We start from the raw sequence: 115343 nt of genomic DNA, 5'->3' as shown, positions 1-115343 counted from the left end.
GTCAATGTAAGAGAGGCCCAGTTGCCTTCTGCCATTCATGTTTTGGGCTTTTCGCCAGCAGGTCAAGAATATCTCAAAACAAGGAAAAAAACAGTAGACTTGCGGACTCGCATTGGTGCGAAGCCCTGGGATCCGCTGACTCAAAGAGCAGATGCGGTTTATCAGTTGGGCAATGGACGCTTAGCTGAACAGACATGGGGACGAATACCTGTACAAAAGGAATAGCAGCACGTTCTTGCCGCTATCTTCGCCTATAGAGATTTAGGAGGATAATGTCTACCAAATTTCTAAAAAAGAGAGACTGCCCTTTCTAAACTCAGTCGGTGTGTAGGGATTTGTTGTAGGCAAGCGTGACAAATTCTATTTTACCTCCCTATCTAAAAGTGCTATAATAATAGAGCTAAAGCTTGATTAAGCTTTGCTATTTGAACGATAACTAAAAACTTTAAGCAAAGAGGAGAATCCAATGGGACGTAAGTGGGCAAATATTGTTGCGAAAAAGACAGCCAAAGATGGTGCTACTTCCAAAGTCTATGCAAAATTTGGCGTTGAAATTTATGTTGCTGCTAAGCAAGGGGATCCTGACCCAGAACTGAATACAGCCCTTAAATTTGTCATTGATCGTGCAAAACAAGCGCAAGTTCCTAAACATGTTATTGATAAGGCCATTGATAAAGCAAAGGGAAATACAGATGAAACCTTTGTGGAAGGTCGCTATGAAGGCTTTGGTCCAAATGGTTCAATGATTATTGTGGATACGTTGACTTCTAATGTTAATCGCACAGCTGCAAATGTTCGTACAGCCTATGGTAAAAACGGCGGGAACATGGGTGCTTCTGGCTCGGTTTCTTACCTGTTCGATAAAAAAGGAGTTATTGTTTTTGCTGGTGATGATGCCGACGCAATATTTGAACAATTACTTGAGGCAGATGTTGATGTTGATGATGTAGAAGCAGAAGAAGGGACAATTACGGTCTACACTGCCCCAACTGACCTTCATAAAGCAATCCAAGCATTGCGTGACAATGGCGTGGAGGAATTCCAAGTTACTGAACTTGAAATGATTCCTCAATCAGAGGTAAGCCTTGAAGGCCAAGACCTTGAAACGTTTGAAAAATTAATTGAAGCCTTGGAGTCAGACGATGATGTCCAAAAAGTTTACCATAATGTAGCTGACTTCTAAAGCTACGACACAAAACAAAGCTGAAGTTGTGCTGCTTGCTCACTTCAGTTTTTCTCATTTTAACTTGAGCTTGCACTTTTTCAGTTACGTTTGGTTCAGTCCTGATCTTGTCTAGAGAAGCGAATTTACTACTAGTATAAGGAGTGATAGTTATTTCTTAAGCCCTTGATAGGTAAATGGTATTAGGCAAAATCTCAGGACTTCGCTAAAATAGAAGTTAAGTAAAAAGATAGGGAGGGATAACTATTGGGACGTTTAATTATTGGCATAAGTGCTAATATGAGAAAACTTGCCGAAAATGGCAATTTACCTTATGACACGGTAGCCAGGCACCTGTCACAGGCAGTAGAAACTGTAGGTGGCTTGGCCATGATTTTGCCAATCAGCAAACCAGAAACGGCCAAAGATTATATCGCAACAATTGACAAGCTCATCCTATCGGGGGGACAAAATGTTGATCCTTCCTACTATGGAGAGGAAAAAACCATTCAAAGTGATGATTATGCGCCTAATCGCGATGCCTTTGAGTTAGCTTTAATCCAAGAAGCCCTCCGGCAAGATAAGCCTATTTTAGCCATTTGCCGCGGCATGCAATTAGTCAATGTTGCCTTAGGAGGTAGTCTTTATCAATCAATTGAAGGCCACTGGGATGAAACGAATCTAAGCGATGTCCATGAAGTTGTTTTTGAGAAAGACAGTTTGCTGGGACAGCTTCTTGCAAATTCAAAGCGGATTAATTCCTTACACCGGCAGGGAATTAAACAATTAGCACCTACCTTAGTTCGCTCGGCTATTGACCCTCATGATGGCACTATTGAAGCTTTTGAGGGGCAAAGTCATCAAAAGCTACTTGGAATTCAGTGGCATCCCGAACTGATGTTTGAACAAAAAGAGCACCGAGTGCTTTTTGACTATTTTGTGAATCAATTTTAAGACACTTGAAAGTGGCAAATTGTTGTGTTGTTACGATGTAAGTGGTTACATCGCGTACTAAGCTCATAAAGGAGAGAGAAATGAAAATGAGAAAAATGATGACCGTCACCGGCCTTGCCCTAGCTTCTGTAGGTCTTTTGACTGCATGCGGAGCAAAATCACAGGACAGTAAAAGCGGCCCTAAAGAGGTAACCTTTGCAACTGTAGGAACAACGGCACCCTTTTCATATGTTAAAGATGGTAAGCTCACTGGCTATGATATTGAAGTCGCAAAAGCTGTTTTTAAAGGTTCTGATAAATATAAGGTAACCTTTAAAAAGACGGAGTGGTCATCTGTCTTTACAGGAATTGATTCAGGGAAATACCAAATGGGTGGTAATAACATTTCCTACTCAACAGAACGGGCTCAAAAATATCTCTTTTCATATCCGGTAGGAACAACACCGACAGTCTTAACTGTCCCTAAAAATAGTGATATTCAAACTTATGATGATATTGCGGGCCATAAAACACAAGTCGTGCAAGGAACGACAACAGCTAAACAGTTGGATAACTACAATAAAAAACATAGTGATCATCCAGTCGTTTTAAAATACACGAGTGAAAACATTACGCAAATGTTGACAAATCTTAATGATGGTAAGGCTGATTTTAAGATTTTTGATGCTCCTACCGTCAATGCTGTTATTAAGAATCAAGGGCTAGATAATCTAAAAACGATCCCCTTACAATCAAAAGAACAACCTAAAATTTACTTTATTTTTGGTCAGGACCAAAAAGACTTGCAACAATTTGTGAATAAACGGTTGAAAGCATTGCAAAAAGACGGCACGTTAACAAAACTCGCCAAAGAGAATCTTGGTGGTAACTATGTTCCAAGCAAAAAGGAACTGGTTCTACCAACAGACAATTAATGCCTTCAGATTGAAGAAAGAGTTCATTTTGGACCATTTTCTTCAATCTTTTTTTGTTGTGCTGCAGTTAAAAAACTCTTAGAAACATTGATATATTAACGTTTTTAAGAGTTTAACAATTTAACAGCTCACTTAGCCTTAAGCCAAATGATGACACTCTATTAGGGGTTTGTCTACGTTTTAATGACCATGACTGTCTTAATTCAGTTCAAACCAGTCTGAAATTTTCCTCTTGGACTGGGTTTTTACATTTTATCTATAGTTATTAACTATAGATAAAGCTCATTTTTAACAATTTGAATTTTAGGCTAGCTTTCGCTAGAATAGATATATTCACTGACTTTAAAAAGGAGCAAGACCTATGAAAGTAAAACATATTTTTGGCATCCTGGTCCTTAGTTTGACCGCATCTGTTCTGGTTGCCTGTGGTTCGCATAAGACTGACAACAATACCCTGACAATAGGAGTGATGACTAAAACGTCATCGGACCAAGCACGCTGGGATCAGGTTGCTAAAACTTTAGCCAAGGATAACATTACTCTAAAGTTTAAAGAGTTTACAGATTATTCCCAGCCCAACAAAGCTGTTGCCAATGGAGAAGTTGATGTCAATGCTTTTCAGCATTATAATTTTTTGACTAACTGGAACAAAGAAAACAAGAAAGATTTGGTGGCGATTGCAGATACCTATATCAGTCCGGTCCACTTGTTCTCTGGGACCAATGCCAAAGGTAAAGCTAAGTACAAGACTATTGCTGAGCTACCTAAGGGTGCGCAAATTGCCATCCCTAACGATGCCACTAATGAAAGCCGTGCCCTTTACCTCTTACAAGCTGCCGGGCTCATTAAGCTCAACGTCTCAGGTCAATCCTTGGCAACCATTTCTAATATTAAAGAAAACCGTAAGCATCTTGACATTAAAGAATTGGATGCCAGTCAGACGGCGCGTGCCCTGACGTCAGCTGATGCTGCTATTGTTAATAATTCCTATGCTGTTCCAGCCAAGATCGACTATGATTCTTCTCTTTATAAAGAATCTGTTGACAAAAATACGAAACAATGGATAAATATTATTGCTGGGCAAAAAGATTGGCAAAAGTCTGCAAAAGCTACCGCAATTAAGAAATTGATAAAGGCTTACCATAGTGACGATGTTAAAAAAGTCATTGATCAAACATCAAATAATATTGATATTGCTGTCTGGTAAGTTGCTAAAAGGTGTAGCTGGAAAGTTCCTGCTGTCACCTTTTTCATTGCTGAGCTCTTAGCTGCTTTTTAACCGATAGAGTTGGCTGGTGATGTAGCATGACGTGCTAGCTGGTGCTCTTTTAAGGCAAAGGGAATCTTGCGGCTTTGTCAATGCTAGGTAGGTTTTTTATGAGAAAGAGAGAAATGTATGGATAATCAGGCTATGATTAGCTTAGAAAATATTGGAATAACCTTTTATCAGGGGAAACAGGAGATAAACGCTGTTCAAGATGTTAATCTAACCATTCATCAGGGTGAGATTTATGGTATTGTGGGCTACTCTGGAGCGGGGAAATCCACGCTGGTCAGGGTTATCAATGCCTTACAGATTCCTAATCAAGGGCGTGTCGTGGTTGATGGGGAGACGATTTGCAATCAGGGTAGGCTTACTTTATCTGATCGGGCTTTGCGAGATAAGCGTCGCCAAATTGGAATGATTTTTCAACATTTTAATTTAATGGCACAAAAAACAGCCCGCGAAAATATTGCTTTTGCTCTCAAGCACAGTGGCCTTTCCAAGGCAAAAAAAGCGGCAAGAGTAACGGAATTGCTGGAGTTGGTAGGCTTGGCCGATCGAGCGGATAATTATCCAGCGCAGCTATCTGGCGGCCAAAAGCAGCGCGTAGCCATTGCCCGAGCCCTAGCCAATGACCCTAAGATTTTGATTTCAGATGAATCAACTTCGGCCTTGGATCCGCAAACCACAAAGCAGATTTTGCACCTACTGAAATCTTTGAATCAGCGATTGGGTTTAACAATTGTTTTGATCACGCATGAAATGCAAATTGTCAAAGATATTTGCACCAAGGTGGCTGTTATGCAAGCTGGTCAAGTCATTGAAGAAGGTCGGGTTCTTGACATTTTTTCTAAGCCAAAAGAGCCCTTAACCAAAGATTTTATTCATACAGCTACAGGGACAGATGAAGCTTTAGAGAAGATTTATCAGCAAGAAGTCGTGCAAAACATGTCAAAAAATGCTCTCTTGCTCCAACTAAACTATACTGGTAGTATCACTGATGAGCCGATTTTGAACCAAATTTACCGTCAGCATCGGGTTTCTTCCAATGTCCTTTTTGGAAATATTCAAATTTTAGATGGAACGCCCGTTGGGGAGTTGATCACTCTGCTTGAGGGGCAACCTCAAGATTTAATAGCTGCGCAGCAAGCTCTAAGGGACGCCGGTGTCAGCATTGAACTATTGAAAGAAGGTGTCTAGATGTTTACACGTTTACAGGAATTCTTGCCAAATGTTGTGCAGTTAGGCTGGTCAGGAGATGCCGGCTGGGGTATGGCCATTTGGAATACAGTTTTTATGACTTTTGTTCCCTTTATTTTTGGTGGGGCTTTAGGCTTAATTTTAGGCTTGTTGCTGGTCTTACTCGGACCAGGTGGTGTCAAGGAAAATCTTGTTGTATGCTGGATTTTAGACAAGGTGACCTCAATTTTTAGAGCAATTCCCTTTATTATCTTAGTGGCTGTTTTAGCCAGTTTTACCTATCTGATTATGGGAACGATTTTGGGGACTAGAGCTGCCCTTGTCCCATTGACTGTAGCAACTTTTCCTTTTTTTGCCCGTCAAGTACAAGTGGTTTTTTCAGAATTAGATAAGGGCGTGATAGAAGCAGCCCAGGCCTCAGGGGCAACTTTTTGGGATATTGTGCTGGTCTACTTGACAGAAGGCCTGCCAGACCTTGTGCGCGTCTCAACCGTTACTTTGATTTCTTTAGTGGGTGAAACAGCAATGGCTGGCGCGATTGGTGCCGGCGGTTTGGGCAATGTTGCCATTTCTTATGGCTACAACCGGTTTAACAATGATGTGACCTGGGTGGCTACGCTCTTAATCCTTTGCTTCATTTTTATGATTCAATGGGCGGGTGATCGCATTAGCAAAGCCCTAAGCCATCGCTAATTAGTCTAAAGGCGATGAATGATAAAATTGCTCAAATCACAAGGACAGGCTTGTCTTGACAAACTTGTCCTTGTGATTTTTTACTATAGTAATTAAAGCTGCTAGAAAAAAGTGATTCTCAGGCATTTGGTGGGAAACTAGAAATCTCAAAAAAGAGGGCCTTGTGATCCACACAAGGCCCTCATCTCTTTTTACATTTATGACTGTAGCTTTAGGCTTTGCTTGTGTCTGATATAGCCAATCACAAAACCTAGGGCCGCAAAGATTAGCCAACCTAAGGCAAATTTGCCCAAAGGAACGATGCTTGTAAAGAAAGTTACGATTCCCTTTGGTAGGGCGAAGAGCCCTGTCATGGTAGATAGGTTTGCTAGGGCATCATAGGTGGCAGGAATAGCTGTTAGGCCAATGGTCCAGCGATAGACCAGAGGATCATTTTGGAAAACTTGGTTACTCAAAACTAAGAAAATAAGTGCAATCGTCAAAGGGTAGAGCAAGTAGAGTACAGGGGCAGACCACTTGATGATCACATTTAAGCCGCCAAAGTAAAAGAAGGCAGAAACCAGAGTGAAAATGGTGGCCCAGCTGATGTGGGAGACTTTTGGTAACAGTTTGTGGAAAAATTCTGCACTAGAAGATATTAGACCAGTAGCTGTTGTTAGGCAAGCGAGAAAAATAACAATAGCCAAGCAAATTTGCCCAATACTTCCTAAATAAAATTTAGAAGCGTGGCTTAATAAGTCGCCACCATTAATTGGGCTACCGTTTGTTAAAAAGTGTCCGTTGGCAAAGGGAAAAAGTGATTGGGACGTTGCACCAATACGGCCGACAAAAATATAGACTAGGGCCAGTAAAAAAATAGCAATGAGACCAGAGACAATTGTTAGGTGAGACACTTCTTTGGATGTTTTAGCCCCAAATTGCTTACTGGCTTCGATGACTAAGATTGAAAAGACAAGAGAAGCCAAGGCATCCATTGTACCATAGCCTTGAATGAGACCAGCCATAAAAGGGAAGTCTTTAAAAGAATCAGCAATGGTTGCTTCCACATTATAGGCCTGACCAAGTCCACCAGCAGGGTGCATAAATGACGCAATCACTAAAATAGTGATAACCACAAGTAGCGTTGGTGTTAGGACTTTGCCAATATGATCAGCTAACTTACTCGGCTTGATCGCTAATAAATAGGACAGACCAAAGAAAAGGACAGCATAGAGTGCCTTTATCCAAAACCGTTCCCCTAAAATGGGGGTGATGCCAACTGAGTAAGAGGTAGCCCCAGTTCTAGGAATAGCAAAAAAAGGACCAATGGATAGGTAAAGCAGGGCTGAGTAAGCAAGGGCATAGGTTTTTGAAATTGGTCGAGCCATATTTTCAACATCACTAGCTCCTGATTTTGAGACGGCAATAACACCAAGCAGGGGCAAAGAGACACCTGTTAAGCAAAAGCCTAAGATAGCTAAGGCTAAATGTTTTCCGGCATATAAACCAAGATATGCTGGGTAAATCAGGTTAGCTGCTCCAAAAAAAAGGGCAAATAACATAAAGCCAATGATGAGATAGATTTTTTTGCGTGACATAGATTATCCTTCCAGGTAATTATAATAACATCCTTAGATGCCATTTAAAGCATACGTATGCTATTATAACGAAGAAATGAAAGGGAGTCAATGTATTTAGAAAATTTAGAAAGTTTTGACCTCGTTGACTATAGTTGGCTTTTATATTATCATAAAAAACATATTATTTTTTTACAGAAAAGGAGCAAAGCCACCATGAAACGTGTTGTGAGAACTTGGAAACGAACAAGTTTGATTAAGAAAATTGCCATTGGTGTTAGCATCGGTATCCTACTTGGATTAGTATTTCCTAGCTTTCACCTGATAGGTCTGTTGGGGCAGCTTTTTGTTGGAGGGCTTAAGGCGATTGCTCCACTCTTGGTTTTTGCACTGGTAGCGCAAGCGATTTCCCATCAAAAAGCCAACCAAAAAACCCACATGTCCTTGATTGTCATCTTATATGTGTTAGCAACCTTTGCTGCCGCCTTTGTTGCGGTTTTGGTTAACTACCTTTTTCCATTAACGCTAAAGCTGGAAAAGGCTGCTTCGGCTGAACTTAAGCCTCCCCAAGGGATTGTAGAAGTTTTTCAAAATCTTTTCTTAAAATTAGTCGATAATCCCATTAGCGCTTTGGCCAGTGCAAACTATCTGGGGATCCTCTTTTGGGCCCTGCTATTTGGCTTTGCCCTAAGGACCAGCACTAAAGAAATCAAAGGTCTTGTTAAGGCCAGTGCTGAGGTCACCTCCCAGCTAGTGGTTTGGCTAATTCATTTGGCTCCTTTTGGGATTATGGGGCTTGTTTTTTCAACGATCGCTGATAATGGTATTGGCATTCTTAAAAGCTATGCCTACTTGATTCTAGTATTGGTCGGGACGATAAGCTTTTTGGCCTTGGTTATTAATCCCTTGATTTCCTTTATTGTGATGCGTAAAAATCCTTATCCACTAGTTTTGACTTGCCTGCGTGAGTCAGGGATCACAGCCTTTTTTACGCGCAGCTCAGCAGCCAATATTCCCGTTAATCTGAGATTATGTGAAAAATTAGGGCTTGATAAGGATACCTATGCTGTGTCGATTCCTCTCGGGGCAACGATTAATATGGGAGGGGCAGCTGTAACCATTAATATTTTAACACTGGCTGCGGCTAATACTTTTGGCATTGAAGTGGACTTTCTAAGTGCTATTTTGTTGAGTTTTGTGGCGGCTATATCAGCTTGCGGAGCTTCAGGCGTTTCTGGTGGTTCGCTCTTACTCGTTCCGCTTGCTTGTAGTTTGTTTGGCATTCCAAATGATTTGGCCATGCAGGTTGTGGGTGTAGGTTTTATTGTTGGGGTGATTCAGGATTCTTGTGAGACAGCTTTAAATTCATCGACAGATGTTTTATTTACAGCCGTAGCAGAAAATGCCTTTTGGTTAGAAAAACAGACTCGCTGATGTTTTGTAGAGGGGCGTACTTAGTAAGCCTAAGAACTAACCGTCTAGCCTTTCTTTTGGGCTTAGCTGTTTATCTAGATCTCTTATCAACGACAGTTGCTAAGAAGCAAAAAAGTAACACTTTGAATGGCGTTAGCAGTGTGAGGATTTCTCTTTGACACTTGGCGGCACCATTTAAAGTGTTGCTCTTTTTTTATTTTAATTGCCGTAAATAATCAAAACGCTCAAATGTATGATCATTGGCGATTCCAACTAGGATAACATTTTCAGGTAATGGATCCAGAGGATTAATATTAATGTGTAAGTTATTTTCATCTTTGGAGCGTAGGCCGATGATATTTAATTCGTATCTTTGGCGGACATCTAGTTCGGTTAAATTTTTGCCAACCCAAGTTTTTGGAATAACAAAATTAATCATTGAAATGCCATGTTCTAGATAGATAATGCTCTCAATGTGATGCTTGAGTAAGCTTGACGCCAAATGTTTGCCGGAGTCGCGTTCTGGGGTAATGACTTTGGTTGCGCCAATACCATATAAAACTTCTTCATAGATTTTATTTTTAGCCTTGGCCATGATGACTGGTACACCTAGTTTTTTGCTATGCATGATGGCAAGCACAGATGATTCTAGGTTGTTACCTGAGGCCACTACGACCACGTCACATTGATCAAGCCCCACAGCCATCAAGAAGGCTTGATCAGTCATATCGCCAACGGCTGCATTTGTTACAATATCTGCGACTTCATTAACATGGCTTTCATTTTTATCAATGGCAATAACATCTTGGTCAAATTGACTCAGTTGACGAGCGACAGTACGTCCAAAAATTCCTAAACCAAGGACGCCAAAGGTTTTTCGTTTTGACATAATTACTCCTTTAGCCAACTAAAATATCTGTGCTGGCATAATGTACAGTTTTTTCTTTTCGTTGCATGAGGCTAATGAGGACCGTTATTGGGCCGACACGACCAACAAACATAAAAATCATAATAATGATTTTGCCAATAATCGAGAGAAAAGGTGTGACTTCCATTGAGACCCCGACTGTAGCAATAGCTGAAATGGATTCAAATAATAAAGGGATTGGTTCTAATCCAGGTTCAACAGTGAGCAGAATCAAATAACCTAAGATAAGAAAAGAAAAGTAAAAAATTAATACGGTCATGGTTTGTTTGATAGTCTTGCTCTTGATAATCCGGTGTTCAAAAGTGACTTCGGATTGACCAGATACCTCGGCTTTAAATAATAGAAAGGCAATAGCTGCTGTGGTGACCTTGACACCTCCAGCCGTTCCACCAGGCGCTCCGCCAATTAGCATTTGAATCATATACACGAGGTTGGTCGGTGAGAGGGCATCGGTATATGAGATGGTAGCAAATCCTGCTGTCCGCATGGTGACAGACTGAAAGAAAGAAACCATTAATTGCTGGGGCAAAGTGAAATGACCAATAGTTTTAACATTATTGTGCTCAAGAAACCAAGTCAGTAAGGTCCCAGCAGCTAGCAAAAAGAGTGTGGTTTGAATAACTAAGTGACTTTCATTGGATAGTTTTCGGTAGAAACGACCAGTAAAACGGGGCTTTTCAATAGTATAGCGCTGGACGTTAGAGAGTAAGTCAATCCAGACAGCAAAGCCTAAACCTCCCGCGATAATTAAAAAGGCCAAGGTGAAGTTGATGGTCGGATTTAAGACAAAGGCTGTTAGGCTATTTGTACTAAAATTATCAAATCCTGCATTACAAAAAGCAGAAATTGCTAAGAAAAGCGCATTAAAGAGACCGTGTTTCCAGCCAAAGCGAGGAACAAAATCTGTAGCGATAATTAAAAAAGCTAGAAATTCGAAAATAAATGTCATTCGATAAGCAAAATAGAGATAGCCCTTTAGATTTTTACTATCTCTGCGACTAAGTGCTGACTGGAGGAGGTTGTGTCCGGCTAAGTCCATCTTTCGCCTGAGAGCAAAAGTACTAATAGCAATCAGGGTAACGAGACCAAGCCCACCGATTTGCATCAAAAACATAGCAACCACCTGGCCAAAACCATTATATAAATCAGCTACAGGAATAACCGAAAGGCCAGTCACACAAACCATGGACACAGTTGTGAAAAGGTGATCAATATAAGAGGCTGCTGGGGCATGGGGATAGTGAGAGATTGGCAGGGCCAGTAAGATACTACCAACCAAAATAACGACAGCAAAGCTAATCGTTAGGCGCTGAGTAACTGATAAGGTTCGTAATACTGATGTTTTCATTGTTTCTCCAAAAATAATCTCATCCTAATAGTATCAAAAAAACTTAAAAAAGCTAAGTATTTTCTCAGCCTTTTAGCTATTATAGGGGCTTTTTGTTGGGTAAGCCAGCTTTTCTTGGGTATTGTTTGGGTGTTTCTTTTTTCTTTTCAACAACAGTGATAAAGCGTGCATCGCCATTTGGCAGCTGATAAGCATGGTTTTTGACAACTTGTGCAAACAAAGTCGTTAGTGCAGTTTTTGCATCGGTTAGTTCTTGATCAACTGCTTGGGATTTTAGGGCGATGAGTTGGCCTTTGATTCTTAAAAAGGGGATGGTCAATTCTGCAAGGACAGGCATTCGGGCGACAGCTCGCGCAGTTACTAGGTCAAACTGACCACGAAAGCTTCGATCTTGCCCAAAGTCTTCTGCTCGGCCATGGTAAAAATGAACGCCCTCTAACTCTAGGGTCTGTGCTAGATGGTGTAAGAACGTAATCCGCTTGTTCAGAGAGTCAATAATGGTGATCTCAAGCTCTGGGTAGACAATTTTCATGGGTAAACTGGGAAAACCTGCTCCGGCGCCAATGTCGAGTAACTTCAGCGGGCGATTAGTGATATGACCTTGAAGGATAGGAGCTAAGGAATCGTAGAAGTGCTTGAGGTAAACCTCATTTAGCTCTGTAATCGCTGTTAAGTTCATCTTTTCATTCCACTCGACTAAGAGAGAAAAGTAAGTTTGGAATTGATTTTTTTGGTGGTCACTTAGAACGATACCGGATTGTTGGAGTAATTGGTAAAAGATTTCTGGGGGCATATCTTTCCTCATCTCAATTTTTCTCTATTTTAACATAAAATAAGATTAATCCCAACTGGTGATTGATTTTGAATGAGAAAACTTGCTATTGCCTTTAAAATTGTTATAATGAAGTCACTATACTAAAGGAGAAGTCCAATGTTAGCAATCTTTATCATTATTTTTGTCGTTTTACTGGCGCTCTGGCTCATGACAAGTTACAATGGCTTAGTGCGTAGTCGGATGCATACTAAGGAAGCTTGGAGCCAAATTGATGTGCAATTAAAGCGGCGCAATGACTTAATTCCAAACTTAATTGAAACGGTTAAGGGTTATGCTGCTTATGAAGAAAAAACCTTTGAAAAAATTGCACAATTACGTTCGCAAGTGACGCATGCGACAACACCTGCTGCAACAATGGAGGCTTCAAATGCATTGACCAAGCAAATGGCTAATTTAATTGCTGTTGCTGAAAATTATCCTGAATTGAAGGCTAATACTAACTTTCTTAAACTTCAAGATGAGTTGACCAACACCGAAAATAAAATTGCCTATTCGCGTCAGCTATTTAATACCACAACGTCACAGTATAATACAAAGTTAGAAAGCTTTCCATCTAATATTGTCGCCAAATGGTTTGGTTTTAAACCAAGTGAGTTTCTCCAAACACCGGCAAAAGAAAAAGAAGTGCCGACAGTCACATTTGATTTTTAAGCACCTAAAGTTTGAGGAGGTCAGATGCTCTATCAACAAATTGCACAAAATAAACGTAAAACGGTTATTCTAATTCTTACTTTCTTTCTTCTCTTAGCGGGGATTGGCGCGGCTGCTGGTTATTACTTTTTAGATAATTATCAGTTTGGTCTAGTGATGGCCCTTTTACTGGGTGGTATTTATGCCTTTAGCATGATTTTTCAATCAACTGCGGTAGTGATGAGGATGAATAATGCGCGGGAAATTACAGCAGATCAAGCACCTGAATTCTATCATATTGTTGAAGACATGGCGCTAGTCGCTCAGATCCCGATGCCCAAGGTTTATATCATTGATGATCCGTCACTGAATGCCTTTGCTACAGGATCCAACCCACAAAATGCAGCTGTCGCGGCTACCAGTGGCCTCTTAGCCTTAATGAACCGTGAGGAACTAGAAGGTGTCATTGGCCATGAGGTTAGCCATATCCGTAACTATGATATTCGAATTTCGACAATTGCTGTTGCCCTAGCCAGTGCGATTTCCTTAATTTCTGGCCTTGCTGGACGAATGATGTGGTATGGCGGCTCAGGACGGCGCAGCGATGATCGTGATAATAGTTCTTTAGGCATTTTTGCAATGGTATTTTCTATTTTGTCATTGATTTTATCACCGCTAGTTGCCTCCCTCGTACAGATGGCCATTTCTCGGCAAAGAGAGTATCTGGCAGATGCGAGCTCAGTCGCCTTAACGCGTAATCCAGAAGGAATGATTAAAGCTTTACAAAAGTTAGAGCAGTCCCAGCCAATGGCCCATCCGGTTGATGATGCGAGTGCCGCTCTTTACATTAGCGAACCAAGGAAAAAAGAAAGCTTTGCTAACTTATTTAGTACCCACCCACTGATTGCTGATCGCATTGAGCGGTTGCGTCATATGTAAAGTATGGAAGAGTTTGACACCAATCAAACTCTTTTTTGGACCATTTTAATAAGAAATCTTTTTGTAACAAAAAATTATCAGAAATTTTCATATAAATCAGTTGACAAACGATAAAAATAATAGTAAAAATAAATTAGAGTTTTATTAGGAGAGGAAAATGTTACTGCTATCAGATATAAAAAAACATCCCCAGGGTATTTCTTTTCAAGAAGAGCTGGATATTAGCGCTGCTATTATGCAACGTCACAAGGATATTCGGGCGATAACAAAACCTTTAGTAGAGGGCTTTGTTCGCTATGAGAATGGCCTTTACTTGTTGCAATATCACATGAGCTATACGATTACACTGCCTTCAAGTCGGTCCATGGTTGATGTGCCCTTGCCCTTTAGTGAAGACGTTCAAGAGCTTTTTATTGAAGCAGCTGAATCACAGGCTCGAGCAGACATGGTTGAAGAAAACTTGGTCATGATTTTAGAATCAGATCAGATTCATCTAGTGGACAGCGTTATTGACAATATTCTTCTTAATATTCCTTTGCAAGTATTGTCTACCGCAGAAGAGGCTTCCGATGTATTGCCTTCGGGTCAAGATTGGACTGTAATGACTGAAAATCAGTACCAATCTCTAAAGGCGGCAAAAGAAGCGGCTAATAATCCGTTTGCAAGCCTAGAAGGGATGTTTGATGAATAAAACTGACTATTTAAGATATTTGTAATTTTTTGATTGAAAAAAATGGTAGGCTCTGGTATACTCATACTTGTATAATGGCTCTTAAAAGCTGTTTAGAGTTGCTTTTAGTGAGGTCTTTGAAGGAATGACCAAGTTGAAAAGAGAGCCGATTTCTAAAATGTTGCACCCTTTCTATATTCTTTTAAGCATTAGAGAAGAAAAATTATTATAAACAAGGATTGGAAGATATGACGAAAAAAATTCTCATTATTGAAGATGAAAAAAATCTCGCACGATTTGTTTCACTAGAATTGCAGCACGAAGGTTATGAAGTATGCGTCGAAGATAATGGTCGCGAAGGCTTAGAAACAGCTCTTGAAAAAGATTTTGATCTTATCCTTTTAGATTTAATGTTACCTGAGATGGATGGTTTTGAAATCACTCGGCGCTTGCAGGCAGAAAAGACAACCTACATTATGATGATGACAGCACGTGATTCCATTATGGATGTGGTTGCGGGGCTAGACCGTGGAGCGGATGACTACATTGTTAAGCCTTTTGCTATCGAAGAATTGTTAGCACGCATCCGCGCAATCTTTCGTCGTCAAGATATAGAGACAGATAAAAAATCACCAAATCAAGGTATCTACCGTGATTTGGTACTTAATCCACAAAACCGGTCGGTTAACCGTGGAGACGATGAAATTTCGTTAACAAAGCGCGAATACGATTTGTTGAGTATTTTGATGACCAATATGAACCGTGTGATGACGCGCGAAGAATTACTCTCTAATGTCTGGAAGTATGACGAAGCTGTCGAAACAAACGTTGTGGATGTTTACATTCGTTATTTACGTGGGAAAATTGACATGCCTGGACGGGAATCCTATATTCAAACCGTACGTGGTATGGGTTATGTGATACGTGAGAAATAGCTATGCTAATAAAAAATCAGAAACAGCATCTAAAGAAATCGCTACCAAAACGTTTATCTAATCTCTTTTTTGTACTATTCTTTTGTATTTTTTCTGGTTTTACTTTGATTGCCTATTATTCTACGAACTATTTTCTTTTGAAAAAAGAGCGGCAGTCATTGACACAAGTGGTAAATGTCATTAGAGTTCGTCTGTCGCAGGTGGACTCTAATTTTTCATATGACAATCTTAATCAAATTCTCTATACAGATGGGCTATTGCATATCAAACAAGATAAGCATAGTGGTAAAAGAATTGTCATTGATGAACGTGATATTTCTAATACTATTGATGTTAACCAGGAAATTTACCTTTACAATCCCCAAAAACAATTGATTTTCACAACGGATCCTACTGAGACTTCCTATGATATGTCTGGCCCGATTGGCAAAGTCTTTGATGACAGGGTTGAAAATCAGTACCGTGGTTATTCCCTGATAGAGAAGGTCTATTCGAAGAAATCACATAAGTTTTTAGGTTATGTCCAGGTCTATCAAGACTTAGAAGACTACTATGTCATCCGGGCCCGTCTCCTACTTTGGTTGCTTATGGTCGAATTTTTCGGAACAAGCTTAGCTTACATTATTATTTATGTTTCTACTATCAAATTTTTGGAGCCACTCCAAAATTTACATGATGTCATGCGAAACATCTCTGAAAATCCGAATAATTTGGACCTCCGCTCTGACATTAAGTCTGGCGATGAAATTGAAGAACTATCTGAAATTTTTGACACCATGCTGGATAAAGTGGAAAAGTACACCCAGTTACAATCGCGTTTTATCAGTGATGTAAGTCATGAGTTGCGCACCCCAGTTGCGATTATTAAGGGCCATATCGGTTTATTACAACGTTGGGGAAAAGATGACAGTGCCATTCTTGAAGAGAGCCTGACCGCAACTGCTCATGAAGCCGACCGAATGGCAATCATGATTAATGATATGCTCGATATGATTCGTGTCCAAGGTAGCTTTGAAGGACATCAAGATGATACGACGATTCTTGAGAATTCTATTGAAACCGTTATTGGTAACTTTAAAGTTTTAAGAAATGATTTTGACTTTGTTTGGCAGCCTAGTCAGCGACAAACCCGCGCTGTCATCTATAAAAACCATTTTGAACAAGCTTTAATGATTCTGATTGATAATGCAGTGAAATATTCGCGCCTTGAAAAGAAAGTAACCATTACGTTAACTACGACTGCTGATCAAAAAGCTCTGCTTGAAGTAAGAGATCGTGGCGAAGGCATCTCTGAAGAAGACATTGATCACATTTTTGAGCGCTTTTATCGCTCTGATAAGTCTCGCAATCGGACCAGTACTCAGGCGGGCTTAGGGATTGGGCTTTCCATTTTGCGACAAATTATCGAAGGCTACCATCTTGAACTAAAAGTTAAAAGTAAGATTAACGAAGGAACAACATTTAGTTTGTATATTCCTTTAAGTCAAGAAAAACTCTAGTCCTGTGAGCTCGTGTCCTTGAACTCAGCTTGGTTCATACCATTTAAAAAACTATTCCAACCAGTCCGAACCATCAGGCAGCTGTGGAATAGTTTTTATGTTAGGCGCTTTTTGAGCAGTTCTTGCGCTACCACCTTGCCCAATTTTCTTTTGTTATGTCTTAAAATGTGGTAAAATAGAGTACTAGATTAAACTGATAGAATTGGGGTGTTTTTGCATGCGTTGTCCAAAATGCAATTATCATAAATCAAGCGTCGTTGATAGTCGTCAGGCTGAAGACGGCAATGCCATACGGCGCCGCCGTGAGTGTGAAAAATGCCATAGCCGTTTTACGACCTTTGAACGTGTTGAAGAGCTCCCCTTGTTGGTTATCAAAAAGGATGGGACGCGCGAGCAATTTTCCCGTGATAAAATCCTAAATGGCGTGATTCAAAGCGCCCAAAAGCGCCCTGTCTCAAGTACTGATATTGAAAATGTCATCTCAAAAATTGAACAAAAAGTCCGTGCGGACTATGAAAACGAAGTCTCAAGCACAGCGATTGGTAATTTAGTAATGGAGGAGCTAGCTGAGCTAGATGAGATTACCTATGTGCGGTTTGCCAGTGTTTATAAAAGCTTCAAAGATTTGGATGAAATAGAAGCATTACTCCAGCAGATCACCAGTCGCGTTCGGGGAAAGAAGAGTAGTACAGAACATGAAACCCATTGATGATTTTCGATACGCCAAAAACAATCGGATTCTGCTTGATTCAGATAGTCTTATCCAGCTTTATTACCCTATCATTGGTGCTAGTGCTAGCGCTGTCTACCAGTACTTTGCAGCATTTTGTGATCAAGGCCAAAAAAGCCATAAATTTAGCCAGGTCTTGAACCATCTTCAGATGGGCATGACCCAACTAGAGGAGGCCCTCGTTGTTTTAACAGCTTTGCAATTATTAGAACTCTATCAAGACCCATCCTATTATGTGATTAAGGTCAATGCGACCAAGTCCCGTGAAGTATTTTTGCAAAATGCTGTTTTGCGGCGTCTCCTCGAAAAAGAGATCGGCCAAGCAGCGCTAGAAGAATTAGCCCCGACCGTCCCACCAAGAGCTAAATCACTCTCAAAGCGCTTCTCAGATGTATTTGGCACCGAAGCTGGCAATCTAGACCTAAGTGAAAAAAAGGGCATTTATTTCGATCTAGACAGTTTTCAACGCCTTATGGCGCGTGATGGCTTGCGCTTTAAAAATGAACAAGAAGATGTCGTTGCCCTCTATGCCTTGGCTGAAAAATACCAGTTGACCTGGTTTGATACCTATCAGTTAGCCAAAGCAACTGCGATTAACTATGAAATTGCGACTACAAGAATGGCAGTCAAAAAAAGTCAGACCGAGTCATCACCGGCTAGTGATTTTACCAAAGCAGAAAAAATTGTCTTACAGGAAGTCAAAAAAGACACTGCCCTTGCTTTCTTAGAAACAATTAAACAAACCAGGCGGGCAACAGTAACCAAGGATGAAAAGCAAGTACTCGTAGCACTGGCTAAAATGGACTTTTTGGACGAAGTCATCAATGTTATGGTTCTTTATACGTTTAATAAAACCAAATCAGCTAATCTGCAAAAAACCTACATCATGAAAATGGCTAATGATTTTTCCTATCAATCTGTAAAGACAGCCGAAGAGGCGATTTTATTGCTCCGCTCTTTTAAAGAACGCAAGCAGGCCCGCAAAACGTCGCCAAAAAGTGCACCCAAAACCAATGTGCCAGCGTGGAGCAATCCAAATTATCAAGACCAAACGAGTCCAGAAGAGCAAGCTGCCCTTGATGCTTTCAAGCAAAAAGCGCTCAAACGTTTAGAAAACTTAAAAAAAGGTGACGAGTAAATGGAAAAAATTGGGAAGACCATGGAACGCCAAAAGCATTTGAACAGTGCTAATAAAGACCAAATTATTCAAGCTATTTTATCTGACCCCGAAGTGGCTGCATTTATTAAAGAGCACCAATTAAGCCAGGCTGAAATGATGCTTAGCTTGTCAAAGTTTAATCAATTTTTAGGAGAGCGTCAGAAAGTGCGCAGCAATGATCCGTCTTATATTGCTAAGGGCTATGAACCAATCTTAGTGATGAATGAAGGCTATGCTGATGTTTCCTATAGGGAAACAAAAGCACTTAAGGAAGCCCAACAAAAAGCCCAGATTGCTAATCGCATTTCTTTAGTTAATTTACCAAAGTCTTATCGGCAGGTGCGTCTGGCTGATATTGATATTACAAATACCAGCCGTCGCGACGCTGTCATGCGAATTGTGGATTTTGTTGAGCAGTACCCAACTGCCGGGCAAAAGGGCCTCTATCTTTATGGGGATATGGGCATTGGTAAATCTTATTTCATGGCTGCCTTGGCCCGCGAATTATCTGAACAAAAAGGGGTTGCGACAACGCTGCTGCATTTTCCCAGTTTTACAATTGATGTCAAAAATGCCATTTCTTCTGGCAGAGTCAAAGAAGAAATTGATGCTGTGAAAATGGTGCCTTTGTTAATATTGGACGATATTGGAGCTGAGCAAGCGACCTCCTGGGTGCGAGATGAAGTATTGCAAGTTATCTTACAATATCGCATGCTGGAAGATTTACCGACCTTTTTCACTTCAAATTATAGCTTTGCAGATCTTGAGCGCAAATGGGCGACCATTAAGGGCAATGATGAGACTTGGCAGGCCAAGCGGGTGATGGAACGCGTGCGTTACCTGGCAGAGGAATTTCATTTAGAAGGCGTAAATCGGCGTTAGTTTTTAAGTAAAGATTATTAAAAGGAGAATCATGGTTTTACCTACAGTTGCTATTGTGGGCCGTCCTAATGTGGGCAAGTCCACCTTGTTTAACCGAATTGCAGGCGAGCGCATTTCTATCGTCGAAGATGTCGAAGGGGTGACCCGAGACCGTATTTACACAACAGGAGAATGGCTTAACCGGCGCTTCTCCTTGATTGATACCGGGGGCATTGATGATGTGGATGCGCCCTTTATGGAGCAAATCAAACACCAAGCCCAAATTGCGATGGACGAAGCAGATGTGATTGTTTTTGTCGTATCTGGTAAAGAGGGAATAACAGATGCCGATGAATATGTCACAAAGATGCTTTATCGAACCGATAAGCCAGTGATTCTAGTGGTTAACAAAGTTGATAATCCTGAAATGCGCAATGACATCTATGATTTTTATGCTCTGGGCTTAGGTGAACCCTATCCAACGTCTTCTGTTCATGGAATTGGTACTGGAGATGTTTTAGATGCTGTGATTGAAAAACTTCCTGTTGAGACAGCAGTAGAAAACGATTCCGTCATTCGTTTTAGTTTAATTGGCCGTCCCAATGTTGGTAAATCCAGTTTGATTAATGCTATTCTTGGTGAAGACCGGGTGATTGCAAGTCCTCTTGCTGGGACCACCCGTGATGCTATTGATACCCACTTCACTGATCAAGATGGACAAGAATACACCATGATTGATACAGCTGGCATGCGCAAATCCGGTAAAGTTTATGAAAATACTGAAAAGTATTCGGTCATGCGGGCTATGCGGGCCATTGATCGCTCTGATGTTGTTTTAATGGTAATCAATGCCGAAGAGGGCATCCGAGATTACGACAAACGTATAGCTGGCTTTGCTCACGAGGCGGGCAAAGGAATCATCCTTGTTGTGAACAAATGGGATGCTATCCAAAAAGATAATCATACCGTGGCTAACTGGGAGTCTGATATTCGCAATCAATTCCAATTTTTGAGCTATGCGCCCATTATTTTTGTATCAGCGCTCACCAAGCAGCGTCTTAACAAGTTGCCAGCACTGATTAAAACCATCAGTGAGAGTCAAAATCGCCGTATTCCTTCAGCGGTCTTAAATGATGTGATCATGGATGCGATTGCTATTAATCCAACACCGACCGATAAGGGCAAGCGTTTGAAAATTTTCTATGCAACGCAAGTTTCAGTCAAACCTCCCACATTTGTGGTTTTTGTTAACGAAGAAGAATTGATGCATTTCTCCTACCTGCGTTTCCTTGAAAATCAAATTCGCGCGGCCTTTACCTTTGAAGGGACACCAATCCACCTGATTGCCCGCAAGCGCAAGTAAATCAACCATCTGTATCACTGCTTTAGCGATACAGATTTTTTTGCTGTCATAAAAAATAGCGGTGCGCTTTGCCGTGATGATTCGCTGGGGAGTCAGCCGGTTTTTTTGACAGGGCTACTCAAGCAGCGGGGCTCCACAGGTTGTAAGGCCATAAAAAAGGATATAAGCTCAATTGCGAATCAGACATTTGTGGCAGATTTTTGCGAAAGAAGATTTTTTTGAGAAAAATGCTGCTAAATTTGGTATAATTAGGGGATAAGTAAAGAGGTGGTAAAAAAATATGACACGACTCATTCCTGGTAAAATTCGCAATCAAGGAATTGAACTTTATGAACAAGGACTGGTGACAGTCGAAGGTGAAAAAAATGGTACGATTCAAGCAACGGTAGATCAAGAAGCGGTTGCTTATAGTTATGAAGATGTCAATACACATTGTCAATGTGCTTTTTTTGCACGTAAAGGTTATTGCCAGCATATTGCTGCTTTGGAATATTACTTAAAAAACAACCAGGATGGGAAGGTCTTATCTGAACAATTGGCTCACCAAACTGAGAGTAAAGAGGCAGTGCGCAAATTAACGTCATTTGGGAGCTTATTTTTGGATAATTTAGCTGTCAATGAAGATGATACCCTACATTATCGCCTAAGTGCCACAGGCGTTAGAAGCCCATTTTCTGCTGACTTTTGGTGGAATCTCAAGATCAATCGGCTGCCTGATGAGCGTTCTTATGTCATTCGTGATATTAAGGCTTTTTTAGCAGCAGTGCAAAAAGAGGCTTACTATCAAATTGGGAAAAACTATTTTGAGCCGCTCTCTTTAGTGCAATTTGATGCGCCAAGCCAGGAATTGATCCGTTTTTTATGGAAACTAGCTTCGCAAACGGATAAGGGCGAACAGTCTGTTGTTTTTCCTAACCATGGCCGCAATCTCTTTTTACCAAGTGGCTTTTTAGAAGAAGGTATATACCTCTTACGGGATTTATATGACTTTACCTTTGAAGGACCAAGTCATACCTATAATTATCTTGAGGTCTTTCCTTTGAGTGGGGAAGCGGAACTTTTTACCTTTATTGTTGAGGTTCACCGTAATGCTATTGAACTCCAGATTAAGGAAAAAAATAACAGTTATTTTTTTGATAATGAGTATGTTTTATATCATGATACTTTTTATCATTTGACCCTTAAACAACGCAAGATGGTTTCTGCGATCCGTAGTTTGCCCATTGAAGCTGATTTGACCAAGCATGTTCATTTTGATTTGGATGATCAGGCTAAGCTGGCTGCTAGTCTCCTTGATTTTCAGGAGCTAGGTCGGGTAGAGGCTCCCAAGAGTTTTCTGATTCACGATTTTCAGGTTACTTTTTTCCTGGATCAAGCAGATGACGATGAGCTTCTCTTAAACTTGGCGTTTGATTACGGGGATGTGCAGGTAACCTCCAAAAGCGAGCATGTCCATCTTCCATTTGCTAGCCACTTCAAAAAAGAAGAGAAAATCAACCGTGCGCTAGCGTTTTACGGCTTTAAGCCGGGCTTTGCAACCCGCAAACACCTAGCATCACCACAAGAACTTTATCAGCTATTTACGCAAGCGATTCCCTATTGGCAGCGTATTGGTAAGGTTGTAGTGTCTGAGCGGCTTGAGAAACAACGCCTGTTGGAAATTCCACAAGTAGCCATTAGTCGTAAGGGCGGTCTTTTAGACATTTCCTTTGATTTTTCACAGATTGTTGAAAGCGATATTGATGCTGCCTTGGCTGCTTTGTTTAGCCAGGATCCTTATTTTGTTAGCCAGACAGGTAAACTGGTTGTTTTTGATGAGGAGAGTAAACGGGTAAGTCAAACGCTCCAAGACTTGCGGGCTAAACGCCAACTTAATGGGCATTTTCAAGTGGAAGGTGTCTCAGCAATGCAGGTTTCTCAGTTATTTGCAGATACAGCCTCTGTGCATTTTTCAGAAGATTTACAACATTTGGTCGCAGATCTTACCCATCCTGAACGCTATACTTTGCCTGATTTACAGGTTAATGCTCAGTTGCGTGATTACCAATTGCACGGTGTCAAATGGCTGTCGACCTTAGATAAGTATGGCTTTGGTGGTGTCTTAGCAGACGATATGGGCCTTGGTAAAACCTTACAAACAATCGCTTTTTTAACGACCAAAATTGAAGCGTCATCGCAGATTTTAATTTTGGCCCCCTCTAGCTTGCTTTATAACTGGTTAGATGAATTCACCAAGTTTGCTCCGCAGGTTGATGCAGTGGTAGCTTATGGCCTTAAGCAGACGCGTGATCAGCTGATTTTGGAAAATCATACGGTTACGATTACGAGCTATTCCTCGTTTCGCCAGGATTTTGAATTGTATCAACAAAAGCACTATGATTATCTCATCTTGGATGAAGCCCAAGTGATAAAAAATGACCAGACAAAAATTGCGCAGAGTTTGCGCCAATTTACGGTGACCAACTGTTTTGCCTTATCCGGAACGCCTATTGAAAATAAACTATTGGAGATTTGGTCTATTTTTCAAATGGTCTTACCAGGCTTACTACCAGATAAGAAAGATTTCCTCAAATGGACGCCTAAACAGGTCGCAAAATATATTCAGCCTTTTGTTATGCGGCGCAAAAAAGAAGATGTCTTACCAGAATTGCCTGAATTGATTGAGATGACCTATAGCAATGAAATGAGCGAGGCTCAAAAAACATTGTATTTGGCACAGTTACGCCAGATGCAAGAACGCATTCGCCATTCCAGCGATGCGGATATTAACCGGCATAAAATTGAAATCCTTTCAGGTATTACACGCCTGCGCCAAATTTGTGATACACCAAGTCTTTTTATGCCTTATCAAGGTGAAAGTGGTAAATTAGAAAGTCTGAAAACGCTCTTAACACAAATAAAAGAAAATGGTCATCGGGCTCTGATTTTCTCCCAATTTAGAGGGATGTTAGATATTGCAGAGCAGGAAATGCAGGAGCTTGGCTTGACATCTTATAAAATTACAGGTTCAACCCCGGCCAATGAGCGCCAGGAAATGACGCGGGCCTTTAATAGTGGCTCAAAAGATACTTTCCTTGTTTCTTTGAAAGCAGGTGGCGTTGGCCTGAATTTGACCGGGGCAGATACAGTTGTACTGATTGACTTGTGGTGGAATCCGGCCGTGGAAATGCAAGCAATTAGCCGGGCCCACAGGCTTGGACAAAAAGAAAATGTTGAAGTTTATCGGTTGATTACACGAGGAACGATTGAAGAAAAGATTCTGGAGTTACAAGAAGACAAGCGAAACTTGGTAACAACGGTGCTTGATGGTAATGAAAGCCGAGCTTCCATGAGTATTGAGGATATTAAAGATATTCTAGGCATCTCTTCTTAGGGCAGCAAAAGAGCTAGAGCTAAGCAAAAAAGCACAAGGCAGATTCTAAGTGAGTGTAGCTGATAGTTTCAAAAATTCAAACCCATTTCTAAAAATGGCAGCTTTAATCAGTGACATCATCCACAACCTAGAGCAGCTAATCAAGTAGAAAATGAGAGAGCAGCAGTTTTTTAGTAACTGACTTGAGTGTTTGGTAACAGCTAAGTTTGCTTTGTTGGTCTTTCACTAAGTGTGTCTTAATATCGCCTGTTCTTCCTATTCTCCTTGATTTTGTTTGTGCAAGAGAGTCAAACTTTTGTTTTCTTGACTGAGGGTATTTAAAATCAACTATGTCTGGGCATCTCAGCCCAGCTTTTCTTTTATTGTAAATCCTTTTATCAGAGGCATTTCTATTTAGAATACTTTGAAAAATAATAGTAATTAGTTTATAATAGGGAAAGTTATAGGAGGGTAAGATGTGATGCCAAACAACACTCGATTCCCAGTAATTGCTGATAATCAGCCGATTATTGAAGCATCAAAGATGATGCAATTATATGAAAATGAAGACTTAATTACCAATATTCATGGTCCCTATCAGGATAAACAGTATGATGATGTGACTAAAGACTATCGTTTTTTAGATGTGCATAATAGTTCCAACCTTCCCAAGGATCGGTTAAATGTGATAAATGAGGGGCGTACCTATGCCGAACAAGCACGTCAAAAAGCCAAGCAAGACATACGTGAAAAGCGTCAAGCTTATTTTGCCAAAGAAATGGCTTATAGTAGTTCAAAGCAAGCCTCTTCTTTACGATCAAAAAATAAAGAAGCCGATACTGCTGTAATCAAACCAACTGTTGACAGTAAGACAGCGCCCAAACAACGCTCAAAAAACAAGTGGAGTCGCTTTTCAGAAAAGTTACGACAAGAAGCTTATATCTTAGCAGAACTTCCGCGAGAATATAAAGAACCACAAACAGACTCTAAGCCTAAGGCAACAAAAAATAATTATGATTTTTTGAAAACCAGTCAAATCTATAACAATCGTGAAAGACGTTTACAGCGTGAAAAAACGATTGCCCAAGAATTAAACTTGACCCGCTTGGATGAGTTTAATCAGCAACAGTAACAAAGCGATTACAGACAGTTCACAGAAGAAGGAGTAACTATGTCTAACACCTATCATTTTATCGGTATTAAAGGCTCTGGCATGAGTGCTTTGGCGCTCATGTTACACCAAATGGGCCATAAGGTTCAAGGAAGCGATGTTGAAAAATATTATTTTACACAACGAGGTTTAGAACAAGCGGGAATTACAATTAAGCCTTTTAGTCCAGACAATCTTACCGAGGGAATGGAAATTATTGCTGGTAATGCCTTTAGAGAAGATAACAATCAAGAATTAGCGTATGCGATTCAACACCATCTCCCCTTCAAGCGCTACCATGAATTTTTAGGCGACTTTATGAAAGACTTTACCAGTTTTGGTGTGGCTGGCGCCCATGGTAAAACGTCAACGACAGGTTTATTAGCACACGTCTTGGCCAATATTACAGACACCTCTTATTTGATTGGAGATGGAACAGGCCGCGGTTCAGCCAATGCCCAGTATTTTGTGTTTGAAGCAGATGAGTATGAACGTCATTTCATGCCCTACCATCCAGAATACTCCATTATTACTAATATTGATTTTGACCATCCAGACTATTTTACTGGTCTAGATGATGTTTTTGATGCTTTTAATGCCTATGCCAAACAAGTTTCGAAAGGTCTTTTTGTTTTTGGCGAAGATCAGGAATTAAAACGCATCACTGCAAAAGCACCTATCTACTATTATGGTTTTTCCAAAGAGAATGATTTTGTGGCGTGTGATATTCGGCGAACGACTAACGGTTCGGATTTTTCTGTTAAACACAAAGACCAAGTTATCGGGCATTTCCACGTTCCAACCTATGGAAAGCATAATATTTTAAATGCAACTGCTGTTATTGCCACACTTTTCACTGCGGGAATCGATATGACATTAGTGGTAGAACACATGAAAACATTCAGTGGAGTTAAACGGCGCTTTACGGAAAAATTAATAGATGATACCATTATTATTGATGATTTTGCTCATCATCCCACTGAGATTGTCGCTACTTTGGACGCTGCGCGCCAAAAATACCCAGCCAAAGAAATTGTAGCCATTTTCCAACCCCATACCTTTACCCGGACCATTGCTTTGCTTGATGATTTTGCTCAGGCCTTAAATCAAGCTGACAGTGTCTATTTAGCAAAAATCTATGGCTCGGCGCGTGAAGTTGACCATGGTGATGTCAAAGTTGAAGATTTAGCAGATAAAATTAGCAAACCTGTTAAGGTGGTCACGGTGGACAATGTCTCACCCTTATTAGACCATGAAAATGCAGTCCATGTTTTCATGGGTGCAGGCGATATTCAGCTTTATGAACGCTCATTTGAGGAATTACTGGCTAATTTAACCAAAAACACCCAATAATGGATCAACTTTAAAAGACTTGTTACTATCAACCTTTGCAAGCAAATGTCTATTTCTTACTTGGTGGGTGTACCCGCTCCCTTTAGGTGGAGGTATTACTAATAGTAGAAAAACAATTATTGCTGATACAGTTGCCTAGGCTGTACCACCCGGGCATCTCTGGTTTTAGCTGACCACAGTGGTAACATGATTTAAGATTAGGGAGTATGGGGAGGCCAGTGATTCCAACTGACCTTACTCTTACTCCCTCTCTTCTATATTAAGGAGGACACTATGCTGATTAGACAAGCAACAATAGCTGATTGGGAGACCATTGTTCAGATTGAACAAACCAACTTTTCTCCAGCAGAGGCTACAAGCCCTGAAGTGATACGTGAGCGGCTGGAGCGTCTGCCTGAGACCTTCCTAGTAGCCATAATCAAGGACCAGCTTGCTGGCTATATTGAAGGCCCGATAGTTGCCGAACCCCGCTTAACAGATGACCTCTTTCATCAGACACCACTAAATCCAGCAACACAGGGTTATGTGGCAGTGACAAGCCTCTCCATCGCTCCTGATTTCCAGCAACAAGGTGTGGGAATGGCTTTGCTAGCAGCGATGAAAGATTTGGCGGTCGCTAAAAAATGTCAGGGAATTATCTTAACTTGTCACGATTACTTGATTCCATACTATGAAATGAACGGCTTTGTCAATCAGGGCCTTTCTGATTCCGTCCATGGAGGAGCGATCTGGTATGACATGCTCTGGCAGCCAGCCACACTGTAACGAATTCATCAGTGTTAAAAATAAGTGACAAATTAAGAAACTTATTGCATTTCTCTAGCATTTAAGATATAATGGCGGTTGACTATATTTAGGAGGATTTGCCTTGGCCAACTTTAATGACGATGAGCAAACATCTCAATCTCAACTAAGCTTTAAAGAACAGATTCTGGCAGAGCTAGAAAAAGCGAATCGTATTCGTAAAGAAAAAGAAAAAGCTCTACGGCAAGAAGGCTTAAAAGAAGAGGAACTGCGCGAAAAAGAGCGAGAAGCTCAGGTAGCAACGCAAGAAACTGTCCGACTTTATCAGCAGTATCAGTCTCAACTCAAAGAGCAGCAAGTCCCTGAGGCAGCTAAAACTGCTCAAGCCCCATCTCAATTAACTGCAGAACAAAAAGAAGCATCAAAGATCACCAGTCCAGCGATTCCTGCGCAAGCAACCGCAAAGGTATCTTCAAAAACAAGACCTTTTCCAAGTCAACAATATGGAGCTGAGTCCCCTCATTTGCAACAGCCCAAAAAGCAAGCAACTTCAACACCTGGAGCAAGTATGCAGGCTCAGCAATTAGCTGATTCTGAGCGGCAGCACATGAAACAAGAGGATAGTGTGAGAAGAAAGACTGTATCTAAGCGTCAGCGACGGGATCGGATGGCTAAAAAAATTTCCCTGACTATTATTACTTCTTTAGTTGTGGTGATACTTTTGACCGCTTTATTTGGTACCTTGTTTGTTCGCTCGGCAATTAAACCACTAGATAAGCAAGATGACAAATATGTCCAAGTTCAGATTCCGGTAGGATCAAGTACCAAGATGATTGGTCAAATCCTTGAAAAACAAGGCGTGATTAAAAATAGCACGATCTTTAGTTTTTATTCGAAATTTAAGAATTATAGCAATTTCCAAAGTGGTTATTACAATCTTCAAAAGAGCATGTCTTTAGAGGAGATTGCTAAGGCCCTACAAAAAGGAGGAACGGCTGAGCCGACCAAGCCTGCTTTGGGTAAGATTTTGATTCCTGAAGGGTATACGATTAAGCAAATAGCTAGCGCAATGGAAAAAAATACCATTGCCAAAGGTGATAAGACTAAGACGCCATTTAAAGCAGATGACTTCCTAGCTCTCATTCAAGATCCAGCTTTTATCCAGGAAATGACCAAGAAACATCCTCGTCTCCTAGCTAACCTACCCCAAAAGGACCTTGCTGTCTATCAATTGGAGGGTTATCTGTTTCCAGCGACCTATAATTATTATAAAGAATCCTCTTTAAAAGATGTCGTCGAAGAGATGCTTGCAACGACAGACGCTACGCTAGCGCCTTATTATGATCGCATCTCAGCTAGCGGAAAAAATGTTAATGACATCTTAACCCTAGCTTCGCTAGTTGAAAAAGAAGGCTCAACCGATGATGACCGCCGTAAGATTGCCAGTGTCTTTAATAATCGTTTGGCTAATGGTATGGCACTGCAATCAAATATTGCTATCTTGTATGCGATGAATAAACTTGGTCAAAAAACCACTCTGGCTGAGGATGCAAGGATTGACACTTCTATCAAATCGCCCTATAATATTTATACAAATACAGGGCTCATGCCAGGTCCCGTAGATAGTCCTGGTGTTTCTGCAATTGAAGCTACTATCAACCCTGCTAAGACAAACTACTTGTACTTTGTTGCTAATGTTAAAACAGGGGATGTTTACTTTGCAGAAACCTATGAAGAGCATTCTGCCAATGTGCAAAAATATGTGAATAATCAAATCCAGTAAAAACAAAACATGATGCTTTGGCATCATGTTTGTGTTTCTGACACGAAATAGAAATGAGAGAAGCTATGACTGAAAAAACTTATCCTATGACCCAAACTGAAAAAGAACAATTGGAAAAAGAACTCGAAGAACTAAAATTAGTCCGCCGTCCTGAGGTTGTCGAACGGATTAAAATTGCTCGTTCTTATGGTGATTTATCGGAAAACTCTGAGTATGATGCTGCTAAGGACGAACAAGCCTTTGTTGAAGGGGAGATTTCCTCACTTGAAACCAAACTACGTTACGCTGAAATTATTGATAGCGATGCGGTTGCAAAAGACGAAGTTGCTATTGGAAAAACAGTTCTTGTGCAAGAAGTAGGAACAAATGATCAAGATACTTATCATATTGTTGGTGCAGCAGGAGCAGATATTTTCTCCGGGAAAATTTCTAATGAAAGTCCAATTGCCCAAGCATTGATTGGTAAAAAAGTTGGTGATAAAGTTTTCATCGAATCGCCGGCAGCTACCTATGAAGTCGAAATTGTCAAAGTTGAAAAAACACATTAAAAATGCTTTTTTAGGACAAGCCAGCCAGAAGAAAATAACAATGCTATAGGCTAAGATTATGAAAGCATAGGAGGTGGATTCTGATAAGCCTCCTATGGGAATTTTTTTGAATAAGAAAAAACGAATGATGCTAGGGACGGGCCCAAAGGTGCTTACCAAGGTCATTCTTTTTTTGCTTTAGTATCTCTTAGCGTGATTGCTAAAGCGAGCTATCTCACAAAAAGTAGAAAATAGCTAATTGTTAGTAAAGAATGTGCTTTTAATATCAAGGCAGTTAGCTACTGCTCTCGCCAGGCTTTTAGTCATCTATCGACCAGCCATTATCTTGGACTCATTACCAATATCATCCGATAAGAGTTATCCTTGTTAGCTTTGCCATTAAGCTGTAGAATCCCTTTGAATCGGTAAAAGCTATCTAATACGTTAACCATTTCAGAATGCTAGAGCTCTAGGAGAGAATTTATACTCGCCAAGATAATATTTTTTTGCTAAAATATCATCATAATGGTTTGACAATCAAACTAAAATTAAGGAAGCCATGAGGAGAAAAACACGAATGACCTTCACCCTAATGACAGATTCTACTGCCGATTTGAACCCGGATTGGGCCAAGGAGCACGACATCATACTTATGGGCCTCACCATTGAGTGTGATGGTAAGATTTATGAAACAGTTGGGCCAAATCGCCTCAGTAGCGATTATCTGTTACAGCAAATGAAAGCAGGTAGCCAGCCCAAAACCAGTCAGATTAATGTCGGAGAATTTGAAACCGTTTTTCGTGAGCATGCCAAGCAAAATAAGGCTTTATTGTACCTTGCTTTTTCATCTGTTCTTTCAGGGACCTATCAGAGTGCAATGATGGCGCGTGACATCGTTTTAGAAGACTACCCACAAGCTGTTATCGAAATTGTTGACACCCTAGCTGCAGCTGGAGGTGAGGGTTATTTGACAATTTTAGCAGCAAAAGCCAGAGATAGCGGCAAAAGCCTTGCGGCTACCAAAAAGTATATTGAGACTATCTTGCCTCGCTTGCGGACCTATTTTTTGGTGGATGACCTTTTTCACTTGATGCGTGGTGGTCGTTTGTCAAAAAGCTCTGCTTTTATAGGCAGCTTGGCTGGAATAAAACCACTTTTGTGGATTGATGCTGCAGGGAAATTGGTGCCCATCGCTAAAATTCGGGGTCGCAAAAAAGCCATCAAAGAAATGGTAGGGCAGGTAGAAAAAGATATTGCCGATTCGACAGTCATCGTCTCATATACCAGCGACCAAGTCGGCGCCGAGAATTTACGAGAGCAGTTGCTGACGCAAGACGGCATCAGTGACGTTCTTATGATGCCACTTGGACCAGTCATTTCGGCCCATGTTGGACCTAATACCTTAGCCGTCTTTGTGATTGGCCATCAAGCCCGTTAATACAATCTCAAGGAATTGAAAACAAGTTTTTTCAGTCCTTTTTATATTGCCTAAATGTGAACTGCTGATTTTTGAAAGTAAATACTTGACAGGTAGAACGGATTTCAATATACTAAAAAAGCTGTCATTTGTGTATGAATGGTTTTCAAAACTATTTCCGAAAATTTTTTGAAAAAATATTGACATGCCTGGCTTAGCCTGATAGAATAAAGAAGTTGCCTCGCAAGAGGGGAAAGACCTTTGAGAACTGAATAAGACGAACCAAAAAGTGAAGAGGGGTTTATAAGCAGTATAGACTCCGTCAAAGCAAAAATAAATCTGTCAGCGGACAGAAAAGAACGAGTAAGTTCAAACTAAATGAGAGTTTGATCCTGGCTCAGGACGAACGCTGGCGGCGTGCCTAATACATGCAAGTAGAACGCTTTGGACTGGTGCTTGCACTAGTTCAAGGAGTTGCGAACGGGTGAGTAACGCGTAGGTAACCTACCTGATAGCGGGGGATAACTATTGGAAACGATAGCTAATACCGCATAATAGAGTAAGACACATGTTTCACTCTTAAAAGGGGCAACAGCTCCACTATGAGATGGACCTGCGTTGTATTAGCTAGTTGGTGAGGTAAAGGCTCACCAAGGCGACGATACATAGCCGACCTGAGAGGGTGAACGGCCACACTGGGACTGAGACACGGCCCAGACTCCTACGGGAGGCAGCAGTAGGGAATCTTCGGCAATGGACGCAAGTCTGACCGAGCAACGCCGCGTGAGTGAAGAAGGTTTTCGGATCGTAAAGCTCTGTTGTTAGAGAAGAATGGTAATGGGAGTGGAAAATCCATTACGTGACGGTAACTAACCAGAAAGGGACGGCTAACTACGTGCCAGCAGCCGCGGTAATACGTAGGTCCCGAGCGTTGTCCGGATTTATTGGGCGTAAAGCGAGCGCAGGCGGTTTTTTAAGTCTGAAGTTAAAGGCAGTGGCTTAACCATTGTATGCTTTGGAAACTGGAGAACTTGAGTGCAGAAGGGGAGAGTGGAATTCCATGTGTAGCGGTGAAATGCGTAGATATATGGAGGAACACCGGTGGCGAAAGCGGCTCTCTGGTCTGTAACTGACGCTGAGGCTCGAAAGCGTGGGGAGCAAACAGGATTAGATACCCTGGTAGTCCACGCCGTAAACGATGAGTGCTAGGTGTTAGGCCCTTTCCGGGGCTTAGTGCCGGAGCTAACGCATTAAGCACTCCGCCTGGGGAGTACGACCGCAAGGTTGAAACTCAAAGGAATTGACGGGGGCCCGCACAAGCGGTGGAGCATGTGGTTTAATTCGAAGCAACGCGAAGAACCTTACCAGGTCTTGACATCCTTCTGACCGGCCTAGAGATAGGCTTTCCCTTTTGGGCAGAAGTGACAGGTGGTGCATGGTTGTCGTCAGCTCGTGTCGTGAGATGTTGGGTTAAGTCCCGCAACGAGCGCAACCCTTATTGTTAGTTGCCATCATTAAGTTGGGCACTCTAGCGAGACTGCCGGTAATAAACCGGAGGAAGGTGGGGATGACGTCAAATCATCATGCCCCTTATGACCTGGGCTACACACGTGCTACAATGGTTGGTACAACGAGTCGCAAGCCGGTGACGGCAAGCTAATCTCTGAAAGCCAATCTCAGTTCGGATTGTAGGCTGCAACTCGCCTACATGAAGTCGGAATCGCTAGTAATCGCGGATCAGCACGCCGCGGTGAATACGTTCCCGGGCCTTGTACACACCGCCCGTCACACCACGAGAGTTTGTAACACCCGAAGTCGGTGAGGTAACCGTTTAGGAGCCAGCCGCCTAAGGTGGGATAGATGATTGGGGTGAAGTCGTAACAAGGTAGCCGTATCGGAAGGTGCGGCTGGATCACCTCCTTTCTAAGGATAAGGAACTTTTTGGGATTTGTCTTATTTAGTTTTGAGAGGTCTTATAATAGAATAGACACACCACTAATAATGAAACCAGCCGTTTATTAGTCGGGGGCCTTAGCTCAGCTGGGAGAGCGCCTGCTTTGCACGCAGGAGGTCAGCGGTTCGATCCCGCTAGGCTCCATTATCTAGGATACAAAGAGATGTTCGGCTTGCCGAAATTTCTGTAGAAAAATAGGAAACAGACGCTGTGTGCTTGCACACAAGGAAGTTTATCTTTTTTCCTAAGAAATTAATCTCGTGTTCCACTAGATAAATGATATTTGAATACGAACCTAAACTTACTAGAAATAAGTCAAAACCATCTGGTGTCTGAAGACACCTCACTGGTTTGTTCCTTATTTTACGCAAGTTTTACGACAAGTCGTAACGGTTCTTAAAATCATAATAGTCCATTGAAAATTGAATATCTATATCAAATTCCACAATTATGAAAATGATTGTAGAAAAGTAACAAGAAAGAAACCGAAAAAAAGATAAACGCGAACCTATTAAAAAAATAAAGAAGGTCGAAAGACTGGAACTAAGGTTAAGTTAATAAGGGCGCACGGTGGATGCCTTGGCACTAGAAGCCGAAGAAGGACGTGACAAACGACGAAATGCTTTGGGGAGCTGTAAGTAAGCGCTGATCCAGAGATGTCCGAATGGGGGAACCCACTAACTAAAGGTTAGTATCCATAACTGTTAAGGTTATGAGAAGGAAGACGCAGTGAACTGAAACATCTAAGTAGCTGCAGGAAGAGAAAGCAAAAGCGATTGCCAAAGTAGCGGCGAGCGAAAGGGCAAGAGGGCAAACCAAGGAGTTTACTCCTTGGGGTTGTAGGACTGCGACGTGGGATCAGATACTATAGACGAATGACCTGGGAAGGTCAGCCAAAGGGAGTAACAGCCTCGTAGTTGAAATAGTAGATGACTCTAGCAGGATCCTGAGTACGGCGAGACACGCGAAATCTCGTTGGAATCTGGGAGGACCATCTCCCAACCCTAAATACTCTCTAGTGACCGATAGTGAACCAGTACCGTGAGGGAAAGGTGAAAAGCACCCCGGGAGGGGAGTGAAAGAGAACCTGAAACCGTGTGCCTACAAGAAGTTCGAGCCCGTTAATGGGTGAGAGCGTGCCTTTTGTAGAATGAACCGGCGAGTTACGTTTACGTGCGAGGTTAAGTTGAAGAGACGGAGCCGTAGGGAAACCGAGTCTTAATAGGGCGAAATAGTACGTAGATGTAGACCCGAAACCATGTGACCTACCCATGAGCAGGTTGAAGGTGCGGTAAAACGCACTGGAGGACCGAACCAGGGCACGTTGAAAAGTGCTTGGATGACTTGTGGGTAGCGGAGAAATTCCAAACGAACTTGGAGATAGCTGGTTCTCTCCGAAATAGCTTTAGGGCTAGCGTCGAAGTAAGTCTCTTGGAGGTAGAGCACTGTTTGGGTGAGGGGTCCATCCCGGATTACCAATCTCAGATAAACTCCGAATGCCAAGACGATATATTCGGCAGTCAGACTGCGAGTGCTAAGATCCGTAGTCGAAAGGGAAACAGCCCAGACCACCAGCTAAGGTCCCCAAATAATTGTTAAGTGGAAAAGGATGTGGGGTTGCACAGACAACTAGGATGTTAGCTTAGAAGCAGCTATTCATTCAAAGAGTGCGTAATAGCTCACTAGTCGAGTGACCCTGCGCCGAAAATGTACCGGGGCTAAAACAATTTACCGAAGCTGTGGATTACCTTTAGAGGTAATGGTAGGAGAGCGTTCTATGTGTGAAGAAGGTATACCGTGAGGAGTGCTGGAACGCATAGAAGTGAGAATGCCGGTATGAGTAGCGAAAGACAGGTGAGAATCCTGTCCACCGTAAGACTAAGGATTCCAGGGGAAGGCTCGTCCGCCCTGGGTTAGTCGGGACCTAAGGAGAGACCGAAAGGTGTATCCGATGGGCAACAGGTTGATATTCCTGTACTAGTATGTATAGTGAAGGAGGGACGCAGCAGGCTAACTAAAGCGTGCGAGTGGAAGAGCACGTCTAAGCAGTGAGGTGTGAGATGAGTTAAATGCTTATCTCTGTAACATTGAGCTGTGATGGGGAGCGAAATGTAAGTAGCGAAGTTAGTGATGTCACACTGCCAAGAAAAGCTTCTAGCGTTTAACTACATACTACCCGTACCGCAAACCGACACAGGTAGTCGAGGCGAGTAGCCTCAGGTGATCGAGAGAACTCTCGTTAAGGAACTCGGCAAAATGACCCCGTAACTTAGGGAGAAGGGGTGCTGATAGTGATATCAGCCGCAGTGAATAGGCCCAAGCAACTGTTTATCAAAAACACAGCTCTCTGCTAAATCGTAAGATGATGTATAGGGGGTGACGCCTGCCCGGTGCTGGAAGGTTAAGAGGAGGGTTTAGCGCAAGCGACGATCTGAATTGAAGCCCCAGTAAACGGCGGCCGTAACTATAACGGTCCTAAGGTAGCGAAATTCCTTGTCGGGTAAGTTCCGACCCGCACGAAAGGCGTAATGATTTGGGCACTGTCTCAACGAGAGACTCGGTGAAATTTTAGTACCTGTGAAGATGCAGGTTACCCGCGACAGGACGGAAAGACCCCATGGAGCTTTACTGCAGTTTGATATTGAGTATCTGTAGGACATGTACAGGATAGGTAGGAGCCATAGAGAACGGGACGCCAGTTTCGTTGGAGGCGTTGTTGGGATACTACCCTTGTGTTATGGCTACTCTAACCCGGATAGGTTAGCCCTATCGGAGACAGTGTCTGACGGGCAGTTTGACTGGGGCGGTCGCCTCCTAAAGAGTAACGGAGGCGCCCAAAGGTTCCCTCAGACTGGTTGGAAATCAGTCGCAGAGTGTAAAGGTATAAGGGAGCTTGACTGCGAGAGCAACACCTCGAGCAGGGACGAAAGTCGGGCTTAGTGATCCGGTGGTACCGCATGGAAGGGCCATCGCTCAACGGATAAAAGCTACCCTGGGGATAACAGGCTTATCTCCCCAAGAGTTCACATCGACGGGGAGGTTTGGCACCTCGATGTCGGCTCGTCGCATCCTGGGGCTGTAGTCGGTCCCAAGGGTTGGGCTGTTCGCCCATTAAAGCGGCACGCGAGCTGGGTTCAGAACGTCGTGAGACAGTTCGGTCCCTATCCGTCGCGGGCGAAGGAAATTTGAGAGGATCTGCTCCTAGTACGAGAGGACCAGAGTGGACTTACCGCTGGTGTACCAGTTGTCTTGCCAAAGGCATCGCTGGGTAGCTATGTAGGGAAGGGATAAGCGCTGAAAGCATCTAAGTGCGAAGCCCGCCTCAAGATGAGATTTCCCATGATTTTATATCAGTAAGAGCCCTGAGAGAAGATCAGGTAGATAGGTTAGGAGTGGAAGTGTAGTGATACATGAAGCGGACTAAAACTAATAGCTCGAGGACTTATCCGAGGATAATAGAAAAGTTTATTGACATAGAGGTAGAGTTCTTGTTAAGATAGAGGTATTCAATTTTGAGTGGACGATTAGAAGACAGTTCACCCAAGCAGTTAAGTGACGATAGCCTAGGAGATACACCTGTTTCCATGCCGAACACAGCAGTTAAGCCCTAGAACGCCTGAAGTAGTTGGGGGTTGCCCCCTGTTAGATACGGTAGTTGCTTAGCCAAAGGAAGTTTAGCTCAATGGAGTTAAAGTTCCAACCATGGGAGTTTAGCTCAGCTGGGAGAGCATCTGCCTTACAAGCAGAGGGTCAGCGGTTCGAACCCGTTAACTCCCATAGTATTGAAAAGATACAGGTCCCGTAGTGTAGCGGTTATCACGTCGCCCTGTCACGGCGAAGATCGCGGGTTCGATTCCCGTCGGGACCGTTTTATAAGTCCGTTGGACTTATAAAAGTTGCGGATTGAATAAGCGGAGCTTATGTCATTCGTTACTCAATTGAAGAAAATCAATTAAAAACATTAAATGATGAAAAGACTCGTTAGCTCAGTTGGTAGAGCAATTGACTTTTAATCAATGGGTCACTGGTTCGAGCCCAGTACGGGTCATGTCAGCGGGTTTGGCGGAATTGGCAGACGCACCAGATTTAGGATCTGGCGCTTAACGGCGTGGGGGTTCAAGTCCCTTAACCCGCATAATAGAGAGCCGGCTTAGCTCAGTTGGTAGAGCATCTGATTTGTAATCAGAGGGTCGCGTGTTCAAGTCATGTAGCCGGCATTAGGTATTTATTTTCCAAGACTATGGTTATTGTCTTGGGCGCGTAGCTCAGGTGGTTAGAGCGCACGCCTGATAAGCGTGAGGTCGGTGGTTCGAGTCCACTCGTGCCCATTATAGTTTATATGGTCCGTTGGTCAAGGGGTTAAGACACCGCCTTTTCACGGCGGTAACACGGGTTCGAATCCCGTACGGACTATATTAGCTTATTATTAAGTTGTAGTGGATTGATAATAAGCTATACAAGGAAGGAGATCCTGTTGATCTTCTTCTGGCTCTATGTCAACTGTAGTGGGTGACCTATAGCTAAGCACGAGAGGAGACGAAATTCGTCTTCTCTTTTACTATGTTCAAAGCAATGAGAATTCTTGTTTTAAAATGGTCAAAGTTCCGAAAACCAAAGGCATTTCGCTTAATATCTTTGATCAGTTTGTTTGTCGCCTCAAGTTTGGCGTTCGAATAAGGCAGTTGGATGGCATTAGAGACATATGGTTTGTAGCCAACAAGGGTATGGAGAGCGGTTCTGAAAGTTTGATTGAGGTTGGGGAAAGCCTCTGTTATCAGGGCAAAGAAATGGGATTTTCGACAACTTTTGGAAGTCGTATTTTATCTGTTTTCCACCACAAGTCGGACACCCTTTAGGCTCATAATCCAGCCTTACATAGAGTTCAATGTGCGTCTTATGTTGAAAAACGTTGTCTAAAGCTATATTTTTGTCTTTAATTCCGATTAATTCTGTGGTATTCTTAAGTTGTTCCATATGATGCTTTCTAATGAGTTGTTTTGTTGCTTTTCATGATAAGTCATATGGGACTTTTTGTCTGCATGAAAAAAGCCCATCATCTCCAGAGTGGCGTTACCCACTACAGAAATGATAGAGCCGTTCTTTTTTTCCAATTGTGTGCTATTCTTGATAAGTTCCATATGATGCTCTCTAATGTGCAATGTACGTTTGAATGCTTTTTATTATAAGTCATATGGAACTTTTTTATACAGTTAAAAAGCTCTATCATTTCTGTGGTGGCATTACCCACTACAGAAATGATAGAGTAGTCTTTATCTATCTGGTGTTTTTAAATATAGTTACCTATTTATATCTGGTCGAGCAAGGTAGTAAATAAAAAAACAGTTTGGTCTTATTGATTAACCTCAAAAAGTAGCCTTTAGTGAGCCTCTTTAGAGTTCATGTGGTAGTAAAATTGTCTCAATCCCGTGATTATCAACAGCATATAATGTCTTAGGGAGAAATGGATCATAGGGGTAGTGATAGTCAAAGACGATTTTTAATTTTGCCTTTTGGTTAATATAGGCAATTGAGAGAAATTGATGTTGTTTTTGAGTTTGAAAAACTAAAAGGCGATCAAGCGGCAGTAAACCTTTTAATTGCCGATCAATAATATCCCAGATTGTATCAATGAGTTCGGGTGGAACTGTGGTGGCAACCCCAAAACTTGCATAGCGTTCTTTTGTATTTTGAAATGCCATTGTGAAACCTCCATAGGTTAAGTGTGAAAGCACTCCGTATTGGAGTGCTTGACAACTATTAACGATTCTTCAGTTCAAGATAACGTTTGTACCAAATATGAATGTATGCCTTGGAAAAGGGTCCCTTCTTATTGTTAATCCAGTCCACAAGTATCTTGACATGCTCTTTTAGGATGTCGTCAATGTCCTTTGGGTAATGCATCTTTTTCTTGTGCAACTCATATTCGTCAACATCAAGCAGCCGCTTTTCTCCATCGGCAAAGACTTTAACATCCAAGTCATAATCAATATATTTTAAGGCTTCCTCATCAATGAGATAAGGACTAGCTAGATTACAGTAATAAGAAGTACCATTTTCACGGATCATTGCGATGATATTGAACCAATATTTTTTGTGAAAGTAGACAATGGCAGGCTCACGTGTGATCCATCGTCGCCCATCACTCTCAGTCACTAATGTATGGTCGTTAACGCCGATTAAAGCATTTTCAGTTGTCTTTAGTACCATTGTATCACGCCAAGTACGATGTAATTTGCCGTCATGCTTATAACTTTGAATTGTAATAAAGTCGCCTTCTTTAGGTAATTTCATGCCCTTTCCAACTTTCTACAATTAAACTTATCCTCTATAGTTTACCATAAATTCACTGCAAAAGCACCCATTTGACGCCTAGAGTACTTGACGCAGATAGGCCTTAATATCATCACTATCATAGCCTTTGCGGTATAAGCCCTGAAAAAGTTTTTGGTGTAAAGCAAAATCCTCGTATTTTTTACGGTAGTTTCGATAGAGTTTTTCAAAGTCCTTGGCTAATAGCTGTGCTGTTTGTTCATCATCACTGGCAAAAGCTAGAGAATCAGTGACCTCTTGGATTAAAGCGTAGGAGAAACCTTTGTTGCGAAGCTGTTGCTTTATTTTTGTCAGTTGAGCCTGAACAGGATACTTATTAGCATATTTGCTTTGCAAGTGTTGCGCTAGCTTTTTGGCGATGGGTTCAAAGTCAATTGCTGAAAGCTGTGCTTCGATTTGTTCTTTGTTAAGTCCTTTTTGTTGTAATTTTTGTTTGATAACAAGTGGCCCCTTATCACCACTGCTAGTATTTTGCCGCAAATAGTTTGCAATGTATTGCTCGTCATTGAGCCAATTGTCTGCTTCTAGGTTGGCGATAATGTCAGGGATAATAGCTGCTTCAATAGCATGTTTTGTCAAATAGTCCTTAACTTGGGCACTGGTGCGATTTTGAAAGGAAAGAAAGTACAGAGCTAAATTCTTGCCATGTGAGAATTGTGCAAAGTTTTGAATTTGGTCCAATTCTTTAAGGCTTATTTCCTTGTCTTTACTAAGCATAAAGCGGACAATTGTGTCCTCTGTCACGTAGTAGGTGGATTGATCGCTCATTTCTATTTTATAGAGACGTTTTTTCTTCTCGATTTTACTGATTTTCATACTAAGTATTATATCAAAAAATGGTAAAATAAAAGGAAACCAACACTGGTTAACATAAAAAGGAGCTAAAGATAATGCCACTACTACAGGAGCGCCAGCGCATTCCCTTAAAAATCAAACGCATGGGTATTAACGGAGAAGGTATCGGGTTTTATAAAAAAACGCTAGTATTTGTACCGGGCGCCCTTAAGGGTGAAACTGTTTTTTGCCAAATTGTTAGTGTTAAGAAAAACTTTGTCCAAGCAAAGCTACTCTCCATTGAGAAGGCCTCAAAAGCTCGGGTGCAGCCGGCTTGTGGCATTTATGAGCAATGTGGTGGCTGCCAAATCATGCATCTAGCTTATGAGCAGCAGCTAGATTTTAAAACGGACGTCATTCGCCAGGCTCTTAAGAAATATCGGCCAGCTGGCTATGAAGCTTATGAAATTCGTAGAACCTTAGGTATGGAAGAACCAACACATTACCGGGCAAAATTACAATTTCAAATTCGTAAGTGGCGACAAAAGGTGCATGCGGGACTCTATGCCCAAAACTCTCACAAGTTAATTCCGATTGAAGATTGTCTGGTCCAAGACAGCCAAACACAAGAGCTAATCAATGCGATTACGCGTTTACTGGAGAACTATAAATTACCGATTTATCAAGAAGGTAAATCTGAGGGCATCCGAACGGTGATGGTCAGAAAGGCAAAGGCTACAAACCAATTACAGGTGATTTTTGTAACCAGCAAAGAAGTTCGCCTGGGCTTGCTTGCTGCCGAATTAGCGCAAGCCTTTCCCCAACTCAAGACAATTGCTATCAACTATAATCGGGCCAAGACGAGTGACATTTACGGCCTTAAAACAGAAGTGGTCTGGGGTGCAGACACGATTGAAGAAGAGGTCTTGCATTACCACTTTGCCTTATCGCCACGGGCTTTTTACCAACTCAATCCCAAACAAACGCAGGTGCTCTATCAAGAAGTTGTCCGGGCCTTGGAGGTAGAAGAGACAGACCATATCATTGATGCCTATTGTGGGGTGGGGACAATTGGTTTTGCCTTTGCTGATAAGGTAGCCAGTGTACGGGGGATGGATATTATCCCTGAAGCTATTGCAGATGCAAGAGCCAATGCACAGAATATGGGCTTTACAAATACCTACTATGAAGCAGGAAAAGCTGAAGATGTGATTCCGCGCTGGTATCAAGAGGGTTACCGTGCTGATGCCATTATTGTTGATCCTCCTCGTACTGGCTTAGACCGTAAGCTGTTGGAAATGATTGTGGCTTATCGTCCACGTAAAATGGTCTATGTCTCTTGTAATACCTCGACCCTAGCGCAAGACCTGGTGACCTTAGCCAAGTACTATCAGGTGGACTATATCCAGTCAGTTGATATGTTCCCGCATACAGCCAGGACCGAGGCTGTAGTGAAACTCCAAAGGAAGAAAAGGTAAAACTCCCTTGATTTCATGCGTTTTCCAGACACTGTGTCTTGGTCTAGCAGGATTTGAAAAAGTTCTTAAAAAGAAGGTCTACTACTGATGCAAACGATGAAACCAGTTTTATTTCTGTATTGGGTGCAAAAATTGGACTTTTAATTAAAGAGTAAACTATTACATGCTTGTCGCTGCTCTTACTAGCTTGCTAGTCTGACATTGTTGCCTTTAAAAGCGCATCTGGCTTAGTGAGAATGTTTTCCTGACGGATTTGCTAGAAATAGGTTATAATAGGTAGAGATTCTTGGGAAATAAAAGCTAAAACCTCTTTGTAAGGGTTGAATGGCTCTACTCCCAAAGTTCAAGTACATTTAAGGCTCTGGTTGGTTAGGCTGGCTGTTTATAGGCAGAGCAGCTAAATATTTTGCCCTCTAAGCGGGCGCATTTTAAAAAGGACCTAGTGATAAAGGAAAGTCATGTTTACACAGTTTATTAATGCTATTTTGACCCAATATGGCTTATATGCCTTTTTGATTATTTTTGTGATTATTTTTGTTGAAACGGGCTTGGTCTTTTTCCCTTTCTTGCCAGGGGATTCCTTGCTTTTTATGACGGGCGCTTTTTTAGCAAAGAGCGGTTATCAACCAATCCCTTTTATCCTTTTGCTGACAGTGGCGGCGGTTTTAGGTGATTATCTCAACTATAGTTTAGGCCACAAGTATGGCTTAGGCCTTCGTAAGGTTCCCTATTTAGGAAAATTCATTAAAGACAGCCACTTGGCTGAGACGGAGCATTTCTTTGCCAAATATGGTAATCTTGCCATTTCTCTTGGCCGTTTTGTGCCCATTGTTCGAACCTTTATTCCCTTTATCTCCGGTTTAGGCAAGATGGATCGCAAAAAATTCTTCACCTTTAATTGTATTGGCGGGCTGGCTTGGGTTTTAGTAGGCTTGCTTTCTGGTTTCTTCTTTGGGAGTATTGCTTTTGTGCAAAAGCATTTCGAACTCATCATGTTGGCCATTATTGTTGTTTCGGTACTACCGGTGATTGTCGTTGTGTTAAAGCGGCAGTTAAAGTCTAAAAAAGGGGCCTAGGCCTCTTTTTTGAAGTTGCTCATTAGAAAAGAGTGACTCTAGGATCTTGATGTCTGAGGCAGGGGGTGTTAGCTTTTAGGTTAAGCATTCTTGGGAGGCTTGTCCAATGCCGCAGGCAAAAGCAAAACTCATCGTAGCCGACAAAGGGGCTGGTCTTTGCTGCCTGCTAGCTTTGGGCTTGTTTGGCTTTTAGGAGATGTGTACCTTTGTCAATAATATGAGACCAAAGGGTGGTCAATAGCGACTATTTTGTGGTAGACTTGTCATGAAGCTTCTTTTTTGAGGGTTGTGTCGTCATTAACATAGTCATTGACACGATTTCTAAGCTAATGTATAATATAAGTGTAAACAAAAAAGCAGTTGCTAGTAACAACTGCTTAGCAGAACCGTTTAAGACGGTGGCAAATGTAATTGTTAAAAAATAACCGTTAACTCGCCAAAGTTGAGACGGTTATTTTTTATTGCTTACTTTTACGATAACAATCATCAGACCGATGAGTGAGAGTAGAAAGCTACCAAACTCAATCATGAGATGCATTATCTCGTAAGTTGACAATAATCTGCTCCTTTCTCTTTGGATTTTAGCACTTACACACATAAGCACCACCACCTTTCAGAAATCAGAGCCACCGTCATAACTTTTCTGCCTTTTCATTATAGCATATTTCTTTTTTGCTTAAAGTACCAATTTATATTGGTGCTTGTTATGGCGTTGGAAAGGCATGGGGCTGGCTTAAAGGTACGGTGTTTCGTCAAATAGTGCCATTAATAACAGTTTGAACAATGTATTGAAGATTAGGCGGTGATTCTAAAATGACTTCAACTAGTGCTAGACATACTTATGGAAGTTATTTGTTGGCTAACGGAGTAGCTATTTGGCTAGTTTCAAAATTAATGGGTCCTAAAGACATTAAACAACTGATAGAAACATATGGTCATTTGCTTTTAGAAGTGGAAGAAAAGGAAAATGATCAGCTTTTAAAAATTCTTAATAATAAAGGTAGGTTATAGAATGACTATCAAGAACAAATTAAGAACAAAAACAAAAGAAACCCTATAACAATAAGGTTTCATTAATATATTTTCTGCCACCACCGAGAATCGAACTCGGAACGAAGCATTACCATTGCTTTATTATACCATTTAACTATAGCGGCTACCTTTCTATAATACTATAACTTGCCAGGTGGTGCAAGCATTATTTTCACTTTTTTTGTTTTCCCGCGTTGTAAAATGAAGTGCAACAAAAAAGCCATGTTCGTCTGATATACTAGAATTCCCCAATTCAGTATGGAAAGCAGATGAACATGTCCAACATTAATTCTACCAGAAAATCATCCTATTCTCATCTTTCAGCCACAGAACGGGGTGAAATTGCTGCTTATCTCAAAATGGGAAAGAAACCCGTTGAGATTGCTCGACTCCTGGGTCGTCACCGTTCTACAATCTGCCGAGAAATAAAACGTGGTTCAGTAGATCAGGTAAAGGATAAGAACGGAAAACAAACCTTCTTCAACACCTATTTCGCTGATAGTGGGCAACGTGTCTATGAAACCAATCGTCAAAAGGGTTCTTATCTCAAGTTGAATGACTGCTCCGCTAGGTTCATTGAACAATTAGAATCTGCCTTGACGGCTAACATTCGTCTCCATAGTGTAGATAGTTTTGTTCAGACTTACAAAGTGAACCACCCTGAAGAAGTCGTCCCCTCTACCCAAACGATTTATCGTTATATCAAAGAGGGGGTGTTAGCTATTAAACCAATCGATTTGCCTAAGATGGTTAGTATCAGAAAACGTTCTAAGAAAGTCATGAAGACTAATAAGAAGACTTTAGGTAAATCTATCGAAGAACGTCCAGAATATATCAATGATCGTTCTGAATTTGGGCATTGGGAGATTGATTTGGTTCTCGGCAAGAAAACCAAAGGTGAAGCTGTTATGTTGCCTTTGGTAGAGCGCCAGACACGCTATGCACTAGGAGTTAAGCTAGAAGACAAGCAGTCCCAAACCATTAACCGTGCTGTCACGCATCTCATCAGTCAGTATCCTATTGCATCCATCACAGCGGATAATGGTTCTGAGTTTAGCTTACTCTCAAACTTAGAAGCTGTTGACGTTTACTTTGCACATCCCTATTCTTCACACGAGAGAGGAACAAACGAGAACTTCAATGGCCTCCTCAGAGAATATGTCCCTAAAGGAGTCTCACTTAATCCACTAACCTCTGAAGAACTTGACAGTTATATTACTGCCATCAATGAGCGCCCAAGACGACTTCTTCAATATCAATCCTCAAAATTCCTGTTTGAGCTATCCCGAACAGCTTAACCTCTGGAACTCTAGTTATCTATGAACTGGTTGCACTTGACTTGACAACTTGCGCTTTTTTTGTTTTGGGCTATTGCAAAAGCCCAGAGCTTGCTATTTCTAGCACCAGTTGCTTTCTTTTGCGTGTTTGCTGGGTGTGAAGCTGCGCTTTGCTGACGTGATCTGTCCAGGGAATGGAGCGGCTTAGCCTAAAATAGGCTTAAGTTTTGCGCGAGCGATTTGGCAAGGGCCTGAACAAGGGCCTGAAAATGGGGAATAAGCCTAGGAAAGTGGTGACAGCTCAAGCGATCCTGTGCTATAATGGAGCAATGAAACTATCGGATCTGGGAGAGGAGTGTGTGATGTCTTACGAGGAAACTTTTTTGAAGGATTTTGGAGAATGGGTGGCCACACAGGTTAAGGTTAATGAAATGGCGCTTATGACCAGCCAGCAGATTGCCCAAGCAGATGGCGATGAGCGCGCAGAAGAAGCGGCCATTCGTTATGAAAGTAAGCTGGATGCTTATCGTTATTTATTAGGTAAGTTTGATAATTATAAGCAAGGTAAGGCCTTTCATGATGTGCCAGACGGTTCTTTTGGCATGCGTCACTTCTAAGATGCAGTCTGCAGCGGGATTTGCTGCTAGTCAGGGAAGCTCTGGTAATTTTATGGGTTAGCTGGGAAAATGACCTAGACTAGCCTAGCTTTTAAAAATAATGCCCAACAGCATTGCTTAAGGCGATTATTTTTGTTAGAATTAGGAGTAATCAGAAGGTGCATTGAGTTGGTCTGTTACAGAGAGCGGTGAGGTTGAGAAATCCGTACAGACGTCAAGGCTGGTAGCTGAGGTTTACAAATGAAGAACTAAAGTCGCAGATGTTTTTAGTCATCTGAAACAGTGGTGGTACCGCGGAAATCCTAACACGATATTCGTCCCTGTCTAGTTAAGACTAGATGGGGATTTTTTATCGGGTTAAAGAAAGTGCGTCCAAGGGCGAACCCGCATTAAGAGCCGCTACTTGTGCTCTTACGTGATAAAAATGATATTATTTTGGCCCCTTGGAGGATAGCTTAGATAGCTTATCACGATCAATTGATTTTTGGCTTGTTAAGGAGTGAGTGGGAGGAGCAAAGAAGGCAATGAATCTGATTATCATCGGGGCGCAGGCTTCTGGCAAAATGACCATTGGACAAGAAATTGCTAAGCAGACCGAGATGACCCTTTTTCACAATCATGAAACCATTGATTTTGTTCTCAAATTTATGCCCTGGTCCAAAGCAGCCACGGACTTGATTACCAAGATTCGGCTGGACTTTTTTGAGACTTTTGCAAAAACAGGGCGGTCAATGATATTTACCATTGTCATCAATTTTGGCGATCCAAAGGAGGTGGCTTTTCTAGCTGCTCTTCAAAGCATTTTTGCAGCACATGACCAAGAAGTCCTCTTTGTAGAATTAGAGACTTCCTTGGAAGAACGGTTGCGTCGCAATCGTACGGAAAATCGTCTTAAGCACAAACCTTTTAAAAGAGATATTGCCTGGTCAGAGAATGATATTCTAAGCACCATGGACCATGCCACTTTTAACAGCCAGCAGGCACCAGAAAAGCTGCTCCATTACCATAAAATCAATAATACCGACCTCACTGCTGCTGAAGCAGCGCAGCTGATTATCCAAAAAATGAAACCCAATAAGGAGGCCTAAGATGACCGTTTTTCAGATTAAGAATCAGCGATTAGAATATCTAGAAGAGCTTCCTCTTAAACTGGAACGCGAGCTTTCCGTTTTGTTTGAGAACAATTTGGAAAAGCTAACAGCTTTAGAGTTTATTTCATCTGAATTTGCAATCCAAAATCAGCGTATTGATACCTTAGCATTTGATTTGGAGAATCAAGCCTTTGTTATTATTGAATACAAACGTTCAACAAACTATAGTGTTTTAGATCAAGGGATTTCTTATCTTAATACCTTGTTAAAATACAAAGCTGACTTTGTTTTAGAATATCATGAAAAAACGGGGAAAATTCTATCTAAAAAACAAATTGATTGGTCACAAAGTAAGGTTGTCTTTGTTTCACCTCAATTTACTTCTTTTCAAAAGCAAGCTATTGATTTTAAAGATCTTCCGATTGAATTATGGGAAGTTAAGCGATTTAAAAATGATATTGTTGTTATTAATGACATTAAAAAATCAGTAAATGCACCTAGTATAAAAGCATCGGTTAGGGGAGATTCCTCAGAGCTTTCACTTGTTACTAAAGAGGTAAAAACTTATTCAGAAGAAGATTTATTGACTAATAAATCTGAAGAAATCCAAGAGTTATATGATTCCTATAAACAGGCTATTTTACAGTTGATAGTAGATTGTGACATTGTACCGAAAAAACATTATATTGCCTTTAAAAAAGATAATCATAATATTATTGATATTGAAGTTCAACATAAACAACTAAAGCTATTTATTAATGCTAAGATAGGTCAAATTGATGATGCTAAGGGGGTGACTAGAAATGTTTCGCAAATTGGTCATTATGGAAATGGTGACTATGAAATTAAGGTCACAGATACTAAAAATTTAGAATACATTATGAGTCTTATTAAGCAAATACTATAGAAGCTAGGAAGGACAATTATGTCAAAAGAACTATCACCAAAATACAATCCAGCCGCAGTTGAGGCTGGCCGCTATGCCAAATGGCTAGAACAAGATGTTTTCAAGCCGTCTGGCGACAAGAAAGCTAAGCCTTATTCTATCGTGATTCCACCGCCAAATGTAACGGGTAAACTGCATCTAGGCCACGCTTGGGACACCACTCTCCAAGATATTATTATTCGCCAGAAACGGATGCAGGGTTTTGATACCCTATGGTTACCTGGTATGGACCATGCGGGGATTGCAACGCAAGCAAAAGTGGAAGAGCGTCTACGTGAACAAGGGATTACCCGTTATGACCTTGGTCGCGAGAAATTCCTAGACAAGGTTTGGGAATGGAAAGACGAATATGCAACGACCATCAAAGAACAGTGGGGCAAAATGGGACTTTCTGTGGATTACAGTCGCGAGCGTTTCACTCTGGACGCGGGCCTCTCCAAAGCTGTCCGCAAGGTTTTTGTTGAGCTCTATAACAAAGGCTGGATTTACCGTGGGGAGTTCATCATCAACTGGGATCCAGTAGCGCGTACCGCTCTTTCTGACATTGAGGTTATCCATAAAGATGTGGAAGGTGCCTTTTACCATATGACTTATCTGTTGGAAGATGGCTCGCGCGCTTTAGAAGTAGCAACCACCCGGCCCGAAACCATGTTTGGTGATGTCGCTGTTGCCGTCAACCCAGAAGATCCTCGTTACAAAGACTTGATTGGTAAAAACGTTATTCTCCCAATCGTGAATAAACTTATTCCAATCGTAGGTGATGAGCATGCCGATCCTGAATTTGGAACAGGTGTTGTAAAAATCACACCTGCCCATGACCCGAACGACTTTGAGGTCGGTCAACGCCACAATCTACCACAAGTCAATGTCATGAACGATGATGGCACTATGAATGAACTGGCTGGTGAATTTGCAGGCATGGATCGCTTTGAAGCCCGAAAAGCCACTGTTGAAAAACTTAAAGCCATTGGTGCCCTTGTAAATATCGAAAAACGTGTGCATTCAGTTGGTCACTCAGAACGCTCTGGCGCTGTGGTTGAGCCACGTTTGTCAACGCAGTGGTTTGTTAAAATGGATCAGTTAGCCAAAAATGCCATGGCCAACCAAGATACAAAGGACAAAGTAGACTTCTATCCACCACGTTTCAACGATACCTTCCTTCAATGGATGGAAAATGTCCATGACTGGGTGATTTCACGCCAATTGTGGTGGGGTCATCAAATCCCTGCTTGGTACAATGAAGCAGGTGATATGTATGTTGGCGAAGAAGCCCCAGCGGGCGAGGGATGGACACAAGATCAAGATGTACTTGATACCTGGTTTAGTTCGGCCCTCTGGCCATTTTCAACCATGGGTTGGCCTGATACCGATTCAGCCGATTTCAAGCGTTATTTCCCAACGTCAACCTTGGTAACAGGTTATGATATCATCTTCTTTTGGGTGTCACGCATAATCTTCCAGTCCCTCGAGTTTACAGGGCGCCAGCCATTCCAAAACGTGCTTATCCACGGTCTTATCCGTGATGAGGAAGGACGCAAGATGTCCAAATCACTGGGAAATGGAATTGACCCAATGGATGTGATTGAAAAATATGGTACAGATAGTCTTCGTTGGTTCTTATCAAACGGTTCTGCTCCGGGTCAAGATGTGCGATTCTCCTACGAGAAAATGGATGCTTCATGGAACTTCATTAACAAGATTTGGAACATTTCCCGTTACATCCTCATGAACAATGAAAGCTTGTCCCTCAAAGAAGCAAAAAGCAATGTGACTAAGGTGGTTACTGGTCAGGCTGGTAATGTGACGGATCGCTGGATCCTCCACAATCTTAACGAAACCATTGCCAAAGTCACTGAAAATTTTGATAAATTTGAGTTTGGTGTGGCGGGCCACCAATTGTACAATTTTATCTGGGAGGAATTTGCCAACTGGTATGTGGAATTGACCAAGGAAGTGCTCTATGCTGATAATGAGGCTGAAAAAGTCATTACCCGTTCGGTACTGCTTTATACCTTAGATAGTATTTTGCGCCTCTTACATCCGATTATGCCTTTTGTGACTGAAGAGATTTTCAGTCAGTATGCGCTAGGGTCCATTGTCACAGCTCCTTATCCAAGAGTAGATGAGCGCTTTGTCAATCCTACTGCCCATGCAGGCGTAGAAAGCTTGAAGGATTTGATTCGCGCGGTGCGCAATAGCCGAGCTGAGGTCAATGTCGCACCAAGTAAACCAATCACTTTACTGATTAAAACCAGTGACAAGGTTTTGGAAGACTTCTTCAATGCGAACGTTAATTACATCAATCGCTTTACCAATCCAGAAAAATTAGTCATCTCCACTGACTTGCAAGCCCCAGAGCTTGCCATGTCAAGCATCATCACAGGCGCTGAAATCTACCTGCCCCTAGCAGACCTCCTCAACGTAGAAGAGGAATTAGCCCGCCTGGACAAAGAACTGGCCAAGTGGCAAAAAGAACTAGATATGGTCGGTAGAAAACTTGGCAACGAACGTTTCGTTAAAAACGCCAAACCAGAAGTGGTGCAAAAAGAACGCGACAAACAAAGCGACTACCAGGCCAAATTCAATGCGACTCAAGAGCGGATCGCAGAGATGAAAAAGTTGGTAAAGTAATCTAAACGTTCAAACCGTCCGACAAAACAAAGGCCAATTCAAAGCCAAAAAACGTTGACCAGACATAAAAATGAGCATTTAGCCCTAGAAGGTTAGATGCTCATTTGTGTTTTTGAGAAGTGAGTGGCGTTGATTAGTAAGCGAGATTTGATTCAGAACGGTGTTGCTATTTTGTCTCATATTGAAGAATTTATAATTGAATCTGTTCTCGGTAGGCCTTAGCTTTTTTGGTAATCTCTTCAAAATTACCTTGGGCTGCTAGTTGGTTAAAATCACCACCAATACCGATAGCCGTAGCACCAGCAGTCAGCCAGTCATTAGCACTGTTGAGATTAATACCGCCAGTTACCATAATCTCTACTTGAGGCAGCGGGGCCTTTATAGAAGTGAGAAAATTTTTGCCAAGAGTTCCTCCAGGAAAGAGCTTCACAATCTCACAGCCATGTTCTAATGCGGTTGTAATTTCGGTTATTGTCATGCAGCCAGGTAGGTATGGGATAGTGTAACGGTTACACATTGTTGCTGTTTCTACATTGAACGCTGGTGAGACAATAAATTTTGCTCCAGCAAAAATCGCTGCGCGTGCTGTTTCACTATCTAGAACTGTACCGGCACCAATGAGAATGGTTGGTTGATTTGCATAATAAGCATTTAAGCGTTCGATTACTTGACTAGCTTTATTGTTGGTATAAGCCACTTCAATAGCTGTTATGCCCCCCTCAATACAAGCTTTAGAAGCCTGGAAAGCCTCTTCCTCAGAGTTGCCACGCACTACAACAACAATTTTTTGTTGCCGAAGTTGTAAGAGTGTTTCAGATTTGGTCATTGCTTGTTCCTTTCTTATCTATCGACAAATGTCACTAACGTGATGGAGTACTTTGTGGACATTTTCGACTGATTCGAACATATTATCTCCTTCAATCGTGCATTTTAAGGTCCCGCTGGCCACAGCAAAGTTAACAATTTCTTGTGCGTTAGCCTGGTGTAAGAGCTGATATAGTGCTCCTGCGACAAAAGCATCTCCGCTGCCCACCCGTTGGAGAACTTTAGTTTTTAATTCGGGCGAAAGGGTTAGCTGCTCATCACGCCTTAGAAGGAAGGCTTGATAAACATTTCGATCATATGAATCGGTGATGCGCTGGGTATGAAATATTGCTTGGAAATTAAAGGTGTCCATAAGAGCGGACATTCGTTTTTCGATGTCTTGTCTTGTAGCTGCTTGACGATTAAAAAAGAATGTGTCTTGTTGATTAAGCATCAAAGGTTCAATGCCAAAGCAGATATCAGCATAGGAGGCAAAATCAGAAAAGACGCGCTTGGCCTTTTCAGGTGCTAATAAAAGACTGCGAAAATTGAGGTCTAAGGAGATTGTTAGGCCTCGTTTTTGAGCCTCTTCTAATAGAGAACGACTAATATCGCGGATGTCTTGTCCTAAAGAGAGAGTGATACCACTAAAGTGGACATGTGTCACTCCTTCAAAAAGTTCATCATATGAAACGGCACTTATTTGAAAATTGTGTAGACTGCTACAATGACGATCATAGATTACCTGAGCCTGTCGACAGCCAAAGGAGTTTTCGAGAAAATAAAGCCCTATTCGCTGCCCGGTGCGTTGAATATGTTGAGTGTCAATTTGGTTAGCTTGTAGAAATTGCAAGAAACTATCACCAAGTTGGTTGGCAGGTAGGGCACATAACATTTTTGTCCTCTGACCGAAGCCCTCAAGTGCTCTAGCAATATTCACTTCTGAACCACCATAAAAGAGTTGTGTAGGGATGGCATTTTCAAAATGATTTAAGGTTTGTGGACTAATGCGAATTAATGGTTCTCCAAAAAACAGGATTTTTGTCATAGCAGCTAGCGATCCTTTCTAGATACAGCTATTTATTTAAAACATTTGTTATATAGTCAGCTATCGCTTGATCTTGACAGTGAGCAAAGAATAATTCTTGGAAATGTTTACCTGACACAGTTTCTTTTAAGAAATCTTGGTCTAGCTCTTTTAAAATTGTTAGGAAATCTTTATAAGTAGTAGCCTTAATGGTATTTAAAATACCAGCATTACGTTGCTCTGGTATGGCACGTTCTTTTGGATAACCCCCTCCTTTTTCATCTTCAAACAGACGTTCCAACATGTAATGAAGATTGAGTTCAGCACCCCATCCAAAACCTTTAGCAAAAGGTAATGATAGAGCATTGCCGCCATTAACTTGGGAAAAAAGGTAGGCATCTACAGGATCTGCAGCAAATCCACAAATAACACCAGGAAAACTGTTACAAGAAAGCATTGCGCCGATACCGGTACCACATCCAGTGATTACAAAGTCGGCAGCTTTGCTATTTAGTAAAATGGCTGTTAATAATCCGTTTTGAACATAGGTGAGTTGACTTTCACCTTCTTCACCATACATGCCATAATTGAAAGCTTGAAATCCTTTTTTATCAGCGACTGCTTGTATTTCTTTAAAAATAAGACTATTTTTACTAGCTTGGCTATTTTCATTAATTAATGCAATTTTCATCTCTATATATCTCCTCTTATTCTGGTTGTTGACCAATGTAGGCAAGAATGCCGCCATCAACATATAAAATGTGTCCATTGATAAAATTTGAAGCGTCACTGGCTAAGAAGACGGCCGGAGCCCCAAGATCCTTAGCCTCACCCCAACGCTGTGCTGGGGTTTTAGAAATAATAAATTGGTCAAAGGGATGGCGTGAACCATCAGCTTGTATTTCGCGTAGCGGGGCAGTTTGTGGAGTGGCGATATAACCAGGCCCAATACCGTTACATTGGATATTGGCTGAGCCATATTCAGAAGCAATATTTTTTGTTAGCATTTTAAGGCCGCCTTTAGCTGCGGCATAAGCAGCCACAGTTTCACGGCCTAACTCACTCATCATAGAGCATATATTAATGATTTTTCCGTGCCCTTTTTCAATCATACCAGGGAGAACTGCTTTTGAAACGATAAAGGGAGCATTTAAGTCAATGTCAATAACTTGTCGGAATTCGGCAGCGCTCATTTCAAGCATCGGAGTACGTTTAATGATACCAGCATTATTGACCAAAATATCAATAACACCAACTTCGTCAGTGATTTGCTTAACCATAGCTTGAATACCATCTTCATCTGTCACATCACAGACATAACCATGTGCCACAATGTTAAGTTTTTTGTAAGCAGCAATTCCTTTATCCACAAGGTCTTGACGAATATCATTAAATACAATTGTTGCTCCAGCATAAGCAAAAGCTGTTGCAATGGAAAATCCGATACCATAGGATGCACCGGTGATTAAGGCAACTTTCCCTTTGAGGGAGAAGTTGTCGTTTAAAAAATGATCAGTCATTAAGCTGGCCTCCAGTTTATATTCCAGGTAGTAAACCCGTTCACATGGATAGTAACATAGTAAACCGGTTTTGTCAATGAGTGAATCATCCTTGTGTACATAGGATATTTTCAGCTTAGAAACTGGTAAAATAAGTCATACAGTTTAGATAACTAGAAAAGCGGTAAAAAGGGCTCTTTACAGCCCGTGAAGTTCTTGCGATGGGATTTTTTTCTATTAAAATATGGACGTATTGAAAGTCCGATAAGTAAACAAAAAGAAAAAAGTTTAAAAAACAGTTGACACTCACTTCTGTAAGCGCTATAATCATCCTATAGAAAGTAAACCGGTAAACTCATTGTTTAAAAAGGAGAAAGCATGGTTAAAATTATTGTGATGGCTCATGGCCATTTTTCAAGTGGGATTCTAAGTTCTTTAGAGTTAATTGCAGGTCAGCAAGAAAATGTAGTGGGAATTGATTTTTTAGCAGGGATGTCATCGCACGAGGTGAAAACTGCTTTGGTGAATGAATTAAAGACTACACAGGAGGCCTTGATTCTAACGGACTTGTTGGGGGGGACACCGTTTAATGTTGCTTCAACATACTCAATGGAGCAAACAGATAAAACACTTAAGGTTCTTGCTGGTTTAAATTTAGCTATGTTGATGGAAGCAGTATTTTCTAGAGCGTTGGGGATGAATCTTGAAATGTTAAGTGAGAAAGTCATAGCTTCATCACATAATGGTATTATTGACTTTGTATCTTGTCTATCAGTTCAAAATCAAGAACTTGAATTTGAAGGAGGAATTTGATGTCTTCTAGGATTAGAAAAGTTGCGATTGAAAAGATTGAATGTCCCGAACGTTTTTTGAATAATGCTTTATTAACAAGGGAAGAAGTTGAGAAAGCTATTGAACGTGCACTAAAGCAACTTTATCTTAATATGGGCTATTTTGATAACCGATTTCCAACACCGGCAACTTTTGATAATCACTATAAGGTAATGGATAATACGGAATGGACCAATGGTTTTTGGACGGGTTGCTTATGGTTAGCTTACGAATATACAGGAGATGTAGCGATCAAAGCCATGGCGCACAAGCAAGTTCTTTCATTTTTAGAGCGTGTGAATCAAAAAATAGAATTAGATCATCATGATTTAGGATTTTTGTATAGTCCGTCGTGTATGGCTGAATATCGTATAAATGGTAATGAACAAGCTTTAGATGCTGCCTTAAAAGCGGCTGATAAATTAATGGAACGGTATCAAGTAAAAGGGAAGTTCATTCAAGCTTGGGGAGAATTGGGGCAAAAAGACCATTACCGCCTTATTATTGACTGTTTATTAAATATTCAATTATTATTTTTTGCATCTGAACAAACTGGCGAGGTGAGGTATAAAGAGGCTGCAAGCAAACATTTTTACACTTCAGCTAATACAGTAATTCGTGAGGATGCATCGGCTTATCATACTTACTATTTCGATCCAGAAACAGGAGCACCTTTAAAAGGTGTGACACGCCAAGGATATAGTGATGATTCAGCTTGGGCACGTGGCCAAGCCTGGGGAGTTTATGGCATCCCACTTAGTTATCGAAAAATGCGAGATGATGACCAAATTGCTCTGTTTAAAGGAATGACAAATTACTTTTTGAACCGCTTACCTGCTGATAATGTTTCCTATTGGGATTTAATTTTTAATGATGACTCTGCACAGTCCCGTGATTCTTCTGCAACGGCGATAGCAATTTGTGGGATGCATGAAATGTTGAAATATTTGCCAGAGGTTGATGCTGATAAGGAAATCTATAAATATGCAATGCATACAATGCTTCGTAGCTTAATAGATAAGTATGCTAATACGGAGTATCAAGCAGGCCGCCCTCTTTTATTGCACGGTGTTTATTCATGGCATTCGGGCAAAGGTGTAGATGAAGGTAATATCTGGGGCGATTACTATTATTTAGAAGCTTTAATGCGTTTTTATAAAGACTGGGACTTATACTGGTAGTTCTTTGTGATGAACTGATTTTCATCTCAAAAAGGCACGTAATGGCCTGAAGTCAGGGTTAGTAAATAGGGTTTAATAAAGGTAGAAAATGAAGGAGGTCAGTGATGGCAGCAGAACCACATATTGTGATGACACGGATTGATGAACGCTTAATTCATGGACAAGGGCAGCTTTGGGTGAAATTTCTAAGTTGTAATACTGTAATTGTTGCTAATGATGCCGTTTCGCAAGATAATATTCAACAAAGTCTGATGAAGACAGTTGTTCCTGAGTCAGTAGCTCTGCGTTTTTTTTCCATACAAAAGGTCATTGAGATTATCCACAAAGCCAATCCAGCACAAACTATCTTTATTATCGTTAAAGATTTAGCAGATGCTTATCGCCTCGTGGTGGGTGGTGTTCCTATTAAGGAAATCAACATTGGTAATATCCATAATGCTTATGGCAAGACACAAATAACACGATCTATTTTTTTAGATCAAGCGGATAAGGATGTGATTCGTCGTCTCCATGAAAATTATGGCATTTACTTTAATATTAAAACAACACCAACGGGAAATGATGGTGCAGTAGAAGTTAATATTTTGGATTATATTTAATAAACTGGGGTAATTTAAAGGAGAGTGTTATGAGTATTACTATTATCCAAGCAGTACTTATTGGATTATGGACGGCCTTTTGTTTTAGCGGTATGCTGCTTGGTCTTTATACTAATAGGTGTATTGTTCTATCATTAGGCGTAGGGGTTATCTTGGGAGATATTCAGACAGCTTTAGCAGTTGGTGCTATCTCGGAATTGGCTTATATGGGATTTGGTGTAGGTGCTGGTGGTACGGTACCGCCCAATCCAATTGGACCTGGAATTTTTGGTACCTTGATGGCCATTACAACTGTTGCTAGTAAGGATAAGATTACACCAGAAGCAGCATTAGCCTTATCAACGCCAATTGCAGTGGGTATTCAGTTCTTACAAACAGCAACGTATACCGCATTTGCAGGAGCGCCTGAGGCCGCTAAAAAAGCGCTTAGAGTAGGGAATTTTCACAAATTTAGAATAGCAGCTAATGGGACGATTTGGGCATTTGCAGGACTTGGTTTCATTCTCGGGCTAATTGGTGCACTTTCAATGGAAACATTGACGAATTTATTTGCTTTAATTCCTCCGGTACTTTTGAACGGTTTAACGTTAGCAGGTAAGATGCTTCCGGCTATTGGTTTTGCAATGATTTTATCAGTTATGGCGAAAAAGGAACTTATTCCCTATATTTTGTTGGGTTATGTTTTAGCTGTTTACTTCGGTTTGCCGGTCTTAACACCAACATCAAATGGTGATGGCGTTTTAACCTCAGTTACAGCTAATAGTGTACTTGGCGTACCAACCATTGGTGTAGCTCTGATTGCTACCATCTTTGCTCTAATTGATATCTTTAGAAAACCAGCTGCCGCTGGAGCAAGACCACAACCTGAAGGAGACGAACAAGATGACTGGATCTAACAAACTTGTCAAAAGTGATTATACAAAGACAGCTTTACGTGCTTTTTTCTTGCAAAATGGCTTTAATTACAGTAACTATCAGGGCTTAGGCTATGCTAATGTTATTTTTCCTGCTTTGAAAAAGTATTATGGCGATGATAAAAAAGCTTTAGCTCAAGCAGTTGAAGATAATATTGAATTTTATAATACAAACCCTCATTTTCTCCCATTTATTACTAGCTTGCATTTGGCTATGATTGAAAACGAGCGGCCTGAAGAAGAGGTGCGGGGAATTAAGATGGCATTAATGGGACCATTGGCTGGAATTGGGGACTCTCTATCACAATTTTGTTTAGCGCCGCTTTTTTCCACAATTGCAGCATCCTTAGCTTCAGATGGTTTAGTTCTTGGGCCATTATTATTCTTTGTAGCGATGAATACTATATTAACAGCGATTAAACTAGTGACTGGTTATTATGGCTATAAATTGGGGACAAACTTTATTGAAAAGCTCAGTGAACAAATGACCATTATTTCACGTGCAGCTAATATTATTGGGGTAACTGTCATTTCAAGCTTAGCAGCAACTCAAGTGAAGCTTACTATTCCTTATACCTTTGCAGCAGGTAAAGTAACTAGTTCAGCTCAAAAGATTGTGACGGTTCAAGGTATGCTTGATAAAATTGCTCCTGCTTTATTGCCTGCACTTTATACCCTTTTAATGTTTTACCTCATTAAAAATAAAAAATGGACAACCTATAAATTAGTTATTCTTACGGTAATTATTGGAATTTTAGGCAGTTGGCTAGGTATATTAGCATAAAAAAAGGCGTCAAAGGGTTAGAGATTTTTCTAATCCTTTTTCGTTTAAATGGGAGAGAGTTATTATGAAGTCATCATTGTTAAGAAATCGACCACCATTCTTATTACAATTTGATCCCGATTATTGTAATAGTTATATTAAGAGACATCACAAAAGAGCTTATGAGCAACGTAAAAAAAGTGCCGATTTGCTGTTGAGTCATACGTTTATTTTTACTGATAACTGGGATATGGAACCTTGTAGTAAACCGATAAAATTAAAGTTTTTAGATTGGGAGCATTCCCCGACAACTGATCCTGAGTGGGCCTATATGCTTAATCGACAAACCTATCTTATGAATTTGCTCCTGGTAGGCATCGTTGAAAAGCAAACAAAATATCAAGAGCAAGCTCTCTTTTTTATCCGTGATTGGATTAATCAAGTTGAACGGTTAACTCCTAAAAGCCCAGCGACACGGACATTAGATACGGGTATTCGATGCTTGACATGGCTCAAATTTCTGCTTTATTTGGATCAATTTGCCAGCTTATCCTTAGCAGATGAGTCCTTAATTTTAAGTTCTGTACGCTCACAGCTGACCTACTTGCATGCTGCTTATCAGCCTAAATATAGTTTGAGTAATTGGGGTATTCCTCAGACAGTAGCCATATTGCTTTGGTCTCATTATTATGGCCAAGAGGTGGTTAGTCCTAGCTTGCGAGAATTTGCTGAAACAGAGTTGCAACAGCAGTTGAACTTACAAATTCTTGATGATGGCAGTCAATATGAGCAGTCAATAATGTATCATGTTGAAGTTTACAAAAATCTCCTGGAATTAGCCCATTTAATGCCTTCAAAGGCGGCTGAACTAACACCTGTTTTATTAAAAATGGCTAACTACATTGTTGCTATGACTGGTCCTGATCATCGACAAATTGCTCTTGGTGACAGTGATCGAACGGATACACGTGATATTCTAACCAGCTCAGCTATTTTTTTTGCATCCCCTTTCTTTAAAAGCAAGGCCTATGCACATGTGGACCTTGATTCTATTTTGTTGTTTGGTCGACCAGGAATAGAAAGATTTGAGACTTTAAAGGAGAAAGAATTAACCAATCAGCTGGCCTTTTTCCCATCTAGTGGACACGTTTGTTATAGGAATGCACGTTCTTACCTCTTTTTTAAAAGTGGGCCATTTGGTAGTTCACATAGTCATAGTGATCAAAATAGTTTTTGTCTGTATGACCAGGGACAAGCTCTCATTGTGGATCCTGGTCGTTACACGTATAAGGAAGAATCGCTGCGCTATCAGCTAAAAAGTCAAGAGTGTCATTCAACTTGCTTTTTAGTAGGAGAAGCAGCTAAGCACGTGCAAAGCTCCTGGACTTATAATTCCTATCCCAGAGCTCAACTCTTGCCACCAGTGTTAGAAGATAAGCTAGTCCTACTTGAGGGATATGTTATGGACAGCAATACGTGCAACCCTGTACTTCATCAGCGTCAAATTCTTTGCTTACCTGCAGGAAACACTGTTGTTTTTGATCGGGTTTATTGTCCTGGTAGGCACTGCTTGCAAACGCAATTTATTCTTGATAGCGAGGTTACATATCAGAAAGGGAAAATAAATAATTTACGTGTTTATAGTTTACAGCCCTTGCAGGTAGAAGAGATGCTTATTTCAAAGCGCTATAATCAACTGACACCTAGTAGTAAACTCGTTAAGCGTCAGCCATTTACTGATACCTTAACAGATGTCACGCTTTTTTTAGACCAAGATTGCCGTGTGAGAGAGCATCCCATTCTTCAAACCGGAAGTGAGTCACCACTAAAGAATGCATATGGTTTTGAACTTGAGGGCTCAAATTACCACTATTTTATAGCACTACTGGGAGCTGATATTATCCAGGGAGACAAACTCTATCATTTAGCGGCTTACAAATGTAAGGGACGAGTCGTTGTTTATGATAAAGTAAAGGGAATTTGTCATCGTTTAAAAAATTAATTGGACGGGTCTTTTTCCCCACCATCAAAGCATTCTATGGTATACTAAGAATAATCCTAACTATTTCTAAACCGATTAACTAAGAAGAAAATATACTGTAAGAAAGGAAAAGAGATTGTCCAAAAAAGTTACCATTTCTGACATTGCTCAATTATCACAGACTTCCAAGACCACGGTATCTTTTTATTTGAATCATAAATATGAGAAAATGTCAGAGGAGACACGTAGGCGCATTGAAAACGTTATCAAAGAAACAGGCTATAAACCAAGCACACTTGCTAGAAGTTTAAACTCCAAAAATACTCATTTGATCGGAGTACTAATCGGTGATATTACTAATACGTTTTCTAATCAAATCGTTAAAGGCATTGAAACGTTGACCAAAGAAAAAAATTACCAGGTCATTATTGGCAATAGTAATTATGATTCTAAAAATGAAGATCACTATATTGAAAATATGTTGAATCTTGGTGTAGATGGCTTTATTATCCAACCAACATCTAATTTTCGTAAATATTCGCGCATTATTGAAGAAAAGGAAAAGCACATGGTGTTCTTTGATAGTCAATTGTATGAGCACCGAACCAATTGGGTTAAAACAAATAATTATGATGCTGTTTATGATATGATTCAGTCTAGTATTGACAAAGGTTATACTGATTTTGTGATGATTACAGCGGATCCTAGCCTTTTGAGTACCCGTATAGAAAGGGCTTCTGGCTTTATAGATGCTCTGGAAGAGCAAAACTATACCTATGAAAAATTAATTATTGATCAAGAACAAACACAGATGGAAGAGATTGAGACTTTCTTAGATCAGCATATTAATCGTTCTCACAATACTCTAGTTTTTGTCCCCAATTGCTGGGCTTTACATATGGTATTTACAGCGATGAAAAAACTTCAATTAGCGATGCCTCAAACAGGGCTGGTTGGCTTTGACAATATTGAGTGGACTAATTTTTCTTCACCAACCGTTACCACTATTGTTCAGCCAGCTTACGAAGAAGGTAAAGAGGCGGCTGAGATTCTTATTAATGAAATTGAAGGGGCGCTCCACGAGGAAAAGCAGAAAATATTTGATTGTAAGATTGAATGGAAAGAATCAACACTATAAAAACAGTAAAGGCTCTCAATTTCCTGTAGAGGATGACTTATGTTTATAGCTTCCCCTATAGTTTATAGTTACTAAGAACTCAAGACTGCCAATAGCTGCTAGTGCTAGCAAAAATTTGCTAATGGTAAGCACTTTAATACCTTGAAGAGCCTGTCCTAGACTATTTGTGATTGTGGCTTAACTCTGAAATATTAGTTAGTCTAAAGACTAGACTTCCGTTATATTGATTTCTTTTAGTGTTTTTCATGCCTGGCTATTTCCCTTCAGCTGCTTAACTTTTTGACATAGTTGATGTTTAGCTAGAAAATTATAAGTGGTGCGTGTGATGTTAAATATGGCTATAAAGCACTTGCTTAATCGTAAGAGCTTATGATTTTCTTTTTTAAGCCATTTTTGAAAAAATGGAGCAGTTGACGCTGCACCTCAATAGTGAGACAGAAGAAAAACACTCTAAAAAACCAATTTCCTGAATTGAACAAGAGATTGGTTTTTTAAATGATATTGAATTCTAGTTTCATTATAAAATGTAATTGTTGCAATCTTTGTTATATTATTTTTGTGGTATTTTTTCTTTTGTGGGGGAAAGGTTTCAGTCTTTAGATGGAGTGAGATTCATTCGATACAGGCAATTTTGTTTCTAACGCATAAGCTTTTTGACCATAATAAAGCACTCCTGATTCTATTTTATTAGCATTTATCAGGAGTGCTTTTCTTCTGTCTCATTTTATGGATGTAACACCGTTTGCTCAGTTTTTTCTTTGGTTTGTGGTTGGTAAAAGACCAATTGATAATGATTTCCCTGACGCTGAATCTGGTACAGACCGGCTTTTTCTATCGTTAAGTTGTCTTCTACTGTTAAGGGAGCATGGTCATATTTGATGATACTCCAGAGTTTTTGCTCCTGGTCGTAGATGATTTGTTGTTGGGAGGTGTTGGTAATGATACGTATAGGCTGTTGTTTGATTGCTTCAAAAGCTGGTCGGCTTATATTGGGATAGAGTGTATAGGCATAGGTATCATCTGTCTTGGTATGCGTTTGGGTAATCGTAATATAAGTTTGCTTTTGTAGCTGCTGATTCGTATTAGTCTGATTAATTGTGGACCACTTACCGCTTTGTACAGCTTCTTGAATGGTTAGATTGGTTGGCTTATCAAATAAGTAGGCTAATTGACGTTTAGGATCGCTAGTTTCCAAAAAAATGGAGGAAACCTTATCTAGCTGATGTGGTGCTCCGTCAGATAGATTGATTACTTGACCATTAATGTAGACACGGTAAGGGCAGTTGGAATCAACTCTGCGTTGGTCAATTGTTGTCTGAGTCTGTAAATAATCTTGGTTTGTTTGAATGGCAGTGCCTAAAAAAACAATTTTATCATCTAATATAGCCCAGGCTTTTTTGGCGCTTAAACTTTGATTCCAGTTGGAGAATTGCATAGCAGCTAGGCCATTTTTAGTAGAAGAAGCAAGAGAACCAACAAAATCAGAAGGATTAACCACTTGTCCAGTTTCTTTTTGAGCATTCTGGTCCCTTTGGGTGAAACCTTTCATAATCTGAGTGGTAGCATCTTGCCGTGGTTGATTAGTTTCGGTTGTTCCGGGGAGTTTGTAGGGATTAACAGTTGGCCAAAAGTTGTCGCTATAGTGAGCGAGGTCATTATTATAGAGATAAAACATGCCATCACTGGTATACCAACCGCGAGTATTTTCGTTGTTCATAGCTTCATAATTTTGAGTTCGATCCGAGTAGAGAGATAGACCAAAACCAAAATCCTTTTCGGAGTTATAATAGACCAACTTGTCCATACTATTATAGGTTTTGAGATAGGTTTTTGACTTGACTTTGGGCAGGTTAGTATCGCCTTTTAGTTTCTCAACAGCTGCAATATCTATGTAAGATTTAAGGTTCTTATTGGTATCGTAGTAAGTATCAGCTGCAATGATGTTTTTAATTTGGGCCTTTAGAACTTGATTACGCGTGCTTTGATCCATGTTAGCTATTCGTAATAAGGCTCTGAGAACTTCGACACTAGCAGCATGTGTTGAGCTAGCTTCACGGCTAATGGAGCGTCCTCTGGTCATATCCATTAACTGTCCTTTAATGATTATTGGCAAGAAAGACTGATCGATCCATTGGTAAATATGATTGATTTGATTGGGGGTGAAGGGGGTATCCGTTTTTTGAATGATAGGCAGTAATTGTGCTAAGCCATCAATTAAGACATTCCCATAGGCTCCAGTGTAAGCTATATGTGTATGGTCAATGTAAGAACCATCAGTATAAAAGCCATTGCCGTTAGTGACTGTTTGAAAGAGTTTTCCTAAAGATGCTGTGGTTTCTTTGACAATAGTGGCATCTTTACGAATCAAACCTGTCAATACCTTAACACGCCCCATATCCACTAGATTACCTCCTAAAGCTGGAAATGGGTTTACCAAAGTCATTCGAAAGTAGTTAGAATTAGGAACAAAGTGCTCAATAGTATCTGTTAGGGTCATCATTTCGGATTGTGAGAAATAAGAATTAAGAAGGGTTAGGCTGCCTAGCAGTGCACGTGGTACACCTATCTCATAATCCCACCAGTTAGCTCCGCCTTCAATATCTTGATTGCTATTGTAGACATTCAAATTCAACCAGGCTAGGCCTTCACGAACCACTCGAATAGCCTGTTCATTCTGGTAGTAAACAGAACCTGGCGTAGTAATCTGCTTAGCTATTTCTTCTAAACGACGGTAAGTAGCGGTTATCTGATCTGATTTAGTATAATCGCTTAAGTCTGACCACAAGGCTGTTCGCCCACTTGCTTGATTGAATGTGGTCATTGCTTTGGTTACATTAGTCTCCAATTGGTTAAACAAGCGGCGCATGTCGCGATTTTGATGATTATAGTAGTTATTGCCTAAGGTCATAGTATTCCAATCTTCAATGAGTTGTGAATACTTGTCAGAGGCGCTAGGGAGAATAGTAAGGGGAATAGTTGTTATTTGTTGTCTTTTTTGATCAGTGACAGTGACAGTTGCCTGGCCTTCTTTTAGGGGGTGAAGCATTCCTCCTTTTATTTGGGCAATACTGGTATCATCAATTTGATAATGATAGTCAGTGATAGGAAATACATACTGTTTATCTAAGGTTTCTTGCAGACTGGTTGGTAAGACAGGTGTCACTGGCTTGAAGTGTTCGAGATGTTTAGTGCCACAATCTGTCATAGAAATATTCTGGAAGATTGCTTTTCCGGTTCCTGATTCAAAGTAAAGTTCTAGGGTGACTTTCGAAACATTGTTTTTGGGTTTGTAGAGTTTGTGCAAAGAATGATGACTGCTGTTTCCCATTGTCATTGGAGAAAGCCAAATGCGTTTCTTTTTTGGGTCACTATTATTATCCTCAATGATACGAACAAAAGCCTGTCCGGTGCGATCCTTAGTGGTAATGTCAAAAGAGACATCATATTGGTGATTAGGGTTAATGTTGACTTGTTGTGTTACTGCCCCTCGTAAGCCCACGGAACTTTCAATAATCAATTCTCCATTAGCAGTTACCCTAAAAATAGGATGAGGGTCTTGACTCTGCTTGGAGTCTACATAGGCTGACCAAGCACTAGGAGCTTGTGGTTCAGACCAATGAGATTTAGGAGGTGATACAGTTTTTTGAGAAAAATCTCCATTTATAAGCACATTAGAGTGTTCTGTAATTTCAGTATTATTTTTGTTATGCTCAGCTTCAAGAGTTAGAGAAATAGGAGCTTTCTCACTAAGATTCTGGTTAGTTGGTGAAGAAGGGCTCGACTTAGCTGTTTTTTCTTGATGCGACTCAGATAGCGTTTGAGGCGCTGGTATTGGCTCAGGCGTCAGGTTCACAGGAGAGGAGCTTATTTCCACTGTTAAATAATTCTTGGCCGCTACCGCTGGAAGAGGAGACAATCTAAGCTGCTGTAAGGAGTTTTTGGCTTCTAACTGTTGTGATGCATCTGTCTCTAAGACGCTGGCATGACTCACTTGGGGTGCCCAAAGTACACTCACTACCAAAAGGAGTAAGATATACAAGAAATAAGATTTTTTTAAAGAATAAAATGACATGGCAATACCTCCATATGGTAAACCGGTTTAATAAAATTGTAGCACACCTAGACAATAATGTAAAGCGCTATCATCGTGTGCACCTTAGCTAGTTACTAACAAAGTTCTTTGAAAATTAGAAGAGCTAAATCTTAGCACCAACTAGCTATCGCGAACAATTTTTTTGGCTTTGAGTTGAAAAAGTGATGAATGAAGTCACCATTAATGGGGGAGTCTGATATTGTCGAAGATCTTCACAACGACTATAGCAATATTGAATGGACCTTTACAGAAATGGTATTGAACCCCTTATTTGTGATTCCGTGGTTGATTATTCCTCCAATTTGTGCAACCATTGCTTATTTAGCAACGCAAGCTGGGATAATACCTCCTGTTTATCTGGCTGTTCCTTGGATCACACCTCCAGGACTCTATGCTTTTTTGGCAACGGGTAATAATCTAATGGCTGGCTTAGTAGCACTTTTGAATGTCTTTATTGCTTTTCTTATCTGGACACCATTTGTTATCTCAGCTAATCGGGCCACATTACTTGATTAGGTTGTACCAAAGACTAGATTTGGGGTTAAGCTAATTCTTCTCACAGCATCATAAAAACTGCAGGCATAGTCGATTAAAAAACGTGCTGTCCTGCAGTTTTGTAATTCTAGTTGGCTTTTGTAGGCTGCTAGTGAATGGCCTGAGTTATCGTCTATCAGTCAAGGCATAAGCTAAGCCTGTGCCTATTGACCTTGGGTTTATTTCTTTGGTTTATGCCACTTAGAGATCACTAGACCAGTCAAGCCTGTTAAGGCCAGTACTAGAGCTAAGAAGGTTTTGGACTTGGAGTCACCAGTTTTTGCTAGCATATTTTGCGATTCCCTACTTGTCCTTGCTTCAGGTAGGAAATGGGTTTGCGTGCCTCCTTGTTGGTTGGTGCTGGTTTGAGGACTTGGTCCGTCTTCTTGCTTAGCTTTGTCTTGTTCTTGCGGCATTTGATAATCAGCTGCTGATGGTTGGTGTGCTTGAGCGAGCCTAATGACGACGGCTGTTAAGCCAGCTAGGGTTAAGCTATCTTTAGTGAAGGTTATGCCAATTGGCTGGCTGATTGGGCTTGTTCCGGCTTGTTCAGCATCCACAAGGACCTCTCCTTGTAAAAGCTGCTGATAAATTTGGGGAAGTATTAAACGTCGTGGTTCTTGGTCGGCATTGACAAAAACAGCATAGCAATCACCATTGGTCGCAATTGTTTGATAACCGATGACCAGATCTTCTTCTTTAATCCCATGGTGTCCAGCTTGGGTGATGAGGGTCACCTCTTGGTCTATCTGGCTTTTGCTTGCTTTACGAAAGGCATCGGTTGATCGCCGCAGAGCAATCAAACCGGCTGTGTAAGCCTGTGTTTTGGTGCTAATGGGATATTTGCTGGTATCGGTGGCCCTGGTCCAATCGAAATGATTGACCGCATCTGAGGAGTCGTAAGAATCATGAATGAAGTAAGGAAAGTCGCTAACAGCATCAATGACTGTTGATTTATTAGGAGCTTGTTCCTGGCTGACCCGCCCTTTGAAGTTAGGATTTAGGAGCTGTTTGGTTCGACCATATTCCTGTCCAGAATGCAAAAAGGCTGTTCCTTGTGCGGTTAGGATAAGGGTGTTACCAAGGCGAATTCGCTTATGGATTTCTTCATGGGCTAGTTGAGGGTCTTTATTGATAGATTTAGCAATAACATCGTGTAGCGTCAAGTTATCATGGGCGGCAATATATTGAACGACATCACCAGGGCTATCTGCCTTGAAGTTTGTTGGTTGGGCTTTAATATTGTTGAAAATAAGCTCTAAGTTCTTAGGACTACCTGTGATAAAGGCGGGAGTGCCTTCGTTGGGGTAGCCTGATTTTAAGGCATTGCGGATGTCGTCTGAGAAGACGCCAACTGTATCTGTTGCTGCCATCCAATCTTGATCAGCTGCTGTGACTTTTTTATTCTCATCGCCTTGGAAGGTGCGCCAGCCCTCACCAATCATGATAATATTGGGATTAAGTGTCTTGGCTGTTTGGAAAGCCTTTTCGATAGCGGCAGCATCATGGTCTCCCATCATGTCAAAGCGAAAGCCATCAACCTTAAATTCATTGATGAAATAGGTAATGGAATCCACCAAAACCCGACGACTCATGGCATGGGTTGTACCTAGCCGTCCTCCGCCAAAGCTTTCACGAGGGCTTCCGTCAGCGTTCATAAAGTGGTAGTAGTTTGGCTCAAGGTCTTCAAAAATATAGGTTCTGGCGGTGTGATTGTAAACGACATCAAGGATGACTCCCATGCCACGTTTATGGATCTCATTGACTAAGTTTTTAAATTCTGTAATCCGCAGGCTAGGATTAGTTGGATCGGTCGCGTACATCCCTGTTAAGGCAAAATAGCTTTGCGGGTCATAGCCCCAGTTGTAGTTATTGTCTGCTGAGCTGTAGTCGTTTGAGCGTGATTTATCATTTTCATTGACGAAGAAGTAGCTCATAATGGGCATTAACTGGATATGGGTGACTCCTAGATTTTTTAAGTAATCTAATTTTTCTGTGAAGGCCAAAAAGGTGCCAAATGGCTGCTTAAGCTGTCCTTCAAGGGCAAGATCTGAGGTGAAATCACGAATATTAGCTTCGTAGATAATGGCATCCTCGCGTTTTTCAAAGCCATCAATCTTTGCAAAATCAAGCTTTGGCCCTAATTGACTTGGATTAACAAAGGCGGCTTTAGCAACCTTATCTTGCTCAGTGATGTGGTTGCTATCCCAGGCCGCTAGGGATTTAGCATAAGGATCTAACACCAGTACTGTTTGATCACCGCGCGTGATGGCATAGTGGTAATAGTAGCCATCGTAGTTGCTAATAGGCAGACTTGTGTGGTCCAGGTGTGCTTGCCAGACACCTGCTTGGGCTTTGGTCATGGCCACCTGAGCTAGAACGAGGTCTTGGTTAGTCTTATCATAAACAACGACCTTCACCGCATCAGCACTTGGGGACCACAAACGCAAATCAACGGCCGTTCCTGTTTCATTAAGCTTGGCTCCAAGTTCGCCATCATAGGCATAGAGCTGATCTTTGAGTTCCCAAGCGAGATAGGTTGTGGCCTTACTTTTGCCATAGGACACTGTATAATTCGCAGACTCTGCCTTAAAATTACCAGAGAGGGTGAGGATAGCATGGAGAGGATCAAGCGAAAGCGCCGTCACTTCCACCGGTTGGCCGGCCTTATCTGTGACTTTGATTTCTTTGCGCAGCTGGGTTTCATCAACCCCATCTAAAGTTGAAAAACGAGCTTTGATCGTTGTTAGACTGGTCTGCTCGGCATTTTTAACCACCACTTGATCAACATAATAAGGATTGTTATAAACTTTTGGATCGGTATCTTTAACAAAGACCTGATTATGATTGGCTAAATCTTTAAAAAGATAGTCGTTTGGTTGAATTTTCACATCATCTCCTTTTTTACTTTTATCGAGGATAAGAAAGCCGAGCTCTTTGGCATTTTCCCTGAGAGGAATATCAACGTATTTGCCATATGGGCCCTCTTTGACGAAATCGCAAGCCCCGGTTGGCCAATCTTGTGAGGGGTTGCTGACGTCTTTAAAGACCCAGGCAGCCAGATGGTCATAGTTGTCAGTAGAATGACGGTAATTAATCCGCACATATCCTTTTGGCACAGGTCGGTATGTAAAAATCTTATAGGCACTATCAACCCAGGCCTCATTCATCTGTGGATCAATGAGCGCAATGTGCCGATTCTGTGAGATATTGTCTCCCTGATGATTATTAATCAAAAAGGAGAGCTGCTGATGACTGGACTTGGACATTTTAATATCCAGATAGTAGCCAAAATCATCTTTTTGAGCCTGAGCTAAGGGCGTAGCTCCCAGTGGCCAGCCATCTGAAGCCCTCTCAACATCATCCCACAGCCATAAGCCCAAATTGTCCAGGGGCTGATCAGGCAAAGTCTGCAAATGTAAGCGAAAATACCCAGGCTCAATCTTAGGAGCTGTGACTATACCCTCAGCCGTAGCATTTGGTGCTGGCAGTGGGGCTTGCTCAGTCTCAGCTGGGACTTTGATGTTTACGTCTGGCTTATTGGGGAAATGGGCTGTGCTTTCTAGAGTGGTAGTGGTTTTAGCTTTAGCTTGAGCACGGTTATCAGTTATCTCCTTCTTTGCTTGCGCTTCATTAGGAGGGGTCAATGACGTGCTGGCTGGACTTGCACTAGAATCAGCAAGGGTCTGTTTGGCAGTCGCTGTGCCATCGCTTGCATAATCGCTTTGATTTGTAAAATGATCCTCAGTTAGTGCTTGGCTATTTGCTGTTAAGTCAAGTGCTACTGGCTGGTTGTCAGCCTTTGTTTCTTGTGCTAACACAGGCTTACTAATCCCAAGCCAAGCAGCTCCTATAGCGACAGAGGTAACACCAATACTTAACTTTTTAATGGCGTAACGGAAATGCTCTTGCCGCAAGTGGCTTGCTTTACCAGGCCAAGAGTGTTTTGTCATAAAATCCTCCTAATGCTTGAAAGTTTTCAAAAATATCTTACCATATTGCGCAACCGCTTGCAATTTGTAATTGATTTCTGAAAATCCCAGGAAGTTTACTACCAGTCTTTTGCTTTTTTATGCAATGCTGTGAAAGAGGTGACCTGTCAAGCAAAGAACAAAGGCTTAAGCGTTTGAAATTCAAGAGCAGCTAGATTGGAGGGGCTAAAACCTGTTACGTAGGTGCGTGTGCTCTTATTTTAGGAATCAACTTACAAAAAAGGCTGAGACAAACGTCTTCAGCCATGATTATTTCACTCTCCTAAGATTTTCATGGACCTGCCCTCTAGAGTTATTGGCTATTTTTGGTTATTGCCGGCGGATTTTTTAAATGCCTAAGTCGGCTTTATACCGATAACAAGTAACAGTCAGGTCAGTATCAGTTGGCTGCTTGCCTCTTATTTGCTTAATTTAATAACTCATTGATGCGCTGGGCAGTCTCTTTGAGCTGTTTTTCTAAAAAGTCGTACCCTTTAATCTTAAGCCGACTGGTCGGCCCTGAACATCCAATTGCAGCAATCAATTGTTTGTTTTGATAGAGTCCTGTTGCTAGGCAGGTTAAACCATATTCATATTCTTCTTGGTCATAAGCAATGCCAGTGGTAAGAATGGCTTTTTTGTCAATCTGGAAATGCGCGTAGTCTGTAATGGTGTTTAGCGTCCTAGCCTTTAAATCTTTTTTAAAATAGTCTTGGATTTCTGCGTCAGTCATGTGACTCAGAAAAATTTTCCCCATAGAGGAACAATACAGTTTGGCTGTTGGTGCAAGAGAAAACTGCAAGAGATAAGTTTCCCCTGCTTCAGTATGGATAAAGTAAACTTGCTTATCATGGTGAATGGCTAAGTTAATGGTTTCACCAGTCATTTGCGTAAAGGTTTGCATATGAGGTTTTGCCAATTTTATCAACGCTTGATTATGAACGTCAATGGGTTTGTACCGTAGCATCCCATAGCCTAAAGTATAAATGTTTTGATCAATTTGAATGACAAAGTGATGTATTTCTAAGGCTTTGAGGAGACGAAAGACGGTTGTCTTTGAAAGCTTGGTTTGTCTGGCAATCTCTGAAACACCTAAAGGACGATCATCAGCTAAACTATCCAGAATGAGCACGGCATTATCTAAGGTTTTGATATGGTAATCTGTCATATTTCCTCCTGTTATCTATCTATTATAACATGAAAAAACTTAGGCTATTAGTTAAGTAAGCACCTTAATCTTTGGGCCTTTGTGAGTCAAAAGAAGGGCTTGGTACCCTAAAAAAAGGGCTACCGCCAAAAAGTCAGATAATTATTGAAGTCAAACAGTACAAGTTTTGTTCTGATAAGCACCTGTAGATGGTCTACAAATACAAAATAGGTTTGCTTTTTGTAAAGATTACCTTGTTTAGATAAAGCTTGATTCAAACATAAACAAAGCAGATTTTAGTCATTAAGCTTGGCCATAAGGTCAAAGCAAGCCCCAAAGAAGAGTCTAGTGCATTTTTTGAAAGCGTTTTACAAAATTCTTGACAATGGTATTACAAAGGACTATGATAAAACGGAACGCTGTTCCAAAATAAAGAAAAGAGATTTGATATGTCGCAGCTTTCGCTTCAAAATAGGCTTGCTGGCCTATTTAAGTTTGTCGTCTTGACGCTTTTTGGGATTTTCTTTATGCTAATACCCATTAGCTGTAATGGTAAAATTGATACGATACTTTCTGGATCGGACCTGGTAATGCTGCCATTATGGTCACAGAAGAATTATTCGAAAAAGGTTATTTCACTACAAAAGAAGTGGCAACGATTGGTTCATAATTTGCTACAGGTAGTGTGATGCACATTATCTATTGATCAGAGACGGCAGCATTATTAATGTCAACCAATAAAAAGATGACTTTTTTAGCTGTTGTGCCCATCTTTTTAGCAAGAACATTTCTATCCATTATCTTTATTATTTTAATCGCACAATGGTTTGTCAGCTAAAGTGAAAGGAGCGCTAAAATGAAAATTGTTAGGCTTTTTGAAGATCAGATGTTGCAGTATGAAGAAAAAGTAATTCAGGAATTAGGCTTAGATGTCTCTATTGATGTCAGAGTTTGCCAAACCGAAGCAGAGATTATTCAAAATGCACAAGACGCTGACGTGCTCATTACGGTTTATGAACCTCTAACCCAACATGTTTTGGAGAATCTTCCTAACCTAAAATTAGTCTTATACCGCTCAGTTGGTGTTAACAACATTGATTTAACGTTTGCAAATCAGCTTAAACTTCCGGTCTCTCATCTGGTACATTACTGTACTGATGAAGTTGCTAATTATGTTGTGGCGGCTATCTTGATGCACAATCGAAGAATTCATGATTTTAACCAAGTCGTTAAAGTGAGGAAGCAGTGGGATAGTGAGCACTTTCTTGATATGCATCGCCTCTTTGTCCAGACAGTTGGGTTGATTGGATTTGGTAATATTCCCAGGCTGGTGGCTAAACGGATGCAGGCCTTTGGTTGCCAAATCTTGGCCTATGATCCTTTTGTTGCTAAAGACGTTTTCAGCAAGGCTGGTGTGCAATCAGTTAGTCTTGAAGAGCTCTTTACAGACAGTGATTATATTTCCAGCCATCTTCCCCTTACTCCCCAGACTAAAGGAGTTTTAAATCAGAATCTTTTTGCTTCTACTAAAAAGGCGCCAGTTTTTATTAATGCTTCGCGTGGAGGTGTTGTTAATGAAAAAGATCTCGTTACAGCTTTGCACAATGGTCATATTTCTTATGCCATCCTAGATGTCCTAGCCAGTGAGGATCCTGACTTGGAGCAATTGCCATTTATACCTATGGAAAATGTCCTTTTGACTCCTCATATTGCGTTTTATTCACAAGAGGCTTTTTTGCAGGGCGTACGGGAAAATTTGGAAAACCTGCAGGCTTACTTACGTCAAGACTACCAACAGGCTGGCCTTGTTAATGCTAAAGAAATTGACTTATAAGGGCATCCCTAAACGGTGAGCTTCTTGTCTTTACTACCACCCCGGGCTTAGGTTGATATGTAGTCCCCCTTTTACTGGATTAATCTAGTCATAAGGACATATCCGTTTCTTTGCGGCGACCTAAGCATTAGTTTTATGCTATAATTGTAGAATAATGATCGTGAAACGATGGGGATGGGATGGCGTTTTTATGAATAAGATTAGATATGGAATTGTCTCAACAGCGCAAGTGGCACCACGGTTTATTGAAGGGGCTCGGTTAACACAAAATAGTGACGTTTTGGCTGTTTCTAGTCGCTCTTTAGAGAATGCGCAAGCTTTTGCGACCAAGTATCAGGTACCGCGAGCTTACGGTAGTCTAAAGCAAATGCTAGTTGATAAAGATATTGATGTTATTTATGTAGCAACTATTAATAAAGAGCATTATAATGTGGCCAAAGAAGCCCTATTAGCTGGAAAGCATGTTTTAGTTGAAAAACCCTTTTGCCTTGCCTATCATCAGGCGCGTGAGCTGTTTGATTTGGCTTTTCGTCAGAAGTGTTTTTTGATGGAAGCACAAAAAGCGGTGTTTATTCCGATGACTCAGAAAATAAAACAAGTACTTGCTTTAGGAGCTCTAGGGCAGATTGTTTCAGTATCTTCGACCACGGCTTATCCTCACATTGATCATGTTTCATGGTGGCGTGATCTGTCTGCTGGTGGGGGGACCGTCTATTCGATGGCTCCTTATGCCTTGAGTTATGTTCAATATCTTTTTGATTCTCCCATTCAGCAAGCAGGCGGGATTGCTAATTTTCCCCAAGGTGAGAGTGATAGCCAATCGAAACTTATCTTGCAGCTGAGCAATGGCCTTTTGGTAGATGTCTTTCTAACGACAGAATTAAATCTTAAACATGAACTCATAATCCGAGGGACTAAGGGGACACTCCAAGTGCCACAATTTTGGAGAACAACGGTAGCAACGATAACCGATGCCGATGGTAATAAGCATCTCCTAGAAGCACCAATGGACAGTGATTTCACTGCAGAGATTGACCATGTCAGCAATATGATTCAAGAGGGACAGTTACTCAGTCCAGTCATGACACCAGAATTGACTCTGCTAGGAGTTAAGGTTATGGAAGGCCTACACAAGTCTTGGGGAAAAGCATAATCTATCTAAAATGGAGTTGGGCTAAGGCGCAACTTCTTTTTGCACTGGAGGGACATTTACAAGCCTAGAAAAACAGCTTATAATGGGAACATGACAAAACGACAATCCTTACATTTCCCCTTACCACCAGAGACAATTGAGCACCTTCAACATATGGACCGCCTCCAGGTCACCGTTTCTTTGTCTCGGCAGGAACTCCAGATTATAGAGTCTCTTGATGAAGAAGCTTCAACTATTCCTCAAGGGATTATGATTCTCCTTAGTCTTTGTGCTAGTGGCCTGACTTATGGCTTGGCTCAATTTTGGCAAATGCAACTAGTGCCCTTGGTTGGAGATCTCTCGATTGCCAGTGCCCTGCTTGTCTTTGGTAGTCTTATTGCCACAGTGCTCTTTCATATAAATTTAATTCGAAAGCGCGAGCAATTTCTTGGCGGCTTTGACAATAAGGTCTTTTGGCGGATTCTTCCAGTTTTGGGGATTGCTTTGACCGTTGTGCAAGTTTTGATCCTCTTAGGTTTCACCTGGCTTTTAGAGCAGCTCTTTTTGGGAGCGAAATTCGATCAGCTGACCTCAAGTCTTTTAGTTGGAATTATGGTTTATATGATGGCTGTGCTTTGGGTGCAGCTGTCGGATCGGATCCGTGTCAGTTGGTTGCCAAGCCTCTTTCCTATTATTATGCTCAGCGGTTTTTTCTTGTCCATGGCGACTAACAGTACCCGACGCTGGTGGCAGTTTAACCTGAGCTTTTTAGGGACTAGTCAGGCGCGTGATAGCTGGCGCTTCAATGTGACACTTATTCTGTCAGCCTTTGTGCTTATGGCCTTAATTGACTATCTCTTCGTCGTTTTGACGCATGTGCTTGGCCATCAAAAGAAATTAATAGTGCTACGCTTGTTGTTGTCTCTAGCAGCGCTGAGTCTAGGAGCAATTGGTTATTTTCCTAATAATCAGGGCTCTCATCACATGCACATTAGAGTGGCCAATGCTCTTGTTTATTTGATGATTGTTCTTATTTTAGGAGTCAAGTGGTTGGTGCCAAAGGCTAGTCGTGATTTTCTGGTCACCTCCTATAGCATAGTAGGTGTTTTGATTGTCCTTGCGATTGGTTTTCAAGGCGTGCATTATTTGTCTTTAACAGCTTTTGAGCTAGCGGGATCCTTGTTAGCTATGACTTGGATGTTATTATTGGTTAATCACTTAGAGAGCCTTGCTCTTCCCAAACAAAAAGAGGTCATCTTGGCTATCAAACCTTAAACTTAGCTAAAGGAAATAGCAGCCTAATCGCTTGTTATTTCTTTTTGTTTACTCCATAATAGAAGGCAAGTATTTAGCTCGTGAAAGGAGCCTTATTGCTTATGTCTCGTAACCAAAATGCCCTACGCATCATTAATTTGGCAGAGCTCTCCCAAGACGAAAAAAACCAACTCATCTCAAAGCAATTGGTGACTAAAGAAATTTTGGCTTATGCCCAAGACCGCCATGAGGCTTCCTTTACTGAAAAAAATGAAGCCTTTTTGACAGTGGTTTACCAAGTCTTAGAGCAGGCTGTTGTTCCTTTTCATATTGGGGATATTCCTAAATTTCATCCCTTGACTTTTGTGCTTAATGCGGAGTGTCTCGTATTACTCACCACGCCTCTTACGCATTCTATGAGTGTATTAATGGCAGAGCAGATCGATCAGACTCAGTCGCCCAGGCACATGCTCTATCAGCTCTTAACCCTATTTACAAAGCAGTATTTTGCCTTAATGGATGATATTACACAGCATCGTGATCATCTCATTAAAGATTTACGAAAACGTCCCAATAAGCACAATCTGGCTGTACTTGCGAATTTGCAAAGCGGATCGGTCTACCTTTTAATGGGGTCGAAGCAAAATTCGGAAATGTTAAATGATTTGAAGGCGCTTAGCCAAGATGACGATGATTTGGAGGTAGAAAAAGAGCAATTAACCGATGCTCTTATTGAGGCGCGCCAGCTATCCAACATGTGTTCCTTACATACCCGGATCTTGGAGCAGCTGGCTTCATCTTATAATAATGTGCTGAGCAATCGGCTTAATGATAATGTAACGGTTTTGACCATCATATCTGTAGGGCTTGCCATTATTTCTGCTGTGACGAGTTTTTACGGCATGAATGTCAAACTGCCTTTTGCCAAGATAGATGTCGTTTGGCTGCTCATTTTGCTCATTACCAGCTTATTTGCTCTCATAGCCATGGTGGCGATGCGACGTTTTGTCAATCATGACCATGATGATAGGTGGAATCGCTAGTGCTTTGACAGTTGATTGTCTTCATATCTGCTGAGCAGGCGTTTTTTGAGGTGGCTGACTCACAGCTTGCGCTGCATCAGTGGGCTAGCCTTGTGTAGGCAGGGATACCCTTTAGCATAAATGAACCCAAGGCAGAGCTTTCTGTCTTGTTTTTTAGAGCATTTTCTCAAGCTCAGCTGATTTTGCGTAAGCCATGTTTCAGCTGATCTCACAAGTGGCCATACCAGTTTTTTATGCTGGGCAAGCATCCTAGCGAGGTTAAAAATAGCAGAATAGTAAAATTTGATTCGCCAAAGTCAGCAAACTGTGCTATAATGCCCTTAAAAATATTCTAATAGTATAATTAGAGTAGGCTAATAAAATCAAACAATCTCACTTTTTAACTTTGGGACCTCATTGAGAAAGAGTTGATGATTGTTTAGAAAGGAAAAAATGAACAAGAAAACACCGCTCCAGGCACTGACCCTGAGTCTTATTGTGGCCACCTTGATTTGCCATGCTCAGGAAGTCCAGGGATTAGAAAACGCTCCAGCGAGCGACCAGGCCCAGCTTAATCAGAAAAAGGCTGAGACTGATGATTGGTTTGACGATGAGGATACTTCTTTAGACGTGCGGTCAAAAAGCAGTGGCTTAGACCAAGCAAGTGATCAGGACTTAGTAACTGATTTATTTAAAGAAGATGCTAAGCAAGCTCCAGCTCAGGTTGACGTTGCTGCTGACAGTAGGTCTTTAGACCAGGCAACTCCAAAACCAACTACTGACATCACTTCCACAGCGCCGCAATCACAGAAAGCTTCATCATCAGCACCCGCGCCGCAGTCACAGAAAGCCTCATCAGCATCCGCGCCTCATAGGACAGAAAACACATGGCAGGCTAGTGATTTTGTAACCAAGGATGATACTTTACTTGGTTTTTCCAAAGATGGGCTTCGCAAATTAGCTGAAACACCGGAAGTCATCTTGCCTCAAAGGGATGCTCATAACCGACCGCTGACTAAGATTGCCAGCTTTGCTTTTACCCCTTATAAATCTCAAGAAATCGCAGATTATACTGGTCGTGAAGGCGAAAATGGCGAAGTAAATCAGCTGGATGTGGATGGTCATCCCATCGCAATAGTTGGTGAAGATTTTGGACCATTTCTGATCCATAAAATAATGATTCCTGAAGGCTACCTTTATATTGGACAGGATGCGTTTAATAATAATAGTGGCATAGTTGAAGTAGACTTACCAGATAGCTTAACCACCATTTCTGATTATGCTTTTGCGCATATGGCTTTAAAAAAATTGCAGCTCCCACAGTCCATCCGTAAAATCGGTGATCAGGCCTTCTTTGACAATCAGATTACTGGCCCCTTGCACCTGCCTAAAACATTAAAAGACCTTGGAGAAAGAGCCTTTAAGTCAAATCGCCTGACCGATATTATTTTTGAAGGAGAAGAGCTGACAGAATTAAAAGAGGCAACTTTCCAAGATAATGACTTAAGACAAGTTAAACTGCCTCGCAGCATTCGGCATCTAGGACCAGACAGCTTTACAGGTAACCCAGGTGAGGCAGCATATGGCAATAGCGTGGTATTGTGGACCACAGATGGTCAAAATCCCCATCACTTACATACCGAAAACGTTCTTATTAATCCACAAGCTAGCGCTAACCAAGCGCAGGGTGAGCTTGATGCTAGTCAGTGGACCCAAGCAGATTTCACGTATCAAGGACATATTTTGACCGGCTTTTCACAAACAGGTTTACAAAAAATCAGAAAAAACAAAGCCCTTGTCTTGCCAAGTGAGCATCAAGGTGTGAAGATTACGGAAATTGCTGATAGTGCTTTTAGAAATGTTAATTTTGCTGAGAAAACCCTGCAAAAATTTGACATTAAGAGTCTTGAACTTCCAGCAACCATCAAAAAAATAGGCGCCTTTGCTTTCCAATCCAATAATTTGGAAAGTTTTGAAGCAAGTGATGACCTAGAAGAAATTGGCCAAGGCGCTTTTATGAATAATGCTATCGAAAGCCTCACGCTAAATGAAAAACTAAAAGTAATTGGCGATGCAGCCTTTCACATCAATCGGATTTCAGCAATTGTCATTCCTGAAAATGTCGAAACAATAGGATTATCTGCATTTAGACAAAATGGTGCTAAACACCTGCTCTTTTTAGGCAATAAAATCAGTAAAATCGGCGAGATGGCTTTTCTAAGCAACGCTTTAGATGCATTAGATCTATCAGCACTGCTAGGCTTAGAAGAAATAGGTGTCCAGACCTTTGCGCATAATCACTTAAAAACCATTCAATTGCCCGCAGCACTGACAGCAATCCATGAAGAAGCTTTCAAAAATAATGCGATTGAAGAGGTTCATCTCCCTCATAAGGTTACAAAAATCGCCTTTAATGCTTTTGATGACAATAAGAGTAAAGCCGTCATCATTAGAACAGCTCATCAAAATCACTATCGATTGGCAGATGGAACCCACTTTGAAATTGACCCTGAGTTGATGACAAGTGATATGACAACAGTTGAGCAGGCATTACGCAGAATTGACCAAGTGGCCTTTGATAGCTTGCGAGCTGCGACTGCAGTACACTTTACTAACTTGAAACAAACTGGTCAGCAGCTTCTTTTAAATAAAACGGTACGCCTGGGTTACCAGTTGAAATACCTGTATGAAGTTGATTTTTTCCTATCTCGGGTAACCATTGATCAGTATCTCAAAAAAGCAGAGCAAGTCATTCAACAAACAGCTCAAACTGCTAATCTTAAGCTATTAGAGCAGCACTTGCCAAAATATCGACTTTCCTATAATAATAGTGCATTAAGCGCCACTCAGGTAAAACGCTTGGAAAACGAATTGCATCAGCTCCTCAACTTAGCACTGAATCAAGGAGAGATTTCCCAAGCAAGAATGATCCAGGGACTCTATTTGCTAAAAACTTCCTTACCGATTCCTGAGTATTACATCGGACTTAATCTTTATACTGATGAAAATGGCAAAATTCTTTTTGTCCTTGATATGAGTGATACAATAGGACAGGGCCAAAAAGATGATTATGGGAATACTATTTTAAATGTTGATGAAGATAATGAAGGTTACCATGCCCTTGCAATTGCAACCTTAGCTGACTATGAGGGACTTTTCATTGATGATATTTTGCATAAAGACCTTGCCCAGCTTAACATTTCTGAAGTTAAAAAGGCCCCAGAGCACCGTCTAGGAATCTTTAAGGCCATCCAGGATGCTGCAAGAGATTACATGAAGCACAAGGCCAAACAAAGCCAACTTGCTGGTAAAAACGCTAAGCAAAGCCCTAGCCAGCACATTCCAGGAACTACTAACAATAAACTTAGCCAAGTTGTCATTGAAAATAGTCAAGAGAAAAAGGGAATGGGCAAAGCAGCAGACAGCCAACGTGTATTTGGCCAGCAAGCCTCATCAGTAAAAGCAGGCCATTCTGCTTCAGAGACTTCCTTACCACAAACAGCTGAACAACCAGCAGCTATGCCAATAAGGCTATTAGGACTCGCCCTGCTTGGTTTCTTTGGTTTCTTTAAATTACGATCATCTAAAAAAGAATAAGCATTTTAGCAAGAAAATGCTCTCTAGTAAATAAGTCAAGTAAGGAATGCAAAATTCACTTACAGCTAAAATAGCACTAAAAAATAATAAAAAACTGCATGAAATCAGCCTTTCTTAGCGAAGATTTCGTGCAGTTTTTACAAGGTAATAATTTTTTGTTCCCATACTTTATTTATTGCTAAAGAAAAAGGGCGGGGTGTAGTGGCTAAGTCGTTCAAAGCAAGCCTGAGCCTCCTGATTGGTTTCACAAATAATCAAGCAGGTATCATCGCCACACACAGTTGCCACAACTTCTGGGATTTGCATAGCATCTAAAATGGAGCCAAATGATTGGGCAAGTCCTGGTAAGGTCTTTAAGACGATTTGGTGTTGCACAACTTTTAGCATGACGAGAGCATCTTCCATATAAAAGCGCAAGCGATGTTCCCAACGCGTCTGTGAAATAGCTAAAGTTTCATAGTGGGTCTCTGTTCCATTGGACACTTTGACAAGATTTAATTCCTTCATATCTCGTGATAGGGTAGCCTGTGTGATATGAATCCCATTTTTTTCTAATTTTTTTTGGAGCTCTAGTTGGGTGTGAATGGTTGTCTCTGATATTAAAGAACGAATTAGTTGATGACGCGTTTCTTTTTTGTTCATGTATGAAAGACCCCTTTTTAAGCTTTGATTATTGTTTTGAGTATAGCAAAAAGGCCACTAGCTGTAAAGTTTTTTCTGAACCGCTTACATAAAGCTTTCTTTTGTGGTAGAATAAATAAGATGAGTGAAAATAGGAGGTAGGCCTTGCTTAAGAGGGAAGATTATCAATATCTAAGAAAATTAGATGATTTTAAGTATTTTTCTATTGAAGCTTTTGATAAGATTGCTGGTCAAATGGAGTACCGACGAGTGCCAAAAGGGCATGTTCTCTTTTTTGAAGGGGATGTTCGCGATAAATTATTTATTGTTGATAAAGGCTATTTCCGGGTGGAACAAAGCGATCAGTCAGGTTCCTTCCTATACACAGACTTTATTCGGCATGGCACGATTTTTCCCTATGGCGGTATTTTTACAGATGCCAGGTACCATTTTTCTGTGGTGGCGATGACAGATGTTTCTTATTACTACATGCCAGCAGAGCTTTTTGAACGCTATTCCTTGACGAATCAGCAGCAAATCTTGCATCTTTTTGGAAAATTATCCAAATTATTGGAATTGCATGAGCTACGAGTACGTAACCTCATCACTTCAAGCGCTAGTTCTCGAGTTATTCAATCCCTTGCTATTTTATTAATCGAAATGGGAACAGAGACAACTAATACGCTTCCTTTTCAATTAACCTCAACTGAGATCGCTAATATGAGTGGAACGACGCGTGAGACTGTCAGCCATGTCATGAGTAGACTCAAGCGTGAGCGACGTATTGCTATTAAAGGCAAATACTTAACTTATCTGGATAAGGATTATTTTCTCCAATTTACACATTAAACAGTAAAATGTAGTATTTTTTACTGTTTTTTTATATTTTTTTCGAATTAATTCGAATTAATAAGTATAAACTTTTGTCGAATAATGTAAAAAACTTACAAGTAAACGCATTCAAATTAATAAGTATGCATTTCCGCGACGAAAAGTGTCAGAAATCATACAAAATAACGTGATGAATTTCCTGTTTTTGAACCGTTTACAAATTATACTAAAACTATGAGCAGGAGTAACATAATCTTGACCTGTGAATTCACAACGACTTATCTATTTAGAAAGAGGTAATTCAAATGACTGCTAAATCACCAATTCATGTTTATTCAGAAATTGGAAAACTAAAAAAAGTAATGCTTCACAGACCTGGTAAAGAAATTGAAAACTTAATGCCAGACTATCTTGAACGTTTACTTTTTGATGATATTCCTTACTTAGAAGCAGCACAAAAAGAGCACGATGCCTTTGCAGAAGCTCTTCGTAAAGAAGGTGTGGAAGTGCTTTATCTTGAAAAATTGGCTGCTGAATCTTTAATTAATGATGACATTCGTGAACAGTTTATTGATGAATACATTTCTGAAGCAAACATCAGAGGACGAGAAACGAAAAAAGCTATTCGCGAATTGCTTATGTCCATTAAAGACAATCAAGAATTGATTGATAAATCAATGGCTGGTATTCAAAAATCAGAACTTCCAGAAATCCCAGCTGACGCAAAAGGTCTAACCGATTTAGTTGAATCTGATTACCCATTTGCAATTGATCCAATGCCAAACCTCTACTTCACACGGGATCCGTTTGCAACCATTGGAGAAGGCGTTTCTCTTAACCACATGTTCTCAGAAACCCGTAACCGCGAAACGCTCTATGGTAAATATATCTTCACCTATCACCCAGTATATGGTAATGGTGCTGTGCCAATGGTCTATGACCGTAGTGAAAACACCCGGATAGAAGGTGGCGATGAGCTCATCCTTTCTAAAGACGTACTTGCTGTTGGTATTTCACAACGTACAGATGCTGCCTCAATTGAAAAATTATTGGTAAATATCTTTAAAGAAAATCTTGGTTTCAAGAAGGTTCTTGCCTTTGAATTTGCCAATAACCGTAAATTTATGCACTTAGACACTGTGTTTACAATGGTTGACTATGATAAATTTACCATTCACCCAGAAATTGAAGGCGACCTTCGCGTTTACTCAGTTACTTACGAAAATGAAAAACTCAAAATCGTTGAAGAAAAGGGCGACCTTGCTGAACTACTTGCCGCAAATCTCGGTGTTGAAAAAGTTGATTTGATTCGCTGTGGTGGTGACAATATTGTTGCTGCTGGTCGTGAACAATGGAATGACGGTTCTAACACCTTAACCATCGCACCTGGTGTTGTCGTGGTTTATAACCGTAATACCATTACCAATGCCATTCTTGAATCAAAAGGCCTTCGCTTAATTAAGGTTGAAGGAAGCGAATTAGTCCGCGGACGTGGTGGGCCTCGTTGTATGTCCATGCCTTTTGAACGAGAAGATATTTAACTTTCCCTATCGAAATAAGAGCCGGTTTTGCAAAGCTATTTCACGGCATTGTCAAGCTTTATGGCTATTATCGCATTATTATTAGAAACAGTTATTGACAAAGCCACTGAATTTGATGATAATTATAGTAATAGTCTTGTATACACGCTGTCTTGTTTGCAACAACTAAAGATTTTCTCATGTGCGCTTTCAAACGAAAATCAATTGGCAATGTAGTCAAGCAGCTAACAAGTCTTGCTTTCTTGTAGAATCTAGGAGATAAATCTGCTGCATTATTGTATATTTATAATCATCCAGTAAAGCCTAGGCATGGCTTTGACCCGCTCTTATTTCATAGTGTTTTAACTGTTATCCCTTTTGATAAAGGGCCCAAGTATCCTTAGAAGGGCAAGTCACACCGTTTGATAGAGCCTGTTTTCCCCCTCTTGGTAAAAAGTTTGACGTTACTTTTAGCTGTTTAACTATTGGAGGGCGCAAAGTGATACTAACCATTAAATAAGTAATTCATTAATAACTCAAAGGAGATGTAGATGACTCAAGTATTTCAAGGACGTAGTTTCCTAGCAGAAAAAGATTTTACCCGCGCTGAATTTGAATATTTAATCGATTTAGCTGCCCATTTAAAAGACCTTAAAAAACGTGGTATTCCTCACCACTATTTAGAAGGTAAAAATATTGCCCTCTTGTTTGAAAAAACGTCTACACGGACGCGTGCAGCATTTACAACTGCGGCAATTGACTTAGGAGCACACCCTGAATATCTTGGTGCCAATGACATCCAACTTGGCAAAAAAGAATCAACAGAAGACACAGCAAAAGTTCTTGGGCGCATGTTTGATGGGATTGAATTCCGCGGCTTTAGCCAACGTATGGTTGAAGAACTTGCAGAATATTCAGGTGTTCCAGTATGGAATGGTCTAACAGACGAGTGGCATCCAACACAAATGCTTGCTGACTACTTAACAGTTAAAGAAAACTTTGGCAAACTTGAAGGTATCACGCTTGTTTACTGTGGTGATGGCCGTAACAATGTTGCTAACTCACTATTGGTAGCAGGTACATTAATGGGTGTTAATGTTCATATCTTCTCACCAAAAGAACTCTTCCCGTCAGAAGAAATTGTTAAACTTGCTGAAGGTTATGCAAAAGAGTCAGGAGCTCATGTACTTGTAACTGATAACGCAGACGAAGCTGTTAAGGGCGCAGATGTCTTCTATACAGATGTTTGGGTATCAATGGGAGAAGAAGATAAGTTTAAAGAACGTGTTGAATTGCTACAACCTTACCAAGTCAACATGGATCTCATTAAAAAAGCTAACAATGAAAACCTCATCTTTTTACACTGCCTACCAGCATTCCATGATACCAATACTGTGTACGGTAAAGACGTTGCTGAAAAATACGGTGTTAGTGAAATGGAAGTTACTGATGAAGTCTTCCGTAGCAAATATGCTCGTCACTTTGACCAAGCTGAAAACCGTATGCACACCATTAAGGCTGTTATGGCAGCCACTTTAGGAAATCTATTTATTCCAAAAGTCTAATTAAACTACGAAACTTTAACTACTATTAAAGATCGTTCTGGAACTGGCAACAATCACCAGAACCAGAGCGATTTTTTAATATTTTTTATCATAGAGGTAAATGATAATGGAAGAACAAAAAAAACGGGGCTTCAAACTCCCTTCCTCCTATACAGTACTGTTTATCATTATAGCAATCATGGCTGTTTTGACTTGGTTCATTCCTGCCGGAGCTTATGAAACGGCTAAAGATGGGACGGTTATCTCAGGAACTTACCATGCTGTAAAAGCTAATCCTCAAGGGATTTATGATGTCTTCATGGCGCCTGTACGTGGTATGCTTGGAACAAAAACAACCGATGGCGCGATCCAAGTCTCCTTCTTTATTTTGATGGTTGGTGGCTTTTTAGGTGTTGTGAACAAAACGGGTGCCCTGGATCAGGGAATTGCTTCTGTTGTAAAGAAAAACAAAGGCAAGGAAAAAATGCTGATTGCTATTTTGATTCCTATCTTTGCACTTGGTGGAACAACTTATGGGATGGGTGAAGAAACAATGGCCTTTTACCCTCTCTTAATTCCAGTAATGATTGCGGTTGGGTTTGATACACTGGTCGCTGTTTCTGTCATTTTGATTGGTTCACAGATTGGCTGTTTGGCTTCAACGATTAACCCTTTTGCAACTGGTGTAGCAGCAGATGCGGCTCATATTAGCATTGCTGATGGTATTATCTGGCGGGTTATCCAATGGGTGATTTTAGTTGCCTTAGCAATTTGGTATGTTCATAGCTACGCTGTGAAGGTGGAAAAGGATCCAAGCAAATCACTAGTTGCTGATAAGATTGATGAACACCGGGAATTGTTTAAGCTTGAAAATCAAAACATGGAAATGGATAAACGTCAGGTTAAAGTCCTTTGGATTTTTATTATAACCTTTGCCATCATGATTTTAAGTTTGATTCCTTGGGAAAACTTTAATATTACCCTCTTTAATGACATCAACGCCTGGTTTACGGGTCTTCCTGTTATTGGTACAATTTTTGGAAAAACAGCAGCAGCTTTTGGCACATGGTACTTCCCAGAAATCACCATGCTCTTTATCATGATGGGGATTTTGGTTGCGCTTGTGTACCGAATGTCTGAGGATGATTTTATTAGTTCATTTTTAGCAGGTGCTGCAGATCTTCTTGGGGTTGCTATGATTTGTGCAATTGCACGTGGTATCCAAGTTATTATGAATAGCGGGATGATTACGGCAACGATCTTGAACTGGGGTGAGCATGGTCTTTCTGGACTTTCCTCTCAAGTCTTTATTACCTTAACCTATTTATTCTATTTACCAATGTCCTTCCTTATTCCATCAACATCAGGATTAGCGGGAGCGACGATGGGAATCATGGCACCGCTTGGCCATTTCTCAAACGTTCCAGCCCATCTCGTTATAACAGCTTTCCAATCAGCATCTGGTGTTCTTAATATTATCTCACCAACCTCAGCGATTGTGATGGGGGCTTTAGCGCTTGGTAAGGTTGATCTTGCTACTTGGTGGAAATTTGTTGCTAAATTTATCATTATGGTAATGGTTATCAGTTTAGCACTCTTACTCATTGCTACTTTCTTCATTTAATAAAAGAGACACTCCATTCGCAGAAATAGAGGTGAACAAAAATGGAAAACTATATAACAAGCGAAATAAAAGAAGCTTGTGTTAAAGCCATTAAAACAATTGTATCTTACCCTTCAGTAGCTAATGAAGGCGAAAATGGAACACCCTTTGGTCAAGCTATCCAAGATGTGCTTGAAAAAACCTTAAGTATTTGTGAAGACTTAGGTTTTACCACTTATATTGACCCTAAAGGTTATTATGGTTATGCTGAGGTAGGCCAAGCTAAGGAGACCTTAGCTATCTTGTGTCACTTGGATGTCGTCCCAGAAGGTGATAGAAATCTGTGGAAGACTGACCCTTTTGATTGTGTGGAAAAAGATGGTCATTTGTATGGCCGTGGGACACAGGATGACAAAGGACCAACCATGATGGCTCTTTATGCCGTTAAGGCCTTAATGGATGCGGGTGTAACCTTTCATAAAAAGATTCGCTTTATTTTTGGTACGGATGAAGAAACCTTGTGGCGGTGTATGAACCGCTATAATGAAGTGGAAGAGACAGCGACCTATGGTTTTGCTCCAGATTCTAGTTTTCCGTTGATCTATGCTGAAAAAGGGCTCTTGCAAGCTAAATTAGTAGGTGAGGGTTCTGATAAGCTGCAACTTGAAGTGGGTAATGCCTACAATGTTGTCCCAGCACGCGCTACTTATCAGGGAGACTACTTAGCTGCTGTGCAAAAAGAATTAGATCAGAATCAATTTGAATATGTTTTAAAAGACGATGCACTCACTGTCTATGGTTTAGCTCAACATGCCAAAGATGCTCCTTATGGTATCAATGCTCTGATTCGCTTAGCTAAAGCCCTCAATAAGGTTGTTGAGAATTCAACGATTGACTTTTTAGCTAATGTGATAGATGAAGACGGCCGTGGTTTAGCCATTTTTGGTCCAGTTGAGGATGAACCATCTGGTATTTTGAGTTTTAACACTGCTGGTTTGACCCTAACACCACAAAGGAGCGAAATTCGTTTAGATATTCGTATTCCCGTGTTAGCTGATAAGGCTAAACTAGTGGAACAGCTCAGCCAAAAAGCCAGTGAATATGGATTAAGCTATGAAGAATTTGATTATTTAGCTCCCCTCTATGTACCACTTGAGAGTGAACTGGTGACAACTCTAATGGCGGTTTACCGTGAAAAAACAGGCGATCAAAGCCCAGCTATTTCTTCAGGAGGTGCAACCTTTGCAAGAACTATGCCAAACTGTGTAGCTTTTGGTGCGCTTTTCCCTGATTCTGTTCAAACCGAACATCAAGAAAATGAAAATATCGTTTTAGAAGATGCCTATAAAGCAATGGCTATCTACGCCGAAGCAATATATCGTCTTACGCGCTCATAAGGAGAATAAATACATGTCAAAACAAAAAATCGTTGTAGCTCTAGGTGGCAATGCCATTCTTTCAACAGACGCCTCAGCTAAGGCTCAACAAGAAGCCTTAATTTCAACCTCTAAATCACTTGTGAAATTAATTAAAGATGGTAATGAAGTTATTGTGACACACGGGAATGGCCCTCAAGTAGGAAACCTCCTCTTACAACAAGCTGCGGCTGACAGTGAGAAAAATCCAGCAATGCCACTTGATACTTGTGTAGCCATGACTGAAGGAAGTATCGGTTTTTGGCTTGTGAATGCTCTAGATAATGAGCTAAAAGCGCAAGGCATTGATAAAGATGTGGCTGCGGTAGTTACACAAGTTATTGTTGATAAAGATGACAAAGCCTTTACCAATCCGACAAAACCAATTGGACCGTTCTTGTCAGAAGAAGAAGCCAAAAAACAAGCTGAAGAAACAGGCGCTGCCTTTAAAGAGGATGCTGGTCGTGGTTGGCGTAAGGTCGTTCCATCGCCAAAACCAGTTGGTATAAAAGAAGCAAGTGTTATTAGAAGCCTAGTAGATTCAGGTGTGGTTGTCGTTTCTGCCGGTGGCGGTGGTGTGCCAGTGGTTGAAGATCCATCAAGCAAGGAACTTACTGGTGTGGAAGCTGTTATTGATAAAGATTTTGCTAGTCAAACCTTATCTGAACTTGTAGATGCCGATCTCTTTATCGTTTTGACAGGGGTTGACAATGTCTATGTTAACTATAATAAACCTGATCAAACAAAATTAGAAGAAGTGACTGTTTCTCAAATGAAAGCATACATTTCACAAGACCAGTTTGCGCCAGGTAGCATGTTGCCAAAAGTCGAAGCAGCGATTGCTTTTGTTGAGAATAAGCCAAATGCTAAAGCAATCATTACGTCACTTGAAAATATTGATAATGTTTTATCTGCTGGCGCAGGTACCACTATTATCGCTGGTTAATTGAGCTGACCAGCAAATCATATCTTTAGTGTAGCTTGAAGAAAAGAACTCTTTGACGTGATTTTCTTCAGGCTATTTTTTTATATTCAAGGCGGTAAGCCTGCCAGCCAAAGGTGTAGGTGAAAAGCTCCACTGAAATGAACAGCAATTTGGTACATTCTTCGTCTAAATGATAAGAGTCACTACAGAAATGAAAAAGGCAAAAATACTGTGCTGTGGCAAGAGAATAAGAGCCAGCTGAACTCAGGTCAGGCAAGCTTTAAAAGAGCTAGTAATGGCAAAAAGCTTATGTGATTCAAAAGAACTGAGAGAAGGCTATGGCTTTTTGACTAGCTGCTAAAAGAAGCTAGTGCCAGCTAAATAAAATTGTACCTTGGGCCGTTCAAAAGCTAAAAAGCTCACAGACTAGCTTTTTGGAAGCCAATTAGAAAATTCAAGGCTTTGCATCAGGCAAATTTTTGTTATAATAGCTCTATGAGAATTGTAGCAGGAGAATTTGGCGGCAGGCCTTTACAGACTTTACCAGGTAAAACAACTCGTCCCACTTCTGATAAGGTTCGCGGGGCAATGTTTAATATGATTGGCCCTTTCTTTGAAGGAGGTCGTGTTTTAGATCTTTTTGCAGGTTCAGGTGCCTTAGCCATTGAAGCCATTTCGCGTGGGATGTCTCAAGCTATTCTGGTCGAACGCGATCGTAAAGCGCAGGCGATTGTGACAGCTAATATTGCCATGACAAAGGCCGATGAGCACTTTAAACTGCTGAAAATGGATGCCAATCAGGCTATCTCTCAGCTAACCGGTACCTTTGATCTTGTTTTTTTAGATCCTCCTTACGCACAAGAAACGATTGTGGCAACCATTGAAGCTCTGGAGCAGCGCCAGCTATTAGGCCCAGAAGTTGTGGTCGTGTGTGAAATTGATAAGGCAGTTGTTCTACCAGAAGCAGTGGCTAATTTGGGCATTTGGAAAGAAAAAACATACGGAATAAGTAAGGTGACGGTATATGTCAGGTAAAATTGGACTTTATACAGGCTCGTTTGATCCGGTGACAAATGGGCATATGGATATTATTGCACGTGCTAGTGGTCTATTTGAACACTTGTACATTGGTGTTTTTTATAATCCTGAGAAAAAGAGCTTTTTTGATATAGCAACGCGGGTTAAGGTCTTGAAAGAGACGCTAGCGCGGTTTGAAAATGTGACGGTGGTTTCTGCTCAAGACGTTTTAGCCGTTGATTTGGCCAAAGAGCTGGAAGCGACGCATTTGGTGCGGGGTTTACGCAATGTAACGGATGTCGAATATGAAGCGGGCCTTGAGTATTTTAATCAGCGGCTGGCTCCTCAACTGGAAACAGTTTATTTTCTAGCCAGACGGGACTTACAGGCGATTAGCTCAAGTCGTGTTAAAGAATTAATTCATTTTCAGGCCCCCATAGCTGGTCTTGTTCCTAAGGCTGTTCAATTAGAAGTGGAGAAACGAAATGACTTTTATAAAACGCTTTAAATGGTGGTTGGCAACGCTTTTTGGCTTGATTGCCTTACTCTTTTTTCTTTTTTTCCCTCTGCCTTACTATGTAGAGATGCCAGGGGGTGCCTATGATATAAAATCGGTGTTAACAGTTAACAATGAAAAAGATAAGGCTAAAGGAGCTTACCAATTTGTAGCTGTTGGCCTGAGTCGGGCGTCTGTGGCCCAGCTCTTGTATGCTTGGATGACCCCTTTTACCGAAATTTCGTCTGCTAAAGACACAACGGGCGGCTATAGTGATGAAGATTATCTGCGGATTAACCAATTTTTTATGGAAACTTCTCAAAATGAGGCTATTTATCAGGCCTTCAAATTGGCTAAAAAGCCGGTATCGCTCGATTACCTAGGCGTCTATGTTCTTGACATCAATAAAAAATCAACATTTAAGGGGATTTTAAATATTGCCGATACAGTGACTGGGGTCAATGGCCGTGCTTTTAAGAGTTCTAAAGAGTTAGTGGATTATGTTTCTCATTTACAGTTGGGTTCAAAGGTCAGCGTTCAGTTTGAATCAGCGGGGCAAAAAGAATCCAAAAAAGGAAAAATTATCAAACTTGAAAATGGAAAAAATGGTATTGGTATTGGCCTGACAGACCATACTAAAGTAAAAACAGCAACCAATGATCATGTTGACTTTAAGACTGAAGGAGTAGGAGGACCTAGTGCAGGCCTCATGTTTACCCTTGCCATCTTTGATCAGGTGAACCATGAGGATTTACGCAAAGGAAGAACAATTGCTGGCACAGGAACGATTCAGCCCGATGGTAAAGTTGGAGATATTGGTGGTGCTGGTTTGAAAGTAGTAGCAGCAGCTAAAGAAGGGGCAACCATTTTCTTTGTTCCGAATAATCCTGTTGATCCCCAGATTAAAAAGCAAGACCCTAAAGCAATAACCAATTACGAAGAAGCTAAACGAGCTGCTAAGCAATTAAAGACGGATATGAAAATTATTCCTGTTACAAGTGTGCAAGATGCGATAAGCTACCTTCGTAAGACCTCTTAAGCCTTAATTTCTGTTTGTGAATTGAGGAAAATGGTTAGTATAGTGCTTTAAGCTAAAGCATCTATAAACAATGTCAGCTTGGAGAAAGATCTATTAGAAGGTCCTTTTCTTCAAGCTTTTTTTGTAAGGAAGTAGTAAGCCTTTGAGCATTTTTGAACTAAAGCTGTGAAGCAGGCAATACAAATGAGTAAGCAGCTGGGCAGAAGTTCTGCCGCCAAATAAGCGAAGTAGAGGCTCTAGTGGTTGTTGATAGCAGAGGATTAAGCATTAAATAGGGAGGCGTTATTTCCTTGAATGGGAACTTTTATAATTTTTTGGAAAATTGATTGACAAGCAAAAAGAAACCGGTTACAATATGGATTGTGAGAACGGTTTCACAACGACAAGGAGGAGGCACTTGGTCACAATTAAACAAGTTGCACAAGAGGCTGGAGTATCTAAATCTACTGTCTCACGCTATGTTTCACAAAATGGTTATGTTTCAGCAGAAGCTGCAATTAAGATTAAACAAGCTATCGATAAATTGCATTATAGCCCTAATATATTAGCGCAGTCCCTAAAAACGAAAAAAAATCAATTAGTAGGTTTGTTATTACCTGATATTTCTAATCCTTTCTTTCCTCGTCTGGCACGAGGAGCAGAAGTTTTTCTAAAGGAAAAAGATTATCGAGTAATGTTGGGCAATATTGCTAGCAGCGAAAGCTTGGAAGAAGAATATATCAATGTTTTGTTGCAAAATAATGCCGCTGGTATTATCACCACGCATGATTTTACTAAAAAATTTCCCAACCTGCCGATTCCTGTGGTCGTGGTTGACCGCATTGAACAAGATACCACTTATGGTGTCTACTCAGACAATAAATATGGCGGTTGGTTGGCAGCTAAGACTGTAGCTGAAGCTGGGGCTAATCATGTTTTACTGATTCGAGGTCCGCTTGATTATGCAGAAAATATCAATGAACGCTTTGAATCCAGTTTAGCCTATTTGCAGCAAACTTCTGCTAAGGTCACTATTTATGACAGCCAGTCTTTTGAGTTTGAGTCCATTCAGGCAGAAGCTCAGGTGATTTTGACTAAGGAACAAGCTATTGATAGCATTATTGCTCCATCTGATATTCATGCGATTGCCTATATTCATGAGCTACATGCACTGGGTAAAAAAATTCCAGAGGAGGTTCAGGTTATGGGTTACGATGATATTATGATGAGCCGGTTTACCTATCCTTCTTTATCAACCATTCATCAATCTTCTTATTCTATGGGAAAATATGCAGCTGAGCTTATTTATAAAATTGCCAATCAAATTCCTGTGGAAGATAAGCGTATCAAATTACCTGTTCACTATGTGGAACGCGAGACCATAAGGAGGAAGTTTGAAAAAAATAAAAGTTAATTGATTTATTGTTTGTCCTAATTTTGGGTGCACTAAAAAGAGGTCTTGAAACCTGATTTTTGAAATTAATCTGCGTTGAATCTGTGGTGTTATGCCTTGAGTGAAACGAAAGGAATGATTTAAAAATATGAGTAATATTGCCATTGTAGGAAGCATTTCTATGGATTTAGTCATGCAAACAAGCCGGATACCTCAGGAAGGAGAAACTGTCGTTGGGGATAGTTTTTCAATGGTACCTGGTGGAAAGGGAGCTAATCAGGCGGTTGCAATTGGTCGCTTAAGCAATAAAAGCGACCAGATTACCATGCTTGGTGCAGTTGGGAAAGATTCATTTGGCCCTCTTTTACAAGCTAATCTGACAGCAAATCACGTTTGTACGCAGCATGTGGGAACGTTACCAGCACCATCAGGTGTTGCCCAAATCACCTTGTATCAGTCAGATAATCGTATTATCTATTACCCGGGAGCTAATGGTCTTGTTGACCCTAATCAATGGCGGGATGAGTGGCAAGTGATTACTGCAGCTGAATTAGTGGTTTTACAAAATGAGATTCCACATCATGCTAATCTGCAGATTGCTCATTTTTGTCAGAAGCATCAGATTCCGGTCCTTTACAATCCAGCGCCGGCACGAGAAACAGATCTAGAAATGCTGGATTTGGTGACTTATTTTACCCCGAACCAACATGAGTGTCAGGAGCTTTTTCCTGATAAAAACTTGAGTGAGGCTTTGTTGACTTATCCAGAGAAATTGATTGTTACGCTAGGCTCAAAAGGGTTAACCTATGCCAGTAAAAATCAGGTACAACATATTCCTGCTATCAAAGCGCAAGCGATTGACACTACTGGAGCAGGAGATACATTTAATGGAGCGTTAGGTTATGCCATTGCCCAAGGTTTAGAGCTTACTCAGGCGTTACGGTTTGCAACCTTGGCTGCGCATCTATCGGTGCAAAAATTTGGGGCGCAAGGAGGCATGCCCAGTTTAGAAGAAATGAAGGAGCATCCCGCTTATGAAAAAGCATGGCATTTTGAATAGTTCAGTCGCAAAATTAGCTGCTGATTTAGGACATACAGATCGTGTCTGTATTAGTGATTTAGGTTTGCCTGTGCCACAAGGAGTGGCAAAAATTGATTTGGCACTTAAGCTAGGACAGCCGAATTTTCAGGAAGTTCTTGATGTCTATCTTGACAATATTCTGGTTGAGAAAGTTATCTTAGCTGAGGAAATAAAAACGGCTAATCCGGAACAATTGGCTACTTTATTAGCAAAATTTAATGATCAGGTTGTTGTGGAGTATGTTTCGCATGAGGAGTTTAAGGGTTTAAATCAAGCTGTCAAAGCGGTGATTCGAACAGGTGAAAACACTCCTTATTCGAATATTATCTTACAATCTGGAGTTATCATTTAGAAAAGGTGGGTGCCCTCTTTGAAAATTGATATGCGCAACATTTCTAAATCATTTGGTAGCAATAAGGTGCTTGAAAGAATTGATTTAGAATTATATTCTGGACAGGTTCATGCTTTAATGGGTGAAAATGGAGCTGGAAAATCAACGCTCATGAATATCTTAACAGGATTATTTCCAGCTAGCTCTGGCACTATCTACATTGATGGCCAAGAGCGCGTATTTGCTAATCCTCAAGAAGCAGAGCAATTTGGCATTAGCTTTATCCACCAGGAAATGAATACTTGGCCAGAAATGACTGTACTGGAAAATCTTTTTTTAGGTCGAGAAATAAAGGGACCTTTGGGACTATTAAATCAAACATTAATGCGACAAAAGGCTGAGGAAGTTTTTGCACGCTTAAAAGTAACCATTCCTTTAGATCGACCGATTGGTGACTTATCTGTTGGTCAACAACAGATGATTGAAATTGCTAAAAGCTTACTTAATCCACTTTCTATTTTGATTATGGATGAGCCTACGGCTGCTTTAACGGACCGAGAAACTAACAATCTCTTTCGAGTAATTCGTGACCTAAAAGAGCAGGGGGTTGGCATTGTTTATATCTCCCATCGGATGGAAGAAATCTTTAAAATAACAGATTTTGTCACGGTTATGCGAGATGGTATTGTTGTTGATACAAAACAGACTCAAGCCACATCAGCTGCTGAATTGGTGCGTCAAATGGTTGGTCGTCAATTAGAAGATTATTATCCAACAAAAGATACAGAGATTGGAGAGATTGCTTTTGAAGTAGATAGTCTTAGTGGGGAGACTTTTGAGGACATTTCCTTTCATGTACGTCAAGGTGAGATCCTGGGTTTTTCTGGACTAATGGGGTCTGGTCGTACAGAGGTCATGCGGGCTATTTTTGGCATTGATAAGAAAAAATCAGGTAGTATTAAAATTGATGGTCGCCAAGTTCACATAGCAAACCCATCACAGGCTATTAATCAGGGGTTAGGGTTTTTGACTGAAAATCGTAAGGATGAAGGCTTAATTCTTGATTTTAGTATCAAAGATAATATGACTTTGCCTAGCACGAAAGATTTCAGTCAACATGGACTTTTTGATGAAAAGACTAGTCAAGTGTTTGTCCAACAATTAATTGATCGCTTGCGCATCAAATCAGGAAGGCCAGCTTTGCCAGTAGGAAAATTATCCGGTGGCAACCAACAAAAAGTTGTTTTAGCTAAGTGGATTGGTATCGCACCTAAAGTTTTAATACTAGATGAACCAACACGCGGTGTCGATGTAGGTGCCAAGCGTGAAATCTATCAGCTCATGAATGAGTTGGCCGATCGAGGTGTGCCGATTATCCTGGTTTCCTCTGATCTTCCAGAAGTGCTTGGCGTTAGCGATCGCATCATGGTGATGCATGAAGGAAAAATGATGGGTGAATTGAGTCGAGCACAGGCCACTCAAGAAAGAGTGATGCACTTGGCCACAGGAGGAAATTAAGGTGAAAAATGTTATAAAGTACATTTCGGAGTTAACCACTCTGATTGCATTGATTGTTTTAATGGTGGTAATCTCAGTCATTAATTCAAATTTTTTAACGACTAATAATTTGCTCAACTTACTGCTACAAGTAACTGCTAATGGTTTTATTGCTTTTGGGATGACCTTTGTTATTTTGACTGGCGGGATTGACCTATCTGTTGGCTCCATTTTAGCTCTCTCAAGTGCTTTAACAGCAGGTATGATTGGCAGTGGTGTTCCGGTGAGTCTTGCTATTTTACTTGCTTTGGGGTTGGGGGCTTTATTTGGCATGTTAAATGGCTTGTTCGTTTCTTATGGCAGGCTTGCTCCCTTTATTGTGACTTTGGCAACCATGACGATTTTTCGGGGGATAACCTTGGTTTATTCCAATGGTAATCCTATTACTAAGGGGTTATCAGATAACTTTTGGTTCCAATTCTTAGGTCAAGGTTATATTGTGGGAATTCCCTTTCCGGTCATTCTCATGTTTATTGTGTTTATTATTTTGTATATTTTGCTACATAAAACGGCATTTGGGAAATCTGTGTATGCGCTAGGAGGAAATGAAAAAGCAGCATATATCTCAGGTGTTAAGCTAAACAAGGTTAAGATTATTATCTACACTATTTCTGGGATGATGGCGGCAGTTTCTGGATTGATTATCACTTCTCGTTTAAGTTCAGCACAGCCAACAGCAGGAACCAGTTATGAAATGGATGCCATTGCTGCTGTAGTGCTTGGTGGCACCTCGCTTTCTGGTGGTAAAGGTCGGATTATTGGAACTTTGATTGGGGCACTGATTATTGGTGTTCTTAACAATGGCTTAAACATTATCGGTGTATCAGCCTTTTGGCAACAAGTGGTCAAAGGGATTGTTATCTTAATGGCTGTTTTGCTTGATCGTTTTAAAGTAGCAAAATAAAATGAGCTCAGACCAGGTACTCTGCTAAAAAAGCGAACAGGTCTTGTATATTATGTATTCGAAAAGGAGTAAGCAATGACATTTAGAAAAAAATTAGGTTTTATAGCGCTGCTATCAATGATTCTAGTTCTTGGTGCTTGTGGAAAGACTGGTCTTAGGAATTCATCAAGTCAAACCAGTAAAGTAGTGACAAAAAAAGCTGCTAAAGATTTGAAATTGGGTGTTTCGATTTCGACAACAAATAATCCTTATTTCGTAGCTATGAAAGATGGCATCGTCAAAAATGCGGATGACAAAAAGCTAAGTTTAAAAGTTGCTGATGCACAAGATGATGCTGCTCGTCAAGCAGATGACATTCAAAATTTTATCAGCCAAAATGTAGATGCTATCTTGATTAATCCTGTCGATTCCAAAGCAGTAGTCTCAGCCATTAAATCAGCAAACAATGCTAATATTCCTGTAATCTTGATTGACCGTGGAAGTGAAGGAGGACAGGTTTTAACGACTGTTGCTTCTGATAATGTGGCAGCGGGGAAAATGGCTGCCGCTTATATTGTTAAAACCCGGGGCCAACAAGCTAAAACTTTTGAATTATCAGGTGTCCCTGGGGCTTCAGCAACAGTTGACCGTGGTAAGGGATTTAAAACAGTCGCACAAACAAAACTGAGTGTTCTCTCCAGTCAATCAGCCAATTTTGACCGTGCCAAGGCTTTGAATACTGCTCAAAATATGATTCAAGGTAACAAAGCAGTTGCAGCAATCTTTGCTCAAAATGATGAAATGGCCTTAGGAGCAGCTCAAGCTGTTAAATCCGCTGGCTTGAAAGATGTTTTGATTGTTGGGATTGATGGGCAGCCTGATGCGCATGATGCCATTAAAAAAGGGGACCTATCTGCTACTATTGCCCAGCAACCTGCTAAAATGGGTGAAATTGCCATTCAAGCCGCCATTGATCACTACCAAGGCAAAAAAGTTGCAAAGAAAACCATTTCTCCAATTTATCTTGTTACTAAAGACAATGTTGATCAATACAATTGGTAATGTCTTAAATGCAGAGTTAGGAATCTTGAGTATTCCTAGCTTTTTATTGTTTATTCTTATTTTTAATGGCGGTTAGCTCTTTAGGAACATGGTATAATAGAACAAGCAAGCTTTGGCTTAGTGTGAAGGAAGGATGAGCAAATGCAAGAAGAGCTTCGCATTTTACATTTGAATGATTTACATTCACATTTTGAAGCCTATCCCAAATTAGAACGTTATTTTCATAATTATCAAGATACTACTGCCGAGGTGATTCGTTGTGACTTAGGTGATAATGTTGATCGTAGTCATCCGCTGACAGAAGCGACTAGAGGGCGAGCTAATGTCGCTTTGATGAATCGTTTAGGCATTCAATTGGCAACTATCGGAAATAACGAAGGGGTGGGGCTGCCAAAAGAGGCCCTCAATCAGGTATATGAGGCAGCTGACTTTCATGTAGTGTTGGGTAATCTGCGAGATAAAGGACAGATGCCCAGCTGGGCTAAACCCTATTACATTTATGAGACAAAGAAAGGGACAAAAATTGCCTTTTTGGCCTATACCTTTCCCTACTATACAACCTATCAACCTAATGGTTGGGAAATTCTAGATCCGATTAGCTGTCTAAAGAGTGATTTACAAAACCCAGAAGTGGCTAGTGCCCATGTCCGCATTCTACTGAGTCATCTAGGCATTCGAATGGATGAAAAAATCACTGAAGAAGTAGATAAACTGGATCTCATCATTGGGTCTCATACCCATCATGTTTTTCCTGAGGGAGCTTTTTTAAATGGTGTTTACTTGGCTGCTGCAGGAAAATACGGACAGTATGCTGGTGAAATCAAGCTGCAATTGCAAAATCATCAACTGACCACTATTGACATTAAGGCACATGAGATGAGTCACATGTCCAGTCAACCCAAGGACCAAAAACAAATAGCCGACTTGTATCAAGCTGGTATAGTCCTGCTTAGTCAAGAAGTTGTTACTGATTTTACACATAATCTGAGTCAAGGTGAAAGTGAAAAACTGGTTATGGAGGCTATGCAAGCCTATGCTAAAGCCGATTGTTCTATTATTAATTCAGGTTTAATTGTGACACCATTTTCACAACATCTCACCATGGCCCAGCTACATCAAGCCTTACCTCACCAGATGCGGCTTGTTGTGTTTGAGTTGAATCAGGCTGAGTTGCAAGATGTTTGTAGTGATATTATGGAGCAGGCACGCTTATTAGAGCATCAAGACATTCATGGTATGGGTTTTCGCGGGAAGCAATTTGGTCAGCTGCGCTTTAATGGTTTTACATACAAAAATGGCAAAATAGTGTATAATAAAAGGGTTATAGCAAATCAAGAAAAAATACGTTTGGTGCTAGTTGATCATTATTATTTTGCTTCTTACTTTCCTCAAGTTAAAAAGCAAGAACCCATCCTATTATTTCCAGATTTGTTACGTGAGCTTGTGGCAACTTATTTGAAAGAAAAATAACTAGAAAGGAGTTCCATGAAAAAAGAAATCTCAGAAGACATGTTTAACTACAACAAATTTCCCGGTCCGGATTTTGTCTTGATAGATCAAGTAGTCAAAAGCGGTGATATTGAGTTTCATCTTGTAGAAAATGTTAAAAATGCCTTTGACACTAAGCACTTTGGGCAACGCTACACCGATTTTCTCTTGAAATATGATTATTTAGTCGGAGACTGGGGTAATGAGCAATTAAGAATCCGTGGTTTCTATAAAGACCAAGACAATATAAGACGCGCTAGCCGTATTTCTCGTTTAGAGGATTACATCAAAGAGTTTTGCAATTTTGGCTGTGCTTATTTTGTGCTTGAAAATCCAAATCCAAAAGAAGTTACTTACGAAGAGGAGCGTCCTATGCGCCGTAAGAGGACTTCCAGAGGCAGAGGCGCAAAGGGGAGTACTAATGCGAATCGCACTGGTGCATCTAATAAAGCAAAGAAAGCTAAAAGGCAGAAAAAAGAAAGTGGTAAGGCTGATAAAGGTGTGACGTTTACTAGCAAGCAAAGGACTCCAAAGAACCGTCCTAAATCAGCAAGCCCAGAAGCGAAGCCTGAGAAAATGGCCAAAACAAAGAATTCTCATTTTATAATTCGAAAGAAAGATAAGTAATTCATGAAACCTTCAATATACAGTTTAACGTGCGATGAACTCATAGAGTGGACTCTTACACATGGTCAAAAGGAATTTAGAGCAAGGCAGATTTGGGACTGGCTTTATAAAAAAAGAGTTCAGTCCTTTGATGAAATGACGAATATTTCCAAGGATTTTGTGACGCTTTTAGCAGATAACTTTGTGGTTAATCCCTTAAAACAAAAGGTAGTTCAAGAATCAGCTGATGGGACAGTCAAATATTTATTTGAATTGCCAGATGGGATGCTGATTGAAACGGTATTGATGCGTCAGCACTATGGCCAGTCTGTTTGTGTAACCACGCAAGTTGGCTGTAACATTGGCTGTACCTTTTGTGCAAGCGGCTTAATTAAAAAGCAACGCGATTTAAATAATGGCGAAATTACAGCTCAGATTATGATGGTGCAACATTACTTTGATCAACGTGGGCAAGATGAACGCGTTAGCCATGTGGTGGTGATGGGAATTGGCGAGCCTTTTGATAATTACACAAATGTGATGAAATTTCTAAGAACCATTAATGATGATAAGGGCTTAGCTATTGGCGCGCGCCACATTACCGTGTCAACCTCTGGTTTAGCACATAAAATTCGTGACTTTGCAAACGAAGGTGTGCAGGTTAATTTAGCTGTATCTTTGCATGCTCCAAACAATGAGCTACGTTCAAGTATTATGCGTATTAACCGTTCTTTTCCACTAGAAAAGTTATTTGCTGCTCTAGAATACTATATTGACACGACTAATCGGCGTGTGACTTTTGAGTATATTATGTTAAATGGGGTTAATGACCATATTGAACATGCTCAAGAACTAGCTGATCTAACTAAGAAAATTCGGAAATTATCCTATGTCAATCTGATACCTTATAATCCTGTCTCTGAGCATGATCAGTATTCGCGTAGTCCCAAAGAGCGCGTATCAGCTTTTTATGATGTTTTAAAGAAAAATGGTGTGAATTGTGTCGTACGACAAGAGCACGGTACTGATATTGATGCAGCTTGTGGTCAATTGCGCTCTAATACCATGAAAAAAGATCGGCAAAAAATTGTTGCAGAGGCCTAAGGAGATGCGGCAATTGCTAAAGGCATTAGTGAACAGAAAAAAAGATGTGTTAGTCATCTTAGTGGCTCTCTACTCCATGTGCTGGCCTTGCAGTGTTTTTGACCGTTCACACAGGTTTTACAATATCAGACGTCTCATATTATTTACTGGGGTCACTTACCTTTCTTATTGGCCCTTTTTAACTCATTTTGGACCTTGGGATAAAGCGAAACCATCAAGCAAGCAGGCTGGCTGTTTATACAAAATACTTTGAATAGGCTGTTGTTCTTTTCCACTTGTCTTTGTGCTTCATTTTGGGACTGAGCGTTTTCACAACCCAGTGCGCAGCAGCCTCTTGCTTAGCCTAGCGATGAGCCTGACCCTGAAGAGATCCAACTTTTATAGATCTCTTATTAGATGCGAAGCGTAACTTTGAGGCAGCTGACTTATGAACCAATTCTTTGTGCGCATTGCTTGCATATTATGGCTATCGCTTTATAATAGACTATATTAGGAAATCATAAGTTCTCTCCAATGGAGAGACTTTTTCTTAGCTGTGCAAAATAAAATGAGCTGTAGAAGAAAAAACTAAAAAGTAGTAGGTAGAAAGGAAAGCCATGTCAATTATTTCCAAACTGTGGTGGTTTTTTAAACAAGAAAAGAAACCTTATCTCATCGGCATTATTTCTTTAAGTGTGGTTGCGCTGTTAAACCTTATCCCACCTAAAATAATGGGGCAGGTAATTGATGCGATTACTTTGGGTGATTTAACTAAAAGTCAGCTTTTGTTGCAACTTTTTTGGTTGGTAGTGGTTGCATTTTTAATGTATGGTTTACGCTATATTTGGCGGATGTGTATTTTTGGAACTTCTTACCGTCTAGGTCGGATTATGCGTTTTCGTTTATTTGAACACTTTACGAAAATGTCGCCATCTTTTTATCAAAAGTATCGAACGGGGGACTTGATGGCGCATGCGACCAATGATATTAATTCTTTAACGCGCTTAGCTGGGGGTGGTGTCATGTCAGCAGTTGATGCTTCGATTACAGCCCTAGTGACCTTAGTGACGATGTTTTTTACGATCTCTTGGCAAATGACCCTAATAGCTGTTTTACCCTTGCCCTTGATGGCATATGCTACTAGCCGGTTGGGACGAAAAACACACCAGGCTTTTGCTCAGTCACAAGCTGCATTTTCAGATTTGAATAATAAGGTTCAAGAAAGTGTAGCAGGGATAAAAGTAACCAAATCGTTTGGCTACCAAGAAGATGACGTTGCCGCTTTTCAGAAGGTTAATCAAGCAGCCTTTCATAAGAATCTAAAGACCATGACCTATGATGTTATGTTTGATCCAGTTGTCCTTCTTTTTATAGGAGCTTCCTATACCTTGACCCTTTTAGTTGGGGCTGTCATGATTAAAGCTGGTCAGGTCACGATTGGTAATTTGGTCACCTTTATTACTTATCTAGATATGCTGGTTTGGCCTTTGATGGCAGTGGGTTTTTTATTTAACGTGGTGCAAAGGGGTTCGGTTTCTTATGAGCGCATTACTGAGCTATTAGCACAAGAAAGTGATATTAAAGAGGCAGCACATCCTTTGCCAACCATTACAAATGGGCAGATTGCCTTTGAAATTAATGCTTTTCAGTATGCTGATGAAAAGACTTTAGAAGCCATTCACTTTGCTCTTGAAAAGGGGCAAACCCTTGGCTTGGTCGGTCAAACGGGCGCGGGCAAAACAACCCTGCTTAAGTTGCTCTTGCGTGAATACGATGTTACAGATGGTTACATTAGCTTAAATGGCTATAATATTAAAGATTATCGGCTAACAGACCTACGTTCGTTAATGGGCTATGTGCCCCAAGATCAATTTTTATTTGCCACCTCTATTTTGGAAAATATTCGTTTTGGTAATCCAGACTTAAGTTTAGAAGCTGTGCAACATGCTGCTCAATTGTCCTATGTTGATCAAGATATTATGGCGATGCCTGCGGGCTTTAATACCTTAATTGGTGAAAAAGGAGTGGCCTTGTCGGGTGGGCAAAAACAACGCATTGCGATGAGTCGGGCAATGATTTTGGACCCAGAAATTCTGATTTTGGATGATTCGCTCTCAGCAGTTGATGCCAAAACAGAATTTGCCATTATTGAAAACCTAAAAGCAAGTCGCCAGGGCAAGACAACTATCATTACAGCGCATCGTCTCAGTGCAGTTGTCCATGCTGATTTGATTTTAGTACTGCAAAATGGCCGTATTATCGAACGCGGCCGTCATGCTGATTTGATACAAAACAAGGGCTGGTATGCTCAGACGTATCAGGCTCAACAAATGGAAATGGAGGAGGTTGCTGATGCCTAAACTTAATCAATGGCAAGTCTTTAAGCGCTTGCTCAGCTATCTCAAGCATTATAAGTGGCTCACGGCACTAGCCCTAGGGCTGTTGCTTTTGACTACTGTTGTTAAAAGCTTGATTCCCTTGGTTGCTTCCTATTTTATTGATCATTACTTGAGCACACTCAACCAAACTGCTCTGCTTTTGCTGCTTGGCTATTATGGCATGTATATCCTACAAAGCGTGATGCAGTATTTAGGAAACCTCTTTTTTGCCAAAGTATCCTACAGTATTGTTCGTGATATTCGACAAGATGCTTTTGCCAATATGCAAAAACTAGGCATGTCCTTTTTTGATCGTACACCAGGTGGCTCCATTGTGTCACGGATTACTAATGATACCGAGGCCATTTAGTGATATGTTTTCGGGGATCTTATCCAGCTTTATTTCGGCTATCTTTATCTTCAGTGTGACCTTGTATACTATGTTGGTCCTTGATGCTAAATTAACGGGCTTGGTGTTGCTCTTTTTGCCCTTTATTTTTATTTTGGTAAATAGCTACCGCAAAGTATCGGTTGCCGTCATAGCAAAAACCAGGAGTCTGCTGAGTGATATTAATACCAAGTTAGCTGAAAGCATTGAGGGCATCAGAATCATTCAGGCTTTTGGTCAACAAGAGCGCTTAAAAGCAGAATTTGAAGCCATTAATGCAGAACATGTGGCTTATGCTAATCGTTCCGTCGCACTAGATAGCCTCTTTCTTCGTCCAGCTATGTCTTTGTTGAAGCTACTGGCTTATGCCGTACTGATGACCTACTTTGGCTTTAAAGGCTTAGAGGGAGGTTTAACAGCAGGTCTGATGTATGCTTTTATCCAATACATTAATCGACTGTTTGATCCCTTAATTGAAGTCACTCAGAATTTTTCAACACTGCAAACCTCGATGGTTTCAGCAGGTCGAGTTTTTAGCCTCGTTGATGAAACGGGTTATGAGCCTCAACAAGGGACAGAGGACTTAGCAGTAACACAAGGTGATATTGCCTTTAAAAATGTCAGTTTTTCTTATGATGGCCATACAAAAATTCTCGATAATATTTCTTTTTCAGTGAATAAAGGTGAAACCATTGCCTTTGTTGGTGCGACTGGTTCGGGAAAGTCATCGATTATTAATGTTTTGATGCGTTTTTATGACTATCAATCAGGTCAAGTATTACTAGATGGTGTAGACATTCGACGATATGCCACAGCAGAACTGCGTAAGGCCATTGGTTTGGTACTGCAGGAGCCTTTTTTATATCATGGAACCATCGCCTCCAATATCAAGATGTATCAAAATATCACTGATCAAGAAATCCAAGAAGCGGCGCAATTTGTTGATGCTGACCAGTTTATTCAAAAGTTACCTGATCATTATGCAGCTGCGGTATCAGAACGTGGTCAGAGCTTTTCAACAGGCCAACGTCAATTGCTTGCTTTTGCCAGGACAGTCGCAAGCAAACCGAAGATTCTTATTTTGGATGAGGCAACTGCTAATATTGACTCGGCTACTGAACAATTGGTGCAAAACTCCCTTGCTAAAATGCGCAAAGGACGAACAACCATTGCCATTGCTCATCGCTTATCAACTGTTCAAGATGCAAACTGTATCTATGTCTTAGATAAAGGGAAAATTATTGAAAGCGGCCGGCATGAAGACCTGCTTGCAGCCAAAGGCACCTACTACAAGATGTATCAGTTACAAGCTGGTATGATGAAAACATAAAATGACTAACTAACTGACTGAGAATAAGATAAGTGTGATTACCTTGAAATCATAACTGCTGTCTTAAGCTCAGTTTTTTTATTGCCAAAAAAAGACAATATAGCTAGCAAGGGAGAGAAAGGGAACAAAAGGAATGCGCTTTTTCTGGCTTAAAAGACAATATACAAAGCCAAGTAGGCTGGCTACCTGTAGTACCCACAAGAGCGCGAAAAAGGGATAGAGAAGGGCTGCTGTAGCTAGGAACAAAAAATCACCAGGACCAATGCTCCTTAGATGCTGTCTAGCTATAACAGCTAAAGCCACCAGGCACCAAAAGATTGGGTTTGCAGGCCAGACACAAGTCAGGCAGATAGTTGGTATGAACCAAAAAATAAAGGGAAACGATTGCTGGTGCCAGTCATAGATGCTAAGTAGGAGTGTAAAAAGCACCCAAAACCCAGCCTTAGCTAACGGTAGTGGCCAAAGCCAAAGAAAACCAGGTAAACATGCACTGCAAGCTAAAGAAAGCCAAAGACTGGGCCATGCACTTGTACAATTAAGAAAAGCTAAAAGCCAACATAGTAGTTTTTGTAAAGTTCTCATACCTCTTTATTCGAAAATTCTATCCCAATGCATCTCCTAGTTGCCGATTTTTTTCTGGCATTGCGCTAGCTTTTTGTAGGACGTTGTGTGAAAGGCTAGTCATTGCAGGGCAAAGCAGGGAGAAAAACTGCGTAGCTGTGCGATATTATCAAAACCCAGCGAGTAAGGCAAGTGCCTTTAAATGAGTGAGGTAAGGCTAGAGCAAACGTTTGCGCCTTTGCTTGAAATGCCTTGTAGATTTTGATAAAATGTGAACATATGAAAACATTATTTGATGTTCAACAGTTGTTGAAGCGTTTTGGGATTTATGTTTATCTTGGTAAGCGTCTTTATGATATTGAGATGATGAAAATCGAATTGCAACGCCTTTATGATAATAACTTGATTGACAAAGATGACTATTTACGAGCAGAATTAATCTTACGTCGCGAGCATCGTATTGAAAGGGAACAAGAAGGGTAAGCATAATGAGTCAAAAATTATTAGGAATTGATTTAGGTGGTACTAGCATTAAATTTGGCGTCTTGACGCCAGAAGGCCAAGTGCAAGAAAAGTGGACAATTGAGACCAATATATTAGAAGATGGCAGGAACATTGTGCCAGATATTGTCGCTTCAATCAAACATCGGCTCGCGATGTATGGTTTGACTAAGGACGATTTTATCGGAATTGGTATGGGATCACCCGGTGCAGTTGATCGCACGCAAAAAACCGTTACCGGTGCCTACAATCTCAATTGGAAAAAAACACAAGAAGTTGGCTCAGTCCTGGAAAAAGAATTGGGCATTGCCTTTGCGATTGATAATGATGCCAACGTTGCCGCTTTAGGAGAACGTTGGGTAGGAGCTGGTGATAATAAACCTGATGTTGTCTTTATGACCCTAGGAACAGGTGTGGGCGGTGGTATTATCGCTGATGGTAATCTCATTCATGGTGTCGCTGGTGCAGGGGGTGAGATTGGCCACATGGTTGTGGAACCAGATGACGGATTTCAATGTACTTGTGGCAATATTGGCTGCCTAGAAACAGTTGCCTCAGCAACAGGTGTTGTCAAAGTTGCTCGTTTATTAGCAGAATCCTATGCAGGTTCTTCACGCATTAAAGCAGATATTGATAATGGTGAAGCGGTATCAAGTAAGGACATATTTAAGGCCGCAGAAGCTGGGGATCGTTTTGCAAACGCTGTTGTTGAAAAGGTTTGTCGGTACTTAGGGCTTGCTTCAGCCAATATTTCTAATATCTTGAATCCAGATTCTGTAGTCATTGGCGGAGGCGTTTCAGCAGCTGGCGAATTTTTACGAAGCCGGGTAGAAACTCACTTTATGCACTATAGCTTCCCACAGGTGCGCAATACAACGAAAATCAAGATTGCCGAGCTGGGCAATGATGCTGGAATTATCGGCGCTGCTAGCCTAGCCCTTCAATTTTTAGAAAACTAAATCCAAATAGAATAGGAGGAGCAGATGTCTCCTGTCACACTTGTCTTTTTCATTGTTCTACTAGCGATACTTGCTTACATGTTTTGGCGTTACTATGCCTTTAAAAAGAGTGTCACACAAATTGATAACGAAACCTTTAAAGCGATGATGCGCCACAGTCAAATTATTGATCTTCGCGATCCAGCAAGTTTTCAACGCAAACACATTCTTGGGGCGCGTAATTTTTCTGAGCGGCAATTTGCGGTTGCCTTATCAGCGCTGCGCAAGGATAAACCGATTTTGCTTTATGAAGGTTCAAGGCCCACTTTTGCGCCTAAGGCTGCGCGTCAATTGAAAGCTGCTGGTTACACTGATTTATACTTCTTAAAAACAGGCTTTGATGCTTGGGATGGCAAAGTCAAATAACCGTAAGTTTAAGCTAGGTCACCACCTAGCGGGAGCTTTTCTTGTGACCTTGCTGTTTGTTTTATGAAAAACGTATAAAAGGATGAAAGGGCAACTGGGTGGAGAGCATCACTTCTGTTTAGTCCTTTTTTGTTTTTGTTGGACGCATGAAGCAGCTGAAAACATTTACAATTAGCCGATTCCTGTTTTTTCAAGAAAATTATGGTATAATTGTTCAGTTATAAAATTAAATGCTACAAGAGGAAAACATGACACAAACTAGAGATGACATCCGTAACGTTGCAATTATTGCGCACGTTGACCACGGAAAAACAACACTTGTTGATGAACTATTAAAACAATCCCACACCTTAGATGCCCGTAAAGAGCTTGAGGAGCGGGCGATGGATTCCAATGATATTGAAAAAGAACGGGGCATTACCATCTTGGCCAAAAACACGGCTGTGGCCTATAATGATGTCCGTATTAATATCATGGATACCCCAGGGCACGCGGACTTTGGTGGTGAGGTTGAGCGGATCATGAAAATGGTTGATGGTGTTGTTCTGGTTGTGGATGCCTACGAAGGAACCATGCCGCAAACCCGTTTTGTGTTGAAAAAAGCTCTTGAGCAAAATCTGATTCCGATTGTTGTGGTTAACAAAATTGACAAACCATCAGCTCGCCCAGCAGAAGTCGTAGATGAGGTGCTTGAACTTTTCATTGAACTTGGTGCTGACGATGAACAGTTAGAATTCCCAGTTGTTTATGCTTCAGCAATCAATGGAACCTCATCGTTGTCTGACGATCCAGCTGACCAAGAGCATACGATGGCACCTATTTTTGATACCATCATTGATCACATTCCAGCTCCAGTTGATAATTCAGATGAGCCGTTGCAATTCCAAGTGTCGCTTCTTGATTACAATGACTTTGTCGGACGTATTGGTATTGGACGTGTTTTTCGTGGTACTGTTAAAGTGGGTGACCAAGTGACCCTCTCAAAACTAGATGGCACAACTAAGAATTTCCGCGTGACCAAGCTCTTTGGTTTCTTTGGACTTGAACGCCGTGAAATCCAAGAGGCTAAGGCTGGTGATTTGATTGCCGTTTCAGGTATGGAAGACATTTTCGTTGGCGAAACCATTACTCCTACAGATTGTGTCGAAGCCCTACCGGTTCTTCGTATTGACGAACCAACACTTCAGATGACTTTCTTGGTCAATAACTCGCCTTTTGCCGGTCGTGAAGGGAAATGGATTACCTCTCGTAAAGTAGAAGAACGTCTCTTAGCCGAGCTTCAAACCGATGTTTCCTTGCGGGTTGAACCAACTGATTCTCCAGATAAATGGACTGTTTCAGGTCGTGGGGAATTACACTTGTCTATTTTGATTGAGACAATGCGCCGTGAAGGTTATGAATTGCAAGTTTCTAGGCCAGAAGTTATCATCAAAGAGATTGATGGCGTCAAATGTGAACCTTTTGAACGGGTACAAATTGATACACCAGAAGAATATCAGGGAGCTATTATCCAATCCTTATCAGAGCGTAAAGGTGATATGCTTGATATGCAAATGGTGGGAAATGGTCAGACCCGGTTGATTTTCTTGATTCCAGCGCGTGGCTTGATTGGCTATTCAACAGAATTTTTATCAATGACGCGTGGCTATGGTATCATGAACCATACCTTTGACCAATATTTGCCAGTGGTTCCAGGCGAAATTGGTGGTCGCCATCGCGGTGCTCTTGTTTCCATCGAAAATGGCAAAGCAACAACTTATTCCATCATGCGTATTGAAGAGCGCGGTACAATCTTTGTCAATCCAGGGACAGAAGTCTATGAAGGCATGATTGTCGGAGAAAATTCACGAGAAAACGATCTTGGTGTCAATATTACAACGGCTAAGCAAATGACAAATGTGCGTTCTGCAACTAAGGACCAAACAGCTGTCATTAAAACTCCTCGAATTTTGACACTTGAAGAGTCGTTAGAATTCTTAGCTGATGACGAGTATATGGAAGTCACACCAGAAGCCATTCGACTACGCAAACAAATTTTGAATAAGGCAGCGCGGGATAAGGCAAATAAAAAGAAAAAATCGGCAGAATAACCTCCCACCCTACTTGACTTGCAGTTAAACAGCTGTCAAAAATGATTGAGGTCCAATATGTTTTATCTCATAGTCGCTGTGTTGATTATTTCTTATTATTTATTTATGGCACCAAAAAGCGTGCGTAACACTCTAACAATGATTGGGGTCGTTGGGATTTTAGCAACCTTGCTGGTGCTTGCCTGCCTAAGTCTTGTCAAGTTTATGCAGTCACCCCCTGAAATTTTGATTGCCTTGGGCATGATTGCCTTAGCTGTTTTTGCGATCAGAGATATTCAGCACATGTCAAAAAAATAAACTTATAAGAGAGCTGTTCTTTGGAGCAGTTCTTTTGTGTATCCTAAAACCAGTGCCAGATCAAGTCTTAGCAAGCATGCGCTAGCCGCTGCTCAGCCGTTCCCTTTGCGGTTAAAAAGGCTAGTTAGGTTGTTAGTCAGTTTTTTTAAAATAGTTGCACTAGAAAGGTTGAGCGAAAAAAGCGACCGATTTTTAGCGCTGCTTAGGCTTTTACTTGGATGCTGCTTCACCTTGAAAAATCAACTAAATAAGGTTAGAATAGTAGGGAAATCTTAAACTAACAGATAGAGTGAACCTATGAAACAGATAACAAGCTTTTTACATAAAAAAGTCCTCATTTTAGGTCTGGCCAAGTCCGGTGAAGCAGCTGCCCGCTTGCTGCAAGCCTTAGGAGCGATCGTCACCGTAAATGATGCGAAACCTTTTGCTGAAAACCCTGCTGCTCAATCCCTCTTAGAAGAAGGGATAAAAGTCATTTGTGGTAGTCATCCTGTTGATTTACTAGATGAACAATTCGTCCTGATGGTCAAAAATCCAGGAATTTCTTATGCTAACCCCATGGTAAAAGCTGCACAAGCAAAGGGAATCCCTATTTATACAGAAGTCGAATTAGCTTATCTGGTTTCAGAAGCACCAATTATCGGCATTACTGGCTCCAACGGGAAAACAACGACAACCACGATGATTGCGACTGTTTTAGAAGCTGGGGGGCAAGCGGCCCGCCTATCAGGGAACATTGGTTACCCAGCTAGTGAGGTTGTTAAAACTGCTAAAGCGACTGATACGCTTGTAATGGAGCTCTCTAGCTTTCAATTGATGGGTGTGGAGCACTTTCACCCTCGTATTGCAGTGATTACTAATTTGATGCCAACACATCTGGACTATCATGGTTCGTTTGAGGCCTATGTTGCTGCCAAATGGAACATTCAAAAGCAAATGACTGCAGATGATTATATTGTGCTGAATTTTAATCAAAGCATTGCTAAAGAATTAGCCCAAAAAACCAAGGCCCAAGTGCTTCCTTTTTCAACGCATGAAAGAGTTGAAGGAGCCTACCTACAAGATGGTCACTTATATTTTAAAGAGGAGCGCATTATGGCTGCGGCTGAGGTGGGTGTGCCTGGCAGTCACAACATTGAAAATGCTTTAGCAACTATTGCGGTGGCAAAGCTATCTGGCATCAGCAATCAGGATATTCGGACCAGCCTAATGCATTTTACTGGTGTCAAACACCGCTTGCAGGCACTCGGTCAAGTTAAGGGAGTCACCTTTTATAATGACAGTAAGTCTACCAATATGTTAGCCACTCAAAAAGCACTGTCAGGCTTTGATAATGCTAGAGTGATTTTAATTGCTGGTGGTCTAGATAGAGGCAATGAATTTGACGACCTTGTCCCTGATTTGACTGGTCTTAAACAGATGGTAGTATTAGGTCAGTCAGCACAGCGGGTCAAACGCGCAGCTGATTTAGCCCAAGTCCCTTACATGGATGCAAAGGATGTGCGGGATGCGACGATCAAAGCTTTTGCAATGGCTAAAGCCGGTGATGTGATTTTACTAAGCCCAGCTAATGCCTCCTGGGACATGTATCAAAACTTTGAAGTTCGTGGTGAGGAGTTTATTGCCACTGTTGAAAGCTTAAAAGGAGAATAAGCGTGGCTAAAAAAATGATGTTTACGGGAGGCGGCACGGTTGGCCATGTCACCTTAAACTTGCTCCTGATTCCTTATTTTATTAAAGACGGCTGGGAAATCCATTATATTGGAGCCCAAAATGGTATAGAACAAGAGCAGATCCAAAAATCAGGTCTGCCGGTGACTTTCCATGCCATTGCTACGGGGAAATTGCGCCGCTATTTTTCATGGCAAAATTTTGCGGATGTCTTTAAAGTTGTTTGTGGTATTTTGCAATCTCTGGTCATTTTAGCTAGGGTGCGACCCCAAGCACTGTTTTCCAAAGGTGGCTTTGTTTCAGTGCCACCAGTGATTGCTGCTAAAATGCTGGGAGTTCGTGTATTTGTGCACGAATCGGATTTATCCATGGGCTTAGCAAATAAAATTGCCTACCGTTTTGCGACTACCATGTATAGCACTTTTCAGCAGCCAAGCCAACTAACCAAAGTTAAACATGTTGGTGCAATTACAAAGGTAAGAGAAGGGGCAGTTGACCCCAGTCTCTTGCCGCAAATTGAGGAGATTAAGGCTCAGTTTGACAGAAATTTGCCAACGCTGCTTTTTATTGGGGGGTCAGCAGGTGCTAAGGTCTTTAATGAATTCATTTCCAAAACCAGTGATTTGTTGGAGCATTATAATGTTATCAACATTACAGGTGATGCTGATTTAAAGGGGTTATCAAGGCATCTCTACCGGATTGATTATGTGATAGATCTTTATTATCCTTTGATGGATTTAGCTGATATTGTGATTACCCGTGGTGGTTCTAACACTATTTTTGAATTAGTAGCGATGGCAAAACCACATCTTATCGTCCCACTTGGCCGTGAAGCAAGCCGGGGTGATCAATTAGAAAACGCTGCTTATTTTGAAAAGCAAGGCTATGCAGTCACTCTTTCTGAGGAAGATTTAACCTTTGCTCACTTGCAAGCAAAACTGAAGCATCTATTACACAACCAAAGAAGTTACCAGGACAATATGCAACATTCCAAGGAGTTGACATCACCAGAAAAATTTTATAACCTATTAAAAAATGACCTAAGCTCTAAACCGAAAGAAAACTAAATGACACAAGAAAAGCACAACAAGCCAAATGATCAAGAGCCAGTTGTTTTAACGGAATGGCAAAAGCGCAATATTGAGTTTTTACAGAAAAAAAAAGCTAAAGAAGCTGATGAATACAAATTAAAAGAAAAGCTGCGCATTAAGAAACGTCAAGAGATACAAACCAAACCAACCTCTGATGATTCCTCACCAGCTGATCAGACATCAGATTCTACAGATGATTCCAAAACATTGTCAAAATCAGTTAAAAGCTCTGGCAAGAAGGCTGCAAAGAAGACAAAGTCAGCAAAAAAAGCCAAAGCAACTAAAATCAAACCGGTTAAGAAACAGCCACGAACTAGATCTAAAAAAGAGCTAGCCTTTATTAAAGCTTTACCCGTTTTACTGATTAGCACCTTAGTCTTGGCTCTATCTGGTTATTTTGTGACGCCTTATAGTCAAGCTAAAAGGATTACAATCACTGGGAATACACATGTTTCTAAAGCACAGCTGATACAAGAAAGTGGCATCAAGTCTTCAGATTATTGGATCAAACTTTTGTTTGGTCGAAAGCATTATGAGCATAACCTTATTTCTCAAGACATTTGGGTTAAAGATGCTAAAATCAAGTACCATTTTCTTAATCACTTTACCTTTAAGATCAAGGAACACCGAATTATTGCTTATGCTCAAACGCAAAAAGGCTACCAGCCAATATTAGAAAATGGTCGGCGCGTAGCAGCAATCTCTAAGGACTCCTTACCAAAATCGTATTTGATTATTAATTTGGAAGATCAACAGGCCATTCAAGAGCTTGTTCGAGATTTAGCCAAGTTACCAGCAGACTTGGTGAAGGATATTAAATCTATCAATTCAGCAAAATCGAAAACAACCACTGATTTGCTCGTCTTAACGATGCAAGATGGAAATATTATTCGCCTTGCCCAAAGCCAGTTGCCTAAACGGTTGCCTTACTATTTAAAAATTAAAAAGAATCTCAAGGAACCTTCAATTGTGGATATGGAGGTTGGGATTTATACTACAACCCAGGCCATTGAAGCAAAGGCTGTTGATGATAAGTCTGACTCTAAGAAGGCTGATGAGCCTAAGGCTCCTACTAATCAAGCACAGGAGCAAACTATACCTGCAACCTCAACAACTCCCGCAAATGCTCAAGCGGCACCAGCAGGTACTGCTGCCCAGGTCCAAGGAGGCGATACCGCATCGCAAGAGCCACCTTCTGGTCAGGGTCATGAATGAGAAATGTGATGGGCACAAAGTGCCGTGAAATAGGTTGTTTTTACGCCTTTTAAAAAATTAAGATTCTATAACAAAAAACGTGAAATGATAACATTTTACGTTTTTTTATGGTATAATGTTTCCTGAATGATTCTGTTTTGAACAGTGTTTAGAATAGTATAAGTTTGGAAAGATAGTGAGGGCAAGTGAATGGCTAGAAATGGCTTTTTTACTGGTTTGGATATAGGGACTAGCTCCATAAAAGTGATGGTTGCCGAATATATCTCTGGTGAGATGAATGTCATCGGAGTTAGCAACGTTCCTAGTACAGGCGTAAAAGACGGAATAATTATTGATATTGAAGCGGCAGCACAAGCAATCAAAGCAGCCGTTGGACAAGCAGAAGAAAAAGCAGGCATCACCATTGAAAAAATCAACGTTGGCTTACCTGCTAATTTATTACAAATTGAACCAACCCAAGGAATGATTCCTGTCCCAAGTGAATCAAAAGAAATCAAAGACGAAGACGTTGATAATGTCGTTAAGTCAGCTCTCACAAAGAGCATTACACCTGAACGTGAAGTGATTTCCTTAGTTCCAGAAGAATTTGTTGTGGATGGCTTTCAAGGTATTCGCGATCCTCGGGGAATGATGGGAACCCGACTTGAAATGCGTGGCCTCATTTACACTGGACCAACGACTATTCTGCATAATCTTCGTAAAACAGTGGAGCGAGCAGGTATCACTGTTGAAAATATTATTATCTTGCCTTTGGCAATGACAAAATCAGTCCTAAACGAAGGAGAACGTGAATTTGGTGCGACCGTTATTGATATGGGTGGCGGCCAAACAACAGTCGCTTCGATGAAAAGCCAGGAACTTCAGTATACTAATATCTATACAGAAGGTGGCGACTACATTACAAAAGACATTTCTAAGGTTCTTAAGACATCAATGTCAATGGCTGAAGCCTTGAAATTTAATTTTGGACAAGCTAATGTTGCTGAAGCCAGCTCTACCGATACAGTTAAGGTAGATGTGGTTGGCAGTGATGAGCCCGTGGAAGTAACCGAACGCTACCTTTCAGAAATTGTTTCTGCTCGGATTCGTCACATATTGGACCGAGTAAAGCAGGATTTGGAACGGGGACGTTTGTTAGATTTGCCAGGAGGGATTGTCCTTGTTGGTGGTGGAGCTATCATGCCTGGTGTTGTCGAGGTTGCCCAAGAAGTATTTGGAGTCAATGTCAAACTTCATGTGCCAAATCAAGTAGGAATTCGCAACCCAATGTTTGCGAATGTCATTAGTTTAGTAGAGTATGTTGGTATGATGTCTGAGGTTGAGGTAATTGCTCAAAATGCAGTGGCTGGTGAAGAATTATTAAGACGAAAACCAGTTGATTTTTCAGGCAAAGAAACCTATATTCCAGCATATAATGAATCTAAGACAGGTTCGCCAACTTTTGAACCACATGCTCCGGTCTCTGACAGCTATCGTAGCAAAGATTCGGATCGGCCAAAACGTGACTATGGCGCTAAACTCCGTGGTTTCTTTGGCAGTATGTTTGACTAAAAGTAAAAGTGAGGAATAAAAATGGCATTTTCATTTGATGCAGCATCAGTACAAGGTGCTTTAATAAAAGTAATTGGTGTCGGTGGTGGCGGCGGTAACGCGATTAACCGAATGATTGATGAGGGAGTCGCAGGGGTTGAATTTATCGCAGCAAACACTGATATTCAAGCACTAAGCTCCTCTAAAGCCGAAACAGTAATTCAGCTTGGCCCTAAATTAACTCGCGGTCTTGGTGCTGGAGGCCAACCAGAAGTTGGGCGCAAGGCAGCTGAAGAAAGCGAAGAAGTATTAACAGAAGCCCTATCTGGCGCGGACATGGTCTTTATTACGGCTGGTATGGGAGGCGGCTCTGGAACGGGAGCTGCGCCGGTTATTGCCCGCATCGCAAAAGGTATCGGCGCCTTAACCGTAGCAGTCGTAACTCGTCCGTTTGGCTTTGAAGGCAATAAACGTGGCAATTATGCCATTGAAGGTATCCAAGAACTACGTGAACAAGTTGATACCCTTCTTATTATTTCTAATAACA

The 115343-nt window shown here is 40.9% G+C and carries 88 protein-coding genes, 9 tRNA genes, 3 rRNA genes and 4 pseudogenes (2 of these 104 running past the window's edge); 86 read left to right on the top strand and 18 right to left on the bottom strand.

The genetic code is table 11. From position 1 onward, the window contains the following. The 7 genes from K5J94_RS09145 to K5J94_RS09115 all read left to right on the top strand — a co-directional run. On the top strand, window positions 1-225 hold the end of the coding sequence (locus K5J94_RS09145; protein WP_221912995.1) for a nucleotidyltransferase. It extends 867 nt beyond the left edge of the window; the window shows 225 of its 1092 coding nt (coding positions 868-1092); its start codon lies off the left edge, out of view; the stop codon is at window positions 223-225. Window positions 226-466: 241 nt separating this feature from the next. After that, entirely contained in the window at window positions 467-1183 is a 717-nt protein-coding gene (locus K5J94_RS09140) for a YebC/PmpR family DNA-binding transcriptional regulator (RefSeq protein WP_159592969.1), read from the top strand. A 246-nt stretch (window positions 1184-1429) separates the two neighbouring features. After that, a complete protein-coding gene (locus tag K5J94_RS09135) occupies window positions 1430-2116 on the top strand; it encodes a gamma-glutamyl-gamma-aminobutyrate hydrolase family protein (protein ID WP_159564789.1) in 687 nt (228 codons plus the stop codon). Window positions 2117-2196: 80 nt separating this feature from the next. After that, window positions 2197-3030 (top strand): amino acid ABC transporter substrate-binding protein, encoded by an 834-nt coding sequence (locus K5J94_RS09130; RefSeq protein ID WP_159550081.1) that lies wholly within the window; start codon window positions 2197-2199, stop codon window positions 3028-3030. 361 nt (window positions 3031-3391) lie between these two features. After that, on the top strand, window positions 3392-4237 hold the full coding sequence (locus tag K5J94_RS09125) for a MetQ/NlpA family ABC transporter substrate-binding protein (protein WP_159545647.1): 846 nt from the start codon (window positions 3392-3394) through the stop codon (window positions 4235-4237). Between the two features lie 189 nt (window positions 4238-4426). Then, window positions 4427-5494 carry a methionine ABC transporter ATP-binding protein gene (locus tag K5J94_RS09120; protein ID WP_159561316.1) on the top strand — a complete coding sequence of 356 codons (1068 nt, stop codon included), beginning with the start codon at window positions 4427-4429 and terminating at the stop codon, window positions 5492-5494. After that, window positions 5495-6187 carry a methionine ABC transporter permease gene (locus K5J94_RS09115; RefSeq protein WP_159545643.1) on the top strand — a complete coding sequence of 231 codons (693 nt, stop codon included), beginning with the start codon at window positions 5495-5497 and terminating at the stop codon, window positions 6185-6187. A gap of 197 nt (window positions 6188-6384) precedes the next feature. Here K5J94_RS09115 and brnQ read toward each other — a convergent pair whose 3' ends face one another. After that, window positions 6385-7764: a branched-chain amino acid transport system II carrier protein gene (brnQ, locus tag K5J94_RS09110; RefSeq protein ID WP_159564783.1), complete on the bottom strand. Its 1380-nt coding sequence runs from the start codon at window positions 7762-7764 to the stop codon at window positions 6385-6387. A gap of 195 nt (window positions 7765-7959) precedes the next feature. Here brnQ and sstT point away from each other — a divergent pair, with 195 nt between their 5' ends. Beyond that, window positions 7960-9177 carry a serine/threonine transporter SstT gene (gene sstT, locus K5J94_RS09105; protein ID WP_159550087.1) on the top strand — a complete coding sequence of 406 codons (1218 nt, stop codon included), beginning with the start codon at window positions 7960-7962 and terminating at the stop codon, window positions 9175-9177. Window positions 9178-9370: 193 nt separating this feature from the next. Here the strand turns inward: sstT and ktrA are convergent, their stop codons facing one another. The 3 genes from ktrA to rsmG form a co-directional block, all read right to left on the bottom strand. Then, the gene (ktrA, locus tag K5J94_RS09100; RefSeq protein WP_159561320.1) at window positions 9371-10045 is read right to left on the bottom strand and encodes a potassium uptake transporter gating subunit KtrA; all 675 of its coding nucleotides are present in this window, start codon (window positions 10043-10045) and stop codon (window positions 9371-9373) included. 10 nt (window positions 10046-10055) lie between these two features. Further along, window positions 10056-11447: a TrkH family potassium uptake protein gene (locus tag K5J94_RS09095; protein WP_269437423.1), complete on the bottom strand. Its 1392-nt coding sequence runs from the start codon at window positions 11445-11447 to the stop codon at window positions 10056-10058. 64 nt (window positions 11448-11511) lie between these two features. Next, window positions 11512-12225, bottom strand: a complete 714-nt coding sequence (gene rsmG, locus K5J94_RS09090; RefSeq protein WP_221912993.1) for a 16S rRNA (guanine(527)-N(7))-methyltransferase RsmG — start codon at window positions 12223-12225, stop codon at window positions 11512-11514. Between the two features lie 138 nt (window positions 12226-12363). On the opposite strand from rsmG, the gene K5J94_RS09085 reads away from it, so the two are divergent. From K5J94_RS09085 to K5J94_RS08955, 27 genes are all read left to right on the top strand, one after another. Then, a complete protein-coding gene (locus K5J94_RS09085) occupies window positions 12364-12918 on the top strand; it encodes a LemA family protein (protein WP_159545631.1) in 555 nt (184 codons plus the stop codon). Window positions 12919-12942: 24 nt separating this feature from the next. Further along, on the top strand, window positions 12943-13836 hold the full coding sequence (gene htpX / locus K5J94_RS09080) for a zinc metalloprotease HtpX (RefSeq protein ID WP_221912991.1): 894 nt from the start codon (window positions 12943-12945) through the stop codon (window positions 13834-13836). A gap of 157 nt (window positions 13837-13993) precedes the next feature. Beyond that, complete coding sequence (locus K5J94_RS09075) at window positions 13994-14527, top strand: YceD family protein (protein ID WP_159545627.1); 534 nt, start codon at window positions 13994-13996, stop codon at window positions 14525-14527. 227 nt (window positions 14528-14754) lie between these two features. Beyond that, complete coding sequence (gene covR, locus K5J94_RS09070) at window positions 14755-15441, top strand: two-component system response regulator CovR/CsrR (protein WP_159545625.1); 687 nt, start codon at window positions 14755-14757, stop codon at window positions 15439-15441. Window positions 15442-15449: 8 nt separating this feature from the next. Continuing rightward, window positions 15450-16940 (top strand): HAMP domain-containing sensor histidine kinase, encoded by a 1491-nt coding sequence (locus tag K5J94_RS09065; RefSeq protein WP_159545668.1) that lies wholly within the window; start codon window positions 15450-15452, stop codon window positions 16938-16940. Between the two features lie 217 nt (window positions 16941-17157). Further along, window positions 17158-17649, top strand: coding sequence for a transcriptional regulator NrdR (nrdR, locus tag K5J94_RS09060; RefSeq protein WP_159564775.1), 492 nt, complete (start codon window positions 17158-17160; stop codon window positions 17647-17649). Beyond that, window positions 17636-18808 (top strand): DnaD domain protein, encoded by a 1173-nt coding sequence (locus K5J94_RS09055; protein WP_159545621.1) that lies wholly within the window; start codon window positions 17636-17638, stop codon window positions 18806-18808. The genes nrdR and K5J94_RS09055 overlap by 14 nt, the downstream gene beginning before the upstream one ends. Then, window positions 18809-19711: a primosomal protein DnaI gene (gene dnaI / locus K5J94_RS09050; RefSeq protein ID WP_159545619.1), complete on the top strand. Its 903-nt coding sequence runs from the start codon at window positions 18809-18811 to the stop codon at window positions 19709-19711. It begins immediately after the preceding gene. Between the two features lie 31 nt (window positions 19712-19742). Next, window positions 19743-21053 (top strand): ribosome biogenesis GTPase Der, encoded by a 1311-nt coding sequence (der, locus tag K5J94_RS09045; protein WP_159550407.1) that lies wholly within the window; start codon window positions 19743-19745, stop codon window positions 21051-21053. A 280-nt stretch (window positions 21054-21333) separates the two neighbouring features. Beyond that, window positions 21334-24426, top strand: coding sequence for a DEAD/DEAH box helicase (locus K5J94_RS09040; RefSeq protein WP_221912990.1), 3093 nt, complete (start codon window positions 21334-21336; stop codon window positions 24424-24426). A gap of 460 nt (window positions 24427-24886) precedes the next feature. Next, window positions 24887-25537 (top strand): hypothetical protein, encoded by a 651-nt coding sequence (locus K5J94_RS09035; protein WP_159797092.1) that lies wholly within the window; start codon window positions 24887-24889, stop codon window positions 25535-25537. Window positions 25538-25576: 39 nt separating this feature from the next. Then, the gene (murC, locus tag K5J94_RS09030; protein WP_159564769.1) at window positions 25577-26908 is read left to right on the top strand and encodes a UDP-N-acetylmuramate--L-alanine ligase; all 1332 of its coding nucleotides are present in this window, start codon (window positions 25577-25579) and stop codon (window positions 26906-26908) included. A 273-nt stretch (window positions 26909-27181) separates the two neighbouring features. After that, window positions 27182-27673 carry a GNAT family N-acetyltransferase gene (locus K5J94_RS09025; RefSeq protein WP_159545609.1) on the top strand — a complete coding sequence of 164 codons (492 nt, stop codon included), beginning with the start codon at window positions 27182-27184 and terminating at the stop codon, window positions 27671-27673. A gap of 103 nt (window positions 27674-27776) precedes the next feature. Then, window positions 27777-29435 (top strand): endolytic transglycosylase MltG, encoded by a 1659-nt coding sequence (gene mltG, locus K5J94_RS09020; protein ID WP_221912988.1) that lies wholly within the window; start codon window positions 27777-27779, stop codon window positions 29433-29435. A 65-nt stretch (window positions 29436-29500) separates the two neighbouring features. Further along, complete coding sequence (gene greA / locus K5J94_RS09015; RefSeq protein ID WP_159545605.1) at window positions 29501-29983, top strand: transcription elongation factor GreA; 483 nt, start codon at window positions 29501-29503, stop codon at window positions 29981-29983. A 556-nt stretch (window positions 29984-30539) separates the two neighbouring features. Next, window positions 30540-31400, top strand: coding sequence for a DegV family protein (locus K5J94_RS09010; RefSeq protein WP_159564797.1), 861 nt, complete (start codon window positions 30540-30542; stop codon window positions 31398-31400). 353 nt (window positions 31401-31753) lie between these two features. Next, window positions 31754-33302 (top strand): 16S ribosomal RNA (locus tag K5J94_RS09005). A gap of 102 nt (window positions 33303-33404) precedes the next feature. Beyond that, a tRNA-Ala gene (locus tag K5J94_RS09000) sits at window positions 33405-33477 on the top strand. 403 nt (window positions 33478-33880) lie between these two features. Continuing rightward, window positions 33881-36783: ribosomal RNA gene (locus K5J94_RS08995) — 23S ribosomal RNA — on the top strand. 98 nt (window positions 36784-36881) lie between these two features. After that, window positions 36882-36997, top strand: a 5S ribosomal RNA gene (rrf, locus tag K5J94_RS08990). The 16S, 23S and 5S rRNA genes sit together here with 8 tRNA genes alongside, the layout of an rRNA operon. Window positions 36998-37037: 40 nt before the next feature. Next, window positions 37038-37110: transfer RNA gene (locus K5J94_RS08985), tRNA-Val, on the top strand. A gap of 18 nt (window positions 37111-37128) precedes the next feature. Then, window positions 37129-37201, top strand: a tRNA-Asp gene (locus K5J94_RS08980). A gap of 107 nt (window positions 37202-37308) precedes the next feature. Further along, window positions 37309-37381, top strand: a tRNA-Lys gene (locus K5J94_RS08975). Between the two features lie 5 nt (window positions 37382-37386). Further along, window positions 37387-37468, top strand: a tRNA-Leu gene (locus tag K5J94_RS08970). A 9-nt stretch (window positions 37469-37477) separates the two neighbouring features. Then, a tRNA-Thr gene (locus K5J94_RS08965) sits at window positions 37478-37550 on the top strand. A gap of 37 nt (window positions 37551-37587) precedes the next feature. Continuing rightward, a tRNA-Ile gene (locus K5J94_RS08960) sits at window positions 37588-37661 on the top strand. Between the two features lie 13 nt (window positions 37662-37674). Next, window positions 37675-37746, top strand: a tRNA-Glu gene (locus tag K5J94_RS08955). A gap of 107 nt (window positions 37747-37853) precedes the next feature. Here K5J94_RS08955 and K5J94_RS09740 read toward each other — a convergent pair. From K5J94_RS09740 to recX, 4 genes and pseudogenes are all read right to left on the bottom strand, one after another. Further along, window positions 37854-38123, bottom strand: a pseudogene (locus K5J94_RS09740) (transposase); the annotation flags it as partial. A gap of 600 nt (window positions 38124-38723) precedes the next feature. After that, window positions 38724-39032 carry a DUF960 domain-containing protein gene (locus tag K5J94_RS08945; protein ID WP_159546122.1) on the bottom strand — a complete coding sequence of 103 codons (309 nt, stop codon included), beginning with the start codon at window positions 39030-39032 and terminating at the stop codon, window positions 38724-38726. Between the two features lie 58 nt (window positions 39033-39090). Beyond that, window positions 39091-39624, bottom strand: a complete 534-nt coding sequence (ntdP, locus tag K5J94_RS08940; RefSeq protein ID WP_159565237.1) for a nucleoside tri-diphosphate phosphatase — start codon at window positions 39622-39624, stop codon at window positions 39091-39093. A 78-nt stretch (window positions 39625-39702) separates the two neighbouring features. Then, window positions 39703-40479 (bottom strand): recombination regulator RecX, encoded by a 777-nt coding sequence (gene recX / locus K5J94_RS08935; protein WP_159565235.1) that lies wholly within the window; start codon window positions 40477-40479, stop codon window positions 39703-39705. A 74-nt stretch (window positions 40480-40553) separates the two neighbouring features. On the opposite strand from recX, the gene rlmD reads away from it, so the two are divergent. Together rlmD and K5J94_RS08925 are read left to right on the top strand one after the other, a co-directional pair. Then, entirely contained in the window at window positions 40554-41915 is a 1362-nt protein-coding gene (gene rlmD / locus K5J94_RS08930; protein WP_221912986.1) for a 23S rRNA (uracil(1939)-C(5))-methyltransferase RlmD, read from the top strand. Between the two features lie 458 nt (window positions 41916-42373). Next, complete coding sequence (locus tag K5J94_RS08925) at window positions 42374-42991, top strand: VTT domain-containing protein (RefSeq protein ID WP_159546138.1); 618 nt, start codon at window positions 42374-42376, stop codon at window positions 42989-42991. Window positions 42992-43442: 451 nt separating this feature from the next. Here the strand turns inward: K5J94_RS08925 and K5J94_RS09630 are convergent, their stop codons facing one another. Continuing rightward, a complete protein-coding gene (locus tag K5J94_RS09630) occupies window positions 43443-43589 on the bottom strand; it encodes a putative holin-like toxin (RefSeq protein ID WP_159565253.1) in 147 nt (48 codons plus the stop codon). 139 nt (window positions 43590-43728) lie between these two features. Between K5J94_RS09630 and K5J94_RS08915 the strand changes: the two are divergent. Next, a pseudogene (locus K5J94_RS08915) lies at window positions 43729-44002 on the top strand (site-specific integrase); the annotation flags it as partial. Window positions 44003-44077: 75 nt separating this feature from the next. Here K5J94_RS08915 and K5J94_RS08910 read toward each other — a convergent pair. Beyond that, window positions 44078-44148, bottom strand: a tRNA-Thr gene (locus tag K5J94_RS08910). A 150-nt stretch (window positions 44149-44298) separates the two neighbouring features. Here K5J94_RS08910 and K5J94_RS08905 point away from each other — a divergent pair. From K5J94_RS08905 to K5J94_RS08885, 5 genes are all read left to right on the top strand, one after another. Further along, window positions 44299-45321, top strand: a complete 1023-nt coding sequence (locus K5J94_RS08905) for an IS30 family transposase (protein WP_221912984.1) — start codon at window positions 44299-44301, stop codon at window positions 45319-45321. 341 nt (window positions 45322-45662) lie between these two features. Then, window positions 45663-45917: a DUF1912 family protein gene (locus K5J94_RS08900; protein WP_159543516.1), complete on the top strand. Its 255-nt coding sequence runs from the start codon at window positions 45663-45665 to the stop codon at window positions 45915-45917. A gap of 524 nt (window positions 45918-46441) precedes the next feature. Then, window positions 46442-47005, top strand: a complete 564-nt coding sequence (locus K5J94_RS08895) for an ATP-binding protein (RefSeq protein WP_221912982.1) — start codon at window positions 46442-46444, stop codon at window positions 47003-47005. 1 nt (window position 47006) lies between these two features. Beyond that, complete coding sequence (locus K5J94_RS08890) at window positions 47007-47915, top strand: DUF5655 domain-containing protein (protein ID WP_159564357.1); 909 nt, start codon at window positions 47007-47009, stop codon at window positions 47913-47915. A gap of 18 nt (window positions 47916-47933) precedes the next feature. Further along, window positions 47934-50585 carry a valine--tRNA ligase gene (locus K5J94_RS08885; protein WP_221912980.1) on the top strand — a complete coding sequence of 884 codons (2652 nt, stop codon included), beginning with the start codon at window positions 47934-47936 and terminating at the stop codon, window positions 50583-50585. Between the two features lie 190 nt (window positions 50586-50775). Here K5J94_RS08885 and K5J94_RS08880 read toward each other — a convergent pair whose 3' ends face one another. Genes K5J94_RS08880 through K5J94_RS08865 form a run of 4 tightly spaced genes read right to left on the bottom strand, consistent with a single transcriptional unit; the run spans window position 50776 to window position 53936 of the window. Then, entirely contained in the window at window positions 50776-51411 is a 636-nt protein-coding gene (locus K5J94_RS08880) for a bifunctional 4-hydroxy-2-oxoglutarate aldolase/2-dehydro-3-deoxy-phosphogluconate aldolase (protein WP_159543525.1), read from the bottom strand. 18 nt (window positions 51412-51429) lie between these two features. Then, complete coding sequence (locus tag K5J94_RS08875; RefSeq protein ID WP_159543527.1) at window positions 51430-52437, bottom strand: sugar kinase; 1008 nt, start codon at window positions 52435-52437, stop codon at window positions 51430-51432. A 28-nt stretch (window positions 52438-52465) separates the two neighbouring features. Beyond that, a complete protein-coding gene (locus K5J94_RS08870; RefSeq protein ID WP_159564364.1) occupies window positions 52466-53107 on the bottom strand; it encodes an RpiB/LacA/LacB family sugar-phosphate isomerase in 642 nt (213 codons plus the stop codon). Window positions 53108-53123: 16 nt separating this feature from the next. Further along, window positions 53124-53936: a gluconate 5-dehydrogenase gene (locus K5J94_RS08865; protein WP_221912978.1), complete on the bottom strand. Its 813-nt coding sequence runs from the start codon at window positions 53934-53936 to the stop codon at window positions 53124-53126. 357 nt (window positions 53937-54293) lie between these two features. Here K5J94_RS08865 and K5J94_RS08860 point away from each other — a divergent pair, with 357 nt between their 5' ends. The 7 genes from K5J94_RS08860 (at window position 54294) to K5J94_RS08830 (ending at window position 61322) form a co-directional block, all read left to right on the top strand. Then, window positions 54294-54728, top strand: a complete 435-nt coding sequence (locus tag K5J94_RS08860; RefSeq protein ID WP_159548875.1) for a PTS sugar transporter subunit IIA — start codon at window positions 54294-54296, stop codon at window positions 54726-54728. Then, window positions 54728-55927: a glycoside hydrolase family 88 protein gene (locus K5J94_RS08855; protein ID WP_221912976.1), complete on the top strand. Its 1200-nt coding sequence runs from the start codon at window positions 54728-54730 to the stop codon at window positions 55925-55927. Before K5J94_RS08860 ends, K5J94_RS08855 begins: the two co-directional genes overlap by 1 nt. A 104-nt stretch (window positions 55928-56031) precedes the next feature. Further along, window positions 56032-56526 (top strand): PTS sugar transporter subunit IIB, encoded by a 495-nt coding sequence (locus K5J94_RS08850; protein ID WP_221912974.1) that lies wholly within the window; start codon window positions 56032-56034, stop codon window positions 56524-56526. Between the two features lie 29 nt (window positions 56527-56555). Further along, on the top strand, window positions 56556-57422 hold the full coding sequence (locus K5J94_RS08845; RefSeq protein WP_159548869.1) for a PTS mannose/fructose/sorbose/N-acetylgalactosamine transporter subunit IIC: 867 nt from the start codon (window positions 56556-56558) through the stop codon (window positions 57420-57422). Beyond that, complete coding sequence (locus tag K5J94_RS08840) at window positions 57409-58224, top strand: PTS system mannose/fructose/sorbose family transporter subunit IID (protein ID WP_159543541.1); 816 nt, start codon at window positions 57409-57411, stop codon at window positions 58222-58224. The genes K5J94_RS08845 and K5J94_RS08840 overlap by 14 nt, the downstream gene beginning before the upstream one ends. Window positions 58225-58288: 64 nt before the next feature. Next, window positions 58289-60205 (top strand): heparinase II/III domain-containing protein, encoded by a 1917-nt coding sequence (locus tag K5J94_RS08835; RefSeq protein ID WP_159564368.1) that lies wholly within the window; start codon window positions 58289-58291, stop codon window positions 60203-60205. 115 nt (window positions 60206-60320) lie between these two features. Further along, window positions 60321-61322: a LacI family DNA-binding transcriptional regulator gene (locus K5J94_RS08830; protein ID WP_159564370.1), complete on the top strand. Its 1002-nt coding sequence runs from the start codon at window positions 60321-60323 to the stop codon at window positions 61320-61322. 724 nt (window positions 61323-62046) lie between these two features. Here the strand turns inward: K5J94_RS08830 and K5J94_RS08825 are convergent. Continuing rightward, entirely contained in the window at window positions 62047-65394 is a 3348-nt protein-coding gene (locus tag K5J94_RS08825) for a polysaccharide lyase 8 family protein (RefSeq protein WP_221912972.1), read from the bottom strand. A gap of 273 nt (window positions 65395-65667) precedes the next feature. On the opposite strand from K5J94_RS08825, the pseudogene K5J94_RS08820 reads away from it, so the two are divergent. Next, window positions 65668-65931 (top strand): annotated as a pseudogene (locus tag K5J94_RS08820) (PTS sugar transporter subunit IIC); the annotation flags it as partial. Between the two features lie 197 nt (window positions 65932-66128). Here K5J94_RS08820 and K5J94_RS08815 read toward each other — a convergent pair. Together K5J94_RS08815 and K5J94_RS08810 are read right to left on the bottom strand one after the other, a co-directional pair. Then, window positions 66129-69902, bottom strand: a complete 3774-nt coding sequence (locus K5J94_RS08815; protein ID WP_221912970.1) for a pullulanase — start codon at window positions 69900-69902, stop codon at window positions 66129-66131. Window positions 69903-70347: 445 nt separating this feature from the next. Further along, window positions 70348-71088, bottom strand: coding sequence for an IclR family transcriptional regulator (locus tag K5J94_RS08810; protein WP_159548857.1), 741 nt, complete (start codon window positions 71086-71088; stop codon window positions 70348-70350). Window positions 71089-71923: 835 nt separating this feature from the next. On the opposite strand from K5J94_RS08810, the gene K5J94_RS08805 reads away from it, so the two are divergent. The 5 genes from K5J94_RS08805 to hupY all read left to right on the top strand — a co-directional run bounded on the left by K5J94_RS08805 (window position 71924) and on the right by hupY (window position 79906). Continuing rightward, window positions 71924-72901, top strand: coding sequence for a C-terminal binding protein (locus tag K5J94_RS08805; protein ID WP_159543553.1), 978 nt, complete (start codon window positions 71924-71926; stop codon window positions 72899-72901). A gap of 190 nt (window positions 72902-73091) precedes the next feature. Next, entirely contained in the window at window positions 73092-74054 is a 963-nt protein-coding gene (locus K5J94_RS08800) for a Gfo/Idh/MocA family protein (RefSeq protein ID WP_221912968.1), read from the top strand. Window positions 74055-74144: 90 nt separating this feature from the next. Beyond that, window positions 74145-75308 carry a permease gene (locus K5J94_RS08795; protein WP_159548848.1) on the top strand — a complete coding sequence of 388 codons (1164 nt, stop codon included), beginning with the start codon at window positions 74145-74147 and terminating at the stop codon, window positions 75306-75308. 101 nt (window positions 75309-75409) lie between these two features. Next, window positions 75410-76330, top strand: coding sequence for a magnesium transporter CorA family protein (locus K5J94_RS08790; protein ID WP_221912966.1), 921 nt, complete (start codon window positions 75410-75412; stop codon window positions 76328-76330). 432 nt (window positions 76331-76762) lie between these two features. Further along, window positions 76763-79906, top strand: coding sequence for a leucine-rich repeat adhesin HupY/LrrG (gene hupY, locus K5J94_RS08785; RefSeq protein WP_221912964.1), 3144 nt, complete (start codon window positions 76763-76765; stop codon window positions 79904-79906). A gap of 168 nt (window positions 79907-80074) precedes the next feature. Here hupY and K5J94_RS08780 read toward each other — a convergent pair whose 3' ends face one another. Continuing rightward, on the bottom strand, window positions 80075-80548 hold the full coding sequence (locus tag K5J94_RS08780; RefSeq protein ID WP_159543563.1) for an arginine repressor: 474 nt from the start codon (window positions 80546-80548) through the stop codon (window positions 80075-80077). Between the two features lie 144 nt (window positions 80549-80692). Here K5J94_RS08780 and K5J94_RS08775 point away from each other — a divergent pair, with 144 nt between their 5' ends. The 30 genes and pseudogenes from K5J94_RS08775 to ftsZ all read left to right on the top strand — a co-directional run. Beyond that, window positions 80693-81376, top strand: a complete 684-nt coding sequence (locus K5J94_RS08775) for a Crp/Fnr family transcriptional regulator (protein ID WP_159543565.1) — start codon at window positions 80693-80695, stop codon at window positions 81374-81376. Between the two features lie 287 nt (window positions 81377-81663). Then, the gene (gene arcA, locus K5J94_RS08770) at window positions 81664-82899 is read left to right on the top strand and encodes an arginine deiminase (protein WP_159543567.1); all 1236 of its coding nucleotides are present in this window, start codon (window positions 81664-81666) and stop codon (window positions 82897-82899) included. 530 nt (window positions 82900-83429) lie between these two features. After that, window positions 83430-84443, top strand: a complete 1014-nt coding sequence (gene argF / locus K5J94_RS08765) for an ornithine carbamoyltransferase (protein ID WP_159543569.1) — start codon at window positions 83430-83432, stop codon at window positions 84441-84443. Between the two features lie 106 nt (window positions 84444-84549). Continuing rightward, window positions 84550-86046 (top strand): YfcC family protein, encoded by a 1497-nt coding sequence (locus tag K5J94_RS08760; RefSeq protein WP_221912962.1) that lies wholly within the window; start codon window positions 84550-84552, stop codon window positions 86044-86046. A gap of 41 nt (window positions 86047-86087) precedes the next feature. Next, window positions 86088-87422, top strand: a complete 1335-nt coding sequence (locus K5J94_RS08755; RefSeq protein WP_159564376.1) for a dipeptidase — start codon at window positions 86088-86090, stop codon at window positions 87420-87422. A 13-nt stretch (window positions 87423-87435) separates the two neighbouring features. Then, window positions 87436-88386 carry a carbamate kinase gene (arcC, locus tag K5J94_RS08750; RefSeq protein WP_159548833.1) on the top strand — a complete coding sequence of 317 codons (951 nt, stop codon included), beginning with the start codon at window positions 87436-87438 and terminating at the stop codon, window positions 88384-88386. Between the two features lie 474 nt (window positions 88387-88860). Further along, window positions 88861-89400 carry a 16S rRNA (guanine(966)-N(2))-methyltransferase RsmD gene (gene rsmD / locus K5J94_RS08745; protein WP_221912960.1) on the top strand — a complete coding sequence of 180 codons (540 nt, stop codon included), beginning with the start codon at window positions 88861-88863 and terminating at the stop codon, window positions 89398-89400. Then, window positions 89390-89890: a pantetheine-phosphate adenylyltransferase gene (gene coaD, locus K5J94_RS08740; protein WP_159548830.1), complete on the top strand. Its 501-nt coding sequence runs from the start codon at window positions 89390-89392 to the stop codon at window positions 89888-89890. The genes rsmD and coaD overlap by 11 nt, the downstream gene beginning before the upstream one ends. Beyond that, on the top strand, window positions 89868-90917 hold the full coding sequence (locus tag K5J94_RS08735; protein ID WP_159543581.1) for a SepM family pheromone-processing serine protease: 1050 nt from the start codon (window positions 89868-89870) through the stop codon (window positions 90915-90917). The genes coaD and K5J94_RS08735 overlap by 23 nt, the downstream gene beginning before the upstream one ends. 397 nt (window positions 90918-91314) lie before the next feature. Beyond that, on the top strand, window positions 91315-92310 hold the full coding sequence (locus K5J94_RS08730) for a LacI family DNA-binding transcriptional regulator (RefSeq protein WP_221912958.1): 996 nt from the start codon (window positions 91315-91317) through the stop codon (window positions 92308-92310). A 127-nt stretch (window positions 92311-92437) separates the two neighbouring features. Beyond that, window positions 92438-93349: a ribokinase gene (gene rbsK, locus K5J94_RS08725; RefSeq protein WP_221912956.1), complete on the top strand. Its 912-nt coding sequence runs from the start codon at window positions 92438-92440 to the stop codon at window positions 93347-93349. Beyond that, entirely contained in the window at window positions 93324-93722 is a 399-nt protein-coding gene (gene rbsD / locus K5J94_RS08720) for a D-ribose pyranase (protein ID WP_159543587.1), read from the top strand. The genes rbsK and rbsD overlap by 26 nt, the downstream gene beginning before the upstream one ends. Before the next feature lie 18 nt (window positions 93723-93740). Beyond that, window positions 93741-95219 carry a sugar ABC transporter ATP-binding protein gene (locus K5J94_RS08715; RefSeq protein ID WP_159548821.1) on the top strand — a complete coding sequence of 493 codons (1479 nt, stop codon included), beginning with the start codon at window positions 93741-93743 and terminating at the stop codon, window positions 95217-95219. A gap of 1 nt (window position 95220) precedes the next feature. After that, on the top strand, window positions 95221-96162 hold the full coding sequence (locus K5J94_RS08710; RefSeq protein ID WP_159548818.1) for an ABC transporter permease subunit: 942 nt from the start codon (window positions 95221-95223) through the stop codon (window positions 96160-96162). 75 nt (window positions 96163-96237) lie between these two features. Continuing rightward, window positions 96238-97203 (top strand): substrate-binding domain-containing protein, encoded by a 966-nt coding sequence (locus tag K5J94_RS08705; protein WP_159564378.1) that lies wholly within the window; start codon window positions 96238-96240, stop codon window positions 97201-97203. Window positions 97204-97344: 141 nt separating this feature from the next. Continuing rightward, window positions 97345-98673 carry a bifunctional metallophosphatase/5'-nucleotidase gene (locus K5J94_RS08700; protein ID WP_221912953.1) on the top strand — a complete coding sequence of 443 codons (1329 nt, stop codon included), beginning with the start codon at window positions 97345-97347 and terminating at the stop codon, window positions 98671-98673. Window positions 98674-98688: 15 nt separating this feature from the next. Continuing rightward, complete coding sequence (locus tag K5J94_RS08695; RefSeq protein WP_159543595.1) at window positions 98689-99318, top strand: YutD family protein; 630 nt, start codon at window positions 98689-98691, stop codon at window positions 99316-99318. Between the two features lie 3 nt (window positions 99319-99321). Then, window positions 99322-100401 (top strand): 23S rRNA (adenine(2503)-C(2))-methyltransferase RlmN, encoded by a 1080-nt coding sequence (gene rlmN / locus K5J94_RS08690; protein ID WP_159563957.1) that lies wholly within the window; start codon window positions 99322-99324, stop codon window positions 100399-100401. Between the two features lie 596 nt (window positions 100402-100997). Further along, window positions 100998-102740, top strand: coding sequence for an ABC transporter ATP-binding protein (locus K5J94_RS08685; RefSeq protein WP_221912951.1), 1743 nt, complete (start codon window positions 100998-101000; stop codon window positions 102738-102740). Further along, window positions 102733-104476, top strand: a pseudogene (locus K5J94_RS08680) (ABC transporter ATP-binding protein). The gene K5J94_RS08685 and the pseudogene K5J94_RS08680 overlap by 8 nt, the downstream one beginning before the upstream one ends. Window positions 104477-105316: 840 nt before the next feature. Next, window positions 105317-105520: a YqgQ family protein gene (locus K5J94_RS08675; protein WP_159543603.1), complete on the top strand. Its 204-nt coding sequence runs from the start codon at window positions 105317-105319 to the stop codon at window positions 105518-105520. A gap of 5 nt (window positions 105521-105525) precedes the next feature. Beyond that, on the top strand, window positions 105526-106497 hold the full coding sequence (locus tag K5J94_RS08670) for an ROK family glucokinase (protein WP_159543605.1): 972 nt from the start codon (window positions 105526-105528) through the stop codon (window positions 106495-106497). A gap of 24 nt (window positions 106498-106521) precedes the next feature. Continuing rightward, window positions 106522-106902: a rhodanese-like domain-containing protein gene (locus K5J94_RS08665; RefSeq protein ID WP_159563959.1), complete on the top strand. Its 381-nt coding sequence runs from the start codon at window positions 106522-106524 to the stop codon at window positions 106900-106902. 248 nt (window positions 106903-107150) lie between these two features. Further along, a complete protein-coding gene (gene typA, locus K5J94_RS08660) occupies window positions 107151-108992 on the top strand; it encodes a translational GTPase TypA (protein WP_159543609.1) in 1842 nt (613 codons plus the stop codon). Window positions 108993-109049: 57 nt separating this feature from the next. Then, complete coding sequence (locus K5J94_RS08655) at window positions 109050-109289, top strand: DUF3165 family protein (protein ID WP_159543611.1); 240 nt, start codon at window positions 109050-109052, stop codon at window positions 109287-109289. Window positions 109290-109586: 297 nt separating this feature from the next. Further along, window positions 109587-110942, top strand: a complete 1356-nt coding sequence (murD, locus tag K5J94_RS08650; protein WP_221912949.1) for a UDP-N-acetylmuramoyl-L-alanine--D-glutamate ligase — start codon at window positions 109587-109589, stop codon at window positions 110940-110942. Window positions 110943-110956: 14 nt separating this feature from the next. Continuing rightward, complete coding sequence (locus K5J94_RS08645; RefSeq protein WP_408022844.1) at window positions 110957-112027, top strand: UDP-N-acetylglucosamine--N-acetylmuramyl-(pentapeptide) pyrophosphoryl-undecaprenol N-acetylglucosamine transferase; 1071 nt, start codon at window positions 110957-110959, stop codon at window positions 112025-112027. Next, entirely contained in the window at window positions 112028-113266 is a 1239-nt protein-coding gene (locus K5J94_RS08640; protein ID WP_159563961.1) for a cell division protein FtsQ/DivIB, read from the top strand. It abuts the gene before it with no gap. Window positions 113267-113455: 189 nt separating this feature from the next. Then, window positions 113456-114817 (top strand): cell division protein FtsA, encoded by a 1362-nt coding sequence (gene ftsA, locus K5J94_RS08635; protein WP_159563962.1) that lies wholly within the window; start codon window positions 113456-113458, stop codon window positions 114815-114817. Between the two features lie 21 nt (window positions 114818-114838). Continuing rightward, window positions 114839-115343: the 5' portion of a cell division protein FtsZ gene (ftsZ, locus tag K5J94_RS08630; protein ID WP_159543621.1), read on the top strand. It continues 827 nt past the right edge of the window; 505 of the gene's 1332 nt are visible here — the first part of the coding sequence; it begins with the start codon at window positions 114839-114841; the stop codon falls past the right edge of the window.

The sequence above is a fragment of the Streptococcus halichoeri genome (assembly GCF_019774635.1).
GTDB classification, from domain to species: Bacteria; Bacillota; Bacilli; order Lactobacillales; family Streptococcaceae; genus Streptococcus; species Streptococcus halichoeri.
This window is presented reverse-complemented; position numbering and strand designations above follow the sequence as displayed.

What these genes read in the sequence shown, in the direction of transcription:
- K5J94_RS09140 (WP_159592969.1), top strand. Translation starts at nt 467, where the DNA reads ATGGGACGTAAGTGGGCAAATATTGTTGCGAAAAAGACAGCCAAAGAT.
- K5J94_RS09130 (WP_159550081.1), top strand. Translation starts at nt 2,197, where the DNA reads ATGAAAATGAGAAAAATGATGACCGTCACCGGCCTTGCCCTAGCTTCT.
- K5J94_RS09125 (WP_159545647.1), top strand. Translation starts at nt 3,392, where the DNA reads ATGAAAGTAAAACATATTTTTGGCATCCTGGTCCTTAGTTTGACCGCA.
- K5J94_RS09120 (WP_159561316.1), top strand. Translation starts at nt 4,427, where the DNA reads ATGGATAATCAGGCTATGATTAGCTTAGAAAATATTGGAATAACCTTT.
- K5J94_RS09115 (WP_159545643.1), top strand. Translation starts at nt 5,495, where the DNA reads ATGTTTACACGTTTACAGGAATTCTTGCCAAATGTTGTGCAGTTAGGC.
- brnQ (WP_159564783.1), bottom strand. Translation starts at nt 7,764, where the DNA reads ATGTCACGCAAAAAAATCTATCTCATCATTGGCTTTATGTTATTTGCC.
- sstT (WP_159550087.1), top strand. Translation starts at nt 7,960, where the DNA reads ATGAAACGTGTTGTGAGAACTTGGAAACGAACAAGTTTGATTAAGAAA.
- ktrA (WP_159561320.1), bottom strand. Translation starts at nt 10,045, where the DNA reads ATGTCAAAACGAAAAACCTTTGGCGTCCTTGGTTTAGGAATTTTTGGA.
- rsmG (WP_221912993.1), bottom strand. Translation starts at nt 12,225, where the DNA reads ATGCCCCCAGAAATCTTTTACCAATTACTCCAACAATCCGGTATCGTT.
- K5J94_RS09085 (WP_159545631.1), top strand. Translation starts at nt 12,364, where the DNA reads ATGTTAGCAATCTTTATCATTATTTTTGTCGTTTTACTGGCGCTCTGG.
- htpX (WP_221912991.1), top strand. Translation starts at nt 12,943, where the DNA reads ATGCTCTATCAACAAATTGCACAAAATAAACGTAAAACGGTTATTCTA.
- K5J94_RS09075 (WP_159545627.1), top strand. Translation starts at nt 13,994, where the DNA reads ATGTTACTGCTATCAGATATAAAAAAACATCCCCAGGGTATTTCTTTT.
- covR (WP_159545625.1), top strand. Translation starts at nt 14,755, where the DNA reads ATGACGAAAAAAATTCTCATTATTGAAGATGAAAAAAATCTCGCACGA.
- nrdR (WP_159564775.1), top strand. Translation starts at nt 17,158, where the DNA reads ATGCGTTGTCCAAAATGCAATTATCATAAATCAAGCGTCGTTGATAGT.
- K5J94_RS09055 (WP_159545621.1), top strand. Translation starts at nt 17,636, where the DNA reads ATGAAACCCATTGATGATTTTCGATACGCCAAAAACAATCGGATTCTG.
- dnaI (WP_159545619.1), top strand. Translation starts at nt 18,809, where the DNA reads ATGGAAAAAATTGGGAAGACCATGGAACGCCAAAAGCATTTGAACAGT.
- der (WP_159550407.1), top strand. Translation starts at nt 19,743, where the DNA reads ATGGTTTTACCTACAGTTGCTATTGTGGGCCGTCCTAATGTGGGCAAG.
- K5J94_RS09040 (WP_221912990.1), top strand. Translation starts at nt 21,334, where the DNA reads ATGACACGACTCATTCCTGGTAAAATTCGCAATCAAGGAATTGAACTT.
- K5J94_RS09035 (WP_159797092.1), top strand. Translation starts at nt 24,887, where the DNA reads ATGCCAAACAACACTCGATTCCCAGTAATTGCTGATAATCAGCCGATT.
- murC (WP_159564769.1), top strand. Translation starts at nt 25,577, where the DNA reads ATGTCTAACACCTATCATTTTATCGGTATTAAAGGCTCTGGCATGAGT.
- K5J94_RS09025 (WP_159545609.1), top strand. Translation starts at nt 27,182, where the DNA reads ATGCTGATTAGACAAGCAACAATAGCTGATTGGGAGACCATTGTTCAG.
- greA (WP_159545605.1), top strand. Translation starts at nt 29,501, where the DNA reads ATGACTGAAAAAACTTATCCTATGACCCAAACTGAAAAAGAACAATTG.
- K5J94_RS09010 (WP_159564797.1), top strand. Translation starts at nt 30,540, where the DNA reads ATGACCTTCACCCTAATGACAGATTCTACTGCCGATTTGAACCCGGAT.
- K5J94_RS08945 (WP_159546122.1), bottom strand. Translation starts at nt 39,032, where the DNA reads ATGGCATTTCAAAATACAAAAGAACGCTATGCAAGTTTTGGGGTTGCC.
- ntdP (WP_159565237.1), bottom strand. Translation starts at nt 39,624, where the DNA reads ATGAAATTACCTAAAGAAGGCGACTTTATTACAATTCAAAGTTATAAG.
- recX (WP_159565235.1), bottom strand. Translation starts at nt 40,479, where the DNA reads ATGAAAATCAGTAAAATCGAGAAGAAAAAACGTCTCTATAAAATAGAA.
- rlmD (WP_221912986.1), top strand. Translation starts at nt 40,554, where the DNA reads ATGCCACTACTACAGGAGCGCCAGCGCATTCCCTTAAAAATCAAACGC.
- K5J94_RS08925 (WP_159546138.1), top strand. Translation starts at nt 42,374, where the DNA reads ATGTTTACACAGTTTATTAATGCTATTTTGACCCAATATGGCTTATAT.
- K5J94_RS09630 (WP_159565253.1), bottom strand. Translation starts at nt 43,589, where the DNA reads ATGTGTGTAAGTGCTAAAATCCAAAGAGAAAGGAGCAGATTATTGTCA.
- K5J94_RS08905 (WP_221912984.1), top strand. Translation starts at nt 44,299, where the DNA reads ATGTCCAACATTAATTCTACCAGAAAATCATCCTATTCTCATCTTTCA.
- K5J94_RS08900 (WP_159543516.1), top strand. Translation starts at nt 45,663, where the DNA reads ATGTCTTACGAGGAAACTTTTTTGAAGGATTTTGGAGAATGGGTGGCC.
- K5J94_RS08895 (WP_221912982.1), top strand. Translation starts at nt 46,442, where the DNA reads ATGAATCTGATTATCATCGGGGCGCAGGCTTCTGGCAAAATGACCATT.
- K5J94_RS08890 (WP_159564357.1), top strand. Translation starts at nt 47,007, where the DNA reads ATGACCGTTTTTCAGATTAAGAATCAGCGATTAGAATATCTAGAAGAG.
- K5J94_RS08885 (WP_221912980.1), top strand. Translation starts at nt 47,934, where the DNA reads ATGTCAAAAGAACTATCACCAAAATACAATCCAGCCGCAGTTGAGGCT.
- K5J94_RS08880 (WP_159543525.1), bottom strand. Translation starts at nt 51,411, where the DNA reads ATGACCAAATCTGAAACACTCTTACAACTTCGGCAACAAAAAATTGTT.
- K5J94_RS08875 (WP_159543527.1), bottom strand. Translation starts at nt 52,437, where the DNA reads ATGACAAAAATCCTGTTTTTTGGAGAACCATTAATTCGCATTAGTCCA.
- K5J94_RS08870 (WP_159564364.1), bottom strand. Translation starts at nt 53,107, where the DNA reads ATGAAAATTGCATTAATTAATGAAAATAGCCAAGCTAGTAAAAATAGT.
- K5J94_RS08865 (WP_221912978.1), bottom strand. Translation starts at nt 53,936, where the DNA reads ATGACTGATCATTTTTTAAACGACAACTTCTCCCTCAAAGGGAAAGTT.
- K5J94_RS08860 (WP_159548875.1), top strand. Translation starts at nt 54,294, where the DNA reads ATGGTTAAAATTATTGTGATGGCTCATGGCCATTTTTCAAGTGGGATT.
- K5J94_RS08855 (WP_221912976.1), top strand. Translation starts at nt 54,728, where the DNA reads ATGTCTTCTAGGATTAGAAAAGTTGCGATTGAAAAGATTGAATGTCCC.
- K5J94_RS08850 (WP_221912974.1), top strand. Translation starts at nt 56,032, where the DNA reads ATGGCAGCAGAACCACATATTGTGATGACACGGATTGATGAACGCTTA.
- K5J94_RS08845 (WP_159548869.1), top strand. Translation starts at nt 56,556, where the DNA reads ATGAGTATTACTATTATCCAAGCAGTACTTATTGGATTATGGACGGCC.
- K5J94_RS08840 (WP_159543541.1), top strand. Translation starts at nt 57,409, where the DNA reads ATGACTGGATCTAACAAACTTGTCAAAAGTGATTATACAAAGACAGCT.
- K5J94_RS08835 (WP_159564368.1), top strand. Translation starts at nt 58,289, where the DNA reads ATGAAGTCATCATTGTTAAGAAATCGACCACCATTCTTATTACAATTT.
- K5J94_RS08825 (WP_221912972.1), bottom strand. Translation starts at nt 65,394, where the DNA reads ATGTCATTTTATTCTTTAAAAAAATCTTATTTCTTGTATATCTTACTC.
- K5J94_RS08815 (WP_221912970.1), bottom strand. Translation starts at nt 69,902, where the DNA reads ATGACAAAACACTCTTGGCCTGGTAAAGCAAGCCACTTGCGGCAAGAG.
- K5J94_RS08810 (WP_159548857.1), bottom strand. Translation starts at nt 71,088, where the DNA reads ATGACAGATTACCATATCAAAACCTTAGATAATGCCGTGCTCATTCTG.
- K5J94_RS08805 (WP_159543553.1), top strand. Translation starts at nt 71,924, where the DNA reads ATGAAAATTGTTAGGCTTTTTGAAGATCAGATGTTGCAGTATGAAGAA.
- K5J94_RS08800 (WP_221912968.1), top strand. Translation starts at nt 73,092, where the DNA reads ATGAATAAGATTAGATATGGAATTGTCTCAACAGCGCAAGTGGCACCA.
- K5J94_RS08795 (WP_159548848.1), top strand. Translation starts at nt 74,145, where the DNA reads ATGACAAAACGACAATCCTTACATTTCCCCTTACCACCAGAGACAATT.
- K5J94_RS08790 (WP_221912966.1), top strand. Translation starts at nt 75,410, where the DNA reads ATGTCTCGTAACCAAAATGCCCTACGCATCATTAATTTGGCAGAGCTC.
- hupY (WP_221912964.1), top strand. Translation starts at nt 76,763, where the DNA reads ATGAACAAGAAAACACCGCTCCAGGCACTGACCCTGAGTCTTATTGTG.
- K5J94_RS08780 (WP_159543563.1), bottom strand. Translation starts at nt 80,548, where the DNA reads ATGAACAAAAAAGAAACGCGTCATCAACTAATTCGTTCTTTAATATCA.
- arcA (WP_159543567.1), top strand. Translation starts at nt 81,664, where the DNA reads ATGACTGCTAAATCACCAATTCATGTTTATTCAGAAATTGGAAAACTA.
- argF (WP_159543569.1), top strand. Translation starts at nt 83,430, where the DNA reads ATGACTCAAGTATTTCAAGGACGTAGTTTCCTAGCAGAAAAAGATTTT.
- K5J94_RS08760 (WP_221912962.1), top strand. Translation starts at nt 84,550, where the DNA reads ATGGAAGAACAAAAAAAACGGGGCTTCAAACTCCCTTCCTCCTATACA.
- K5J94_RS08755 (WP_159564376.1), top strand. Translation starts at nt 86,088, where the DNA reads ATGGAAAACTATATAACAAGCGAAATAAAAGAAGCTTGTGTTAAAGCC.
- arcC (WP_159548833.1), top strand. Translation starts at nt 87,436, where the DNA reads ATGTCAAAACAAAAAATCGTTGTAGCTCTAGGTGGCAATGCCATTCTT.
- rsmD (WP_221912960.1), top strand. Translation starts at nt 88,861, where the DNA reads ATGAGAATTGTAGCAGGAGAATTTGGCGGCAGGCCTTTACAGACTTTA.
- coaD (WP_159548830.1), top strand. Translation starts at nt 89,390, where the DNA reads ATGTCAGGTAAAATTGGACTTTATACAGGCTCGTTTGATCCGGTGACA.
- K5J94_RS08735 (WP_159543581.1), top strand. Translation starts at nt 89,868, where the DNA reads ATGACTTTTATAAAACGCTTTAAATGGTGGTTGGCAACGCTTTTTGGC.
- rbsK (WP_221912956.1), top strand. Translation starts at nt 92,438, where the DNA reads ATGAGTAATATTGCCATTGTAGGAAGCATTTCTATGGATTTAGTCATG.
- rbsD (WP_159543587.1), top strand. Translation starts at nt 93,324, where the DNA reads ATGAAAAAGCATGGCATTTTGAATAGTTCAGTCGCAAAATTAGCTGCT.
- K5J94_RS08705 (WP_159564378.1), top strand. Translation starts at nt 96,238, where the DNA reads ATGACATTTAGAAAAAAATTAGGTTTTATAGCGCTGCTATCAATGATT.
- K5J94_RS08700 (WP_221912953.1), top strand. Translation starts at nt 97,345, where the DNA reads ATGCAAGAAGAGCTTCGCATTTTACATTTGAATGATTTACATTCACAT.
- K5J94_RS08695 (WP_159543595.1), top strand. Translation starts at nt 98,689, where the DNA reads ATGAAAAAAGAAATCTCAGAAGACATGTTTAACTACAACAAATTTCCC.
- rlmN (WP_159563957.1), top strand. Translation starts at nt 99,322, where the DNA reads ATGAAACCTTCAATATACAGTTTAACGTGCGATGAACTCATAGAGTGG.
- K5J94_RS08685 (WP_221912951.1), top strand. Translation starts at nt 100,998, where the DNA reads ATGTCAATTATTTCCAAACTGTGGTGGTTTTTTAAACAAGAAAAGAAA.
- K5J94_RS08675 (WP_159543603.1), top strand. Translation starts at nt 105,317, where the DNA reads ATGAAAACATTATTTGATGTTCAACAGTTGTTGAAGCGTTTTGGGATT.
- K5J94_RS08670 (WP_159543605.1), top strand. Translation starts at nt 105,526, where the DNA reads ATGAGTCAAAAATTATTAGGAATTGATTTAGGTGGTACTAGCATTAAA.
- K5J94_RS08665 (WP_159563959.1), top strand. Translation starts at nt 106,522, where the DNA reads ATGTCTCCTGTCACACTTGTCTTTTTCATTGTTCTACTAGCGATACTT.
- typA (WP_159543609.1), top strand. Translation starts at nt 107,151, where the DNA reads ATGACACAAACTAGAGATGACATCCGTAACGTTGCAATTATTGCGCAC.
- K5J94_RS08655 (WP_159543611.1), top strand. Translation starts at nt 109,050, where the DNA reads ATGTTTTATCTCATAGTCGCTGTGTTGATTATTTCTTATTATTTATTT.
- murD (WP_221912949.1), top strand. Translation starts at nt 109,587, where the DNA reads ATGAAACAGATAACAAGCTTTTTACATAAAAAAGTCCTCATTTTAGGT.
- K5J94_RS08645 (WP_408022844.1), top strand. Translation starts at nt 110,957, where the DNA reads ATGATGTTTACGGGAGGCGGCACGGTTGGCCATGTCACCTTAAACTTG.
- K5J94_RS08640 (WP_159563961.1), top strand. Translation starts at nt 112,028, where the DNA reads ATGACACAAGAAAAGCACAACAAGCCAAATGATCAAGAGCCAGTTGTT.
- ftsA (WP_159563962.1), top strand. Translation starts at nt 113,456, where the DNA reads ATGGCTAGAAATGGCTTTTTTACTGGTTTGGATATAGGGACTAGCTCC.